Raw genomic sequence first — 114559 nt, 5'->3', positions numbered from 1 at the left:
GACGTCGATGACGGAGACGTCGTTCGACACACCGTTGGTGGTGAGCAAATATTTCTCGTCCGGCGTGAACGCCATGTGCCAGACCCGCTGCCCGACCAGGAGATATTTCGTCACCTTGCGCGAGGCGACGTCGACCACGGCGATGCGGTTGGCGGGGCCGAGCGCGACGAACGCGGTTTTGTCGTCCCTGGTCATGCCGATGCCGACCGGCTGGATCGCCTCCTTGCGCAAGCCCGGAATCTCGAACGTGACCTTGCCGATCACCTCGTGCTTTTTGGGGTCGATGATCGAGACGGTGCCGCCGATCTCCGAGGACACCCACACCTCGGAAGAATCATGCTTGTACTCGGCGTAGCGCGGCCGCGCGTCCACCAGCACGTTGGCGACGATCTGGCGCGAGGCGGTGTCGATGAAATGCGCCATGTTGGTGGTTTCCGAGGTGTTGATCAGCGTCTTGCCGTCCGGACTGATGGTCATGCCCTCGGGCTCGACACCGACCTGGATGTCGCCGAGCCGGGCGCGCTTCTCGAGGTCGATCACCGTCACCGTGTTGTCGTTCTCGTTGGCGACGTAGAGCATCTTGCCGGCGGCATCCTGCGCGAACAGCTCGGGGTCGGGTCCGGAGGGCAGGCTGTCCACCACGGTTTGGGTCTTGGCGTCGATCACCTGGATGGTGTCATCGTCGCCGACCGCGACCATCACGAACTTGCCGTCGCGGGTAAGGTCGATGCCGCGCGGACGCTGGCCGACCTTGATGGTCTTGGTCACGGTCCAGCTGTCGGTATCGATCACCGAGACCGTATTGCTCTTCTCGTTCGAGACATAGGCGATGAACGCATGCGCTGGGGCTGCCGCCAGCGCCAATGCGGAGAGAAGTCCAACACGCCACATCCGCGACATCTGCATCCTCATTTCAGCTTGCATTTGCTCTCCGGGCGATCGTAGCCGAGCGTGTCGAGCTCGGAGACCTGGTGCAGGAATCCTTCCTGCGGCGACACCGACACCACCATGCGGCCGTCGACCAGGAGGATCGGCTGGCGCAGCTGCAGGTTCCAGTCGCGCAAGGTCAGCCGCGTGCCCTTGAAGGCGGCGACCGAGAAATCCGGGCCCTTGATGAAATCGGTGACCTTCCTGACCTCGCCGGAATTGGTGCGCGAGGTGGCTTCGCCGATCATGCGCACCGCCGTCCAGGCCTGCATGTCGCGCGCGGTCATCCGGCGCAAATTCAGCTTGATGAAGCGGTTCTGCATCTGGATCGCGCCCCACTGATCCTGCGATGCGTCCCAGCTGCGCGGCACGAGGCCGGCCGAGCCGGCGACCGGGCGCGGATCCCAGGTGCGATAGGGCAGATAAGAGCCGAACACCTCGCTCTCGTCGGCGGCGACCAGCACGTCATAGGCCGGTGCCTGCTGCGTGAAGACGGGGATCTGACGCTGGATCTGCGCTACGCCGCTATCGGTGCGCCGCGCCCCGCCCTTGTCCTCGAAGGTTCGCTCCTGCACGATCTTGGCGCCGAACCGCGCCGCGGTGCGCCTGACAGCATCCGCGAACAGCTTGTCCTCGTCGTGCGAGCCGACCACCAGCAGCCAGCGCGACCACTTCTTCCACACCAGATATTGGCCGAGCGCGTCGGCGAGCATCGCACGCGTCGGCGCGGTGTGGATGACGTTGGCGCGGCAATCGGTCTCGCGCAGCCGCTCGTCGATCGCGCCGGCGTTGAACAGCAGCGTGCCGCGGTCGCGCAAGGCGTCCGCGACCTTCAACAGCGCATCGGCGGGCAGGTCGGCGATGATGAAGCCGTTCTTCTCGGCGAGCGCGGTCGCAGCCTGCGCCACGTCCTCGCCTTCCCTGATGCGGCGCTCCTCCAGCGTGAAGCGCTGGCCGGTGAATTTCCCGGTGGTGTTGTTGTCCTCGATGGCAAGGCGCGCGCCGGCGAGGCCGTCGTTCTCGGCAGGCTGCTCGGCCAGCGACAGCGGTGATCGGGTGCCGGCGATTGCGAGATAGCCGACGCCGATCGTGACGGGATCGGCCGCAAGCGCGCTCGTCGCGGCAAGACCAAAGCCGATCAGGCCGGCCAACCATCGGATCATGTTTCCTCCAGACGATCTCCCCGGCTTGACCGCCGGTGAAGAATTGTCTCTGCTTCAAGCATGACCAATTTGTCAGGCCGTGCAACCCCGCATTTCGTCCCCGCGCGCGCGAAGCCGGGCATCACGATCATGCGAGCATTGTTGGCAACCGCAGCATTGCTGTGGACGGGGGCGGGCGCGCTCGCCGATCCACCGAAGCTCGCGGTGTTCGATTTCGAGTTGGTCGACACCAGCCTGCCGGGCGAGTTCTACGGCTCCAAGCCGGAAGAGGCGCGGCTCATGCGCATCAGCGAGCAGCTGCGCAAGGAGCTGGCAGAGTCGGGCAAGTTCCAGGTGCTCGACATCGCGCCGGTACGGGAGGCCGCCCGTCGCGCGAACCTGCAGGCCTGCGGCGGCTGCGACCTCAAGCTCGCCGGGCAGCTCGGCGCCGATCTGGAGATCACCGGCCTCGTGCAAAAGGTCTCCAACCTGATCATCAATCTCAACATCTATCTGCGCGACGTGAAGACCGGCAACATGATCGCGGTCGCCAGCGCCGACATGCGCGGCAACACGGATGAATCCTGGTCGCGCACGATGAGCTATCTCATCCGCAACCGCCTGCTGGCGCCGAATTACGGGAAGCCGTGAAGAGGTTTTCCCTCTCCCCTTGTGGGAGAGGGTGGCTCGCCGCGTAGCGGCGAGACGGGTGAGGGGTTTCCATCCCCACGAATGGTCGTGCGAGCGGAGAGAACCCCTCATCCGGCGCTTCGCGCCACCTTCTCCCGCAAGGGGAGAAGGAGAAAGACATCACCCCTTCAGCCTCTCCGCATGCCAGTGCAGGTGATCGCTCATGAAGGTCGAGATGAAATAATAGCTGTGGTCGTAGCCCGCCTGGCGCCGCAGCGTCAGCGGGATGCCGGCCTTGGCGCAGGCGGCCTCGAGCAGCTCCGGCCTGAGCTGCTCCTTCAGGAAATTGTCGGCCTCGCCGACGTCGACCAGGAAGCCGGAGAACTTGGCACCGTCCTCGATCAGCGCCACCGTGTCGTGGTTGCGCCAAGACTCCTTGTTCGGTCCGAGATAGCCGGTCAGCGCCTTGATGCCCCAGGGCACGAGCGAGGGCGCCACGATCGGCGCGAACGCGCTGGCTGCGCGAAAGCGGTGCGGATTGCGCAGCGCCACCGTCAGCGCGCCGTGGCCGCCCATCGAGTGGCCCATCACCGATTGCCGCCTGGCATCGACCGGAAAGCTCTCCGCAACCAGCTTCGGCAGCTCGTCCGTGACGTAGCTCCACATGCGATAATTGCGCGCGAACGGCTCTTGCGTGGCGTCCACATAGAAGCCGGCCCCGAGGCCAAAATCATAGGCGTTGTTGGCATCGCCCGGCACATCGGGCCCGCGCGGTGAGGTGTCGGGCGCGACGAAGATCAGGCCGAGCTCGGCACAGGCCTTGCGGAATTCGCCCTTCTCGGTGACGTTGGCATGCGTGCAGGTGAGGCCGGAGAGATACCAAACCACGGGCAGCCTGGCCCCGTCCGCATGCGGCGGGACATAGACCGAAAACACCATGTCGGTTCCGGTCGCCTGGCTGGCATGGCGATAGACGCCCTGCACGCCGCCGTGGGATTTGTTGGTCGAGACAGTCTGAATCGTCATGCCCATTGACTCCGTGGCATCTCACCACACCAAGATTGCAACGCTTGTGTGACCGAATTCGTGGCGTGGTCAGGCGACGCCGCTGTCGATCGCCAGCCGCACCAGCTCCACCGAGGTCTTCACCCCGAGCTTCTGGCGCATGATGGACGAGGTATTGGCCACCGTCTTGTAGGACGATTGCACCAGCCATGCGATTTCGGACAGGCTCTTGCCGGCGCTGAGCAGCCGCAGAATCTCCATCTCGCGCGCGTTCAGCTTCGACAGCGGGTTTTGTGCCAGCGTCGGCCCGGCGAAGGCGATGCTGCGCGCGATCGCGGTCGGAAGATAGGTGCCGCCGCTTCCGACGGCGCGGATCGCCTCGACGAGGTCGTCGGGGTCGCCAGTCTTGGAGACGTAGCCCTTGGCGCCGCACTCGATCGCACGCGCGGCGAAGGCGGGGTCGTCATTCATGCTGAACATGATGATGCGCGCCTCGGGCGCGCGCTCTAGGATGCGGCGCGCGAGCTCGAAGCCGGAGACGGTTGGCAAATTTATGTCGATGATGCAGAGGTCGGGACGTTCGACGATGAAGACGCACTCGCCGTCCTCGGCGTCGGCGGCTTCCAAGATTTCGATCTCGCCTTCGTCGGCCAGCACGGCACGGCAGCCGGAGGCGACGATGGGATGATCGTCGACGATCAGAATGCGCATAGGCGTTCCCCGCGACAGCCCGTTCCCTTGGAGCTTGCCTGTTCTGCGCCGCATGAGACTGACCAGGCAAGACGCGCGTCTCGTGTCGGCTCATGCAACCCGGCTGGGATTGCTGTACGCTTCCGATTAGATATCGGGCGGTTCGCCTCTGTCAACGTCGTCGGACAGGCGCCAACCCTTCGCGAGGCACGAGCGAGACCAATGTGGCAGAATCTTTCCTTGCGCGGGCGCATCAATCTCTTGCTGGCGCTGCTGCTGGCGCTGGGGCTCGCGGTCAATATCGGCCGGCAGATCGCCGAGGCCGGCCCGCGCGTGCAGGCCGAGGACCAGAGCGTGATCCGCCTCGCGCGCGAATTCATCGAGATGATCGTTGCCGATCTCAACGAGGCACCCGATCCTGATGCCAGGCTGAACCAGATCGCGCGCGATCTCAGTCGCCTGCGCCATGTCAGCATCGCGCTGCACGATTCCGGTGGGAACCCGCTGACGCCCCGCCGGCTTGGCTCCGATGTCGACACGCGTGCCCCGCCGGCCTGGTTCGTCAGCCTGGTCCATCCGGAGCAGACCGCGGTCAGCGTGCCGGTCTCGATCCGCGGCAAGCCCGGCTCGCTCGTGATCACCTCGCATCCCGACGACGAGATCGCCGAGATCTGGGACGGCATCGTGACCCAGCTCGAGGTCGGCTCGGTGATCGCGCTTGCGCTGTTCTTCCTGATGATGAAGGTGGTCGGCCGTGCCCTGGCACCGTTGCAGTCGCTGGCGGACGCCATGGGGAAGCTCGAAAGCGGACATTACGAGGCCCGCGTCGCGCCGGGCGGCGCGCCGGAGCTCGCGGCGATCTGCACCAGGCTCAACCATCTTGCCGCGACGCTTGGTGAAGCGGTCGAGGACAAGCGGCGCCTCGCCGAGCGCGCGGTGTCGCTGCAGGACATCGAGCGCAAGGAGATCGCGCGCGAATTGCATGACGAGTTCGGGCCCTATCTGTTCTCGCTGCGCGCACATGCGAGCGCGTTGGCGAAGCAGGCGGACGGACGCGAGCCGAGTGCCGATGCCGTACGCAAACATGGCAGCGCCATGCTGGAGCAGATCAATGCACTCCAGCAGTTCAATCGCCGCGTGCTGGAGCGTCTTCGGCCCGTGGGCCTCGCCGAGCTCGGCCTGCGCCAGGCGCTCGAATCCCTGTCGCGGCTGTGGCGGGAGTCGCATCCCGACGTTGCGATCGAGACCTCGATCTCGCCGGCGCTGGGCCCCACCGGCGAGACCGCCGATCTCACCATCTACCGCATCGTGCAGGAGGCGCTCACCAATGTGTTCCGCCACGCCGGTGCGACCTCGGTCAGCGTCGTCATCGAGCCGGTCGAGCAGGCCGGCGGCCGCTTCTGCGCCCGGGTGCGGGTCAGCGACGACGGCCGCGGCATGGAGCCAGGCCAGAAGCTCGGCTTCGGCCTCGTCGGCATGCGCGAGCGGATCCTGGCGCTCGGCGGCACGCTCAATGTGGTCTCGGGTGAGGGCGGTGTCACCGTGGAAGCGCTGGTGCCGACAGCGGCAACCTGATCGCATCCAAAGCGATCGGGAAAAATTCCCGATTTGGTCGGGAAAATGGGTGTGGATAGGGTCCGACCTTTTGTGGCTGGCGTCCCCATTGCGGCCGAATAAACTCGTCCCGACCAATCGGCGGAACATCAAAACAGTCGGTGGTCACGGATGGGAAGGCGGGGATGGGCAAGGTTGTTTCGTTGAAGCGTGCTTTGTTGATGGCTTCGGTGTCGACCGGGCTGGTGGCGGGCTTGGTCTATGCGACCCCTGCCGGGGCCGCGCCGGACGAGGAGACCAATGTCCAGAACCTGCCGCCGGTCGAGGTCACCGCACCACCTTCGGCAGCGCGGCGCGCGGCGCCGTCGCGACCGGTTGCGCGGATAGGGGCGCCGGGATCCGCAGCTCCGAGGACACGCCTTTACGTCTATCCGACCTCGCCGGGCACCGGCCGGGGTCTCGATGTCGACAAGGTTCCGTCGGCGATCAATGCCGTCGATGCCAACCAGATCAGGCGCACCGGTTCGCTGAACGTCACGGACGCGCTGCGCGACAACATCGCCGGCGTCAACATCAGCGAAGTCACCGGCAATCCGTTCCAGCCGGATGTCGAATTCCGCGGCTTCGTCGCTTCGCCCGTGACGGGCACGCCGCAAGGCCTTGCGGTGTACCAGAACGGCGTCCGCATCAACGAGGCCTTCTCGGACGCCGTCAATTGGGACCTGATTCCGACGGCCGCGATCAGGTCGGTGACGCTGGTGACCAACAATCCGGCCTTTGGCCTCAATGCACTCGGCGGCGCGATCAACTTGCAAATGAAGGACGGCTTCACCTATCAGGGCGCCGAGCTCGACCTCATGGGCGGATCGTTCGGCCGCATCCAGGGCTCGGCGCAATGGGGCAAGCAGGTCGACCAGAACTTCGCCGTCTACGGTGCGCTCGAAGGACTGCGCGACAACGGCTTCCGCAATTTTTCCCAATCGACCGTGCGGCGCTTCTACGGCGATGTCGGCTACAGGGCCGGCGACAGCGAATTCCACGCCAATATGGGCGTGGCCAAGAACGATTTCGGCGCCAGCGCCACGGTCCCGGCCGAGCTGCTCGACAGATATTGGGGCGCGACCTACACCACGCCGCAGACCACCTCCAATCGCGTCGGCTATCTCAACCTGACCGGCAAGGTCGACGCGACGCCGACCTGGACGCTCGAAGGCACCGCGCGTGTGCGCAGGTACGAGCAAAAGGTGGTCGACGGCAACCCGACCGACGTGGAGGAGTGCGCTGCAGATCCGGCGCTGCTCTGCTTTGGCGACGACACCTCACCCGCCTACGGCGCGGGCGGCGTGCAGCTTGCCAACCCATTTGCGCCGGGCACGATCCTCGGCGCGATCGACCGCGGCTCGATCCGTTCGACCACGTTCGGCGTGTCGGGGCAGGCCACCAACACCGACCAGTTGTTCGGTCATGACAACCGCTTCGTGGTGGGCGCAACCTATGACGCCAGCGTCACGCGCTACAACGCCTCCTCCGAAATCGGCTCGATGGGAGAGAACTACGTCGTCAGCGGCAGCGGCGTTTTCCTGGGACCGACTCCTGTGGCGGACCCCGTCGCCGGCCCGGTCTCGCTGCGGACCGTCAATCAGTATAACGGCCTCTACGCGATGGATACGTTCAACGTCACGGATGCCTTCGCCATCACGGGGGGCGGCCGCTTCAATGCGGCGCGGATCACGTTGGAAGATCAGCTTGGGACTGCGCTCAACGGCGATCACACCTTCACGCGTTTCAATCCGATCATCGGCGGCACCTACAGGATCACGCCGGAATTGACCGCCTATGCCGGCTATTCCGAGGCCAACCGCGTGCCGACGCCGCTCGAGCTCGGCTGCTCCGATCCGGCCCGTCCCTGTCTGATCGCGGCGTTTCTGGTCTCCGATCCGCCGCTCAAGCAGGTCGTCTCCAAGACCGTGGAGGCCGGTTTCCGGGGCACCAAGGAGTTGAACATCGGCACCCTCGGATGGAAGATCGGCGGCTTTCGCGCCACCAACCACGACGACATCATGGCGGTGCCGGTCGTTGGCCGGACTGGTTTCGGCTATTTTTCGAACGTAGGCCGCACCCGGCGGCAGGGGCTCGAAGCCGAAGTCAACATCAAGTCTCCGACGCTGCAGTTCCAGGCGAGTTACGCGTTCGTCGATGCCCGCTTCCTTGATCCGCTCGAGCTCGGCTCGGAAAGCCCGTTTGCCGACGATACCTCCGAGACCATTCAGGTCAGGCCCGGAAACCAGATCCCGGCAGTCCCGCGCCACCGCGTCAAGGTCGGCGTCGACTATGCCGTGACCGACGTCTGGAAGGTCGGCGGCAACGCGCTGTTCGTCTCCAGCCAGTATCTGGTCGGCGACGAGTCCAACCAGTTCGCGAAGCTGCCGTCCTACACGGTGTTCAATCTCCACACCTCCTATCAGATCGCGAAGAACGTCCAGCTCTACGGCCGCGTCGACAACATCTTCGACAAGCGTTACGTGACCTACGGCCAGTTCTTCGACCGCGACGCCTTGCCCAACTTCACCAATGGCGGCGCGGATTTCACCGACCCGCGCTCGCTGAGCCCGGCAAGGCCGCGCGCGTTTTACGCGGGGTTGCGGGTGACGTTCTAGATTTTCACTCCACCTTCACGCGCTCGAGCGGAGCCGCAGCGACGCTCGCCTGCTCCCGGCCTTTGGCCGCACTCGCGCGGTGGCGTCGCTGCACCAGATATTGATCGCCGAGCACGCCGACCAGGATCACCGTTCCCATCACCGCGAAATTGAGCGAGCTCGGAATGCCCAGCAGGTTGACGAGATTCTGCAGCACCTGGAGCAGCACGGTGCCGAGCACGACGCCGATGATCGAGCCTTCGCCGCCGCGCAAGGAGCAGCCGCCGAGCACGGCGGCGGCGATGGCGTAGAGCTCGTAGAACGAGCCGTGCACCGCCGGCGAAATCGAACGGGTGTACATCGCGATCAGGATCGCCGAAAACGCAGTCAGCCCGCCACAGATGACGTAGGCCGAGATGATCACGCGGTTGGTGCGAATGCCGGAGTACCGTGCCGCTTCCTCGTTCTTGCCGACGGCAAGGAGATAGCGGCCGAACACCGAGCGGTGAAGCACCACCCAGGCGATCACGGCCACCACGGCGAGCGCCACCACGCTGTGCGGCAGCGGGAATCCGAGCACGTTGGTGCGGCCGGCGGCCAGCCATTCCAACATCGGAAAGCTCGCGCCGAAGCCGAAGCCCGCCGTCGCGTCCTCGGTGTAATAGCGCGCCGCGCCGCGGTAGATCAGGAGGCCGCACAGCGTGACCACGAAAGCCTGGATCCGCATCCTGGTCACCAGCGTGCCATGAACCAGGCCGATCACGAGCCCGGCCGCGACGATCATCGCGAGGGCTACGACCCAGTTGACGTCGTGATTGACGATCAGGTCGATGAACAGGACGCCCAGCAGTGCGATCACCGAACCCACCGACAGCTCGATCCCGCCGATGATGATGATGAAGGCTTCGGCGATGGAGAAGATGCCGAACAACCCGATCTGGTTGGCGGTGTTCGAGAGATTGCCGACGTACAGGAATCTCGGATTGATCAGGGCGACAACGGTCCCGACCACCAGAATCAGAACGAGAAGGCTCAGGTCTTTCTTGCTCAAGGTCCCTCCGCCGTGATTGTGTGGCCAACGGCAAGCTGCAGCACATTGTGCTCACTGAACTGGCTGCGATCAAGGAAGCCCGAGATCGCGCCTTCATGCATCACCGCGAGCCGGTCGCTGACCCCGATCACCTCCTCCATGTCGCTGGAGATCATCAGGATCGCCACCCCGGCATCGGTCAGGCGGCGCAGCATGCCGTAGATTTCCTGCTTGGCTCCGACGTCGACCCCACGCGTCGGCTCGTCGACGATCAGCACCTTCGGCCGCATCGACAGCCATTTGGCGAGCACGACCTTCTGCTGGTTGCCTCCCGACAGCGAGCCGACGGCGGTCTTGACGTCGGGCGCGCGGATTTTTAGGCGCTCCCGCTGACGCACCGCGTTCTCGTTCTCGCGATCCGTATCCACCAGCCAGAAGCGCATATAGGACGCCAGATCCGGCAGCGAGATGTTTTCGGCGATCGAGACGTCGAGCAGCAGGCCGGCGCCCTTGCGGTCCTCCGGAACGAGATAGATGCCTTGCTCGATGGCGGCCCGTGGGCTTGCGATACGGATCGGCTCGCCATCGAGTCGTATCGTGCCGCCACGCAACGGGTCGATGCCGAAGACGGCGCGGGCGAGCTCGGTGCGGCCGGACCCGACGAGACCGGCAAGCCCGAGGATCTCGCCGCGGCGGACCGACAGGCTCACGGCGCGGCCGGGATAGGTGTCGGTGACGGCATCGACGATCTCCAGCACGCTGTCGCCGGGCGGCGCGGCCGGCGGAACGTAGAGCGATTTCAGGTCGCGGCCGATCATCAAGCGGATCATCGCCGCCGGAGAGAGCTCCGCACGCGTCAGCGCGCCGACCACGCGACCGTCGCGCAGCACGACCGCACGGTCGGCGCACTGCATCACCTCGTTGAGCCGATGCGTGATGAAGATGATGCTGACGCCGTGGGCTTTCAGGCCGGCCACGGTGCGCATCAGGCGGTCCGTCTCGGCGAGCGTCAGGCTCGAGGTCGGCTCGTCCATGATGACGAGACGAGCGTCGAGCGAAAGCGCCTTCATGATCTCGACCAGCTGGCGCTGCGCCAGCGACAGGTCGGCGAGCGGCGCATCGGCCGCGAAATCGCAGCCCAGCCGCTCCAGCAGCGGCGCGACATCGGCATACATCCGTTTGCGGTCGATCAGCCGCAAGGGTCCGCCGTGCACCGGCTCGCGGCCGATGAAGACGTTGCCGGCGACATCGAGATTGTCGAACAGGTTCAGTTCCTGATGGACGAAGGCGATGCCCGCCTTGATCGCATCCGCCACGGTGAGCGAAGATCGCGCGGCGCCATCGACACGAATAAAGCCGCCGCTGGGCCCCACGACCCCGCCGAGCACGCGCATCAGCGTCGACTTGCCGGCGCCGTTCTCGCCGATCAGCGCAACGACCTCGCCGGGCGACACCTGCAGACCGACGTGGTCGAGGGCGACCACGCCTGGATAGCTCTTGCTGATGTCGACCAGTTCGAGAAACGGTTCTGGCATGGCAGGCTGCACGGCGGGCAGCGCGGATCTCTCCTATCTCTTCAGCATCTGCTTCATCGAGGCCATGAACTCGTCGACATTCGCCTTTTCGATGACCTTGCCGGGCACGATGATGATACCGTTAGCCGGAATGCCGGACTTGTTGCCGCCGATGTAGTTCGCCATCAGCTTCATGCCCTGATAGCCCCATTCGAACGGCTGCTGCACCACCGTGCCGACGATGCTGCCTTCCTTGACGCCGCCGAGCGTAATCGGATCCTCGTCGAAGCCGATGATCTTGATCTTGCCGAGCTTGCCGGCCTCCTTGAGCACCTCGTAGATCCGCGGCGTGTTGTAGGAGTAGAAGCCGACGAGGCAGCTCACATCGGGCATGGCGGCGAGGATGTCCTCGACGTTGCGCTTGGCGCGGGTCTGGTCGATCTCATCGCCGCGAACGTCGACGAGCTCGACCTTCGAGCCTTTGAGCGTCTCCTTCACGCCTTCGATGCGCTCGCGTGCGTTGTCGGCGCCGGGTAGGCCGACGAAGCCGACGCATTTGCCGCCGTTCGGCAGCGCCTTGACCATCAGCTTTCCTGCCTCCTTGCCGAGGTCGGTGTTGGAGGAGCCGATATAGGCCACGCGCTTGGATTTCGGCGCGTCGCTGTCGGTGGTGAACAGCACCGTCTGGGACGCAACCTTGTTGAGATGCTCGGTCTGGTTCTTCGGATCGACCGCGCTGACCATGATGCCGGCGGCACCGGCGGCGACGAGGTCGTCCATCACGCGCTGCTGCACGGCGGCTGCAGCCTGTTCCGGATATTTGAACTGGAGCTCGTAGTTGGGCAGCTCGCCCTGCGCCTTCTTCATCCCGGCCTCGGCGATCTTCCAGAAGTCGGACGCCCCGTTGACGACGAAGGCCAGAACCTTCTTGTCCGCCGCAGCCGTCGGGCCGACACCCGCTGCGATCGCGAAGGCAACAGACACACCTGCAACCAAGAGACGCTGCATATCATTCCTCCCCTAAGGCGGTCGGCCCTTTTTGATGGCCAACTCTGCTTGAGCCCAGATTGGGCGCATGCCTCACCCCCAGCGGCACGGCAATCAGCCGCTACCCGCATCGTTGCGGCAGAGGCGGGTCACCGACCCGGCCGGCGAGGTGAAATGAGGCACGTACCTCAAGCTAGCAGAAGCCCGCCGCGCACGCAATTGGAAGCAACGGTCTGGACGTCAACCGCTGCGCTCAGGCTGGTGTCGCCGGTCCCACGGCAGCCTTTTCGGGCAATCCGCAAGCCGGCCGCGCCTTTAACCGACTGGAAACCATCGCAAATGATCTGAAAATTGTAACGAAACTCTCCGCCCGTCTCCGCGTCGGTTCGCCGGAGGGCAAGTCTCATGACAGAGCGCCAGTTGAGAGAGCAGGAATTCCAGATTGCGCGGTACCGGGATCTGGAGCGCGAGGTGACCGATCCGCTTGCAGCGTGTCTGCTTCACAGCATCATCGAGGAGCTCGAGGCCGAGCTGCGCAAGCAAAGACCGGATTGGCACGGGCCCGGTCATTAACCGTTTATTGGCGCTAATGATGCCAATTGTTGGCGTGGGAATACCAGGGGAGGCTGCTCCCATGCTGAAGGACGGCACCTACGCGGCGTGGTACAAGACGCCGCTCGACCATGGTACCGGGATCGTCCATGTCGCAGACGGCCAGATCTGGGGCCGTGACAGCCTGATGACCTATCACGGCACCTGCCAGATCGATGGGGATCGCTTCACCGCAACCGTATTGACGAAGCGTCACACCGACGGACGCGCCACCGTGTTCGGCAACGATCAAGAGCTGACGTTGACGATCGAGGGAAGCTGCCCTGGCAAGATCGCGACCTACACCGCGACGGCACCTCAGGCGCCGGGCATGATCCTCCACGGAACGCTCATCCTCAGGGAACAACAGCCGCCGCCACCTGAACCACCAGGGCAGATGCCGGCATTCAATCCCGACAAGCTGCCGAAATTGCCGAAGCGCTCGCGCTGAACATCGCGACGAAATCGCACGTCGTCTCGACTGGCCGCCGGCCGGCTCCGAATCCAGCTCATCTGCAGCGCTTCGTCATTTTTCCTCCGGCCATCCCCGGGCGAGTATCGCCGCCTGTTGCAAGGTGATGCTTCGGACCAGCGGGTCCGCATGACGGTGCACGAGTTGCCAATCCGTGCCGTCCTTGCGGTAGACTTCGGTCACGCGCAGCGACCAGTCTTGAGCCGGCAACCCGCCCACCTCGGCGCGCTGGCGCTCGACCATGACGAGAGCGACGAGCGCGTCGGATGCATAGGTTTGCAAAACCTCAAGTTCGGTTTGGCCTTCCCTGAAGTATCGGGAGAGGGCAGCCAGACGCTGGGGACTAGCGTCGAATCCCCGACTCGTAGGCCCGCCGAAGGGCTGCATCAGCGTGAAATCGGGCGCGATGCGGACAAGCTGGGACCAGCGATCCACATCGCCACGCATGAAGGCGGCATTCTTCTCGCGGGCGCGTTCGACGAGGCCTGCTATCGCGTCGCTTCCAGCGGCCGCATCGGCCGAAAGCTGACCGGACAGGGGAATTGCTGCGGTAGCGGCCATCATCGAGCGCCGCGATATCTTTTCCTGCTCGCATGGCCGCCTGTTCAGCCCGGACGGTTTGTTGGTCATTTCTCAGCTCCTGATCGAACGACGAGGCCCATGCATGAAGCCTTGATCCCAATGAATCCAGCGATATGATTTCAGCAACATGCTGAACCAAATTGATTTATCCAGGATCGACCTCAATCTCCTCGTGCTCTTCCGCGTGGTCCTGGAAGAGCGCCATGTCGCGCGTGCAGCCGCTCGGCTGAGCCTGACGCCGTCGGCTGTCAGCCATGCGCTTGGCCGCCTCCGTCTTCTGCTGAACGATCCGCTGTTTCTGCGGACGCCGAAGGGCGTCGTTCCGACGGCGCGCGCCCTGGAGCTCGGCGAGCCGGTGGCCGAGATCATCGCGCGCGTCGAACAGCTGATCGGCTCGGCCACACCGTTCGACCCGGAGCAAAGTGGCCGTCGATTTACGATTGGCGCTCCCGATGCCGTACTGGTCTCAGCGATCGGTCCGCTGTTGCAATCGATCGCGACTGCGGCGCCCCACATTGATATCGGGCTGATCCACCTGATGCCTGCGCCGCGCGGTGGTGCAATCGGAGAACCTTGGCAGCAAAGCCTAGACATGCTCGAACGACGCGAGCTCGATATCGCAATGCTGCCGCTGCCGGCGGTATCACCGCGTTTCGAGGCGCGCAGGCTTTACGAGGAGGAGTTCGTGCTGGCCATGCGCAAGCGACATCCCTTCGCAAAAGCGACAACCCATGCTGCGTTCGCGCGATCACAGCACCTGCTGGTCTCTCTCAGTGGGGAACCGCGCGGTTTCGTTGATGAGATGTTGGCAAAGCGCGGCCTCGAACGCCGCATCGCTTTGACTGTTCCGAATTTCATGATGGCGCTTGCCCAGCTTTCCGGGTCTGATTTGATCGCCGCATTGCCGCGCCGACTGGTGGAGCAGCACGCCAGCCGTTTCGGCCTCGTGTTGGTCGAGCTGCCTTTCGCGCGCAAACCGGATACGATCCGGGCCATCGCGACCAAAGCGGCTATGAAAGACGCGGGCATCGCGTGGCTGATGCAGATTGTGGTCGGTTCAATCGGAGCAGGCCGAAGCTAGAATCCGGTTTGAACTCAATAGGCGTTCATCTCGGCAAGGGAACGGCATTGTGCTGCCGCGCCTGCGGTGGCGGATCTGGGACCTCCTGCACCCGCTTCTCAAATCGCCCGGAACTGTTCATTGTGCCGGCCCGAAACGAAAAGAAGTGGAGCAGCATCAATGACGGAGGGGGTCTCGCGCCGCCGGTTTGCCAAGCTGGCGGGATTGTCCGCAGCCGGGATTGCGAGTCCGCTTGTCGCCGAAGCCAAGCCGGCGCGGCCGCCGCGCAATGCAGCCGGTTTTCCGGCGGGCTTTCTCTGGGGCACGGCGACCTCGTCCTATCAGGTCGAGGGTGCGGTCGAGGAGGACGGGCGAGGGGCCTCGATCTGGGACAAGTTCGTCCGCATCCCCGGCAAGATCGAGGACGGCACCAACGGCGACCGCGCCAACGAGCACTATCACCGCTACAAGGAGGACATCGCCCTCATCAAGGAGCTCGGCTGCAAGGCCTATCGCTTCTCGGTGGCCTGGCCGCGGCTGTTCCCGGACGGCGACGGCAAGCCCAATCCAAAGGGGCTCGACTTCTACAACCGTCTCGTCGACGAGCTGCTGAAGAACGGCATCGAGCCGTGGCTGACCCTCTATCATTGGGACCTGCCCCAATCGCTCCAGGACCGGTTCGGCGGTTGGCGTTCGACCGAGACCTGCAAGATCTTCGGCGACTACGCGGCCTATATCGCCGCGCACCTCACCGACCGCGTCAGGAACGTGTTCACGTTGAACGAGAGCGGGCGCTTCGTCTATTTCGGTTACGGCGTCGGCATCGACGCGCCGGGCTTGAAGCTGCCGCAAGCCGATGTCAATCAGATCAGGCACAACAGTGCGCTGGCGCACGGGCTCGCGGTGCAGGCGGTGCGAGCCCATGGCCGCCGCGGCACCAGGGTGGGGCCGGCGGAGAACATCGATGCCTGCGCGCCTGCCTTCGACACGCCGGAAAACGTGCGGGCCGCGGAGACCGCGCTGCGCGAGATGAATGCCGGCTACCTCAACGTCATCATGACGGGCCGCTATACCGACGCCTTCCTGAAATACGCCGGGTCCAACGCGCCGAAATACACCGATGCGGAGCTCAAGATCATCTCTTCGCCGGTCGATTTTCTCGGTCTCAACATCTATGCGCCGCAGAACTACGTGGTGGCCTCCGACCAGGGCGCGGGCTTCAAGCCGCTGCCGATCCCGAAATCGTTCCCGCACATGAATTCGGACTGGCTGCGCGTCGGGCCCGAGACGATCTACTGGGTGCCGAAGCTGGCGGCGAAGATCTGGAAGACGGATGCGATCTATATCAGCGAGAACGGCACCTCCGGCGACGATGTGGTGTCGCCCGACGGCGAGATCTACGACACCGATCGCATCATGTATCTGCGCAACTATCTCGCCCAGCTCCAGCGCGCCACCGACGAAGGCGTGCCGGTGCGCGGCTATTTCCTCTGGAGCCTGATGGACAATTTCGAGTGGGTGTACGGCCTTAACAAGCGTTTCGGGCTGTACCACGTCAATTTCGACACCCAGGTCCGCACGGCAAAACTCAGCGCCAGCTTCTACCGCAACGTGATCGCGAAGAACGCGGCGGGGGCGTAGCTCTTCTCCCTCTCCCCGTTCTTACGGGGAGAGGGCAGGGGTGAGGGGCTCTCTCCGCGAGTCCATCTGTCACCCTGTCACCGTTCTTGCTGAGGCTCCCCCTCACCCGGATTTTCCGCTGCGCGTAAAATCCGGCCCCTCCCCGCACGCGGGGAGAGGCGAAGGGCGAGCGCCGCACATTGACTCTCTTCTCCCCCTTATTCAAAACCGTTCTCAACACCCATAAACAAGAGGACGACGCCAATGCCTGACGCGCTGATCATTGATGCCTGCCGCACGCCGCGGGGCATCGGCAAGGCCGGCAAGGGAGCCCTCTCGGGCATTCATCCGCAGCAGCTCGGGGCGACCGTGCTGCGCGCACTCGCCGACCGCACCGGCATCGATACCGCCGATGTCGACGACATCGTCTGGGGCTGCAGCGCGCAGGTGGCAACGCAAAGCGGCGATCTCGGCCGCATGTCGGCGCTCGATGCCGGCTACGACGTGCGCGCCAGCGCGGTGACGCTCGACCGCTTTTGCGGCAGCGGCATCACCAGCGTCAACATGGCGGCAAGCTCGATCATGGCGGGTGCGGAAGACCTCGTCATCGCCGGCGGCTGCGAGATGATGTCGATGGAGGGACGCCGCGGCGGCGGTCCGATGATGATGGACGGCGGCAATCTGCGTCTGCGGGCACGGCATCCGCAGTCGCATCAGGGCGTCTGCGCCGATGCGATCGCGACGCTGGAAGGCATCACCCGAAGCGACGTCGACGCGCTCGGGCTGGAGAGCCAGAAGCGCGCCGCGCATGCGATCGCGAACGGCCACTTCAAGAACAGCCTCGTGCCGGTCCACCGCGAGGACGGCAGTCTGGCGCTGGATCATGAAGAATACCCACGGCCGCAGACCACGATGGAAGGCCTCAGCAGCCTGAAGCCGGCATTCCCCGCCGTCGCGGACTACGCGCTCGACGACAAGGGCACGACCTATCGCGGCCTGATCCTGCAAAAGTACCCTGATCTCGAAATCGACTTCGTGCATCACGCCGGCAACTCCTCCGGCGTCGTCGACGGCGCTGCTGCGATCCTTTTGGCCTCGCCCGCTTATGCCAAGGCGCATGGCCTTAAAGCCCGGGCCCGCGTGGTCGCGATGGCCAACATGGGGGACTCGCCGACCCTCATGCTGAACGCACCGGTGCCGGCAACGCGCAAGGCGCTGGCCAAGGCGGGGCTCACCATCGACGATATCGACCTGTTCGAGATCAACGAGGCCTTCGCCGTGGTGGCGGAAAAATATATCCGCGACCTCAAGCTCGATCGGGCCAAGGTCAACGTCAACGGCGGCTCGATCGCGCTCGGCCACCCCATCGGCGCCACCGGCTCGATCTTGATCGGCACCGTGCTCGACGAGCTCGAACGGCGCGACCTCAAGCGCGGTCTTGTCACCATGTGCGCCGCCGGCGGCATGGCGCCGGCCATCATCATCGAGCGCGTCTAGCCAATCGCCCACTGACTTTCTCCCCATTTTTACGGGGAAGAAGACCGGCGACCAGCGATCCGACCCTTATTTTTCAGGGTGAAACACGACCGGCCTCTCATAAAGAGGCCGGTCGTCGCTTGTCGAAAGCGGCGAATCAGTTCTAGCAAGGTTGCGTGCGGGCCTTTGAAACAAGGCAAAAACCGCTGCCCGAGGCTTCCTCCGCTCTGGAAGTAGCTAAAAAGCAGGGTTTTTTGTCACAGCAGGCCAGAAAAGCCCGTAATTTCGCGACAAAACTGTGCAGAAGGCTATAGGCCTTCAACGGTTGGTCTAATATGCAACCGGCAACGAATCAGAGGAGACACGATGCCGACCCAGATGTCCAAATCGCAATTGATCGAAAAGATTGCGACCGCCACCGAGCTTTCCAAGCGTGACGTCAAGAACGTCATGGAGACGCTGACCGACGTCGGCCACAAGGAGCTCAAGAAGAACGGCCTGTTCCTGGTGCCGGGCTTCGCCAAGTTCGTGGTCATCAAGAAGCCCGCGACCAAGGCGCGCAAGGGCACCAACCCGTTCACGGGTGAAGAGATGATGTTCAAGGCCAAGCCGGCCCGGAAGATCGTCCGCGCCCGCCCGGTCAAGGCCGCCAAGGACGCCGTGGGCTAACAACGCAAAGGCCCCCTCGAACGAGGGGGCCTTTTGTCTGGGGCTGCCGCGAGGGTTCGAGACGGAGGGCTCAACCCTTGCGGCGCTTCACTCGGACCGTAGCAGGCTGAAGCCGCGGCTCGGGTCCTGCGAGCCCATCGCGAATCCGGTCGATCGCGCGATCGAGCAATTGGCGCAGCCGCTGCGTCTTCCGCGACCGCTTCGCTATTTCCAGCAGTTTCTTCATCGCCTTTACTCCGCCGCTTCCTTGGCTTCAGCCGGCTCGAGCGCCGCGGCGATGGCTTCGTCGACGCGCTCCAGCCAGATGAACTCGAGGGTGTCCCGCGCGCTCTTCGGGATGTCGTCATAGTCCCGCTTGTTGCGCGCCGGCAGCATCACCCGCTTCAGGCCGGCAGCAGCCGCAGCCACCACCTTCTCCTTGATGCCGCCGACCGGCAGCACCAGGCCGCGCAGCGAGATCTCGCCGGTCATCGCGGTGTCACTCCTCACCGTGCGGTTGGTGAGCAGGGAGGTCAGCGCCGTGAACATCGCAACGCCCGCGCTCGGCCCGTCCTTCGGGGTTGCGCCCGCGGGGACGTGAACGTGGATGTCGCTCTTCTCGAACGCTTGCGGATCGATGCCGAGCTGAGAGGCCCGGCTCTTCACCAGCGTCAGCGCAGCCTGCACGCTCTCGCGCATGACGTCGCCGAGCTGGCCGGTCAGGATCAGCCCGCCCTTGCCGGGCACGCGCGTGGCTTCGATGAACAGGATGTCACCGCCGACCGGCGTCCAGGCAAGGCCGGTGGCAACGCCCGGAACGCTGGTGCGCAGTGCGATCTCGCCCTCGAAGCGCGGCTGGCCGAGCACGGTGGCGATGTCCTTTGCCGTCACCGTGACCTTCGCGGCCGTGCCTTCGGCGACCTGCACCGCGGCATGCCGGAGCACCTTGCCGATCTCGCGCTCGAGGTTACGCACGCCAGCCTCGCGGGTGTAGCCCTTGACGATCAGCTTCAAGGCTTCCGGCTCGATCTCGGCCTGCTCGGCCGAGAGGCCGTTGGCCTCCAACTGCCGCCGCACCAAATAGCGCCGCGCGATCTCCAGCTTCTCGTCCTCGGTGTAGCCGGCGAGGCTGATCAGCTCCATGCGGTCCAGCAGCGGACCCGGGATCTGGTCGAGCATGTTGGCGGTCGCGATGAACACGACGCGCGACAGATCGAAGGGCACGCCGAGGTAATTGTCCCGGAACGTTCCGTTCTGCTCGGGGTCGAGCACCTCCAGCATCGCGGCGGAAGGATCGCCCTGCACGCCACGGCCCATCTTGTCGATCTCGTCCAGCATCATGACGCAGTTCCTCGCGCCCGCCTTCTTGATGCCCTGGATGATGTTGCCGGGCAACGCGCCGATATAGGTGCGGCGGTGACCGCGAATCTCGGCCTCGTCATGCACGCCGCCCAAGCTGACGCGCACGAAGGGGCGATCCATCGCGCGCGCGATGGATTGGCCGAGCGAGGTCTTGCCGACGCCGGGCGGGCCGACGAAGCACAGGATCGGCGCCTTGCCCTGCGGGGCGAGCTTGCGCACCGCCAGATATTCGATGATCCGGCTCTTGATCTTCTCCAGGCCGAAATGGTCGGCATCCAGGATGGCTCGCGCCTCCTTGATGTCGATCGGCTTCTCCGCGGGCAGCGCCCAGGGCAGCTCGATCAGCCAGTCCAGATAGGTGCGGACCATGCCGGCCTCGCCGGCGGCCTCCGGCATGCGCTCGTAGCGGCGCAGCTCCTTCTTGGCATGCGCTTCCGCCTCCGGCGGCATGTTGGCCTTGGCGATCGCAGCCGTCAGCTCGGCGACCTCGGCCTGCTTGCCGTCGCCTTCGCCCAGCTGGCGCTGGATCGTCGCCATCTGCTCGCGCAGGATCGCCTCGCGCTGCCGCTCGTCGAAGGAGGCCTTGGTCTGCTGGCCGATTTCGTTGCTGATGCGCAGCACCTCCAGCCGCTCGGCCAGGTGCTTCGACACCTTCTCCACGCGAAGAGCGAGGTCGATGGTCTCCAGCACCTCCTGCTTGTCCTGCGGCTTGATGTCCATGAACGAGGTTGCCAGATCCGCCAGCGCGCCGGGCGCGCTGGTGCCCTGGAACATCGCGGCGAGCTCGGGCGGCGCCTGCGGCAGCAGCTCGATCGCCTCGATGGCCTGGCGCTGCAGGTTCAGCGCGCGGGCCTCGATCTCGGGCGAGGTCGTGGTCGGCTCGGGGATCTGCTGGAAGCGCGCGGCCGGGAACGGCGTCCCCGGCAGGAAGTCGAGGATGCGCGCGCGCTGCACGCCCTGGCAGACGATGTGATGAGTGCCGTCGGGCGCGGTGATGTAGCGCACGATGTTGGCGATGGTTGCGACCCTGTAGAGGTCGTCCGGCCCGGGGTCATTGGTCTCGGGGCTGCGCTGCAGGACGATGCCAATCGGCCGCTGCTCGCGCAGCGCCTGCTGCGCGGCGGCAATGGACTTCGCCCGGCCGATCGTGATCGGCGCGATCGCGCCGGGAAACAGCACCATCTCGCGCACGGGGACGATGATCAGCGCGTCGTCGGGGATCTTCACGTCGTTATTGCTTTGTTCGTTGTTCATCTGTTCGGTGGCCATGATCGACCTCAGGATTTCGCGAGGCGCAGTGCGACGCAGCCGTCCATCACGAAGCGGCTGATGGCGTAACGGCCGAGGGGCAATGCAATGCGGCGCTCAAAACGCCCTTGCGGCAGCTCGAGCCGATGGATGCGGGCGTTGCGAAGCTCCGGCGGGAGGGTGCGCTGACCCGAGATGACGAGCACGCCGTCATGGATGACGGTCTCGACATTGTCCGGATTGACGCCGGGAAGCGCGACCAGGATCAGGAGCTCACGCTCGGTTTCGAGCACGTCGATCGGCGGCTCCCAGCAGGCTTCCTGGCGGCCGAACTGCTGGCGCAGCCGATCGGCGCGGGTCAGCGAGTCCAGGGCTTCGGACAGCATCCAGTCGAGGGGATTTTTGGGTTGCATGATGCGGGCTCTGGGGTGGGAAAGCCTGCATATGGGGCGAGTTCCAAGGAAATCCAGTACGGAAATCCAGTGCAGTGGCGCTGACGTGCCATGCGCCGCCGTGCGATCAAGGCAAGCGAACGCCGCGGCATGCGGCCGCGACGTTCCGTTCATCGGCAGGGCGCGGGGTCAGGCCGCCGCGCGGTACTCTTGTTCCGCTTCGAGGTTGATCACGGAGGTGGCGAGCTCGGTCAACGTCTGATCGGTCGCCTCTTCCTCGTCCAGCGTCTCCTGGAGCAGCCTTGCGGCGTCCTGCATGCCGAGCTCCTCGGCCCAGGTGCGCAGCGTGCCGTAGCGGGAGATCTCGTAGTGCTCGACCGCCTGTGCTGCCGCGACCAGTCCGGCATCGAGCGCCGGCGCGCCCTTGAACTCCTTCATGATCTCGGCGCCCTCGTCGGCAATGCCGTTGATGGCTTCGCAGGGCTTGCCGCGTGCCGGCTTGCCCAGCATCTTGAAGATCTGGTCGAGCCGTTTGACTTGGCCCTGGGTCTCACGCAAATGCTTGTTGAAGGCGGTCGCAAGCTCCTTGGAATTCGCGGCCTTGGCCATCTTGGGCAGGGTCTTGATGATCTTGTTCTCGGCGAAATAGATGTCCTTCAGCGTCTCCAGAAACAGGTCGCTGAGCATCTTCGGCGCCTGACGCGGCCGGCGCGCCGCGGTCTTCTTGGTCGTGCGTTTCTTCGCTCGTTTAGCCATACGTCCTCCTCATGAGGCGACACGGGAAGGCCTCGCCTTCCTCAATCCTCGGGCGATCAAAGCCGTCGGAGAACGAAAGTTCCAAACTGCAACCTTGCTCAGGTCGGGCGTTTGTAGGGGTCTTCCTGGCGCTGGCGCTCTTCCGTCGCGCGGTCGAGACGTGCGCGCTCGCTGCGGCGCAGATGGCCGGCCTTCATCACCCCGTAAACGAGGGCCGCGCCGAGCACGAACGCGCCGATGAACCAGAGCCAAAGCATCTGGGCCGAGGCGTGGCCCAAGAGCATGCTAATTCCGCTGTCGCTCATGATTGGTCTCCACCATTGTCCATTGCTGTCTAGCTAAGTCGGCGGCCGAAACCTCGTTCCATGCGGCTGCGGCGTCAGACCAGGTCGGTCAGCGGTTGCCGCACGGCGGGCGCCTTCGGCTCGCCGCCCCGGGCGGTGAAGTCTCCGGCTTCGCTGGAAGTGCGCAGCCATTTCGTCACGTCGCTGATTGCTTCCCGCGGCGAGTGGCCGAACTTGCGCAAGCCGCGAAAATATTCGAGCTGAAGGTGGGCCGATGTGCCGCGCTTGGGGATCGACTTCAGATGCTGGATGTCGTCTTCGATGCCGAGATGGTCGACGTGGGGTGCCACCATGGCGATCACCGAATCGAGCCAGCTTCTGAACGAGACCGGCTCGAACGAGACCAGGTCGATATAGGTGCCGTCGGTTCCGTAGCGCTGGGCGCGCCAGCGATTCTCCTCCACCAGCGCGCGGTGCACGGCCGAATAGGTGGCGTTCAGCTCGGGATGGTGGACGGCGTGGCGGACCAGCGCGCGGAACAGCGCCGCGATCGCCACCGAATCCGCGATCGCCGTGCAGCAATCGGTGATGCGCAGCTCGAGAGTCGGATGCTGCAGCGAGGGCCGCAACGCCCACCAGACATAGGTGGCGTTGGGGATGATGCCGGCATCGACCAAGGTCTTCACGTAGGTCTCGTATTCGGAAAGGTTCCGAAACATCTCGGGAAAGCCGGTCCGGGGCAGGGCATCGTTGGCGGCATTGCGGTAGCCCAGCAATCCCGTCGGGTAGCCGCACCAGAACGGCGAGGAGGTCGAGAGCGCCAGCAGCAGCGGCAGGAACGGCACCAGGCGGTGCATGATCTCGACGCGCAAATCGGGCTCGGGGACCTCGACATGGATGTGCAGTCCGCTGATCGGGTTGCCGAGGCCGACCATCCCGAGATCGCTGATGACCTTGCTGTAGCGGCGCTTGCGCGTCATGCGCTGCTGCTGCGGCTGCGCCAGCGGGTGTGTGCCGGCCGCGATGATGCCGACACCGTGGTCCTTGCCGACCTCGGTGAGCACCGACCGATAATGCGCGAGCTCGGCCAGCGCATCGGCCGAAGACGTCAGCGGCGGGGTCGCCACCTCGATCTGCGATTGCAGGATCTCGGTGGTCAACCGTTCGCCGAGCCGCTTCTGCGCCGCGGCCATGTAAGCCTTGGGCAGCTCGGATCGCGGCGCCGCAGACTGGCGGTTGACCAGAAAATATTCCTCCTCGATGCCGAAGCGGTAGCGGTGCATGGCCTAGGCCGCCCCTTGTGCCTTGGCGTGACGGCGAACCGCGTCCCCGAAGGCTGACAGAATGCGCGCCGAGGCGTGATCGGAGCTCGCCCAATAATCGGGATGGAAAAGGGTGCCGAGCGCAAAATCGCTGGCGCCCTCGACGCTGACAGCCTCGATCGAGCCGTCCTCGGCGACGGCTTCCGCGACGAGACCGGGTGCGAGATCGGCGATCAGGAAGCTGTGCAGCGAATTCACCATGATCGAATCCGCGCCGCAGATCTGTTGCAGGACGCCGCCCTTGCGCAAGCCCACCTTCTGCCGCAGCCGATAGCGGGCATCCTCGTTGTCCGCCTCGGGCGTGCCATGGCGTTGCTCCTCGGCCAAATCGTCGGGCTCTTTCGCCAGCGTGCCGCCGAAAGCGACGTTCAGCTCCTGGAAGCCGCGACAGATGAACAGAGCGGGGATGCCCCGCGCCAGCGCCCGCGGAATCAGGCGCAGCGCGACCTCGTCGCGGAATTCGTCGAACGGGCCGTCACGCTTCTCGTCGACCGTTTGTCCATAGCGGGACGGATGGACGTTGGTCTGTCCGCCGCCGACGAAGAGGCCGTCGAGCCCGTCCAGATAGGCGTCGATGTCAGCTTCGGGCGCCGCAGGCAGAATTCGCGGCACGGCGCCGGCGACAAGGCCGATCGCATTGACGCAGACCATCGAGACCGCGGCGAGCTGTTCGCCGCGCGCGACCATGGAATCGGAGAGAATGCCGATCTGCGGTGCGCCGCTGCGCCCCTGCCACTGCCCACGCGAGGCGCTACGCCGCCACTGCTGAAGGCCGTACGCCACGGCATCCGCTGCGCTGCCGAATTGATGAATCGCCGCCTTGAGCTCTTTGACGTTTGTCCCTAATCGAAGCGCCCAGTGGCTGCAGGCAACGGGATCGTGCGGATCAATTCTGGAACGGGGCTCGTGCAATTGCTTCGGCTGCTTCTGTTCGTGTGTCGATGCACAGTGAAACGGCAATCGTCGGGAATGGTTGCTTTGCGATTGCACCGTTCGATCTCATTGCCTCCGCAGCAGCCTTAACTTTTGTTATTGCTCTCGCGCGTCCTCGGCATGCTGCTCGCCGCCTATCCGTGCAGTTCGTCATCAACGGGTGCGCGGCGGTCCGGACCGGCCTGCCCCGGTAGCTGCGACAATCTGTTAACCTGTCGCTATCCCGTTCGGCCGGAGTGTCACGGGATCCGGGACGCTTTCGCTTGCACTGTCATGTTGCTTTGACGTAACTCGGTCCAATAAGCCCTCGACAGGAAATCGACATGTCGATGACAGCGGACGAGCTCGGCAAGAGACAGGCCATTATCGACGCCTGCCGGCGCATGAACGCGCTCGGCATCAACCAGGGCACATCGGGCAATATCAGCGTCCGGCATGTGGACGGCCTCCTGGTCACGCCGACCAGCGTGCCCTATGAGGCCATGCGTCCGGACCAGATCGTCTTCATGGCCATGGACGGCTCGCACGCGCCCGACCAGAAGCCGTCGAGCGAATGGCGCTTTCATCGCGACATCCTGAAGTCGCGGCCCGACGTCAACGCCGTCGTGCACGCCCATCCGACCTATTGCACCATCCTGGCGATCATGGGCATGGAGATCCCGCCCGTGCATTACATGATCGCGGCGGCGGGCGGCGACAGCATCCGCTGCGCGCCCTACGCGACGTTCGGAACGGCGGAGCTGTCCGAACATGCGGTGCGGGCACTGGAGGGCCGGCTCGCCTGCCTGCTCGATCACCACGGCATGATCGCGATCGGCAAGACGCTGGACAAGGCGATGTGGCTGGCGGTCGAGGTCGAGACGCTGGCGCGGCAATATCACGGCTGCCTCCAGATCGGACGACCGCCGCTGCTCCCGAGCGAGGAGATCGAGCGGGTCCGTCAGCGCATGGCGGGCTACGGCCTGTCGGAAGGGTAGGGCGGGCCAAAGGTGTTCGTGCGGCTCAGGCATCTCCTCGATCGCAAGAAGACGAACCGCACCATGGTTCGGTTGCGCGCCCTGTTGCGCAGCAACGAGTTCTACCTGATCCCGCTGGCGCTCGTGATCGGCACGCTCGCGGGAGCCGTCGTGACGCTGATGGCCCACATCGCCCAGATCGCGCATGTCGTGATCTACGGCATTCCCGTTGATGTCCACCTGTCGGCCCACGCACGTGTCAGTCCGTGGGCGGCACTGATCGCGCCTGCGCTCGGCGGGCTGGTGCTCGGAATCATGGAATGGTCGCGGCGGCGCATGAAGATATCGAACGCGGTCGATCCGATCGAGGCGAACGCGCTGCGGGGCGGCAATCTGTCGATGCGCGACAGCGGGGTGGTCGCAGGCCAGACCCTGATCTCGAACGGCTGCGGCGCCTCCGTCGGCCTCGAGGCGGGCTACACCCAGATCGGTTCGGGCATGGCCTCGCTGATCGGCAAGTTCTTCAATCTCCGCCGTAACGATCTGCGCCTGATGGTCGGCTGCGGCGCTGCTGCCGCGATCGCGGCCGCGTTCGGCGCGCCGATCACCGGCGCGTTCTACGCTTGCGAGCTGATCGTCGGCGTCTATGCCGTCGGCAGCGCCGCGCCGATCCTCGCCGCCTCGCTTGCGGGTGCCTTGACCGCGCAATGGCTGGGCGGCGCGCCGTACTCGCTGGAAATACCGAAGGTCAGCGCCGTCGGCGTCGAGCAATATCTGGCACTGATCGGGCTCGCCCTCATCACCAGCGGCGTCGGCATCGCCGTGATGCGCTCCTCGCCGATGTTCGAGCGGCTGTTCGCCTGGATGCCGGTCTGGCTGCGTCCTGTGATCGGCGGGCTCATCGTCGGCGGGTTCGCCATCATCACGCCGCAGGTTCTCGCGGCCGGCCATGGCGCCATGGTGCTCGATCTCTTCCACGACATGACGATCGGCCTGATCGCGCTGATCATCGCCTTGAAGTTGACGGCCTGCCTGATCTCGCTCGCCTCCGGCTTTCGCGGCGGCCTGTTCTTCGCCTCGCTGTTCGTCGGCAGCCTGATCGGAAAGTTCTTTGCCGCGGTGCTGCTGCTCATCAGCCCGAACTTCGCGATCGATCCGCTGGTGGCGATGTTGACCGGCATGGCGACGCTCGGCGTCGCTATCGTCGGCGGCCCGCTCACGATGTCGTTCCTCGTGCTCGAGATGACACGTAACGTCGACGTCACCGCCGTGGTGCTGGCCGGCTGCATCGTGACCTCGATCTGCGTGCGCTTCATGTTCGGCCATTCCTTCTCGACCTGGCGCCTGCATCTGCGCGGCGAGACCATCCGCAGCGCCAACGACGTCGGCTGGCTGCGCAATCTCACGGTCGAGCGCCTGATGCGCTCGGACGTCGGCAAGGTGCCCTCGACCACGACGATCGCCGCCGCGCGCCGCGAGTTCGCGCTCGGCTCGCGGCCGGGAATCGTCATCGTCAACAATGCTGACGAATATATCGGCCTCGTCCTGCTGCCCGATTTGTTCTCCAGCGACCTCGACACCATCGCCGACGACATCCAGGTGATCGAGCTCGCCCGCCTGATCGACATCGTGCTGATCCCGGAAATGAACGTGAAGTCGGCGATGGCGGTGTTCGACGAGGCCGAGGCGGAGATGCTGGCGGTGGTCGATTCCACCGACAGCCGCAAGGTGGTCGGCTTCCTCACCGAGAGCTTCGCCCGCCGCCGCTATGTCGAGGAAATCGACAAGGCGACGAGAGGCGTGCTGGGGGCGCTGTCGTAGGCGCGGTTACCGGCGGGGTGGCGCTGCGACGAGCCAGGCCACGATGCGGCGGACCAGCGGCAGCACCACGAGCAGGGTCGGGAAGGCGACGAGCCAGGACAGTCCCCAGGCGCCCGGCCAGGTCGCCAGGAACGCCGGCGTTGCCCCCAGGCTCCGCAGCGTCGAAATGACCGATACCACCGCCGTCATGAGGGTGGACAGCACGAATGGCGTCACGATCGGCGCATAGCGCGCCGGCAGTTTGCGAACCACGATCATCTGGTTTCTCTAGGAAAGGACGCGTCGATCTCTTGAACCTGGAAAATGGCATCGATCCCGACGGCGTCGGTTGATGCGTTGGTTCACGTAAACGCTTACGGCGGCCGAAAACGGCGCGGCTGTTCATTAACCGCTCAGGTTGGCTGGTTCAAGCTGGGTCTGATGGTTCGGGATTTACAATCGTTCAAAGCGTGGCAGATCGCCGCGATCATGAAACCATTTCAGTGGTTTGCGGATTATAGATCGTTTGCTTATGTTTCTTTGGGCGAGAACAGAGGAAATTCGAACATGAGTATTGGACCCGTGATTTCCGCAGCCGGCCGCAACACGATCGTGGGCGCGCTCGCTGGCCTCGCCCTGATTGCGGCTTCCGCATCCCCGTCCGCAGCGGCGTCGGCCGGGAGCCCGGAGGCCAAGTCGGCTGTCAAGGCGGTCGTTGCCGGCCAGGCTGCCTCCGACGTCACCGATTTCAGCTCGCACCGGCGGCGTTACTATCGACGCGGGCCGAATGCCGCGGGTCTCGCCTTCATGGGCATGGCCGCAGGTCTGATCGGAGGCGCGATCGCCGAGAGCCGCCGCCGCGAATACTATGAAAACCGCTATTATTATGGCTATGGCCCGCGTTACTACGGCGGCCCTGGTTACTACGGCGGTTCCGGCTACTACTACGATCCGGGCTATCGTTACGCACCGTACTGAGCGCTCCAGGTCTCGACGAGCTCAATCTCGTCTCTCGTAGCCCGGATGGAGCGCCAGCGTAATCCGGGGCTGCGCGCTCGGCATCTTGCGCTGTCCCGGATTACGCTGGCGCTCCATCCAGGCTACGGGACCGAGGTGTGTCGCGGCGCTGTCAACCCGCTCGCGCGAAAATATTCCGCTTTACCGAAATTCGGAAATATCGTATGTGTCGCCCATCCCGGCTCAATCTCGAGGGGCGATCATGAGGTCGTCATTGTCGCGAGCCGGGCTTGCGGTGGACGCGGCAGCGTCGTGTACGAGAGCTGAGGGCAGGGCGGATTGCTCTCCGTGAGCCCGAGGCTTCGTACGGACGAGCGGCGCTGTCAGGTTCGTCGCGCCGGCATTTCGATGGCAACGTGCACAACGCCGTCGAACCCTGCGGCGCCAACGAACCGCGCGTACGGCAAAACCGTGTGGTCCTGGCCGCAAGCGCTATTTGGTCATTCTCTGAAACTGCGGAAAAAGCATCAGTTTCAACGGCGTATGGGGCTTCCTAGCTGAGGGCGAGGCCTCTCGCCCAATTCACCGGGCCCCAATAGGCCCTAGTTTCACGCTTTGCAGAGCGGGGCGCTTTGTTGCGGCCGCGAACGCCTTGACGCTCGATGTCCGTTTAGCCGTTGAAAGCGGGAATCATTGGACGTAGGCCAAATGTCACCGAAGGGCCAAGTGCGGACATCACGCGGAATGTGCACGGCAGCAGCGGCCGACCACTTTCATCAGCGGCGTTGGCCGCTTGCGAACTGATATTGAACCTCGATTTCTACGGGCCCGCCTCTATCTCCGAGGCTGCGTTGCGTTTCCTGGCGAACAATATCGCGCACCGATTGAGGGAGTGTCAGATAGGCTTGTCCAGTCGGACCGTCGCCGCGTTCATACGGACCAAAGTAGGCGTCGAAAGATGGCATACTGAACCGGTGCGCCTGCCTCGTCAATTCGATGTTTTGGAATCCGGCCTTCTCGAACAACTGTCGCAGACGCGCCGGGTCACCCAATGAAAACATCCTCGCCGTTGCCTCGCGGATCGCTGGCGAGTGCTTGGCGATAGCTGTGTTGACGCTGCCGTTGTAGGTTCGTTCCGGCACGGTCGCAACGGAAACTGCTGCGCGTCCGCCCGGCCGAAGGACACGCAAGAACTCCGACAATCCGCGCGAGGGATGAGGGAAGAACATTAGCCCGAGACTGCAAATCAAAGCATCGAAGCTGCTATCGGCGAACGAGAGAGATTGGCCGTCCTCCACCGCGAAGGTGATATTTGCCGCCGCGCTCAGGCGCTGCCGCGCCTGTCCAACCATGGCTTCCGATACGTCGGCCGCAACGACGTGCCCTGTTGGTCCAACTACGAGCAAGGATTCTGCCGCTGCCAGTCCAGTGCCCGTTGCGATGTCGAGTACCTTCATGCCAGACGCAACACGTGCGGCACTCAGAAGGAACGGCAAAAAGTGGCGTGACACATGTGCAAACGCGCGATCATACCCAACCGCGGCCGCGTCGCCGTACGCGAACTCCTTTGCCATTGGCTCCCTCAAATTTACATTCAGTTTAGGTTCGGATCAGGGTTCACTTGATTGGCGGCAAGAATGAGCGGGCCTTCGTGACAATAACAGGGCAAGTCTGCCGCGTCGGCCTTGTGTCAAAATCGGTCCTGGCGGTCCCGCAGCGTCACTTCGGGTCCGCCCCGAACTGCTTGCCGCAAGATGCGCCTGCGCGCTCAACTGATGGCTTACATTTTCCTTACCGGCAGCTTATTCTTCGTGCTCAAGGGCTTCAGAGCCCCCCAGAAGGAATGGCAGCTTGCGTTATCTCTTTCAGGATTACGCACTGGACACCGACCGGCGCGAACTGCACCGCGCAACGAACACTGAGCGGCGCGAGCTGCGTCGAGGCGCCGACTTGATCCCCGTCTCGCCGCAGGTGTTCGACCTGCTCCATTACCTGATCCGCAACAGGGAACGCGTGGTCAGCAAGGACGAGATCATCAGCGCAATCTGGAACGGCCGCATTGTCTCGGATGCCGCGTTGACGACCCGCCTCAATGCCGCCCGGACCGCCATCGGCGACAGCGGGGAAAAGCAGCACTTGATCAAGACACTGCCGCGCAAGGGTTTTCGCTTCGTCGGCACGGTCCATGAAGATCAGTGGCGTGCGGTTGCCGCTACACATGGCAGTACCGACACGTCCCGCCTCGCCCCTGCACCTCGTCTTTCCATTGTGGTGCTGCCCTTCGCAAACATTGGGGGTGACAGCGAGCAGGACTATTTCGCCGACGGCGTGACGGAGAGCCTGAACACGGACCTGTCGCGCATCAGCGGTTCGTTCGTGATAGGCCGACACACCGCATTTGCCTACAAAGGCAAGCCGATCGATCTCAAACAGATCGGACGCGAATTGAACGTCCGCTATATCTTGCTGGGGTCGGTTCAGCGGGCCGGTCGCCGGCTTCGCGTCAACGTACAGCTGGTCAGCGCCGAAACGGGTAACCAACTTTGGGCAGAGCGGTTCGACAAGCTTTTCGTCGACCTTTTGGACCTGCAGGACGAAATCGTATCTCGGCTGGCCAACGCGCTGAATGCCGAACTGATTGCAGCCGAGGCGCGGCGAGCCGAGAGCACCGCAAACCCGGACGCGATAGATCTGTATTTCCGAGGCAGAGCCATCTTCAACCGGGGGCATACCCCTGAGCACCTCACGCAAGCACAGCGCTTCTTTGAACGTGCCCTGGCGCTCGATCCGGCCTGCTTGGAAGCCCTGGTCGGCAGAGCGGAGGTCGACGTGATTTTATCAGCGAATTTCATGACGGACGACGCGGCCCCTCGTCTCGCAGCGGCAGAAACGCTGTTGGGCAGGGCCTTGTCGTTGGCACCACAACACGCAATGGCGCACCTGCAGCTCGGTCTCGTTGAGATCAACACAAATCGAGCCTCGCATGGCATTGCTGCATGCGAGCGAGCGTTGGCACTGGACCGCAATCTGGCCGAGGCTCACGCGTGGATCGGTCTGGCGAAAATATACGTCGGCCGGGCGGAGGAAGCCGAGGCGCACATCCTTGAAGCGCTCCGGCTATCTCCTCGTGACATAAGAGCCTTCCGTTGGCTGATCGTCATTGGCGGAGCCAAATTGCACTTGGGTGCCGGCGAGGAAGCCGTGGTTTGGTTAAGGCGAAGCATCGAGGCCAATCGAAACAATCCGCTTTCGCACTTCTGGCTCGCCGACGCGTTGACGCGGATTGGCGAACTGGATGAAGCGAAGGCAACCGCGCAGGCAGCCCTAGCACTTGATCCGACCTTCACCATCCGCCGCTTGCGCGACACCGCGCCCAGTAACAATCCGACCTTCCTTGCCGGCCGCGAGCGATTTTACAGGGGTCTGCGCCTAGCCGGGGTGCCGGAAGGTTGATTGTCCGCTATGGGTCAAAGGCTGCCTTCGGCGTGACCACGATGGCTTTCCGCTCAGCGCTCGGAAGCAGACGCTGCGCGGCCGAGAGCGGTAGTCAACCACGGGCCAACAAATGACATGCGAAGGCCGCGCTAATCTAGCTTCGCAACGGCGTATAATCATACTTGCCGCGGCCGAACCGCGTCGTGAGCTAGCGGGCAAAAAGGATTGCCAGCACAAAGAGCATCCCTAGAAGTATAAGCCCAGCGGAGATGGCACCACTTTTGGGAGACGTTGAGGTTTGTGCAGCGCTCGGAGTGGACGTTTGGCTCGCAGGTTCGCGAGCATTCTCAAAATATTCTCGCTTGAGTTGCGTGAACTTTGGAGGATAACCCGTCCCACCGTGCGCAAAATAAGCTTCTTCAAAGTAGCGATCACAATGTTCCATGAGGCTACTCGTGTTGCCGCCGGCACTTACCCACGAGGATGCCCACGACATCATAATATGTGTGGGAATTAAGTGGTCCTGTGATTTTGTGATCAGGATGAGAACGGTATTCCAGTCGTTCTCAGTCTGCCAGAAGGCCTTCGCTATGGCGTCCCGATCGTCCATTTCCATCCCCCCGGCGGATAGTCAAATCTCTTACACGTCCGGCGAGAAATCAATCGCCGCCATCATCGCAGTTCGCGGCACTCAACCCGGTGCTCGCACAAGTAGCGGTTCTCTCTGAGCACCCGTTGATTTTTCCAAGGACATTGATCTGTCGCAACTAACTTTCGCGATCCCGATACAGCGTCCTGGCAGGAGGCAACGATGCAGCCTTGGATGTTGCATGTGCTGGCGTAGGCCATAGCGGCCTTGGGCTTGGCGGCCATCCTTTCCATGAGCTTCTAAGCTCGCCTCAGGTGTGGAGAGTGCGCCGCTGCCTCCATAATTCCGACCTACCCGCTGTCGACGAGCTTCTTGCTCTCGGCAATCGCGCGAGCCGCCTCGTTCGAGGAGGTCATCTTGCATCACGACACTGCCTCACGACTTCAGGATGACCTCGACCGAAGCGGATACCGTCAGAACCGCTGCGGCATGATTTCTCACCTCGACGAACATCTGGCCCATCTCTGCGCCAACATCGCTTTTAGCGCGGATGGCCTCGGCGAGTGCCCTTAGCGCCGCATCCCGTGCAGCATCAAGATCCGGCAATTCCTCACCAATATCGTCGAGGGTGAGTCCAGCGTCATCCCGAAAGTCGAAGTAATATCGAGGCATTTCCTCGGAACCCCGGAACTAGCGAAGCGTTCCTGGGCCTAATCGTCACCGCCCTGTCCACTCCCTTTGGGTTCGGCACCGATGTCCGCAGCGGGTCACAAGCACGCGACGCGCCATCTTCAGCGCGCTTCCGGTTTGCTCCCCACAGCCGAAGTCGCGCGCCGGCCCTTGCCCCGCGCGCGATGCGGATCGAATTCATCGACTGCGTTCTGCCAGGCGACAATCTGGTCCTCGTACCAGACTCGGCGGTTGGGGCTGATGTAAGTGGATTTCGGAAACCGGCCCGCCTTCTCCATGCGGTAAAGCGTGGTGCGGCTTACGGGGATGATCTCCAACACCTGCTGCTCGTTGAGCATGCGACGGGGGGCGCACTTCGAGGCCCCGGCAACGTTCATCTCGGTGGGCGCTGGCTTTGCTGCGGTCATTACGAACCTCCTCAAAGCCCGGTCCGCTACTCAGTCTTCGTTCTCTTCCTCGTTCCGCATCAATTGGCGAAAACGACTGATATCGAACTCGTCAGATCGCAAGCCGAGCGGTCTGACCCTCCGACGGTAGTTCCGGGCTATAGCGCGTCCGATCACCTCAGGAGGATCTTCGGGGCCGGCCTGCTGCTCTCGCGTACCCAAGCTGATCAATGGCTTCGCAGCGAGGTCGGACGGGCTGATGGGATAGCTCATCACCTGGTCGGCGATGGCCGCCATGAATGCAGACCGGGCACGCTCGTCGCCCCACCAAGTCGCGCCGAAATCGCGCATGGTCTCATGCGCCAAGAACAGGATCGCGTAGATCAAATCGAGCGTGTGGCCATCGCCCTGGATGTCGAATGACATCTCGAGGCGCTGTCGGATTTCCTCTGCGATCGACCGTTGGCTGAGAGCGCTGGAGCTATCGAGCTTTGCGCGGAGATCGTCACCGAGGGTGATTTTGAACTGCTGCTGCTTCAACGTGGTAGCCCTTGATATGATCAGATCTAGCCCTACAATAGTTGACACAAAGGGTCAACTCAACCAGACTGGATATGACGAATTCGGAAACCACGACGGCTTGGCGCGTCCTCGATCAGCGCTGGGACGGTCGCTCGACATTCACCGTCGAAGAGGCGGGATGCGAAATCCTGGGCCTGTCGAAGTGCAGTGCCTACGCCGCCGCGAACTCTGGCGAGTTGCCTGCCATCAGGGTGGGCCGCCGTTGGATCGTTCCGCGGCACGCCCTGGAACGAATGCTGAGCGGCTGACGAAGCGGGGGGTGAAAAGTGATCGGGCGCTAACGGGAGAGCGCATGTGAATTCTATTGAGCAGATCGCTTCAGCCTGCGGCGATGCCAAGCGGACGGCTCGCGGTTTCATGTGTCGCTGCCCTGCCCATGAGGAGAGGACTGGCAGTCTCTCGCTCGGATACGGCCGCGACGGGATCGTCCTGGTCCATTGCTTCGGCGGCTGCAGCCAGAAGTCAGTTATTGATGCGCTCAAGCGCCTCGGCGTGTGGCCGGGGCCGCACGTCGTCGCGCCCCGCAATGTGTCGAGAACGCCGGTGTCGAAAGATGCCAGCGTTTGCAGCTCTGCTTCGTGGGCAGCTGGGATTTGGAACGCCTCGACTTGCGCAAGGGGCTCGCTGGTTGAGACCTATCTGCGGCGGCGTGGGCTCACGGTGTCAATCCCCTCGGCCATTCGGTTTCACCCTGGTCTGCGGCACCCGGAAGGGTCGAGCTGGCCGGCGATGGTTGCTTTGGTGTCCAACGCACTCGGCGGGGCTCCGACTGCTATTCACCGCACGTTCCTCTCGCCCGATGGCACCTCCAAGGCTCCCCTCGAATCGACCAAGATGATGTTGGGCCCGTGCCGCGGCGGGGTTGTGCGCCTTGGTGGTTTGGGCAACGTCTTGTTGGTTGGCGAAGGGATTGAGACCTGCCTCTCAGCGCTGCAGGCGACGGGACACCGGACGTGGGCGGCGCTTTCGACCTCAGGCCTGCGCACGCTCGCTCTGCCTGCTGACGAGCGGGACATTGTTATTCTTGCAGACGCCGATCGGGCAGGAGAGGCGGCGGCAAACGACGCGGCGTACCGCTGGGTGCTCGAAGGGCGTCGCGTCCGGATTGCTAGGCCGCCGCCGGGGCTGGATTTTAACGACCTGCTCGCCGATCGTGCGCACAGTTTGATGGAGCTGGCGACGTGACTTCTGCAAGCGAAATCGCCACGCTGATCGGATCCGCCGAAGAGATCTGCATTGCCTCCGGGACCAAGGGTGCAAAGCCGCGCCTTTTGGTCGAGAACTGTAGCCCTGATCTGACCGTCACCGCAATTCGCGATGCGATCGCCGCTGCCGGCGGTCTGTTCGAACGTGGCGTTCCTGTTCGTCTCGCGTTCGACCAGGCTCAGCGCGGGGCGGTCGCCCAGGTCATGACGCCGGAGGCGTTGGTTCTGAAGGCGCACACGATTTCCCGGCCGTACATGAAAAAAGAACGGCGGGACGGCACGATTGTGGAAATTGATGCTCGTCTGCCGCGTTCTCTGGCCGTCATGTATCTCGATTGGCGGGGTGAATGGCGGCTGCCGCCCCTGAACGGGATTGCTTCGGCGCCGCTGTTGCGGGAGCACGGTGAGATCAACAGCACGGAGGGATATGACGCCACCACAGGCATGTGGTGCGAGAACGTGCCAAACATCCATCTCTCCGTCCCCCTGAAACCCAGTCGGGATGATGCAGCGGCTGCGTTGCAGTACGTCCGCGAGACGTTCAAGACGTTCTGCTTTGCCGATGCCGAAACAATCGAGACGGCGCCCGGTGGTGTCGTGACGGTCGACATCTCCAAGCCGCCGGGACGAGACGAATCTGCCTTCCTGGCAGCCTTGCTCACCGCAATCTGTCGTCCCAGCCTGCATCTCGCTCCCGGTGTGCTCTTCCGCGCGGCGCCCGTGTCGGGCGCGGGTGCCGGCAAGGGTCTGCTTGCCCGTTGCATCTGCCTCATTGCCTTTGGGCGGGAGCCGCATGCCGTCACGGCCGGAGCAAACGCAGAAGAGCTCGAGAAGCGGATCTCGGCGGAGCTGATGGAAGGCAGCCCGGCCTTGTTCCTCGACAACCTCAACAACATGGCCTTCAAATCCGATCTGCTTGCGAGCGTCATCACGGAGAGGCCGGCCCGCGTGCGACTGCTTGGTAAGTCGCAGATGGTGCCGCTGAACGCATCCGCATTCGTCATCCTGACCGGTAACGGGCTGACCGTTTCTGAGGATTTGGCTCGCCGGTTCGTGACGGTCGAGTTCGACGCGCGCACCGAGGATCCGGAGCTGCGGCCCTTCTCAACGGACATCCGGCTTGAGGTGACGCAGCGGCGCACGGAGCTGCTGGCAGCGGCGCTTACGATCTGGCGCTGGGGTCGGACGGCGGGCGGCATCGAGCCGGGCTTGCCGATTGGGAGTTTCGCACAATGGGGCCGGTGGGTGCGCGATCCGCTGCTCGCTTTGGGCTGCCAGGATCCCGTCACCCGGATTGGTGAAGCAAAGCAGCGGGACGGACGCCGTCAGGTCCTGGCGGATGTGTTCGCGATCTGGTGGGACAAGCATCAGCATCATCCCGTGACTGTCCGCCAGCTGCATGACGAGGTTCGCCAGGCTTTGGATCCGCAAGGGCGCGGCCGCCAGTACCTCGCATCACAAGTCGAGAAGTTGTCGGGCACGCGCATGGCCGGCTTTGTCCTTACCCGGCAGGCAGCCGTCGGCAAGTGGGGCTCGGCTACGTATGCGCTCACGAAAACGGACAGCGCGGAAAACCATAGGGACCATAGGGGGCATAGGGACGCCCAGCTGCCGCGTGAGTTCGAGGTGGGCGCCGATACCGCCTATGCCCCCTATGGTCCCTATGCTTCTGGCGCCAACGCGACTTTGTTGGATTGCAATGCCGAAGTCTCGGAGTGTGCGCCGAACTCGGATGCAGTCGCTGATCGCCAGTCTGAGCCGGCAAGCTCGCATGGGTGGAGTGCGCGGTTATGAGCGCGGCGGAAGCTCTCAAGGCGGCCGTTGCCGCAGGCATTCGCCTAGTCCTCGACGGGGAGGATCTCTTGCTGACCGCAGCCGAGGCACCTCCGGATGAGGTGCTCAGCGCGCTTTCCCGCCACAAGCCTGAGATCGTCACGCTGCTGCGGTCGACCGATGACCGTTGGTCGGAGGTGGATTGGCTGGCCTTCTTCGACGAGCGGGCGGGCATCGCCGAGTTTGATGGTGGAATGGAGCGTCAGGATGCTGAGGCGCGCGCTCTTGAATGTTGCGTCGTCGAATGGCTAAACTGCAATCCGGTCTGCTCTCCGCCCGGACGGTGTCTGCACTGCGGCGGCGGCGAAGCCGTACTTGATGAACTGGTGCCATTCGGTACGGAGCCGAGTGGTCACGTCTGGTTGCATTCAAGGTGCTGGGTAGCGTGGCATGGCAACCGGAAAGCTATGGCCGCCGCTGTTCTCTCGGCCATTCTGAGGGGCGGATGATGCGATAGCGGGAGCGACATCGATGCAAACAGGCATTATGAAGGACTCCGGGATTTGTTCGCGGGCTTCGTCGTGGCAATCAAGCTGGATCAGCTCCGCGTCGACGCCTTGGCCCTGGAGGCCTTTCCGGACGACTACTCGGACAGCACGTGGAGCAACTGGCGCCGCTGCCACCTCGATTGATTCAGCCTGCTGCTCTCGACCGTGCATCTGATCCGGCCCGCCACCTTGCAAAGGCTGACGTGGATCGCGATCAATTATGATCTCAAATTCGTGGGCGAGCGGCTGCTCGACGTACTCGGCGCGGCTTCGGCCCAGTCGGTTCCCCGGGAGACGTTGCCACCGCTGAACTCTTGCTCAAGATGTTGATCCAGGACGTTTCCGGCCGGTCCGAGGGTAGATCCATCGCATAGGACGATCGCACCCTGGTGAAGCGTTGGCTGCGCGAGACCGATCCGCTTCATAGCGCTCGAGATCAGGAATGCGGCTACGGGCCGTACCTGGGCGGGTACACCGCTTCGTAACTGCCTGGGAGATCGGCTTGAAGAGGGGCATTGCAGTAACCAGGACTGGGTGTCTCGCCGGTGAAGACGCAGCGTGCGCGCGCCACGGCGTGACCACGCTAACCACTGACAGGTGATGCATGCCGGAAGTTCAAGTGTCTGCTGGTAACCAGCATGTTCTGCTCCAAATGCCAGATGAGCCCGACTGCCACTTCGTTGCAGCGTGGCTGATAAAGGCAGCTGAGGCTCAGGCCTTCTGGTCTGAAATACTGGATAGACCGAACGGTGCCCATCGGCTGGGACTGCTTCATGCGGATGGCATTCCCAACCTCGCTGCCGCTGCCCTGGAACTCCTTGGCGAGCTTGAGCACCACCTTCACGTGGTTTCTCTCGATCTTTATCCTGACGAAAGCGGTATTTTTTACCGGGAGTTCGCGCTGCTCGTGCAGCTCGGCTTCTTCGCTCGCGAAGATCAAGGCTATCGGATTGCCTTGCCGGAACAGGTTGTCTTCGGGGCAGTTCTAACGGCTGCCCTGGAGGTAGCATCCGTCATGGGCGATATGGAAGAGGGCCTTGACCTGCTCCAGCCCGAGGTCGGGCTGACCACGCTATCCGGTGAGGAGGCCGAGACGTTGCGGGTCAGGCTTTTGGCGACGCGGCAGTTCAGCGCCGAAGGCCGGAGGTCGGGGCGCCTGCAGTGATTCAGCATTCCTGTAGTTTCAATGCAGATCTTGGCGTAAGATCAGCTGACTGTGAATTGCGATAGTGGCGGGATGCATGGGACGCCCAATCGGAAGTGTGAACAAGGAAAAGCCGTTCAACGACGCACTCCGGATTGCGTTGCGGAGTCGTCCCCTGGCGCTGCGCAGGGTGGCGGACCAGTTGCTGGACAAGGCGGAGCAGGGCAACCTCGCCTATATCCGGGAGCTCGTTGACAGGCTGGATGGCAAGGCTGTGCAGGTCGTCGATCGCCAGGACGTTCCCATTCATGAGCTCAGTGATGTCGAACTGTATCGCATCGCTGCCGGTGGCGGACTGAACCCGGACACGATGCTGCTGCTGCCGCCGGCAAAGGTTAGGCCGGACGATCCGAGCTGAGGCGGTTCTCGTCTGAGAAGTGCAGGCGACTGAGCAGCCTGATCACCTGAGTAGCCTGCCACTTGCCACCCTTCGGCGTCGTCACGCCTCGACCATTCAGGATTACTGAGATCCGCTTGGCGGGAAGATCCCGGAGCGGCTCAATAATTGACCGGAAATGCTCGGCATTCAGGTCTGCTTCCGCCTTGCGGGCTTGTCCGATTGAAGAATTGCCGAGCACCTGGCCGCGGGCCTTGGCGGCTGCCAGCGCCTCCCGAGTGCGCTGAGCGATCCTCTCGCGCTCTTTCTCGGCCACAGCAGCGTGGATGTGCAGCATGAACGGGTCCACGTCAGGCCCCAGTTCGGTGACGATGAAGGGGATACGCTGCACCATCAGGCCGCTGATGAAATGCACGTCGCGGCTCAACCGGTCCAGTTTTGCAATGACGATCGGGGCTGCACCTGACTTGCCACCGCGTCCAATCTTGCGAGCGTGCTTCATAGCTGCAGCGAGTTCGGGACGACGCTCCAACGCATCAGCGCCCTTGCCAGTCTCCACCTCGCGGTATTCAGCCTCGATGCTGTAGCCGTGCTGTCCGCAGAAGGATCGAATGGCGGATTGCTGTGCTTCGAGGCCCAAGCCACTACGACCTTGCTTCGGCTTCGACACACGAATGTAGGAAACGGCGGAGCGCATAGAATATTCATCCTCCCTGAATTTACAGACAGTCGAGCGTCTATCTGTAAACACAGAGAATCTAGCGAGCGATGTCGTATTCCGAATCCCCTACATTAGACTAATCGGAATTTTACGTGACGCTTAGTACGCGCACGAAAGCGCACGTTCATCATGCGTCGCCAAGTGATGAGACCGGGCTATATTTCCTGGCGGAGGGGGTGGGGAGGGAAAACTTGGTCTCCAAGCATGCTTACTTGGCTCGGTCCCATCGCCTCCACTTGCCGTAGCTTCATCGGGAGCCTCTCGCGAGATTATCGTTGTCCGAGCGTTCCACGTGAAATATCGCGCAACCGGTGCTTCCTCTGCGCCGTAGATACCGTTCGGCTCTCAATGCAATCGTTCTGGTCAGAGCGGCAGTCGTTCATTCTCAGGCAAGCGATGGTGTCGAAGAATATTCCTCGCTAAGCATCTCGGGTTTCGAGGTTGCCAAGTCCAGTCCGAGCGAACCAAGCCGGGGCGGGGCGGAATAACGCCCTTGGCCGTTGCTTCATCGAGCCCGGTTGCCTTAGCGTCTGCTATTGACGGCAGACCAGACACTCGGCTGATCCACGTCCACAGCCGTTGTGACCCTTAGCGGACATCTAGGCGACGACCGCGATCACCGCCAGAAGCTGTGCAGGGTCCTTGCTGTGCGGCCCGAGAGCCGAACTCCTTTTGATTGCAACTTTTTCCCTATTGCAATGTTGGTGAGCTTGAGATGCCGCGGCGGCTCGCGGCTCCCAGCCCATCATTCTCTGGAGGAGGCATTGACATGAAGTGGGTTTACATCGCCGGCTTTCTGGCAGGGGCCATCGCTTTGAGCCCTGCTTCGGCGATGCCCGTCGCTAAGCCGGACGCCCTGGGTGCGACCCAAACTGGCACTATCGAGATCAAGGGCGGTCACGGACGCGGCGGTGGCCACGGATGGGGTCATCGCGGAGGTCGTGGTCATCATTACGGCTGGGGTCGAGGCCGCGGCCATCACTATGGCTGGCTGCACCGTCACCGCTGGTAAGACGGAGGCTTATGGTTGCAAAACTATCATTTGTTAACCATGAGCATGAGCCGCCAAGTTGAGGCATGGACTCATCTCGCGATTCGAAGAAATCGAGACTATTGACCCTGCTCGCGAGAAAAAGGGCCACTGCAGCCCGGGTCGCAAAGGTACTGGGGCGACGAGTTGGGGCAGTGCGTAGGCAAGCTCGCGCTCAAGGCATCCTTATCTACAAAAGTTAGGTTGGGCTGACCGCCCAGCGCGCCCATGCCCGAAGGGGGCCCCACGTCGCTTCGAGGGCTTATCAAAATGGCGACCAATGAGGAAATGCTGACAATCAGCGCTCTGTGTGGCGAGCTAGCAAAGATATTTTCGGGAGAAATCAGTGCCCGGAATCTGCCGCTTCTAAAAACAGAGCTGCTTGTCCGGCTCCGCGATCTCGCCCGGTCCTGGCCCGAACGCGATTTGCGGAACCCGCGTACTTGACTGCGTATCGCGAGAGCCTTGAGACCCTCAAGCTGCAGAAGCCGGACACTTCCTGAGCCCTTTCCCATGCAGAGCGATATAAACTTACTGCCTTGGTATCTTTTGATACTTTGCACTCGGTAGAATATTGCTACTGTTTCCCGAACAGGGATGCAGGCAGTGGAACGGTTGAAGGATTCGCTGGGCCATCTAGAAGCCCCCATCTGCCCCAACTGCAACGTCGGCATGAGATGGTTTCGATCCGAACTGGTGCAAGATGATGCACAGTCGCTGATCGCTCACCTCTTCGTTTGCCCTAATTGCAAACGGGCTCAGCGGCAAGACACCATCGTTACGCCGGTTGGCGCCCCTCCCAAAAAGCTGTTGAGCCCGCGCTTACGGGTGGTTGGATGATTCAGCCACGGTGGTTTGCGCTGCTGGCCCGTAGTTGACCCGAACGGTGATGCTCGCTGAGGGCCGTTTCTGGACCCTGAGCGGACTTTGCCGCTTCATTCAAAACTGAGCGTTCGCCGACCTCAAACGTAGGCATATTTGGCCTACGCTCATGCGAATAGCAAGTCTTGGGCCGCGATTCATTCGCCGCTTGATCGTTCCTGCGGCTGCGTCTGAGCGTGCTCGTCCTCGACGGCGCGGAGCAGGGCGGCAAGGCTAGAATATTCCACGCCATCGCGGGTGTAGCGGTTGAGGCGCTCGACATAGCGGGCCGATCCGTCGGGCCTGCCGCGCCAGCTGAACAGCAGCACGGCGCTATTGTGTTGGCGCAGAACGTGGCCGGCGCCATTACCGAAATACTTGCACATGGCGTGGCGCTTCATGGCCGCGCCTCCAGCTTCGCCCAACGCGTCCATTCCCGGATGAGCGTCCGAGAGGGGAACGTTGCTATTGTAGGCGAAGAGAGATCCGGCCAAGGTGAACAGCTTCACACTTCACGGTTTTCTGACGCTATTCGCCTAGCGCATTTCGAGTTCGCTGATTGCCTGCGCTGTCTTTGATCCCGCTTTGAGCGATTTTAATGATTGTCTTCGCCACCAATTCCGTGAGCGGATCGTCACGATCCTTAACGCAGAGTGTGCGTAAGGTTTGCTCGTAAGCCTTTGTAATGCAGGCAATCTGCTTCGGTGCCAAATCGTCGGTTTGCAAATGCAGGTAGATGGCCATGTCTCGCCCTCCAGCACGCCTGAGGTCGCACGATATCATGGAACCGGCGCTTAGCGGGAGCTGGCCGTTATTCGTTCTATACGCAAAGTGGTATGCCCTACGAGAAGCCTAATCCACATTTTAGAAATCAGTGGGAGCTTCCATCATGCAGGATCGATCCCCCCAGCGCCGTCGCATTCTCAAGGCCGGGCAAACTGTGTTCGGCTCACCGGCCGTTGATTGCATCGTTCGCGATATCTCCGCGACGGGTGCCCGCATCCAAGCGCGGGGCCCGCTTTGGTTTCCTGACAGCTTCGTGCTCGCGATAACCTCGGATGGCACTTCGAGGCGTTGCCATATTGTTTGGCGAAAGGACGGCCAGATCGGCGTAGCTTTCGACGAGTAAGGCGCCCTTCTGCTAGAGGCCCCTTGCTTCCGAATGTGGCCGATTGGCCCATCGCCGCCGCATCACACAGCCGAGGATATGTCGGCTGTCAGGGGTAGACCGCACCTAACGTAAACCGGGCCAAAACGTCGCGACTGACCCGGAGCGGACATGGCGTGATGACCGACAGAATCGTCTCAGCGCCATGACCACATAAAAAAGACCGATAAGGTAGGAGAAATTCTGCGCATTCAACGCTTCGGGGTGCGCCCGCGAATATGGTCAAAGCCTTGCTTGATTCCGGCGAAGCGCGCTTCGACCATCGGCTCAAATTCGAGGTCGGTGAAGATATAGGGCCAGTCGTTTTCGATGCCTTCGCGGACGAGTTCGCCGACATAGAGGGGGTCGATACCTTGAGCGACGCGTTCCCGGATCTGGTCGATCCGTTCGGCAATCGGGCCCGAAGTTGGCGGGGCACGGACTGCCCCGACGAAGCGCTTGGGGAGGTTGCGGCCTGAGTTCATGATTTGAGTGCGGACGTACCCAGGACACAGCACCGATACGCCAATTCCGCGGGGCGCGAGCTCTTGCCGCAGCCCCTCGGACAGCGCGACAACGCCATACTTTGAAACGTTGTATGCAGTGCTCGCTCCTGAAATGAGGCCTGCGAGCGACGCTGTGGAGACGATATGTCCGCCCTCGCCATGCTGCTCGATCAACGGCCCGAAGATCTCGATCCCCCAAATGGTAGCCATCAAGTTGACGCCCAAGGTCCAATTCCACGACGCATCGGTCCAGGTGCCGTAGGGCCCACCGCCGGCGACGCCTGCGTTATTGACGAGAATATGGACCTTGCCGTAGCGGGCGGTCGTGGCTTCTGCCGCAGCCGCGAGTTCGGCTTTGAGTGAGACGTCTGCCTTCACGCCGTCGACATCGACGTTAGTGAGCCGCAGTTGCTCGAGCGCTGCGGACAGCGCCGCCTCTTCGATATCGCAAAGCATCACTTTCGCCCCAGCCTGGGCGAAAGCGGTCGCGATCCCCAATCCAATGCCCGACGCTGCACCGGTCACGAATGCTGTCTTTCCCGCCACTTCCTTCACGCGCATTCTCCTCCCGGCGAGCGGACACGCTCCCCTTACAACGCTAAGTTTTAGCTGAAGCTCACCGCACTTTCAACGAATCGGAAGCATGCGGGATGTTCGTTTTTGGAACGTGGCTGATCCCAGCCCAGACCGCAGCGACGTGCGCTCCCAAGAGACGAACCGACTAAGGGCGTGCGGGCTCCCCGAGGGCAGCCGTTGACCCATACCGGAAGTCGAGACCCGCTCGGATGTGTGAATCTGGTCGTCAACTCCGGCCAACCGGTCCACGCCGGATTAGGGGATCATCCCGCTCCCGATACCTCGCGGATCGATATCTCGGTTCGAAACAACGTGATCGATCTCGCCGCGCGTAGTGCCGATGTCTATCAACTCCCTATCACTTAGGCCGGACAAGGCGGAGCGCAATTTCAGACAATCGCGCCGCTCCTGAAAGGCATCCCGGTATTTCCGAATGAGACGAGAGGTGTAACGTGTCGATGCGGACGTCCTTTCCAGCCAGGTCGTGCTGTAGGTCGTGCTCATTGCGATGTCTCCCTCGGACGGTGTTTTCCACCCGCGCAGGGTGCCAGGAGATCGGCAGGCGTGCTTGACGCGCAGCTTACATTTTCCTCACCGGCAGCTTATTCTTGCCGTTTCCACCGTGGCTAAAGCGCTGACTTGTGACCGCGACCTCTGATCTAGGGAATTTTATAGCTTGCGTTATTTCTTCGAGGACTACGCATTGGATCCCGACCGTCGCGAGCTATCTCGCGGCGCCAATGTTGTCCCCGTGGCACCGCAGGTCTTTGACCTGCTAGAGTACCTTATCCGCAACCGGGAGCGCGTCGTCAGTAAAGACGACCTCATTAGTGCCATTTGGAATCGGCGCAGCGGGTCGGATGCAGCGTTGACGACCCGCCTCAATGTCGCCCGGAGCGCGGTTGGTGACACAGGGGAGGAACAGCGCCTCATCAAGACGTTGCCGCGGAAGGGCTTCCGTTTCATCGGGCCAGTGCGAGAAGAAGGGGGTGATAGCCGGGCAGTCACTGACAACAGGGTAAAACCAGAGAAACTTACACTCGCGCTCCCCGATAAACCCTCTATTGCCGTACTGCCGTTTGAGAACATGAGCGGCGATCCCGAGCAGGACTACTTTGCAGACGGAATGGTGGAAGAGATCACTACTGCTCTTTCGCGGTTCAAATGGTTGTTCGTGATCGCGCGCAATTCGAGCTTCACATTCAAAGGCAAAGCTGTAGACCTCAAGGAGGTCGGACGCAGGCTTGGCGTGCGCTATGTCCTTCAAGGATCTGTGCGCAAGGCGGCGGGGAAAGTTCGCATCGCAGGGCAGTTGATTGACGCGATTACAGCGGCGCACATCTGGGCGGACAGGTTCGAGCGCGACCTGACGGATGTTTTCGCTCTGCAGGACGAAGTCACGGTCGCGGTTATCTCAGCCATTCAGCCAAAGTTGCTTCAAACGGAAATAGGATTGGCGGTGCGGAGGCGACCGGAGAATCTCACCGCCTATGACTTCTATCTCCGTGCTATGCAGCAGTATTACCTGACAACCCGCGAAGGTTTGGCCGAGGCGATCAGGCTGGCGCATAGAGCTTTAAAGCTAGACCCTTGGTTCGGCTTTGTCGCGGCACTCGCAGCTACCTGTCACTTGCGAAACATCCTGTGGGGCTATGCAGTCGATCCTCAGTTCGACAGGAAGGAAGCAATTCGGCTTCTTCGTTGGGCTTTGAATATTGACGATGATGATCCAGATACGCTGGCGCTGGCTGCGGCGACATCAGCCTTCATGGTCGGCGACTGCGAAAGTGAGATTGAATTGGTTGACCGGGCGGTTGCGCTCAACCCAAATTCCTTTGTGGTATGGAGTTGCAGAGGCCAAGTCTACAGAATAGCAGGACTGTACGAGGAAGCGATCCGCAGCTTTGAACGGGCCATTCGCATGAGCCCGGTAGATCCGCGGCTACACCTGCTGTTTGCTGGGATGGGGAGTGCCCTTGTTGAGCTTCGTCGATTTGATGCGGCCATCGCCGCAGGGAAGAAGGCCCTTCGTCAGAACCCCTCCGATCTGGTGGCTTACCGCTATCTAGCATCCGCTTTTGCTCATCTCGGACGTGAGGCCGAGGCCCGTCAGGCGGCGGCGAATGTGCTTGCGGTTGATCCTGCCTTTACAATCTCAGCATTCATCGCGCGGGGCGGGCAGTCAAACGCGAAGCTGTTGGTCGAAGGACTTCGCAAGGCCGGGTTGCCAGAGTAAGCTCATGATCGCCTGTGCAGACGAGGTGATCGAGCGCGAGACGCAATGTGCAATTGGCCCGGGCGGACTGAGCGCCTTGAGCGCACGATGTCTGCTTCCCGAACAGCTCTAGCAAGCTGCCTAAGTCAGCCTATGACCTGAATGCGAAGTTCAGGCGGCGTCCTCAGTTGTCGGCTTATCGGGCTAGACCGAGCAACCGGCCGACCTTCCAAACGGAGCTCATGACCCAACTCAGACATCGGCTCGGTGCGGCGAAGCTGATGCTGGACTAAGGGGTCGGCTCCGACGTTTGCATACTCATTGCCACTTCGGAAGCTAGTTCGGCGATAAGCCGCGATAAGTTTGCTTCAGCTTTTGGACGAGCTTCGCGCAGCCGCTTGCGAATCCGGTCCGCATCTGGGTCATGCGCGGCTACATCTGCCTGTCCAACGCCCGCGCCCGTCAGCCGATGTTCCGCCACCCATCGTTGAAGAGCCTTGTCCGCCGACCATCGGCGCCCGGCTTGCAACTCCTCAAGTGCACGTCGAACTAAGTCTTCCGGTGCGTTCGGCGATTTCATCGGCTTGCAAAGTTCATTCTTTGTCGTCTCATCGTCGTAGGCGGCTTCAATATGAGCGATGACCGCTGCGCTCAAGCAGAAAGCGCCGGAGCGCAACATTTGAATCGTGATCCGGTCACCGTCGAACACACGTACAGAAGGTCGAGTATCAAATGCCCTTGCAGTGCAATCCACATAGAGGCTGCCTGAGCAGCCTTCGATCGTCCCATGTTCGAGGATTACTGTCTGATGTTCGATCCTCAGCACGCGCCCCTTGCGCACAACGTCTTTGATGGAGCGCAGGGCTTCTACCTCAAGGCCCGAGATAGTCGCACCACGATACATGGTCGGTGTCACCGTTGTATCGATGCGGAAGATCCCGCCGGTTCGTTCCAGCCGCTCAAAAAAATCGGCTATGCATGTCGCTTCTGCTGCCGCTTCAAGTTGATTTGCTTGGCCGCCTGCCGTCTGCTTAAAAAACGCTTCGCCCGGCTGAACCCTGTCTCGGTTAATGAGCCACGAATCACGTGGCACGATCCAACGTATGCTTTCCGGCGTCGCGCCCATCTGGAGCAACCATACACCGACATCCATTGCCGTCTTGCCGCCGCCCAGAATGACATAGCTTTTGAAGTCCGGCGCAAACTTCGGAAGCACATTCGGGGTAACGAGCCTTACGCCGTCACAAAGCTCGAAGGAGGGAACGTGGGTCGATGGGACCTGGGTGTTTAGGAAGGTAGCGTCAACGAGCTTTTTGCGAAGCGTTACCTGCTGAATATCGCCGGAGAGTCGGCAGACAAACCGGTTATCGCCTTGATATTCACACAACGGAAAATATTGAACGCGGCCCGAAGGCAGAAACCGTTCGTTCATTAGCCGGTCGTAATAACTGATGATCTGAGCGCCGGAGGCGAGTTCATAATAGCCCCTGTTTAAACCTGCAACATCTAGTCGACTGCTGCCGAGTGCACGGGAACCAACCCCGTAATAAGCTGACGGTTGATGAAGACGGACAAAAGGATACGCGTCGTTCCAGTGGCCCCCGGGCATGTGATGGCGGTCCACGATCACCATGTCCGCTTCAGTTTCGGTCAAAAGTTGGTCGGCGAAAGCCATGCCCAACGCGCCGCTGCCGATGATGAGGTAGTCGGTTGAAAGCATTTGTGCACCTGATGTTCGGCAGAGCCCGTTTTGGCCGCTAGTGCAGGATGTCCAATGCCCCACCACCTTGTCAGGTTCTGTTCCGAAACACCATACGTGAGTCCGCCTGTGGCCCGAATGCGAAGGGCCGACGCGGTCTGCCGATGTCCGCTCAGCGGAGTATACCAGACCAGGTTTGCTCAGTTCGAGATCTTCTCATTTTGACCCGAAGCCGACATCGGCCGGCCACTGGAACTCGCGGCCTCCCGTGTCTCAGGAATTCGCAGGCGGTCGTCGCGCCACGAGAACCGTGTTGACGCATTGAAGAACCGTTTCGTGCTTTTGGTTGCGGAGATGTAGCTGGTTACGGACAACGCCTCTGTCGAAATGGGATTTTGACTCACGCTTCTCCAAAATTGCCACTTCGAGATCGAGATCATCTCCCGGGCGCACCGGAGCGGGGAGCCTGAGTTCATCCCAGCCAAGCCCGGCAACAATCCGAAGCGAATACGGCTGTGTTCTGCTCAACAAGGAAATAAGTATCGCAAACGTGTGTGCACTCGAAGCGATCAGTCCGGAAAAGACGGAGCGTGCGGCGATCTCCTCGTTGATATGAATAGGCAGCGGATCGAATTTTCGGGCAAATTCGATAATCTCGTTCTTTGTGACGTGGTAAGGACCAGCCGTACGCAGTTTGCCAACCTCCGCCTCCTCGAAATACAACATGGCCATTTAGTGCCCCCTGAAGGACATCTCGCTGATTAGGTCATAGCCTAACCTCGCGGCGATCCAAAGTCATTGCATCTGCGTGTGGCGCGTGGCTGCCGCGGTCTGCTTCCGAGGGCTGACCGGAACGCCGTGGTGGCTGCCGAGGGCAGCCCCTGACCCGTAGCGGAAATTCACGACAATTCTCGCTGAAAGCCGCTTTCGATCCCAAGCCGCTTCTTCGCACCTTCCTTGCCTCGTCAGTGTCAGGTTCTGGCCCGAAGGAAGCCGGCGAAGGAATGCCGTGGGCCAGCTGAAGAGGTTAGACGAGACATGGCCGAGAGCCGGCCCGAGCGACGAGACTAACCCAGAGCAGAAGTCGGCCTCCACATAAGTCAATTATTGAACCAACACCTAATAGGCTCGCTTCCTACAATTAGCTCGGACAGAGCGGATGGAAAGGAGCGCTGAAATGCAAGGTCTCTTTGGCACTTTCCTTCAAGCAAATACGCGAAGGATATCGCCAACATGATCGATGCAAGGCCGGCAAAGTACGGCCACCGTTCGCCACTCATTGAGCACTCCGTAGCAGGAGGGTTGGCAATCATTCGCCCCGGTCTTGGTTCTAATAATATGCCGCTTTCATACTGCCGCCGGGCCACCTCGTCGGATGTGAATTGGTTCGCGTCCCCGGCAAATGTTTTTGCTCGCCTGTTCGCTCAACCTAAGCGGACCCTTCTACGAGGTCGCGAGTGGCCCGAATGCGAAGTGGTGGCACGGCCTGCTGGCGTCTGCTCAGCGGAGCATATCGGATCAGATTTGCACAGCCTGAGCTCTTCTCAGTCTGAGCCATATCGGAAGGCAGCATCTGCGCCATCACGGCTTCTGGTTGTGACTAGTTCGATCTTCCATCGATACCAGATATCGCATTCATTCACCGGATGCCTCGCGGATCGCAATCTCGCTGCGAGGCGACGTAGTCGATCTCGCCGCGCGTAATACCGATATCGATAAGCTCCCTGTCACTTAAATCGCACAAGTTGGCCAGTAATCTCCGGCGTCTGCGCCACTCCTGAAATGCATTCCAATATGCTTCGAGAGGACTGTAGACCTGCCGCCTTGCTGTTGCCGGTCCCAGCTCGGTGGTCCCGTGGATCGTGCTCATTGAGGGTGTCCTGTCTGGACTGCTCACTATGACGGAAGTTGCCGCAAGAGGTGTCGGCGCGCTTAACTGGCGGCTTACATTTCTCTTACCGGCGGCTTATTCTTCATGCGTTAATACAGAGGCGCCCTGAGAAGGAATGGCAGCTTGCGCTATCTTTTCGAGGAATACGCATTCGACACCGATCGGCGCGAGCTGCAGCGGGGCACTGATGCCGTGTCGATCACACCGCAGGTTTTTGACCTGCTCGATTACCTGATCCGCAACAGGGAGCGGGTTGTAAGCAAGGACGACCTCGTCAACGCCATTTGGAATTGTCGCAGCGTATCTGACGCGGCGTTGACGACCCGCCTGAATGCCGCGCGAAGCGCGATCGGCGATTCCGGTGCGGCACAGCGCCTGATCAAGACGTTACCGCGCAAGGGTTTTCGTTTCATCGGCACGGTCCGCGAGGTGAACCAGCGTTCCGGCGCGGCGGCGATCTTGAGCCGCGATATTGAATTCACGGAAGCCCCCCTTCCACTACCCGACAAGCCCTCGATTGCTGTGCTGCCGTTCGAGAACATGAGCGGTGATGCCGAGCAGGAGTATTTTGCCGACGGAATAGTGGAGGAGATCATCACGGCGCTTTCGCGGTTCAAGTCCCTGTTCGTTATCGCCCGAAATTCAAGTTTCATCTTCAAGGGCAGAGCTGTAGACATCAAAGAAGTCGGGCGCAGGCTCGGTGTGCGCTATGTGCTTGAAGGGTCTGTGCGCAAGGCCGCAGGAAAAGTTCGCATCGCAGGACAATTGATCGATGCAGCCACAGGGGCTCATATCTGGGCGGACAGATACGAACGTGACCTGACAGACATCTTCGTTCTCCAAGATGAAATCACGCTAGCGGTTGTCTCCGCCATTCAGCCGAAGCTGCTCCAAACGGAGATCGCAATGGCGACGCGGCGGCGACCGGAGAATCTCACCGCCTATGATCTTTACCTCCGGGCCGTGGGCGAGTTCCGTTCGATGACCCGCGAAAGCTTTGCCGAGGCGACAAGGCTGGCTCATCGCGCCTTGGAGCTCGACCCTCAGCTCGGTCTGGCTGCCGGCCTGGCGGGTAACTGTCACGCGCTCAATGTCGTCTTCGGCTTTGCTGTCGATCCTAAATTCGAGCGCCGAGAGGCACTTCGACTTGCTCGCCTCGCATTGAGCATCGACGACAGTGATGCAGACACGCTAGCATCCGCCAGCTTTATCTCGGCAATCATGATCGGCGCTGGGCAAACCGAGATCGAAATGGCGAACCGTGCGGTCGCTCTTAACCCGAATGCATTTCAAGCCTTGGTCTGCAGGGGTCACGTCTACAGAATTGCGGGGTTACCCGAGGAAGCGATACGCAGCTTTGAACATGCCGTCCGCATGAGCCCATTAGATCCGGTGCTGCACGCGGTGATGGCCGGGATAGGGATGGCCTTAATTGAGCTTGGTCGCTTTGAGGAGGCCGTCGAAGCAGGAAAGAAGGCCGAACGTCAGAACGCCTTCTATTCATCAACTTACCGCTGCCTCGCGTCCGCATACGCCCATCTCGGACGGGATGCGGAGTCACGCGAAGCGGCGGCACGTCTGCTTGAGCTCGACGCCGCCTTTAACATATCAGGGTGGATAGCCCGGGGCGGGCAATCGAACGCGAAGCTGCTGATCGACGGGCTCCGGAGAGCGGGGTTACCCGAATAGCAGTCCTATTTTGGCGAGATGATGCACTAGCGGCCCTGCAAGCGCCGCGCATGAGTCGAGTTTTGGCCCATTGCTGCCGTATCCCACGGCCGAGGATATGTCGGGTGCCACGGGAAGCCGGATCACACTTAAACCGGGCTAAAACGTCGCGATTGACTCTAAGCGGTCCTCGAATTCACTTGTGTTAGATGGTGCGCACCGCAATTTCTGAGATATCATCCGTTTGCGGGAAGTCTGGTACTCGATGCATCTTTACTGTGTGCGGAGCAGCAGGAGGTGACACCATGGCCGCCAATGCTTTCTCGGACCTTACGCGGCTGATTAACGGTTATCAGATTTCGCAGGCCATTCACGTGGCGGCCCGGCTTGGCATAGCCGACCACCTTAGTTGCGGGCCCCAAGGCAGCAACGAACTTGCTCAGCTCAGCGGATCGCATCCGAGGACACTCTATCGGCTCTTGCGGGCGCTGGCTTCAGTCGGTGTTTTCCATGAGGCCGAGAACAAAACGTTCTCGCTCACCCCGATGAGCGAGTGTCTTCGTTCCGACTCGCCGACTCCACTCGACGGCTGGGCCGCATATGTCGGCCGACCTTATGCTTGGCAGGCCTGGGGGCATCTTGAACACAAGCGTCCGCACCGGCGAGAGTGCCTTTCGGCATCTCAATGGTCAGAGCGTATGGGAGTATCGCAGCACCCGTCCGGATGAGAACGCGATCTTCAACCGAGCCATGACGGCCAATTCACGCGGCGCGATCGAAGCTGTTATCGCCGCCTACGATTTCAGCAGCTTTCGTCACGTCGCGGATATCGGGGGGTGGTGAAGGCCAACTGCTGGCGGGAATTCTCGGAGCAAATAAGGGCCTGCGCGGAACGCTGTTCGATCAGCCGCACGTTGTTGGCAAGGCAGCGGAAGTTCTGAACCAACATGGTGTCGCGGACAGATGCGAAATCGTCGGAGGCAGCTTCTTTGAATCCATCCCGGAGGGGGCTGAGGCCTATGTGATGCGGGCGATTATCCATGATTGGGACGATAAGGAAGCGATTTCTATCCTGAAGACCTGCCGCCGCGCTATGACCGCTGATGCCAGATTACTCCTCATTGACGTGTGGTGGACGCGCCGAACGAAGGGCCAATCTCGAAATTCAGCGACCTCAATATGCTCGTCATGCTCGGAGCGCTTGAACGGAGCTACGACGAGTATTCCGCGCTATGTCGAACGGCCGGATTTGAGATGCGCGGCACAGCCCGCGCAGGCCCGCACTTTCAGGTCATCGAGGCAATTCCAACTTAGACTGAGCCAGTGCGGGGCCTTTCTTCACGGCCGGAGGGTCTGCATCCGATACGCTTTCACAACCTGAGGTCTGGTTATGGCCCATCGCTGCGGCATCGCACGACCTAGGATATGTCGGCTGTCAGGGGTAGGCCGGGCCTAACTTAAACCAAGGCCATATCGTCGCGATTGACCGGACCGGACTTCATGCGCCGACGATTGTTGCGGCGACAAATCCAGAAAGGCGAATGAGTCAGGGGCCTTGACCAACCTTAAGTGCGCATCTCTGCTAGTATAGAGTTGGGGCTATGGGCACCTGCGGAGAGGCAACGGTGACAAACTCGGAAATCTCCAACGGCCTACCGGACAAACCGCCATCAGATAAAGAGCAACCGGCAAAGCTGCCATCCGATCGCAATTTGAAGATTCGCCTGCGCGCACGGTTGCAGTTGATCGGCGGCGCGTTGGCCTCGATTGCTGCCGTCGGTGCGGTCGCAGGCGGCCTCATCGGTTACTGGACTGTTTGGAAGACGCTCCGCACCGAAGTGTTTCCAGGGAGCCAAAAAACGCAGAAGGAGGCTACGGCCCGGCCCGACATTGCTCCCCGGTTGTCTCTCGTTGTCTTGCCATTCGCTAACCTCAACAATGATGCAGAGCAGGACTATTTCGCCGACGGCATCACGACCGATCTGACGACTGACCTCGCGCAATTGCCCGATACATTCGTCATCGGGCGCGGGACGGCTTTTTCATATAAGAACAAGCAGATTGATCTCAAGACACTCGGTAAGGATCTCAGCATCCGCTGGGCCGTGCAGGGCGCGGTGCAGCGGGCGGGAGCTCAGGTCCGAATGAATGTGTCGCTTGCAGACCTGTCAACTGGCCGCGACGTCTGGTCGGACCGCTTTGATGGAGATCGTGCGGATCTTGCGGCATTGCAGGAGGAAGTCACGGCACGGCTCGCCCGCTCTCTCAACGTCCAACTTGTCCAGGCTGAAAGCCGGCGTAGCCAAATGAACCAGTCGACGAATCCAGATGCTGCCGATCTCAGCATGCGCGGTTGGGCGAAGGTCTATGAGCCTGGGACCAAGGCAACGAACGCACAAGCAAAGGACTTCTTTAACAGCGCGCTGCGCCTTGATCCGGATAACACCGACGCACTGCTTGGGAAGGCGTGGTGCATAGCCACTGATCTAAATAACGAGTTGGTCAACGTCTGTGGTCGAGGACAAAAAGACGGCGACCAAACTAATTGATCAAGTTCTTGCAAAGCGCCCGGCGGCGGCGAACGCTCGTATAGCTATGGGAAGCATTTTGAATTACGGAAGTCCAGAACAAGCATTATCTGAGCTCGATGCCGCGTTGGCAATCGATCCTAATTCACCCATAGCATACGCCTCAAAAGGAATCTCGCTCATCACCGCGGGTCGCGCGCGCGAAGCGTTCTCTCCGATTCAGATCGCTCTACGCCTAAGCCCCAAGGATCCAGCCGCAGGTATTTGGCGTTTCTTCCTGTGTCACGCTCACTTACATGTCCGCCAGTATAACGAAGCCATCGAAGAGTGTAGGCGCTCGATCACTCTGAATAAATCAAACTGGTTGCCGTATGTGGACCTGATTTCAGCCTATGGAGCCACGGGCCAATTGGAAATGGCCCACCAAATGTTAGCCGAATTGAATACAGTCCGGCCGGAGTTTACCATCCGGTGGTTCCATCAAATCGGCTACGCACGATCGAGCAATCCGCAGTATCGGCTTGAGTACGACGACATCGTCGATGGGCTGAGGAAGGCAGGCGTTCCGGAGCAATGAGGCGACAAACAGATAGCTGGACCCCGCCCTTTGTAAAAAGAGACGACAAGGTCTCCTTTTGGCCCTTGGCGGTCAACTCCTACAAGACCTCTCATGTCCGGTTATGAGGTACAATCCGACATTGTGATCTTTGCCGCTGGGCCATTAACTCTTGTGAATCCCAAGCCGCTCAGTGACGACTATATTTCAGAACGGCGTGGGTATTTGAATTGGTTGGGGGAGTGCTGCTGACCCTCTATGGCGGGAAAGTGGTCGCCTCCGTGAACAGTTTTGTTCGTGGAGTCAGTCATGTTGCTTTCAGAACGATTCAGTGAACGAACCATTTCCAATATGGATGTCGCATTGGAGCGAGCGTGTAGATTGATGCCGCTGGCGTTCGAAGGTCATCCAGCCCGAAAGTTCGTGGCGGAAAAGATCGTCGAGTGCGCCAACAAGCACACGCAGACGCTCGGCGGTTTGACCGAGGCGGGCAGGCGGGCGGTCGCTGAACTCGCCGCCGAAATCGTCGAAACGAATTGAGCTACTGCAAGACCTTCGGCAGCACGAGCACAATCTCGATTTCCTGCTTGAGGACGCGGCTGGCTATGTCTGCGATGAGCAGAGAGAAATCGTCCTCTATCGTAGCGGCGGCAGGTTCGTCCTTGGCGTAGACGTACAGCAGAGGACCTTCAACCTCGGCAAAACAAACACCGGCAAAAACGCGGTCAAACTCGTTTGCTCCAAGGATCGCAGCTACGCGAGCCTGAATGGCGAAATCCTGAATGTCAGTTAAGTTCATGCGAGCCAGATAGATACTATCGGTCGGGAAACAAGAGCGCTTCCAGTCACTTGGCACGACCATCTGTCCAGATGGAAAGCTGGTTTGGACGTCTTGGCAGAGCCACACACCCCAGTGCACTTCAGGAGGAATGGACGGCCGGGCCGCGTCAGCCAACCAGAACTTCCGTTTTGGCGGAGAGGGTGTTCGCGGTAGGGAACGCTCCCGGCTTGGTGTTCCCGAGCCGTTCGGCGGGCGTTCTCGTTGACGTTGAAAATACAACCGGGAATCGAGATCTCGGTTGTATGTGAGAACACGGTCGGAACGCCGCCTCAGCCCCGCGGTTGGAAAGTCGTGAGTAAGGTAGGTAAACTGCCCGCCGTTGGCCCCAACTTAACGGCGGGCTTTTTGTGAGTTGCGTAAGTGGTGAAGCGTACCAGGACGGCACCGGCAAAAAGGCCGCGTGCCGCTATTCCGGGCTTTATTAGCCCCCAGCTTGCGACCCTGAAGATGAAAGCACCTTCGGGGGCTCAATGGATTCACGAAGTCAAATACGACGGTTACCGTATCCAGCTCCACATCGACGGAGATATCCGAAAGGTCTTCACCCGCAACGGTCTCGACTGGACACATAAGTTCTCCGTCATTGCCGGTGCCTTCGAGATCGAAGGGCAGGCCATCGTTGACGGTGAGGTGGTCGTCATCCACGAGGACCGCACCAACTTCTCCGAGCTACAGGCAGACCTCGCCAGAGGCGAACAGGACCGCTTGCTGTTCTTCGCGTTCGACCTCCTGTGGCTCGATGAACAGGACTTGCGGAAGCTTTCGCAGCTTGCCCGCAAGGAGCTGCTGAAGGATCTGATCGAAAGCAATCAGCTCGAGGAGCCCATCCTCTACAGCGAGCACCATGGGGGTGACGGGCAGGCACTGTTCGAAGCCGCAAGGAAACTTAATTACGAAGGTATCGTCTCCAAGCGAGTTGACGCCCCATATCGGTCGGAGCGTGTGGAAGCTTGGCAGAAGGTCAAAGTCGTTCAGAAGGGAAAATTCCCCGTCGTCGGGTTCATCAAGGATCCAACCGGCGTCGCCGCTCTCTATCTCGGTAAGAAGGAAGGCAAAGAGCTTGTCTATATGGGCAAGGTCGGCACGGGCTGGAGCCGGACGACATCGCGCAAGATCAGAGATGTCCTCGATACTGTGGTGAGCCCGAAGCAGAAGCTCACCAAGCACATCAAAAAGCCGAGAGCCACCTGGGTCGAGCCGAAGTTCTACGCGGACATCGAATACAGAGACATCACGTCGGAGGGATTGCTACGCGCGAGTTCCTTCAAGGGATTGTCTCGAAGATAACCTATGTTCCTGAGCCCTTCCGGTTGTGGACGTACAATCGTTCACGCAGCAGAAGGAAGGCCCGATGGGATTAAAGCACAGGCGATTTAAGCAGACGGATTCCTTGGAAAGCAGACTGGCACAGATTGCGGAGGATATGCGTGAACGAGCCGAGAAGGCACCCGGAGAGGAGCGGACTGACTTGCTCAAGCGCGCTTATAACGCAGATCAAGCAATTGAGCTGGAGCGGCGGCTTCGTGCGCATTTTAGGAACGCGGCCCAACGGGCAATGTTGGCCAAGTAGATCCTCCCTAACCTAAACTAGGCCTCCGCTGTCTCGGAGGCCTTTCCTTTGGGAGGACCTGGACAGAAAGTTCACTTTTGCACCAACCGAGCTCTTCAGGGAATTTGGCACAATCCCTCCTAGCGGTGCTGTTGTCGCGTCCGCTGGCCGGAACACACCGACGCCAAGATCGTTCTTCGCGTATGGCTACTTACGTCTTGGTTCTGATCGGAGCTTTTGCGATTGTGGCAGTAGCGAGCTATGCCGCGCTGAACTGGCCGACTTCTTGATTGCGGTGAACCCTCCGACCAGAGTGCATCTAAGCCGCTTCAGCCTCAAGCCTCTCCTGGCTACGCTTTTGATTGATCAGATTCAACAGATGCGCCGAGGCTCTGGCCTCGCAGAGGGCCCGATGATGATTCTCGAGCTCGATCCCATAAATCTCGCAGAGCTTGCCCAGTCCGTAGGACTTGTGTCCCGGATAGCGGCGCCTCATTCCCGCGCAGGTGCAGAGCTTCGGAAACCTGAAGCGTCGCCCGATCCGCTCGAATTCGTAGGAGATGAAACCGTAATCGAAGCTGACGTTGTGGGCGACGAAGATGCCGTCCCCCATGAACTCCATGAAGCGGTCCGCCACTTCAGCGAACAGAGGTGCGTCCCGAACCATTTCGTTCGTGATGCCCGTCAGTTGAACGATCTTCGCCGGAATGGAACGTTGCGGGTTTAGGAGAGAGTGCCACTCGTCCACGACACGGTGGTTGCGGACCTTCACAGCGCCGATCTCAGTGATGCGGTCGCCGTTCGACCATGAGCCGGTCGTCTCGATGTCGACCACCACGTAATCCTGCTCAGGGTCAAATCGATAATCGACCCGGCCAATCTCCGCCTCGATGCCGGCTGCGCCGAGCTGGCGGAGGCGGGTCAGTTGGTTGCGGCGGATCACATCGCCCTCTGCCTTGACCTCCATGAAGGATGCCTTGCCGTCGCGCACAAGCATCAGGTCCGGGAAGCCGTCTCGCATCCCGCGGAAATCGTCGCACATGTTGCCCACGATGCTGGCGAGGCCGGCAGGATCGGATCCTTCGAGCAGCGCGCGCAGCGCCTCCACTTGCACGTGATCCCAGCTGAAGATCCCGTTGGGGCGGCCCCATCTCGCTGCCACGGTGCGGAGGATCAGCGGAAGGCCGGACCCGCACGCGATAGCTGCTAGTTTCTCGTCGATTATCGCCGCGAAAAGCCGACTGAAGCTGCGGTCCTTCAGGCAGTGCGGTAGCCAATCAAACCCGCTGGGCATGCGGGTGCTCTCGAACAGCTCGTCCCAGAAGAGCAGGCCGAACAGGGTGTGCCACAGCACGTTCTCGGTGAAGAAAACCTCGGTGCCGTCGCGCCGCAGCACGCCCGCGACGCCTGCTTCGGGATTGCCGCGATAGGTGTCGTCCACGGTGATCGTGCGGCCGGACCGCAAAAGTGCGGTGTAAAGGCCCGTACGCCTGCCGCCGAACTTACGGGCGTAGAAGTCGGTGGCGAAGAGATGTTCGCCATCGCTGGCGGGATCATCGATCATCCGCTGCAGCAGCGCTTCAGCCCCCGCCTTGTCGCCCGTGTTGTAGAGCAGGCGAACCAAGCGCTCGTTGCAGTCCGGCGACGGACCGGCACGGTAGAGCTGCCGGGCGAGATCGTTCTCGCCCGCCTTCTCGAAGAAAAGCCCGGTCTGATGCGCGGCTCGACAGCGGAGATCGGCGGCGAACTGGGTCGGGCAGGGGGGACCGGCGAGCACGTCGATGGCGGCCCCTCTGTGGGCAGCCTCCGATCCATCCTCCAAGTTGGCCAGAACCTGGCTGTAATGGAACGAGGCCAGCGCCTCCTCGGCATCGGTGAAGCGCGCGCTGAACGAGGTCTCGCGGTTGGTGCGGAGGATTCCCAGGTCTCGCAGCGCGAAGTTCTTCAGATCGACCTCGGTCTTACCGAAGTAAAGGTAAAGGAGGAACTCGATCGGCCGCGTCCCGTCGAGCGCGATGAAGTTGCGGGCGCCGCAGTGCTGCGCGGCGACGGAAAAGGGTATGCGCTCCAGATAGTAGTCGATGAACTTCGGCTTCGACCAAGATTTCCGGACATCTCCTCGCCCGGCCGCCTGCGCGCCAGTAACGCGGATGTCCTTTGGCAGGCATGAGACGAAGGCCGCATAGTCGGCCTCGCCGAGCTCGCGAGCGTGACCGGCCGCAGTCAGGTCGGATGCCGCCCGCTCGACGTCATCGATCTCGGAATAGTTGAACAGCGAGCGATTGAATATGGCACCGCGCCTGTTAATCATGCGGACCAGCAGACATTGTGCATCTCTCGATAGGCCTTCGAACCGCGCTATGAAGGCGTGATGCTCCGGACCAAGCACGGGGGCGTACGTCCGCTGCACGAACCCCAGCATTTCGGCGAAGTGGTCGAGGTAATAGTAGACGGGCAGTTGGGGCAGTTTGGCCAAGCGGACCTTCGCGGCAGAATCGTTTGTTCTATTTCTGTTCTGACGCCGCCCTCAGAGTCAAGCGTCTCGACCGGCTAAGGATGACCAGAGCCGCCGACATCTGCCGTCGCCGGCCCCGCGTCTTCCTTCACGCCGCGCGCGACGATCTGCAGCGCGCCGTCTGGAAGCGGCCGTTGCAGTTCCAAGGCTTCATCCGCCGGAGCCGTCATCCAGATCTCGACCTCTTCGGGCGTCGTCAGGATCACTGGCATGGCCTTTGGGTGGACGGCGAAGACTTCGGCATTCGCCTCCGTTGTGAGGAACGCATAGAGGTCGTTGGTGGTCTCGCCTTCCTTGACCTTTCTGACCGAGGTCCAGTTTGTCCAGATGCCTGCGAAGCAGGCGAGGGGACGGCTCTCGTCGAGCGCAAACCAGATGTCGCCGCCCTCGGCCTTGTTGAACTCGCTGAATGAGTTGAAGGGCACCACGCAGCGGTTCTCCACGCCCAGCCAACGCGTCCAGTGCTTGCTCTTCACGTTGCGGATGTTCGTCGTGCCGCTGTCGGGCTCCATTCGGAGCAATTCCTTGAAATTGACGGTCTTGCGTTTGGCTTGCAGCTTCTCGGCACGCTTCTTGGTTGCGTCCATCAATGCTTTCGAAGATGACGGCATACCCCAGCGCGCGGTCGCGAGTTCGCGTCCGCTGGCGCCGGTGCGGATGATCGGCGCGTTGTAGTCAGGAAACACGCCCGGCATCGGCGCGAGGTTGCCGACGTACTGGTTGACCACGCGGAACAGCGCGCTGATGGCGGCCTGGTTCGTGGTGATCGAGTAGAGGTTGCACATCGTCAGGAAGCCTTTTTTCGTTCGCCGTGAGGGTGCTGCAGGTTGCGGATCGCCGGCCGGGCGCAGGCCCACCAAGTCGGGCCGTCGCTTCTTGCCGAGAGTGCGCTGGCAGGGGCTGCAGTAGAGGTAGCTGCGCATCAGTGCGACCTGCCGATCGCGCGGCTGCACTACTAATGCGAGGTCGATCATCTCGGTGTGCTTGCAGTATTCGCAGCGTACCTCGAGCAACGGGAACCCGCCGGCGAGCGCCGCAGCAATCGTGGGGGAGGCGTGGTCGAGCTCACCAATGAAGAGGGCCGTGTTCCAGGCGGCGCAGTCGAGCGCGTAAGCTTTGGCACGGGCAGCATCGGCGGCCGCGTGGGCGGTCGCCGATTGCTCGAGCAGATGCGCGAAAGTGACCTCCGCCTGGTGAATCTCGCGGGCGTAGTGTTTGCGATCGCCTCCCGACATCGGCGGCGGCTTAATTATGCGGGCGGCAGACATGAGAAACACCATACGGTCGAGTCGATTGGACGGCCAGCCGCTGCAGCTTGGGGGGCCTATCACCGGAAACGCAACGGATAGGTCAATCTCGACATAAGATATTTTGATTTACCGAAATTGTCTTGTGGCGTCGGGCAAAACAGTGGTTCATAGAGTGCTGGTTCAATGCGGAAGCCAGCCCATGTCGAATGATCTTGATACGTCTGAGCTATCGAAGATTGCCAAGCTGAATGGCGATTTTCGAAGGAATTACGGCACACTGCTCGGAGCTTATTTATACCTGCGATCAATCAGCGCCGCCCGCGGCCGTTCCTGGCTTTGGGGTGGCCTTTTTTCGCTGGCGTGTTCTGCCGCGCTGACATGGCTGGCACGTCATGGTTGGCCGTCAATGTGGCCATGATCGCTTTGATCAAATCGCTCATACCCGCGCAGTAGACCCCGCGATGCCGAGCGAGGGCACCGGTTGAAAGCCAGACGTATCGGCCTGCCCGCAATTTGGGGGGCAACAAGACGTAATCTTCGATGGTCTTGTTGGTTACGTCTAGCCTCATCACTGCAAGCAGGCCCGAGGAGATGTGCCTGCGGTAGGCTTTCCACTGCGGTGCGTGATCTTGTCCTCGCGTGCGGAGCTGTCTTGCAACGAGAAATGAAACCAGGCGAGCGCCGTTGACATCGAGGGCTATGCCGTCCTGAGCAAGCTCGGGCTGAAGACCGGCATCGGCTCTGAGGACTTCGGCAAGTTCGTTCGCGTGCCTTGCTTGCTCGCTGGCCCAGTACTTCCGGGTATCCAGCCAGTCGCAATCTCGTGGTGAGACGTAGCCGATCTGCGAATAAGCGTTGCGTAGCGATCCAAAGTGCTTGACGTAAGACGAAACATGGTTGAGCCCGAGCGTCGTGTTGATGATGCGGGAGTTGAGTTTCCCTCGTCGGCGAAGCACGACGCGGAGGCGCATCAGCATTTCGTCTTCCGGAATCTCGACGCGTCGCTCAGCGAGCAGTTTCTGAGCACGTGTGAAAATGTCTGGATCGATGATGGGCTCAATCGCAGCGGCCCCGCGGACCCAGGCATGAGAAGGGTTTTTGACGAGCTTTTGCCCTAGGCGGCGCGAGGTTCGATTATAGATGGTATTTCCGATGTAGTTTTCATTGCTGAGAATTGTCGGGATCATCCGATCGGTCCAAGGTCGATCATTATGGCTGCCGATGTTCGCGTCGTTGAGATCGCGCCGTATCTCGCTGTACGATCTCCTAGCATGGACGAATTGATCGAAGATGCACCGGATGACGGCGGCCTCCTCGGCCGAGCCTCGTCGCAGCCGAACACGATCTGATTGCAAAGCCTTATACTGGCCCTTGTTGAGCTCTGCCTTTGGGTGTTCGTTTTCGTCAACCATTATTCGGCGTAGGCCGTAGCCGACGGGAGCGCCGACGCGGTAGCCGAGGCCTGCGACCCGGCAAAGTCCGGTGTGCACCTTGACCCCGAGTTCTCGGCTCCATTCAGCGGCCATACCTCGCTTCATGTACTTGGCCATACCTGAAAGGAAGCTGCCGTCATTCTTGAAGATCTCCGCACAGTACTCGACGCGGACACCGTTCATCTTGCACAGGAACTCGTAATAGGCACTTTCGTCGGTGTCCTGGAAGCGTCCCCACCGGCTGACGTCATAGACGAGGATCTGATCGAAGTCGGCCTGACCTGATTCGACATCTTCGATGAGTTCGATGAGACCAGGCCGCCCTTTGATGCGCAGGCCGCTCCGCCCTTCATCGACATAGGTCCTTACAATTGTGAGGCCGTTAGCTTGTGCATAAGCGGCTATCGCGGCGAGCTGGTTCTTGATGGAATAACGTTGGAGGTCTCTCGACATCCGAACATATTGCGCGGCGCGCTTCGCCCGCACGCGCCGTGCCAGGTCGGTTCCTTTGCGCAGGACCAGCGAGTTGGCCATGGGTTCTCCCGAGTTAGGGAGTGCCGCGTCAAATAAACTACACTACTCGGCATGAAGGATTTCAAGACGAATTTGCCCGACGTTAGTCGGCGAAGATGCTATCGAGCAGGGCTGCCAGCCGGACTCCCGCCTTCTGAAGCTGTTCTTTCACGATGGGTTCGTTCGCAGAGAGGTATTCGGTGCTGATGGTCACGCTGCCCTCGGGCTGATCGCAGGAGGAGCCATGCATCACGCAATAGCCCGTCTTCGCGGCTTTCGAGATTGCAAACGACTCGTTGGCCCAATCACTGGGATCTGACGAAATCCACCTGGTTTTCATCGCAGGAGTAATGGCATCAATCAGGTCAGAAGCCGCGTCATCGACATCGGGCCCGACCGCGTGTGTCACAAGACAACTATCCCAGGTGCCGTGCAGATTGCCCGAGCACTCGCCGTTCACCCTTATATCGTTTCCTCCGCGGTCGTCCTCAAACGACACGTGGAGAGGCTGATGGATGTCGCCGACCCAGTGTCCAAGCGACTTTAGCGCAATAAGCCTGTCGGCCCGCTTGGCGTGCTTCGAGTTCACAACCTTGGAGTCGTTGAGGATGGCCGTGAGCACACATTCTGGAGCGTTCGGGCAGTTGTCTCCTGTGACCCCGTGCGCGTCGCGGGGCAGATTGATAAAGTGCTCTGTTCGGCGAATGCGCGGATGGTCGGGGAATACGCAGGAGGCGGAAAAGGTGTCGAACACCTTGTCCGCCTGGATCAGTTTCCGTATCGCTGCGCGCGTATCGGGCTGGGCGAGCCGGTAGGCAATCTCGCAAACGATCTTGTGGGCTTCGTCACCCCATGCCGAGGCGTGGGTGCAAAACGCGAGAAGGAAAACAGCAGCTAATGAAAATCGGCGCATGCCGATACCTCATGCCTGAGACAATATGGTCGGAGGTTATCACTTGAGGTTGTCGAGGAGAAGCGCGTCGCCCGGACAAAACCAGATGCCTCCGCGCCAACGTAAATTGAACGCCAGTTCAATTTAGTACTTCGCCAAATTCCTGAGGCTATAGGAGTTTGACGGTCACCTTCGCTTTACCTCCGTTGTTCGGGTAAAACGTGTCGCTGAGCCATGGCAGGCCGATCACTGCGTCGTTGACGTAGAGAAAAAGCTCACCGCTGCGTGCAGCCTTGAACGTTGCCTTGTACGTCTGCGGTGTGGTGTTCGGAAGCGGGAGGGGATCAAGGAAATACTCGTCCACGCCGGTCTCGCCCACCCGCGCGATGATGCGGTACCAGGGCCTGAACAGGATCCGGCGAAGGAAAATGGCGCTGCGAAACTTCCACCGGTTGGCAAGCTCGACCGTGGAGGTCCGAAAGCCAGCGGGTGTGGTCGGCCGCTCCGCATCGTTCCAAGGCTCGGTGACCGCGATCCTGATCTCATACGAGCGACCGGAAAAGACCTTCAGGCCTGTTGGCGCACAAATCGCAGATGTTGCGAAGTCCGCGCCGTCCTGGTCGATGCCCTTGTTGACCGGGATAAGCGTAGCCTCCGCCGTGCCCTTGCAGAATGCTCCCATCGAATCCGCGACGTTGAACAGGAAATGGCTCGCGACAGTCGCACCGAGCCAGACCATCACCACGACCAAAAATAGCGGCAGGATGTGCCGCTTCCCGACACGGAGAATAAACTGATAGAGCGGGTGGGTCCTGAACGCGTAAATGGCGTCGTGCATCAGGCCAGAGAGCGGCACCGGCGCCGCCCGATCCCGCCAGAGCAGGCGCATCCGGTCCTTGATTTTGGCGCTAAGGCTGCTGCCAAGAACCATAAGCAGGATCACGGCGGCGATGCCGCCGGCGAACCATTCAGGGTTCGCGGCGTACCAGTCCGTCCACCAATGGAGTGATTTCGGCAGGAAGGATTCGATGAACCGCACCAATTCGGAGACCATCCGGATCGGCGACTCGAACTCATGCTCCTTGATGCGGTCGTGGAACAGCCAGAACGCCGCAAGATGCAGCGTGGCGGCCAGGGTCGCGAAATACGCCAGCCGACGCATCCAGACGAAATTCCAGAGCTTTTCCTGAGCCACAAAGCGCGCGGTCGCGCCCGCTGGCGTCTCGAATGTCATCGGCCCGAGCGGCGTGAGCTTGCCATTGCGGGAAACCACGAGGTACTCCGGCGGCAAGCCGATCGGAGCATAGGCATTGCAACCGCTGTCGATGCGGTCGAACACACTTTCGTGGATCTTCGGCAACTTGACGCTGACGCCTACATCCGGGTCATTGCAGAGATCAGAGACTTTCCGTGGGCCATAGCGATAGTAGGAGCCGAGGCCGGACCGCGAGTCATAAAGGCGGCCATCCTTGTCTTGCGCTGAATTGATCAGCTTGATGGAGTCGGGGTCTGCGAAGGGAGCCTCCTTGAACACGAGACCACGCTTGATGGACTCGTCGACAAGCCAGGACAGCGGCACGAACGATACGGCATCGTCGGGATAACCTCCGCCCACGTTGGCGTGCATACCGACGAACCAGACCTGGACCAGGCGCTCGTCGTCAATGGTGATGGGGACCGCGGGCTTGGATTCGCCTTCCTCGGTCCAGAGCACGGGGTGGAAGGTCGTCCGCTCATCGTCGAGTGCAAGTGCGTGCCTTGCGCATTTGACGCGTGGGTTCAAGATCCGATTCGGAAGTTCAAGGGGCCAGATCCAGTTGCTGACGCCACGCGTCATCTCATCCATAGGCAGGCCGTAGGCAGCGACCGTGTCCCACACGCCGATGAATTCTATGGAAGGGACGTCCTTGCGGTCGATTTCGGCGTAGGGTTTGTTGCCTCGCACAAGGTCGAGCACCGGCACCAGGACGTAGTCGCGCAAGGCGCGGAAGACCACCTCGATCTGCAAGATCGAATGGTAGCCCTTGGCCCGGTACGCCCTGTAAGCCTTGACTGCGCCGTTGTGCAGCTCCGCTTCGGTATCCGCCACAACCAGGCCCTGCTGAAGAATGAGCGCGCCGAGGACGCGTACGGTGAACGCGCCACGGCTGAAGCCGAAGAGATAGATCTTCGAGTGGTTCTGGTGATCGTAGTTGCGGCAGATGAACTTGTAGGCCTCGAGGATGTTGCGCTTGAGGCCATATCCGAATGCGCCGCCCAGCACCGCGAGCGGTACGAAGGACGAGGTACCTACGCCGTCGTCGTATTTCGCGGCCTGGCTGTTGCCTTGCAGGTCAAGCGCCTGAAACATCCGCCAGACGTTCGTGCGCCAAACGCTTGAGGCGGCGTTACCGGTGCCGTCAGACAGGATAATAACCTTGGGGCTGGCCATGCGAGCGCCCTCCCTGAAAAGATATAGTGAATACAGTAAGAGTAACAGGTGCCGGGAAGATTTCAACCTTGGATAGCGATCGGCGGCGAGCCGACACGGGAGCCGTTCGGCCGAGTCACGGGCTGCATGATCCGCGCGCGCGATACTTCAAATACGACACCTGCGGCTTCAACGGTTGCGAGTGGCGCGCCGTGCGCGATGATCCCGGACCGCTGCCTGGTGAAGGCTGGGTGTTGAGCGCGAAGGGCATGCACGGCAAGCCTGGTGAACCTGGCCGCGATGGCGTGCACGTTCGTTCGCTTGATGTCGTCGGCTATGAGCTCGTGGCGAGGCTGTCTGATGGCACTACCCTGCGGGCGAACCTCTTGCCAGTGATGGAGCGGTTCGAAAGGGAACGGAAGTAAAACGTGGAGATGACAGTGGGTCGGCTCCCTGTTTCAGAGCAAAAGACGGTCGCGTTGTCAGGGTGCTGGAGGCAAGCGGGGTATCATCAGCGGGCGCTCCATGTGGCCGGTGCGCTGCGCTCAAAAGATGTTTATTTCGTAAGCTTGCCAACGGGTGGCGTAAGCGTCGTCGTCTTTATCGCGGTAGGTAGTGAGCTTGCTCCTCCGTCACCTGCGCTAATCGACCTCGGCTTGCGCCAGATGCTCTTGTACTCAGGTGTTAAGGTGGACTCGAAACGCCGAACCTCGGCATCAATGCTGTCTTTAATCTCTTTCCAATGCGTTTGATCGAGCTGCCCCTCGCCGATAATTCGCTTGGCGGTCAGGTGCGCCATCTGCTGATTGATCTTTTTGACCAATTCATCATTCATGAAGCCTTTGTTGACTTCGAACCCTGTCGCAAACCAGCGGGGGTCAATTTTGCAGTTGCTATTGAGTGTGAAGAACTCGTGCACGTTGCGAGCATGAAGGTGGAACGACTCAACGTGGGCATTGTGAAGATGTTGAGGGTATTTGCCCGAATTCAGTTCTCCGTAAAGAGCGTCGAGCATCCAAAGCTCGTAACCAAGATGATGCGAGAATAGTTCGTCTACGATTGCCCTCTCCGGGCGCTTTTTGCCTTTTGCCATGTTTACTCCCATGGATTCGAGCCTGTTGAAGGCGGCAGTTGAACCGTCGATGGGACGGCTTTGCTAACCGCAATCACATCTCCCAGTATTTTTTGAGGGCGGCAGTAAAGGTCTGGAAATTGGCGGACGGCCAACAAACATTCTCATTATCTCTGACCAGCCAGTGCATACCGCTCCCGGTCGTCAGGTTGGATGGGTCGTTGCTGTTAACCCAATTAAAGCACGCAGCCCACATTTCACGATAATTGCCGAAGAACCTATCGTTCGGCACGTTCCAAAGCATACCTTCAATGAAATAGGATGGAGCGATTCCCTCAGCGAGCAGCTTCTTTTCTATCATCGAATTTCGCATGTTCTTGAATACCCGAACCATACGTTTGAAGTTGTTGTTAGTTGCCTGATGCTTGGCAGTAAGATTGTCCGAGTGCTGTTTCGGAAAATTTTCGATGCGCTTGCCGCCGCTGAAGAAGGCAACGCCGTTGTGATACGAGTCGTAAGTCGAATTGTACCGACGAAAACTTTCGCAGACGAGGATATCTGCATTTCGTCGACCGTTATTACCCGGCACAAATACAGCTTTCTGTCCCAATCGGGTGTCGTTGTATAGTCGCGTTATCCATGCTTCAGCATGCTGCTTGAATTGGGGATAACCATAGTCGGCATCCTTCGGATATATCGTCTTGAAGGCCTCCAGGTCCTTCGGGGTCAACCGTGAGCTGTCATAATAGAATGCGCCCGTGTGCTGCAATACGATGTCAACATCACTATCGCCGTACACGTTCGTGTCGTTACCGTAGGAGCCTTGAAGGAACACTTGTACGTTTTTAACAGGGTACGGTGCTGCGGGGTCCAATAGGTTGGCCCGGATGGATTGATATGTATCAGTGAACTGCTTGGATGATGGGTGGTTGGCCCAAGTCTCGAGCTGTCGTTCTTCGATCGCCACCTGAAACCCCTAAAGTAGTAATTGTCTAAGATCTGCTTCAGCGTCCCGCGCCGAATCTCTCCCGCGCTGCCAAAGTAAATTGAGCTTCTGCAAATCCACTTCCAGCATGTCAGTAGCCAGGTCTGGCTGCGTGTATCGTTCGTGAATCCGCACCGTTTCGACGTCACGGAAAAGCACTTTTCGGAATTGATCCATTGATTGAGTGCTGATCTCCATTGTTTTCTGAAGGAAAATCATTGGAGGTAATTTGCTTACCCACTTGCGTAGGCTCCATGCAGGAAGCTTGGGCGGCGGATATTCTCCCACTCCGATGCTGACTACACGCACGTTTTGTCTGGAATGACCAAGGGACTCCGTCGCATCCACAATCGCGTATAGTGTCGGATTGTTTGCAACAAACCCCCCGTCGCGAACCTCGATCCGCTCGCCGCGACCGGTTACGACCATCTTCTTCCTGAAAAAAGGATACGCGGAGCAGGACCCGACGACCGCCTCACCTATGGTGCAGCCGAAGCCCGGCTCAAACGTGGCTTTTCCTAAGAACGCTTGTTTCCCACCGGTTTTGAAGATGATTGGCCGTTCTTCGACCCACCTCGTTCCAACAATGCCCATCTCTGTTTTGAACGCATCGAACTTCAACTCGCCAAAAACGTCTGTCGCAAGTGCTTCCAAGGCCGCTGTTTTTTTGCTTGGTAGCCAGCGAGCCATGATGGACACGACGTGTTTACGGTAGAGTGCTTCCACTTCATCGACTGATCGACCAAGCCCAAGCAAGGCTGCAATGATGGCCCCGGTGGATGTCCCATAGATCAGGTCAAACCTTTCGTAAATCCGACATCCAAGCATGCCCTCGATTTCTTTGAGAGCGCCAAGTGTATAGAATCCTTTGGCCCCTCCGCCATCAAGGCAGAGCACTCGGAATAGCGACGCGGGCTCGGCAAGAACGTCGTTCAAGATTGGCTGCCAAAATCAAATAGCCCAAAATACTGCCTCGACCTCCGGTTACGCAAGTGGAGTAGCTCGCCATTTAGTCGTAGAGTGCCGGCTTGCTCCGGATAGAGGCTATATAGGTATGATACTGAAAACGTACGAACTCATTGCCGAAGGTTCAAACCGAGTTGCTGTCGCCGTGGCCGAGAGCCGGGACGATGTAGAAAGGTTGGCGCAACGCTGGTCTCCAAACCGAAAATGGACTTCCATTGAGGAGGTCCGTTGGCGAGCAGAATACCATTCCCAATTTTTCGGAGGTCGAAGGCCCACGGAAGAAGCCTATTGCGAGATGAACCATCCAGGTTGATTCGAAACCAACCCTGATTGAACGTCGACCAGCCGCCCGCATAGGGGTGGCGAGAGGGCCGCCGGACGCGCAGCGATCCCATCCAACTAAGTTTCAGCCAGTTGAATGGGCTCACTGATTAATGTCAGCCCTTGTAGATCACACCAATGTCGAGCCACTTCCAACATTTGATCACAATTGCGAAAAGGCGCGGGGTTCGAGGGCGTTCTCGCGGGTGATCGGGGTTTTCCGGAGTTGACGGTTTGGGCGCAGGGGTGCAGGGTCTCATGGCGATAGTTTCTCCATCATCTGTGCAAGGGTGATTGACACTGTCGTAGTCGGAGGCCCTCCCGGTTCAAACGGGAGGGTTTTTCCGTTTCGGGCTCACGTCCGAAGCGACATCACCTTATCGACTTCGGGATATGTACGGCATCACGAAGTGGCGACCTCAAACACCGGTCGATTACGGGGTGATAGTTTGCAGCGCGAGAGCACGACGAACATTGACCCGTAGACCGTGGCCACGCAACGAGCAACGTAGGCGCTCGTTCAGTTACGAACAGCCACAGCCTCGTTTCTGTGCGTTTGCGCGAATAAACCCGTGGCTCTCTCTGCGCTCGAGTGTTGCGCCAGCGCAGAGACCGACAAGCTGGATGAGCGGAGCCCAAATGCCTCGTGACGCGAGCGCGGCAAGTCGCCTGTTGAGTTCGCGGCAGTCCTCACGGCGCGACCGTCAGGCGCGCCATGGTTTGCGTCGACGGCCCGTGCGTGCCGGCGCCCATCCGGCGATAGTCGCGGTTTTCGAACGGCGGCGGCGCGTGGAGGTACTTTTCCGGGTGCTCGGCGATCAGCTGCTCGACGCGCGGCAAGGTCACGTAGACCGGCCGGACCCCGCCATAAGTGGTGGCCTGGATGGTGCGGATGACCATGTTTGCCTGCTGCATGGCTAGGGACGGTGGTCTTGATGGGGCTCAATCGCAAGGGGCTTGGACCAACCCGACATGCAATGAAAACCCTGTAGCACCAGCACCGTCAGCACTTTTCGACACCGGCTGTACACCGCCGCGCTTACGCATTGATATAGGCGCGCCGACGATCCGCCGCAACTCGGCTGCCACGCCATCCAACACCGCGCGTTTTTCCTTCATCCGCTTGGAGTGATTGTAGACCTTGCCCGTGACGGTCGGCACGACGACGTCAGCCTTCTTGTTGGCGGCATGGTCGAGGCACTTAGCAATCCACGCGTCGTCAAAGCCGAGATCGCCAGCCAGGGTCGCTGCCGTCCGGCGGAGGTCGTGTGGTGTGAACGGCTTGAGGCCGAGCAGCTCGCACAGGCCGGCGGTCTTGGTCTTGTCCTTGTTCGTCTCGTGCTTGGTGCCGCGCAGGGCGTCGGCCATTGCCTTGCGGTGGATCGGCTGGCCCTTGTAGATCGGGCTCTCGAACACGAACTGCTGATCATCTGAGGTCAGCGCTTCCTTGATGATCTCGACTGCCAGATCAGACAACGGCTGCTGAATTACCCGCCGCTTCTTGACCCGCTTGAGGGGGACGTCCATGCGCGGATTATCGCCGTCGAGGTCAAACAGCTCATCCCGCCGCGCGCCGAGCAGCTCACGCGACCGCAGCATGGTGACGAGCTCGAACTTGAGAGCTAAGCGCGTCCGGCGGTCATAGGGCAGGTCGTTGCGGTCCAGCCCATGCCAGAAAATCCTGATCTCGTCCTCCGAGAGGACGCGGGTGCGGGGATGCTCGGGGTCGAGTTTGGGCAGGTTGACGCATGGGCTGGCCGTCACGTAGTCGCGGCCCGCTTCGGCTGCCCAGTTGAAAAGGCCAGAGGCTGCCTTGCGCATATGGCGCGCATTGCTGACCGATGGCTTGCCGAACTTGCCGGCGACAATGTCGTTCGAGAGCGTGGCGATGTCGTGCTTGGTGACCTCCATGGCCAACTTCTTGCCAAGCCGGGGTCGGACGAAGCGGTCGAGGTGACTTGCCGTGTTCTCCCAGCTTTCCAACCGGGGCCGCATCTCGGCGTCCGGCTTTTTGACCGGCGTCTTCATCCACTTGATGCGCTCGTCGATGATCTCGGCGACGGTCTTGCCGCGCTTGGCCTTCGCGGTCTTCTGGTCGCGGAAGGTCTTGGTCAGTGCCTCGCCGCCCATACCCTTGAGCCCGTAGACCTTGCTGCGGGCGTCCTCGACCGTGAAGGTCTCGGGATTATATACGCCCAGCCAGCCCGTGCGCTGCTTGCCGGTCTGCCGATCCGTGAACTTGAAGGAGAAGGTCGCAACCCCAGCGGTGGTGATGCTGACGTATAGGCCGGGGCACTTGCGGTCGTAGAACTTGGTGCGCTTGGCGACGCGCTTCTCGCACAGGCGATCGGTCAGAATGACGCTGCTATTGCGGCCGCGCTTGCCGGCGGGGGAGGGGATAGTGCTAGTATCCATATGGTTTCGGCTCCTGAGGCTTGGGACCAAAGTGCTCGGCTTCGGGGCTTTCAGTTTGTCGTGCGGTCGCTGAAAGCCTTTAGGGCCGGGCCCTTATTTTGGTGAAGCCCGCTGAAACAGCCCGGATCAGGGTAACCGAAAGCGGCTTATTTTAAAGGGTTTTCGTAGTTTCGGCGTGTTTCACCGAGTGCCAAAATATAGACGTGTGGTCCTGGCCGTCGTTGCTACGGTCAAGCTCTGGCGAATGCGGCATTGGCGTCAACCGGCGCGGTGCCGGCGACTTTCGCGGGAGCGAGGGAGGCCAGAGGGAACTCGGCTCCCGGGAGAGCGCGGCATAAGCCGTCCGACCATCGCGCAGGGAAGGCCGTGTGTTGGGCTTCACCTGTATGCTGCTGTGCGGTTCTTCCTGCGTGTGCTTTTCGCGCAGCGGACCGCGGGTGCCGCCGGCACCCGGCCTTCCCTGCGCCCTCTTGGCTATGAGGGCGGCGAGACGAAGCAAAGCTCGGGCGAAGCAGCCGCGAGGCCGAGTACGCACGTCTGCGTCCACACATTCGGTGTCATCGCCCGGCTTGACCGGGCGATCCAGTACTCCGAGACGCCAGTGATTGAATCGAGAGGCCGCGGCGTACTGGATTCCCCGCTCCAGTGCGCGATTGCGTACAAGGCGGGGAATGACAGTGTTACTCGGAGAACCCACCATCGCCTCATCTTCGTCGTTCCGAACGCAGCACCACGCTCAGCTCTCGTGCCCCGGACGCAGCGCATCCGCGCCGGCGCCCCTTTGCCCGGCAATTCTGCCGGTGGACTCACCTCCTGCAATCCGGTTCAATGGCAACGAGCTTTCAGGCGATCGGCCAGGCCGGGTGGCGTGCCCCAACTTATACGAGAGCCTCCCGCGCCACTTGCGCGAAACGGTCGGGAGTGCTTTTTGCTGAAAGTTCCCCGGGGGGCGCATCGCCCCCGATCCAGAGAGATGAGATGAGCAAACTCGTTATCCGCGCCGGCGATTTCACCTTCGATGCCCGTTTCGAGGAGCAGGCGGCGCCCAAGACTGTCGCCGCCTTCCGCAAGGCGCTGCCGTTCGAAAGCCACATCATCCATGTGCGCTGGAGCGGCGAGGGCGTGTGGATGCCGCTCGGCGACCTCGACTTCGGCGTCGGCTACGAGAACCACACCAGCTATCCCGCCCCCGGCCAGATCATCCTCTATCCCGGCGGCATCAGCGAAACCGAGATCCTGCTGGCCTATGGCGGCGTGCACTTCGCGAGCAAGATGGGCCAGCTCGCCGGCAACCATTTCATCACGCTGACCTCGGGCCTGGAGAACCTCGCAACGCTGGGCAAGAGCGTGCTGTGGAAGGGCGCGCTGCCGATCCGCTTCGAGGAAGTCTGAGTGACCGAGCCCCGCTACCCGCGCGATCTCCGCGGCTACGGCCGCAACCCGCCGCATCCGCAATGGCCTGGTGACGCGCGGGTCGCGGTGCAGTTCGTCGTCAATTTCGAGGAGGGTGGCGAGAACAACATCCTGCACGGCGACCGCGCCTCGGAAGCCTTCCTGTCCGACGTGCTCGGCGCGCAGCCCTGGCCCGGCCAGCGCCACGCCAACATCGAATCCATGTTCGAATATGGCTCGCGCGCCGGCTTCTGGCGGCTGTGGCGGATGTTCAACGAGCGGAGCTGGCCGACCACGGTGTTCGGCGTCGCCACCGCGCTCAAGCGCAATCCCGAGATTGTCGCTGCGATGAAGGAGGCGGGCTGGGATATCGCCAGCCACAGCCTGAAATGGATCGAGCACAAGGACATGACCGAGGCGCAGGAGCGCGCCGAGATCGCCGAGGCCATCCGCGTGCATACCGAGGCGACCGGCGCACGTCCGCTCGGCTGGTACACCGGGCGCTCCTCGATCAACACCAACCGTCTCTTGATGGAGGAGGGCGGCTTCCTCTATCTCTGCGACTCCTATGCCGACGATCTGCCCTATTGGGTCAAAGGCGCCAGCGGCAAGCAGCTCATCATTCCCTATACGCTCGATGCCAACGACATGCGGTTCATCAACCCGCAAGGGTTTGCCGAGGGCGAGCAGTTCTACACCTATCTGAAGGACGCCTTCGACGTGCTCTATGCGGAAGGCGAAACCGCGCCAAAAATGATGTCGGTCGGTCTGCATTGCCGCCTCGCGGGCAGGCCCGGCCGCGCAGCGGGCTTGATCCGCTTCCTCGACTATATCGGCAAGCACGAGCGCGTCTGGGTGCCGACGCGGCTTCAGATCGCGCAGCACTGGCACGAGAAGCACGCCCATCTTGCCGCCGACGCATTCGAGATCCGGTGAGATGATGTCGCAGATTTCACTCGCCGATCTCAACGCTGCAAGCACGGCCGACTTCGTCGCGGCGCTCGCCAACGTCGTCGAATATTCGCCGTGGATCGCCGAGCAGCTCGCGGCAAAGCGGCCGTTCGCCGGCATCAACGAGCTGCACGCCGCGCTGATGGCCGCGATCCAGAGTGCCGAGCCTGACGTGCAGCTGGCGCTGATCCGGGCGCATCCCGATCTCGCCAACAAGACGCAGCGCGCCGCGGGCCTCACCGCGGAATCGACCGACGAGCAGAACAGCGCCGGGCTCGACCGGCTGTCGGATGCCGAATATTCCGCGTTCGAGCGGGCCAACAACGCCTACCGCGACAAGTTCGGCTTCCCCTACATCGTCTGTGTGCGCCGTCACACCAAGGATTCCGTGCTGCGCGACTTCGAGGCGCGGCTGCTCAACATCGCCAAGACCGAGATAAGGCGTGCGATCGAGGAGATCGGCCGCATCTCGGCGCTGCGGCTCGACCAGCTGGTCGCCGCCGACGACAGGCTGAAGGTGCACGGCCGGCTCTCGACCCATGTGCTGGACAACCAGATCGGCAAGCCCGCACCTAGCATTCCGATCGAGCTCGTGGAGCTCGCGAGCCTTGGCGAGAACCGCGTCATCGCGCGCACGGTGACCAATGCCGACGGCCGCACCGACCAGCCGCTGATCGGCGGCCGTCCGCTGCCGATCGGCCGCTACGAGCTGCGCTTCAGCGTCGCCAAATATTACGCCGCGCGCAACGTGCCGCTGTCCGACCCGCCGTTCCTCGACGAGATCCCGCTGCGCTTTGCGATCAGCGAGCCGGAAAGCCATTACCACGTGCCGCTGCTGGTCACGCCCTGGAGCTACTCGACCTATCGCGGCAGCTAAACATGTTGCGCCGATGCGGCGGCTGATGCGGCGTCAGCTTCCGCGCGAGCGCCGCCGCTCAGGCCGTTGAAGAAGGCATTGAGCAGCACCGACACGACCGCGCAGAGCAGAATGCCGGACTCCAGCAGCGGGTGCAGATTGTGCGGCAGATTGCGGAAAAAACCCGGAGCAACGAGCGGGATCAATCCAAAGCCGATCGAGATCGCGACAATGAAGAGATTGTAGCGGTTATTGCGGAAATCGACCGAGGCCAGGATGCGTGCGCCGGTGGCCGCCACCATGCCGAACATCACGAGGCCGGCGCCGCCGAGCACGACCAGCGGCACCGCTTCCACCAGCGCGGCGAGCTTCGGCAACAGCCCGAGCACGAGCAGGATGCAGCCGGCCGTCACCGTCACCCAGCGCGAGCGCACGGCCGTGACCGAGACGAGGCCGACGTTCTGCGAAAACGAGGTATAGGGAAACGTGTTGAAGATGCCGCCGAGCAGCGTGCCGAGCCCGTCGGCGCGTAAGCCGCGGCTCAGGGCTTCGCGGTCGACGGCCTTGCCGGTGATCTCGCCGAGCGCCAGGAACATACCGAGCGATTCGATCATCACCACGATCATGACGATGCACATGGTGATGACAGGCACCAGGTGGAATTGCGGCATGCCGAAGCGGAAGGGAATCACGAGTGCGCCCCAGGAGGCGGCGGCGACCTTGTCGAAATGCATCACGCCCAGAATGCTCGCGAGCACCGCGCCGGCGATGATGCCGAGCAGCACGGCGACGTTGGCGAGAAACCCGCTGCCCCATTTGATCAGGCCGAGGATGAAGAGCAGCACGAACAGCGAGATGCCGAGCCCCTGCAATTGCCCATAGGCTGGATTGGGAAAGCTGCCGGAAACGCCGTCGACCACCTTCGTCAGCGTCGGCAGGCCGCCGCCGGCCCAGTTGATACCGACGCGCATCAGGGAGATGCCGATGATGAGAATGATGGTGCCGGTGACGACGGGAGGAAACAGCGGCAGCAGCCGGCTGACGAACGGCGCAACGACGATGCCGAACAGGCCGGCGGCGATCACGGAGCCGTAGATGCCGAGCAGGCCGATTTCCGGTGAAGCCGCCATCGACAGCATCGGGCCGACCGAAGCAAAGGTCACGCCCATCATCACGGGCAGGCGGATGCCGACGCCGGGGAAGCCGAGGCACTGGACCAGCGTCACGAGTCCGCAGGCGAACAGGTCGGCGCTGATCAGGAAGGCGACGTCTTCCGGCGGCAGCTTCAGCGCGCGGCCGATGATGAGGGGGACCGCGACCGCGCCGGCATACATCACCAGCACGTGCTGGAGCCCGAGCGCGAGCAGGCGCGGGACCGGCAGGACCTCGTCGACGGGATGGACGTCGTTGCTCATGGATGTATCCCCCGAAACATCTATCTAGCCAAATTTGTCATGGAGCGCCGGAAACAGCCGGTCCGGCTTGAAGGGCGGCGCAGTAAAGCGAATGCCGGTGGCGTCCGCGATCGCGTTGCCGAGCGCGGCGGCGACCGGATTGTAGGGACTCTCGCTCATCGACTTCGCGCCGAGCGGGCCGATCGTGTCGGACGTCCCGGCGAAGAACACTTCCGTGCGCGGCACGTCGGCGAAAGAGGGCAGGTGGTAGTCGCGGAATTTCGCATTGGTGACGCGGCCGCTCGCGTCGATCACCATCTCCTCGTAGAGCGCAGCGCCGAGCGCCTGCGCCACGCCGCCTTCGACCTGACCGCGGCACTGCATGGGATTGGCGACGACGCCCGCGTCCGCGGCGTGCACGCTCCTGAGAATCCGGAGCTCGCCGGTCGCCTTGTTCACCGCGACGCGAAAGCCCTGCACGTTGAAGCCGACCGATCGCGGCGTGCCGCCGGACGTGCCGCTGCCTGCGAACGGCCGGCCGCGCTCGCGGGCGAGCTTCGCCAGCTCCCTAAAAGGCATGCGGCGGACGCCGCTGACGACGGAGTCCGCATCGAGCGCGCAAGTCTCCACATCGCACAGCCAGGCGCCGGCGGCTGCCGCCTTCAGCTCGCTCGCAAGCTGCACGGCTGCCGCATGCGTCGCCTTGCCGGCAACGAAGGTGCCGGCGCTGCCATACGCGCCGGTGTCGTGGCCGCCATGGGCGGTGTCGGACTGGCGCAGACGAATCCTGTCGACGGTGGTCGCCAGCGTGGTCGCAGCGATCTGGCGATGCACGGTGCTGGTGCCGTTGCCGAACTCGGCGGTGCCGACGGTGAGGTCGAAGCCGCCGTCGTCGTTGAGCGCGATCGTTGCATCGGCGAAGTGGCCAGCCGGCGGCACGGTGTCGATCATGGTCAGCGCGATGCCGTCGCCGATCAGCCAATCCGGCGACAGCTCCGGCTGCGGGGTATCGGCCTGCATCGCGCGCTCGACGAGATCGAGGCACTGGTCGAGCCCGTAGGAGCCGTAGAGCACGTCGTGATATTCGGAGGGCGGCGGCGACAGCATGGGATCGCCGGGCCTCACGATATTGCGCCGGCGCATCTCATAGGGACTGATGCCGAGCTGCCTTGCCAGTTCGTCGATCGCCGCTTCCACCGCGATCAGCGCCTGCGGCAGGCCATAGCCGCGAAACGCGCCCGCCGGCACCGTGTTGGTGTAGACGGCGACGCCGTCGACCCGCTTGTTCGGACAATTGTAGACGGCGATGGACTCCGCCAGCGCGTGGAACATCACGGGGCCGGCGTGATTGCCGTAGGCGCCGGTGTTGGAGAGCACGTCGAGCTGGAGCGCGGTGAGCTTACCGCCCGCATCTGCCCCGGCTTTGACGTGGATCCGCATCGGGTGCCGGGTCGAGGTCGCGATGAACTGCTCCTCGCGTGTCAGCTCCAGCCTGACCGGCCGCCCGGTCTTGAGCGCGGCAAGCGCCAGGACGTCCTCGACGAACATCTCCTGCTTGCCGCCGAAGCCGCCGCCGACGCGTTCGCAGAACACGCGGACCTTGTCCATGGGAAGCTGGAAGATGTCCGACAGCGCACGCCGGGTCAGGAAGGGCACCTGGGTCGAGGTGCGGACATTGAGCACGCCGGAATCATCGAGCCAGGCAAGGCCACCATGGGTCTCGAGCGCAGCGTGCTGCACGCGGTGACTGTGAAAGGTGGCTTCATAGGTGGCGGCAGATGTTGCAAGCGCCGATGCGACATCGCCGAACTCGCCATGCGTCTCCGCGACCAGGTTGCGCTGGGCATCGGCAACGCGGTTCGCGCTGGTGCGGTCGGGATGAATGACCGGCGCACCCGGGGCCATCGCCAGCTCTGGATCGATCAGCGCCGGCAGGACCTCGTAACTGACTTTCAGCTTGCGGCACGCCGCCTCGGCGGCGGCTTCGGTCTCGGCGACGACGACGGCAACCTTCTGGCCGACGAACCGGACGACGTCATCGAGGACGCGGGTATCCTCCGGGTCCATCCAGTCTTTCTCGTGCCGCGCCGTCGAGATCAGGACGGACGGCGCATCCTCGTGCGTCAGCACGGCGTGCACTCCGGGAATGCTCAGTGCGTCCGACTTGTCGATCGCGACGATCCTGGCGTGGGCGTGCGGCGAACGCAGCAGCTTGATGTGCAGCAGGCCATCGATTGCGGTGTCGAAGGTGTAGCGTGCCGTGCCGCGGACCACGTCGGGGCCTGCGAGGGCCGGCAGGCTGCGGCCGAAGGCGGCGCCGGCCTCGACGCTCGTCTCGACATTGGTCTTGCCGAGGATCGCGTCCTCGATCGACCGATAGCCGGTGCAGCGGCAGATATTGCCTTTCAGCGCCGTGCCGAGATCGGTGCGCTGCGCCTGGTTCAGCGAGGCGCAGGTCAGGATCATGCCGGCGGTGCAGAATCCGCATTGAAAGCCCTGCGCATCGAGGAAGGCCTGCTGCATCGGATGCGTGCCGTGATCGCCGCCAAGGCCTTCGATAGTGGTCACGCTGCGCCCTTCGGCCCGGAACGCCGGGATCAGGCAGCTGTGCACCGCCTCGCCGTCCAGCAGCACGGTGCAGGCGCCGCAGTCGCCGGCATCACAGCCTTTCTTCACGCCGAAATGGCCAAGCTCGCGCAGGAACGTGCGCAGGCACTGGCCGGCGCGCGGCTCCTGGGAGAACGCCTTGCCATTGACCTCCAGGCTCATGCGGGTATCGCTCCCAGCAGCTCGCCGCGAATGTCTTCGGCCAGGCGCAGCGTCATGTGTTTGCGCCAGAGCGGCGCGCCATGGATGTCGGTGTGGTACAGATCATCGGTAATCTCCTGCATGAGCGCGGCGCGCAACGCGCTTGCGTCCGGGGATTTGCGGAAGCGCAGCAGGATCGGCCGCACCGTCGACGCGGTGACTGTGAGTGTCAGCGTATCGTCGGCTTCGAGACTGCCGATCAGCAGCGCCGCCGAGCGGCCGACCGGCGCCAGCGAGATCTGGCGGAAGGCTGTGCGGCGCTTCAGCGCGGGAAGCGGGATGTCGATCTGCCGGAGCAGGTCGCCTGGCGTCAGGCGATTGCGCTGGTTGCCGGTGACGAATTCGGTGACCGGAAGCCTCTGTTCACCGCCGCCGGCCTTCCAGATGGTGCAGACGCCGTCGAGTGCCGACGTCAGCGAGATCATCGGTCCCGCCGGCAGCGACATGCAGAGATTGCCGCCGACGGTCGCGGTCTTCCAGATCTTGAACGAGGCAAGGAAGGCCCGGCAGCACTGGTTGATCAGCGGCGCTGCGAGCCAATCGGACGGGCAGGCGAGTCCATCGAGCTCTGCGATGGTGCAGGTGGCGCCGATCGAGAGGTGGCTCTGGGTGATCGTCAGCGCCGGCCATTTCAGATCGGTGAGATCGATCAGTCGCGTCAGATGCGTTTGCGGCTCCGAGAACAGCCAGGTGCCGCCCGCGAGCCAAGCATCACCTGCCGTCCAAACGGGCAGCTGCGCGCGCGTTTGCGGATGGGCGACGGCTGTGATGGTATTCAAGTCCATGGCTGCGCCAACGCTTCCGACGGTTGAATCGTCCGAGCGAAGTGTTGCAAGACGGGAGCCAAGTGGCAACAACAAGTCGAAGCAAGGGCGCAGTCGTCCTCGGCCTTGCAGGCCCGCAGTCAGCGTGGGTGAGGAGAAGCAGGATCATGACTGAGGCAAGTTCGACCTGGATCAGGGATCCCTTGGCCATCCTCGCCGACGGGGCCGAGCGCGGCATTGTCGTGAAGGGCGGCCGGATCGTCGAGCTCGTGCCGGCGGGCGGTGTGCCTGCAACCGCCGATGTCGCAGTGTTCGATGCGGGCGAGCACGTCGTGCTGCCGGGCCTGATCAACACCCATCATCACTTCTACCAGACGCTGACGCGGGCGCTGCCGGCGGCGATGGACCGCGAACTGTTCCCCTGGCTCCAGGCGCTCTATCCGGTGTGGGCGAAGCTGACGCCGGAAGCGCTCGAGCTCGGCGTCACCGTGGCGATGTCCGAGCTGTTGCTCTCCGGCTGCACCACCACGACGGATCACCACTACGTCTTCCCGCCCGGACTCGAAGACGCCGTCGATATCGAGGTGGCGGTGGCGAAGCGCCTCGGCGTGCGCGTGCTGCTCACGCGCGGCTCGATGAACCTGTCACAGCGCGACGGCGGCTTGCCGCCCGACAGTGTCGTGCAGGACGAGGACACCATTCTCGCCGATAGCGCCCGCGTGGTCGCCAAGCATCACCAGCGCGGCGCAGATGCGATGGTGCAGATTGCGCTCGCGCCATGCTCGCCGTTCTCGGTGACGACGTCGCTGATGCGCGCCACGGCCGATCTCGCCGACAAGCTCGACGTGCGCCTGCACACCCATCTCGCCGAAACCGAGGACGAGAACAGCTTCTGCCAGCAGATGTATGGCTGCCGTCCGCTCGACTATCTCGAGCAATGCGGTTGGCTCAATGCGCGCACCTGGCTCGCCCATGGAATCTTCTTCAATCCGGACGAGATGAGACGGCTCGGCAAGGCCGGCACGACCGTCAGCCATTGTGCGTGCAGCAACCAGCTGCTCGCGTCGGGCTGTTGCCCGGTGTGCGACATGGAAGAGGCCGGCGTCGGGATCGGCATTGGTGTCGACGGCTCGGCCTCCAACGACGGATCCAACCTCATGCAGGAGGTGCGGGCCGCGTTCCTGCTGCAACGCGCGCGTTATGGCGTCATGAAGGTCAGCCACAAGGATGCGCTGCGCTGGGCCACCAAGGGCTCGGCGGCATGTGTGGGCCGGCCGGAACTCGGCGACATCGCCGTCGGCAAGGCCGCCGATCTTGCGCTGTTCCGGCTCGACGAGCTGCGCTTCTCGGGCCACGGCGATCCGCTCGCCGCGCTCGTGCTGTGCGGGGCGCATCGCGCCGACCGGGTGATGGTGGCTGGAAAATGGGCGGTGATCGACGGTGCGATCCCGGGTCTCGATGTGGCAGACCTCATCCGCCGCCACAGTTCCGCGGCGCGGGCCATCCAGGCTGGATAGCCGGGCGAAATAGAGAAAGAGGGGGCAGCCACAAGTGCCGGGTGCTTCTGGCCACCCCCTCCGAACCTCCTCCGGGAGGAGCAGGTGATTTAGTCAATGCAAGAAGCGTGCTACTTGCCTGGCAGCTTGTCGTCGATGCCTTTCACGTAGAAATTCATGCCGAGGATCTGGCCGTCATCCAGGTGACCGCCGCCCTTGCATTCGACCGGCTTGCCGTCCTGCCCAACGATCGGGCATTTGAACGGATGCAGCTTGCCCGCGGTGATCGCGGCCTGGGCATCCTCAGCCATTTTTTTCACATCGTCAGGCATGTTGGTGTAGGGCGCCATGGTGAACATTTGGCTGTCGAGGCCACCCCAGGTGTCCTCGGACTTCCAGGTGCCGGCGAGCTCGGCCTTGACGCGCTGAATGTAGTAGGGGCCCCAGTTGTTGATGATCGAGGTCAGCTGGGCCTTTGTCCCGAACTGGATCATTTCGGAATCCTGGCCGAAGGCCAGCTTGCCGCGTTCGCTGGCGATCTGCATCGCGGCCGGCGAATCCGTGTGCTGCATGATGACGTCGGCACCCTGGTCGATCAGCGCCTTGGCGGCGTCGGCCTCCTTGCCTGGGTCGAACCAGGTGTTGGCCCAGATGATCTTGACCTTGATGTTCGGATTGATGGTCTGCGCCGCCAGTATCGTCGCGTTGATGCCGGAGACGACCTCCGGAATCGGGAACGAGCCGATATAGCCGAGCACGCCCGACTTCGACATCTTCGCCGCAATCAGGCCTTGAATGTAGCGGCCCTGATACCATTTCGCCGAGTAGGTCGACATGTTCGGGTTGCGCTTGTAGCCGGTGGCGTGCTCGAAATGCACGTTCGGATATTTCTTGGCGACCTTCAGCGTCGGATCCATGTAGCCGAACGATGTGGTGAAGATCAGTTTGTTGCCGGCGCGGACGAGCTGCTCGATCGCGCGCTCGGAGTCCGGGCCTTCGGGCACGTTCTCGAGATAAGTGGTCTCGATCTTGTCGCCCAATTCTTTCACCAGCGCCTGGCGACCGAGGTCGTGCTGATAGGTCCAGCCGAGGTCTCCGATCGGACCGAGATAAACGAAGCCGACTTTCAGCTTGTCGGCGGCGGAGGCCGCACTGACGCTCCCAGCGAGCAAGAGCCCGGCAGCCAGTGCAAGAAGTGATTTCCTCATCATCGATCTCCAAACTTCGGGGGAAGCCACGATCCGCAGCATGCGCGCCCCATCGTGCACACTGCGGAAACGAAATCTAGCGGTCGGGCACGAACACCGTGCCGAGCGCGGCCGGTGCGGTCGAGCCGCCCGTGCGCGCGCGGGAGAGCAGGACCAGCACGATGACGGTCGCGAGATAAGGCAGCGCCGACATGAATTGCGAGGGAATGCCGACGCCCCATCCTTGCGCATGCAGTTGCAGGATCGTCACCGCGCCGAACAGATAGGCGCCGACGACGAGCCGGCCCGGCCGCCAGGACGAGAACACCACCAGCGCCAGCGCGATCCAGCCGCGTCCGGCGGTCATGCCCGGAATGAAGAACGGCGTATAGGCGAGCGGCAGATAGGCCCCCGCAAGACCCGCGCAGGCGCCGCCGAACATCACGGCCAAGGTGCGGATGCGCAGGACGGGATAGCCGAGCGCATGCGCGGAAGCGTGATTGTCGCCGCAGGCTCGCAGGATCAATCCCGCCCGTGTGCGGTACAGGAACCACCACACAGCGACGATCAGCGCGATCGAGAAATAGACGAAGCCATTCTCGCCGAACAGCACGCGGCCGATCAGCGGGATATCCGTCAGGACGGGAATAGAGAGGTGCACGGCCGGCGTGATGCGCTCGCCGACGAAGCCGGCGCCGATCAGGCCCGAGAGCCCGACTCCGAGGATGGTCAGCGCGAGGCCGGTGGCGACCTGGTTGACGGCGAGCCCGAGCGCCATCAGCGCGAAGACGAGCGACATCAGCGTGCCGGCGGCGATCCCGAACAGCGCGCCGATCAAGATCGATCCGGTCAGCCAAGCGCCGGCAAAGCCACAGGCCGCGCCGACGATCATCATGCCCTCGACGCCGAGATTGAGCACGCCGGAACGCTCGGCCACGAGTTCGCCTGTCGCGGCCAGCAACAGCGGCGTCGACGCGGCGAGTACCGCCAGGATGATGGCCTCAACCAGCTCCACGGGCCACCACCTTTCGGTTCGGGAACACCAGCTTGAAGCGGTAGAGAATGAGGGAGTCGCAGGCGAGCACGTAAAACAGCAGAATGCCCTGAAAGACCTTGGTGACGTCCAGCGGAATCTTCATCGCGATCTGCGCCTGCTCGCCGCCGATAAAGGTCAACGCGAGGAAGAGGCCTGCAACTAATATTCCAAGCGGGTTCAGTCGGCCGAGGAAAGCGACGATGATCGCGGTAAAGCCGTAGCCTGGCGAGATGCCGGGCTGGAGATGTCCGACTGGACCCGCCACCTCGATGATGCCGGCAAGCCCGGCCAGCGCCCCGGAGACGGCGAAGGTCAGGATGATGAGCTGGTTGGCGTTGAAGCCGCCGAACCGCGCGGCGCGCGGCGCAGCGCCGACCACGCGGATCTCGAAACCCTTGATGGTGCGCCCGAGCAGGATCGCGGCTGCCGCGACGACGAGCAGGGCGATGATGGAGCCGAGATGCAGCCGGCCGCCTTCGATCAGCAACGGCACGGTCGCTACCGGATCGAACTCGGCCGTGGTCGGGAAATTGAAGCCGTGCGGATCGCGCCAGGGGCCGCGCACGAGATAGTCGAGGAAGAGGTCGGCGACATAGACCAGCATCAGGCTGGTCAGGATCTCGCTGGCGCCGAATTTCACCTTGCAGATCGCCGGGATCAGCGCATAGAGCGCGCCCGCAGCGGCGGCGAGGACGAGCATAGCCGGCAGCACCCAGGCGCCGGCATCAGTACCTTGCGTCTTCACCGCGATCCAGCTTCCCGCGACTGCGCCGATCAGGAATTGCCCTTCGGCGCCGATGTTCCAGGCGTTGGCGAGATAGCACAGCGACAGGCCGATCGCGATCATCACCAGCGGCGTCGCCTTCACCGCGATCTCCTGGAGCGAATAGCCATCGGTGAGGGGCGCAATGAAATAGGCGTGCAGGGCAAGCAGTGGATTCTTGCCAAGGATCGCGAACAGGATGACCATGGTCACGATCGTGAGGCCAATCGCGATCAGGGGGGACACCAGCGCGATCGTGCCAGAGCGCTCGGCACGCTTCTCAAGCACCAGCTGCATGCGCGATCTCCTTTGGCTGCAGGCTGCTGCCGCCCATCAGAAGGCCCAGCTTCTCGCGGCTTGCTTCGCGTGCCGAGAGCGGAGCCGACAGCTTGCCGTGGAACATCACGGCGATGCGGTCGGCAATCTCGGCGAGCTCGTCGAGATCCTGGCTGGTCACGAGTACCGCGGCGCCTGCGGTGGCGAGATCAAGCAGCGCCTGACGGATGACGGCGGCGGCGCCGGCATCGACGCCCCAGGTCGGCTGGCTCACCACCAGTACCGCGGGATTGCGCAGGATCTCGCGTCCCACGATGAACTTCTGCAGATTGCCGCCGGACAGGCTGGCGGCCTCGGGATCGCGCTTGGCCTTGCGGACGTCGAAGGTTTCGGTGGCGCGGTCGACCGTTCTCAGCGTAGCCGCCGTATCGATGAATCCGCGACGGACCATGCCGCTGGCGGCATGGCCGGTGAGCAGCGCGTTCTCCGACAGTCTCATCCGCGGCGCGGTGCCGTGGCCGAGTCGCTCCTCGGGAACGAAGGCCGCCCCCAGCTTGCGCCGCTGGGTGATCGAAAGGTGACCGGCGGCGATGCCCTCGATCACCACCGTTCCGGGATTCTTCGCGAGACGCTCGCCGGAGAGCGCTGCGAACAATTCGTCCTGGCCGTTACCGGCGACGCCGGCGATGCCGAGAATCTCGCCGCCCTTCAGCTCGAATGAGATGTGCTCGAGCCGCACGCCGTGCGCTTCGACGGGAGCCAGCGAGAGATCGTTGACTACGAGCCGCGGCACGGTGGTCCTGCGGCCGGATGCGCCCTTCACCTCCTTGACCTCGCCGCCGACCATCATCCGCGCAAGTGAGGCGGCGGTTTCGAGCCGAGGGTTGCAGGTCTCGACCTTCCGGCCGCCACGCAGGATCGTCGCGGTGTCGCAGAGCCGCTTCACCTCCTCCAGCTTGTGGCTGATATAGAGGATGGCGCGGCCCTCGGCCTTGAGGCGATCCAGCACGATGAAGAGCTGGTCAGCCTCCTGCGGCGTCAGCACCGCGGTGGGCTCGTCCAGGATCAGGAATTTCGGATCCTGCATCAGGGCGCGGACGATCTCGATGCGCTGACGCTCGCCGACGGAGAGTTGCCACACCTCACGCCTGGGATCGAGCGGCAGACCGTAAGTCTTCGACACCTGTTCCAGCCGGGCCGACATGTCCTTGAAGGATTCCTTGCCGTCGAGGCCGAGCGCGACGTTCTCGGCAACCGTGAGATTGTCGAACAGCGAGAAGTGCTGGAACACCATGCCGATGCCGCGGATGCGCGCTTCGGACGGACCGGACAGCACGATCCGCTCGCCCTGCCAGTGAATCTCGCCGGCGCTGGGCTGGATCAGTCCGTAGATCGCCTTGACCAGCGTCGACTTCCCGGCGCCGTTCTCGCCCAGCAGGGCATGGATTTCCCTCGGCCGGATCTCGATATCGATGCAATCGTTGGCGAGGAAATCGCCATAGCGTTTGGTGAGGCCGATGGTCCTCAGGAGCGGGGACTCGCCGGAATGCTGGCCGTTGGACGTCGGATCTAACATTCGTTGATGCGCTTGCATGGGTTAACTGCCTCGATATTGGGCCAGTTTGAACCCGCGCGTAAGATGCGAAAAGCCGCATTCCCTGCTTAATCCATCGGCAGCGGACACCGATCAGCCTCTGCTATTTGATCCACACACCTTCATGCAGCGCTTCGGCTTCGTCTTCGAGCAGTGGGCCGACGACCTCCGTCGGCCGCTGGCCGCTGGCAAAGACCTCGCGGCATGGCAGGTTGAGCGTCGGATTTTCCGGATGGTTGCCGGTGATGCCGCGCAGGCGATGCTCGCTGAGGCCATAGACGACACGGCCAATACCGGCCCAGTAGATCGCGCCGGCACACATCGCGCAGGGTTCGGCTGAGGAATAGAGCGTGGCCTTCGCCAGCACCTCGCGATCGAGCGTACGGCAGGCCTGGGTGGCTGCGAGACGCTCGGCATGCGCGGTGCCGTCGCGATCCGGCATGTAGCCGTTCTCAGTCTCGATCAGCACCTTGCCGTCGGCATCGACGACGATACAGCCGAAGGGATGGTTGCCATGGGTGAGGGAACGGCCGGCGACCGCGAAAGACAGGCGCAGAAAGTGCTCGTCCCGCCCGGATGCGTCGCCCATCGATCCTCCGTTCAGTGCCCTGCCATGTGGCGGCCGACCACCGTGAGATCGGCTTCGCTGGTCCGCGCTTCATACACGAATTCGCCGTGGAACATCACCACCAGCCGATCTGACAGTTCGAGCAGTTCGTCGAGGTCCTCGCTGACGAGCAGGACGGCGGCGCCGCGGTTGCGTGCGGCCATGATCTCGGCATGGATCTGCGCCACCGCCGCGAAATCGAGGCCGAAGCAGGGATTGGCGGCGATCAGCACCTCGACGTCGCCGCCGAGCTCGCGGGCCAGCACAGCCCGCTGCACATTGCCGCCCGACAGCGCCGAGATCGGCGTATCGGGCGTGCGGGTCTTGATCTTGTACCGGGCAATCTTCGTCCTCGCGTCGTCGCGAAAGGCGCTGGGATTGAGCCACCAGCCGCCACTTGCAAAGGGTGCGCGGTCGAATTCTCGGAAGGCGATGTTGTCGGCGACGCTCATGCCGCCGACGCAGGCATTCTTCAGCGGCTCCTCGGGCAGCAGCGACATCCTGTGCCGCCGCATCTCCTCGCGGCTTGCGTGATAGGGATCGCCGGCGACGCGCACCTCCCCGCTTTCGGCCTCGCGCTGGCCGGCCAGCACCTCGACGAGCTGGCGCTGGCCATTCCCGGAAACGCCGGCGATGCCGACGATCTCGCCGGCGCGGACGGTGAGCGAGACATCGTGCACGGCAACGGCGCCGGCATCGTCCAGCGCGCGGAGCTTTTGCAGCTCCAGCCTGGCCTGACCGGCTTCGCCGGTGCGCGGCGGCTGCACCGTCAACTCCTCGGCACCGATCATGGTGCGGGCCATCGCGTCCGGCGTCAGCTCGGAAACCTTGCCGGCTCCAGCGAGCTTGCCGCGGCGCAGGATGGTGACGTCATCGGCAAACGCCATGACCTCGCGGAACTTGTGCGTGATCATCAGAATGGTCAGCTCGCCCTCCACAACCATGTCGCGGAGCATGCCGAGCACCTCGTCGGCTTCCGCCGGAGTCAGCACCGAGGTCGGCTCGTCCAGGATCAGGAAGCGCCGCTTCAGATAGAGCTGCTTGAGGATCTCGCACTTCTGCCGTTCGCCGGCAGAGATGTCGGAGACCTTTGCGGAGAGCGGTACCTTGAAAGGCATGCGGCCCAAGAACGCCTCCAGCTCCTTCATCTCCTTCGGCCAGTTCACCACGGCTGGCACGTCGTCGCGCGCCAGCACGAGATTTTCGGCAACGGTCATCGCCGGCACCAGCGTAAAATGCTGATAGACCATGCCGAGGCCGAGCGCGTGGGCATCCTTCGGGTTGGCGATCGCCTGCTCGCGGCCGCCGACGAGAATGTCGCCTTCGGTCGCGTGGTAATAGCCCATGATGCATTTGACGAGGGTGGATTTGCCGGCGCCATTCTCGCCGAGCAGCGCATGGAACGAGCCCGGCCGCACCTTCAGCTCGACATTGTCCAGCGCCAGGAAGTCGCCGAAGCGCATGGTCATGGCGATGGCATCGACGCCGAAGGCGCCCGATGGCGGCGGCGTTTCGCCGATGATCACGAAATTGCTCCGATGAAGGCATCAGAGGTCGAGACTGCGCCGAACACGCCGCCCTGCATCTTGATCATCTTCAGCGCGTGGTCGTGGTTGCTCTTGTCGGTCGCGCCGCAGCAATCGTGCAGCAGGACGCATTCGAAGCCGCGGTCGTTGGCCTCGCGCATCGTGGTGTGGACGCAGACGTCGGTCGTGATCCCGGTCAACACGATGTTCTCGATGCCGCGCACGCGCAGGATCAGCTCCAGATCGGTGGCGCAGAACGAGCCCTTGCCGGGCTTGTCGATGATCGGCTCGCCCGGTAGCGGCGCGAGTTCTTCGATGATGTCCCAGCCGGGCTCGCCGCGCACCAGGATGCGTCCGCACGGGCCGGGATCGCCGATGCCGGCGCCGATCTGGCGCGAGCGCCAGCGCTTGTTGGCGGGCAGGTCGGAGAGATCGGGGCGGTGGCCCTCGCGGGTATGGATGATATGGAAGCCTTGCTTGCGCATCACTGCGAGCAGCCGCTTGATCGGCTCGATAGGTGCCCGTGTCAGCAAGAGGTCGTAGCCCATCTTGTCGACATAGCCGCCGACGCCGCAGAAATCGGTCTGCATGTCGATGATGATCAGCGCCGTGTTCTCGGGGCGGAGATCACCATTGTAGGGCCAGGCATAGGGCTCGGACTTGATGTAGCGCTCGGGCATGGACGACCTCGTGCGTGTTACCGTGTGATCGAGAGTTCGGCGGGCGCGCCGGTCAGCGTCCGCTTCGGCGAGCAGGTGATGATCATGATCGCCAGCGTCAGGATGTAGGGCGCGGCGTTGAATAGGTGATAGCCAGAGGTGACGCCGACCGATTGCAGCGCCGGACCCAGCGCCGCCGCGCCGCCGAAGGCGAGCGAGGCCCACAGGCAGAGCAGGGGATCCCAGCGCGCGAAGATCACGAGCGCCACGGCGGTGATGCCCTGGCCCGAGGAAAGGCCCTCGTTCCAGCTTCCGGGGTAGAACAGGGACAGAAACGAGCCGCCGATGCCCGCGAGGAAACCGCCGGCCATGGTGGCGCGCAGGCGGATCAGCAGCACGGAATGGCCCATCGCGCGTGCGGCATCCGCGCTCTCCCCGGCGGTGCGGATGAGCAAGCCCCAGCGGGTGGTGCGGAAGGCCCAATAGAGGATTGGCGCCAGCACCACGCCGATCAGGAACAACACGTTGATGCGCAGCGCTGCCTGGACTTGCGGGATGTCGCTCCACCAGCCGAAGTCGATGGCGGGCAGCCGCGGCGCTGTCGGCTCGATCAGCGGCTTGCCAAGATAGAACGCAAGGCCAGTGCCGAACAGCATCAAGGCAATGCCCACGGCAACGTCGTTGACGCGCGGCAGCGAGCAGATGCCGGCATGCAGCGCACCCAGCAGCGCGCCGGTGATGCCGGCGGCAAGCACGCCGAGCCACGGGGAGCCGGTGAGATAGGAGATGCCATAGGCGCTCATCGCGCCCATCACCAGCGTGCCTTCGAGGCCCAGATTGATGCGGCCCGCGCGCTCGGTGATGCATTCGCCCAGGCTCACGAACAGGAAGGGGGTGGAGACGCGAATGGCGCCGCCGAGGACGGCGAGCGGGACGGTCCAGAGGCCGATCGATCCGTCTGCCATCTCAGGATTTTCCCTTCAGGAATCCGATGCGGCCGTAGAGCGCATCGCTGGCGAGCACGAAGACGAAGATGATGCCCTGCAGCACCAGCACGGACGCATCGGGCAGCCCCAAGCGGCGTTGCAGCAGGCCGCCGCTGGCGCTGATGCCGCCGAGCAGGATCGCGACGGGGATGATGGCGAGCGGATTTTGTCGCGCCAGAAAGGCGACGAGAATGCCGGTGAAGCCGTAGCCGGCGGCGAGGTTGGCGTTGGTGCGTCCCTGCACAGCGGCGACCTCGACCATGCCGGCGAGGCCAGCCGCGCCCCCCGCAAGGAAGCAGACGGTCAGGATCAGCTTGTCGACGCCGAGGCCGACGATCTTCGCAGCACGGATGTTGCCGCCGGCCACGCGTGCGGCGAAGCCGAACACAGTCTGATAGATCAGGATGTAAGAGGCGATCGCCGCGATCAGGCCGAACACGAGGCCCCAATGCACGTCGGTGCCGGGAATGGAGCCGATCATGTTGGCGGCGCCGATCTCGCGGGTGGACGGCTTGTTGAGGCTGGCGGGATCGCGCATCAGCCCCTCGACGAGATGATTGAGGATCGCGAGCGCGATGTAGACGAGCAGCAGGCTCGAGATGGTCTCGTTGACGCCGCGATACTGCCGCAAGCCGCCTGAGAGCATGATCCACAGTCCGCCGCCGATCACGCCGGCGCAGACCATGGCGATCTGGACGACGAGCGGCGGCAGGCCCTGCAGCGCGAGTGCGGCGCTGGTTGCCGACAATGCGCCGATCAGCAGCGCGCCTTCGCCACCGATGATGACCATGCCGAGCTGTGCCGGCAGCGCGGTACAGAGTGCGGTGAGGATCAGGGGCGCTGCGCGCGTCAGCGTGTTCTGCCAGGAGAACCAGGTGCCGAACGCGCCGTAATACATGTAGAAATAGAGATCGAGCGGATTCTTGCCGAACATCGCGACGAAGATGCCGAACACCGCGAGCGCGCCGACCAGCGCCGCGCCCGGGATCAGGACATATTCGATCGTGCCGCCGTGACGCTGGAGGAAACCGGGATCGGCGGCCGGGGCGACTGTCCCGACCGCGTCCGTGGAATCCGCCGCTTCCGTCGTCACGAAGTGGCTCCGAGCACGCCCTCGACGAGGTAGTCCATCTTCTCCAGTTCAGGATCCTTCTGGCCGCGATTGGTACCGGCGGGGATCACCGTCTTGCCCTTGTTGTCGACCAGCCCACCCTTGAAGATGGCGTAGCCTTCTGCCGACAGGAATTTTGCCTTGGCCTCGTCGGCCGCTTTGCGCGCTTCAGCCGAGACCGCTTCGCCATAGGGCGAGGTCTTGACGATCTCTTCCTTCAGGCCGCCGCGGTAGAAATTCGGGATGCCTTCGCCGGAGGCGATCATCTTGACGAACTTCGGATAGAGGGCTTCCCAGTTCCACTCCGCGCCGGTGAGATAGGCCTTGGGTGCCAACGCCGATTGGTTGGTGTGATAGCCGCAGACGAAGGCGCCGCGCCGCGCCGCGTTCTCGACCATGGTCTTGGGCCCATCGACGTGGCAGGTGAGCACGTCCACGCCCTGATCGATCAGGCTGTTGGTGGCTTCGGCCTCCTTGACCGGCATCGACCAGTCGCCGGTGAAGATCACCTGCGTGGTGGCCTTTGGATTGACGGACTTGGCGCCAAGCGTGAAGGCGTTGATGTTGCGCAGCACTTGAGGGATCGGCTTGGCCGCGACAAAGCCGAGCTTGCTGCTCTTCGACGTCAGGCCGGCGACGATGCCGGAGATGTATTGAGCTTCGTCGATATAGCCGAAATAGCTGCCGGCGTTCTTCGGGTCCTTCTCGCTCCAGAGGCCGCCGCAATGCTCGAAGCGGAGCTTCGGGTACTTGTTGGCCATCTTGATCATGTGCGGATTGTAGTACCCGAACGAGGTCGGGAAGAGCAGGGTGGCGCCGTCGAGATTGATCATGGACTCGATCGTCTTCTCGACCGCGTCGGTTTCCGGCACCTTCTCCTCCTCGACCACCTTGAGGCCGGGAATCTTCTTCAGCGCCGCCGCGCCCTGCGCGTGCGCCTGGTTGTAGCCGTAGTCGTCGCGCGAGCCGACATAGATGAAGCCGATGGTGGTTTCGGCCGCGAAGGCCGGGCGGAGGCCCGCTGCCGCGCCGAGGGTGAGGGCCGCGCCGCCCTGCAACACATGACGTCGTGAAATCCTGCCAGAATCCATTGCTCGCTCCCCTTGGCGGATGTCCCGCCTTGATCTCACGGCTGCGCCGGCTTGGCGGAGCCGGGATCAGATGTCGCAAGCTTCGTGCCAGAGACTATGAAGAGAGCAGTTCGTTGTAAGTACTTGAAATAAAGATGGAATAATGTGTGTTCTGAACCTGGCGAGGAAAGTGGCAGGCTAATTTATGGGCAAGATATAAGTATTGTATGCAGAGGAGTTGAGCAGCCAGAACGTGCTCGCGCATGTGCATGAGCCGCGTCGGACGGTCGGCCGGCAAGGCGCATTCATGCTAACCACGCGCTGACTGGGACGGCGCCGGAGGATGTTCGCTGGCACCGAACTTGTATCGATTGTCGTCAGGACCGCCGTGTCCTCAGAAGATGGAAAGCTCGCCGAGATGGGCGCTGGTACCGTTCACGATGCATCGCTCGGCAATGAGATCGTTCGCCGGATCAACGAGCTCGGCGCGATCTCGGAAGACCCCGAGAAGCTCACCCGCATCTTCCTCAGCAAGGAGCTGCGCAAGGCCGCGGACCTCATCATGGGGTGGATGCGCGAGGCCGGCATGAGTGCGAATCTGGACGGGATCGGCAATGTCTGCGGACGGTACGAAGGCGACCGGCCGGGCATGCCCTGCCTGATGCTCGGCTCGCATTACGACACCGTGCGCGATGCCGGCAAATGGGATGGACCGCTGGGTGTGATCACGGCGATCTCTTGCGTCGCCGATCTCAACCGACGCGGCAAGCGACTGCCGTTTGCGATCGAGGTGATCGGCTTTGCCGACGAGGAGGGAGTGCGGTTCGCTTCGACCTTGCTCGGCAGCCGTGCGGTGGCCGGCACCTTCGATGAGAGCGTGCTGAATACGCGCGACCGCGACGGCGTGTCGATGCGCGAGGCGCTCGTGCAGTTTGGCCTCGATCCCGACCACATCGGTGCGGCCGCGCGCGCGCGGCGCGAGCTGCTTGCCTATCTCGAATTGCACATCGAGCAGGGGCCGGTGCTGGAAGCGCAGAACCTGCCCGTGGGCGTCGTCACCGCGATTGCCGGGGCCACGCGGCTTGCGGCGCGGCTGACCGGCATGGCCGGTCACGCCGGCACTGTGCCGATGGCGCTGCGCCGTGACGCGCTCGCCGGCGCGGCCGAATGCATCAATGCGATCGAGCAATTTTGCCGCACCGACGAGGGCGGCCTCGTCGGCACCGTGGGCTACATCCAGGCGAGGCCCGGCGCGACCAACGTCATTCCGGGCGAAGTATCCTTCACCATCGACATGCGCGCGCCGACCGACATGCATCGCAAGCGCGCGGTGGCCGATGTCGTCCGCCAGATCGAGGCGATCGCCAAGCGGAGGCAATTGGCACTCCAGCTCGACGTTACCCACGAGAACCGCACCGCGCCCTGCGCGCCCTGGCTCAAGCAGCAGATCGCGCAAGCGATCGAAGCCGAAGGCTTCTCCGTGTTCGAGCTGCCGAGCGGGGCAGGGCACGACGGCATGGCGATGATCGACATTGCCGATGTCGGCATGATCTTCGTCCGCTGCCGCGGCGGCATCAGCCATCACCCGGACGAGCATGTCGCGCTCGCCGATGCCGACGCCGGCGCGCGTGTGCTGCTGCGGGTGATCGAGAATTTCGGGCCGCGCAAGGCCTAGGCGAGCGTCACGAACCCGCAAGTCACCGGGTAGAGATACGAATCAGTCATGTTTAAGATGGTGGCCATCATCACGAGGGTCACGAGACAATCAGCCGATTGACGGACATGAACAGCGACATCTCTTTTCCATCACATCGTGAAAACCGGTTCTATCAGGGGATGGCTGCGACCTTCGTCGCCAACGCCCTTCAGGCGGTCAATTTCCTCGGTGATCGATTCCTGAGACAATCGCATCATCCGTTGTCGGCGATCGAGGACCTCTATCGGCACTCCATGGACAGCGCCTTTTCGGTGACCGAGGCCTTCCTCGTCACCGGCGCACCGCACGCCTCCGCCTATTACCCCCGCGACTTCGCCTGGTTCTATCCCGACGTTCTCGATCCTGAAACCATCATGGATGCGCGGGACGCGGTGCGACGGGTCCGTCTGCTCGAGAAGAGCGTGCGCCTGCTGCTGGAGGCCGTTCGCGCCGACGTGGTCACCACGACCATCGTACCGGCCGGGCGCGGCCGGTATCTCGGCGTGAACTATTTTTCGCGACCCTCGGATACGCTCCTCGGCATTCTCGCCGGTCTGCAGCAGATGATCTCTGCCGAGGAGAGGGCGTCGTCCTACCTTGCGATGTCGCAATGCGCGCATGCCGGCCGCTTGTTGTTGGCCGAATATGGCGGAGACCTGAAGCGCGCGATCCTGAAGCTTGCGAGCGAGCTGGAGTCCTTCGACGCTGACGGCACCAGATATTTGCTGTGCGACGCCAGCGGCCCGCGCTCCGCGGCGACGGATACCCGCGCCGAGCGCCGGCGTTTCGTCACCAATGCCTGCGTCTACACGACCTTCGTGTGGGGCGTGCAGCTCGGGATCGTCGGCGAGAATGAGCTGAAGCGGCTGCTCGGGCGCGACCTTGCGCAGTACAAGAGGGATCTGCTCCGCCTCTTCGGCAAGAACGGCTACATCAGGCATTCCCTGGACGGCCCGGCGAGCTCACCGGCATCGTCGGTCGCATTGGATTTCGTCAGCGTGCATCGCGGCTTCTGGGATATGAGCGAGGCGAGCGAGCGCGCGCTGTTCGCGGCCACGACGGATCTGATCATCGCCGAGCCACGGTTTCGCATTCCGAGCACGTTCCACTTCCTGGTTTCGGCGGACAACCCGCGGACCAAGATGATCCACAAGATTGCAGCTCCCGCATATCAGGGGCGTTCCTCCTGGCCGACGTTCAACGTCGAATTTGCCGACCGCATGCTGGATTACGATGAGTTCTCGGGTGGCGATACCTATCGGGCCTGCGCGCAAGGAATCCTGAAGGACATTCGCGCCGCGACCGAACTCCACGGCGGCTATCAGGAGCTGATTTCGGAGCAGGGTCTGAAGTATCGCACCTGGGCCTATAAGGGTGCCGTGGCCCACTCGTGGTTTCCGCGCTTTCTGTCGGTCTGGAGGAGGGCCTACGGCACGCCACTCCTCCAGTGGAACGATTGATCGCCGAACCTCTATCCCGCCGTCACGTCGACCACCTCGCCGCCCTCCAGCACCTTGGCCGCCTTGGCCGGTCGAGATCGCCTTCCCAGGCCGCGACCGCGACGGTTGCGACGCAATTGCCGACGGGGTTGCCGAGCGCGCAGGCCACGGTGCCAGATTGTCGCGGTTTCACCCGAGAAACCGGGTTATTCCGCCGCCTTCGCCGTCTTGCCGAACATCCGTGTCGGGGCCGGGAAGCCGCACGAGGTGCCGTCGGTGACCTTGACCTGATTTTCCCACGGCAATCGGAAGGTGCCGGCGACCATGTCCTGCATGAAGGTGTAGGGGCAGTCCATCGCGCCGCCCTTCACCGCGACATAGCCGCGGTGCCAGAGCTGGTAGAGGTTGTTTTCGACGCCCCAGTTGATGCGGGCTTCGCGCACGAGATCCGGCCGGACCTCTGCGGTGATGATCTCGTCGGCACGGCCGGTCGGACCATGCGCCAGCACGGTGCCGTCGAAATTGACGATCATGCCTTCGCCCATGGAATCGAACGAGCCGTCCGAGCCGCACATGCAGACATTTGCGGTGATCATCAGATTCTGAAACGAATTGGCCTGGTTGGTGAAGCGCCAGGCTTCGCGGATCGGCGCGGTGTAGCCGGCGGTGCGGATCATGATCTCCGCGCCTTTGTAGGCGCATTCCCGTGCCATCTCCGGGAACATGCCGTCATGGCAGATGATCAGCGCGATCTTCGCGCCCTTCGGTCCCTCGATCACGGGAATGCCGATGTCGCCGGGCTCCCACGGCTCGACCGGAATCCAGGGATGAAGTTTGCGATAGTAGAGCTTGATCTCGCCGTGATCGTCGATGATCAGGCCCGAGTTGTAGGGATTGCCATGCGGGTTGAACTCCATGATGGAGAAGCAGCCCCAGATCTTGTTGTCGACACAGGCCTGCTTGAAGGCCGCAACCTCCGGTCCGTCAAGCCGACACATGATCTCCGGATTGGTGTCCATCGACAGGCCGTGCAGCGAGTATTCGGGGAAGACCACCAGATCCATGGTGGAGAGATTGCGGCGGGCCTTGCCGACCATCCAGACGATGCGCTCGGTCTGCCTGGCGAGATCGGCCGCGCTCACCACGCCAGGCAGCTGCAGCTGCACAAGTCCGATAACCACACCGTTGGGGGATTTGTTCAGCCCGCCAAGCCCGTTCATGATCAGCTCCCTTGCCTGTCTGGCGCAGCGTCGTCGCGCGCCAGATCTTGTCGCAAGAAGCAAATCCGATTTCGATGAAGAGCTAAAGGTTATTTTTCAGGCGATGGCGCAGTTACGCGGCAGCAGGCGATCTCGTCACGCCACGAGATCGAGCAGCCGGCATGAGCCGCGCACCAGCACCTTGCGTCCTGTGGATGTTATCGCAGGCACGCCGTCATTCATGACAACGAGGCCGAGCTTGGCGAGGCTTTCGACGAGATAGGCCTTCGCGAGGCGACCGTTCGACACCGGGGTGCGAAGCGCCTTTAGCGCTTCCCACTGGTCGGTCGATAGATCAAAGTCGAAATCGTTGCTCATGGTGCCTCAGCCGATCGTCCGGTTCGCGCGCTCCTGTTAGCGGCGCTGCATGAAGACCATGCGACGACAATGAGTCGGGAATTCGGTGCGCTGTTTAGAACGTCTCTTCACAAATTGCCGCACTTCGTTACGCCTTAAAGGTAAAGATCGTTCGCGCACAATCCTCCTGATCTCCGATCACTAATTGATGATCCGTGTTTGATGGTGCGGTGCGAGCTGCTGCGGTGCACGGCAAGCATCGCTGTCCTATTCTGCGTCGCGATATGCACAGAAATGATGAGGCGGGAGATTGAGGACTCTGTTACCTTGGCCTGCGGGGAATGGCTTCACACGGCAGGAGTGGAGTGCATGAACAGGCTGGTGGAAATTCGCAGTCAGGAATTCCTTTGCCGAGAGCGCGCGGCGCTCGATTCGAAGCGCCGGCCGTTCTGGCTGGCGCAGGCAGAAGAATGGGAGCAGCGCGCGCTCGACGAAATCGCGCGTCACTTTCGGGAATGCAATCAGGCCGAGCTGAACGCCGCCTGACGGAGGCGGCTGTTATTACTTATTGATAAGTCGCCACAATATCGGAAACAGCGCGTTCGAGCTGTTGCGCGGTGGCGCATTGGCGCACGACGCTGCAAAAGGTTGCGTAGCGCGGCATCTCGGAATCGCCAAAGCCCCAGGCGAGCCGCCCCTCGGGATTGAGCCAGACCAACCGCTTCGAACGCTCGGAGATCCGGCGCAAAATGTCGGCGCGTGGGTCGAGATTGTTGCTGCGGGCATCGCCGAGCACGATCACCGTGGTCTGCGGCGTCAGCGCGCTCATGAACTCCTTCTCGAAATCGACCAACGAGGCGCCGTAATCCGACGAGCCGAAACCGACCTTGGACATGATCTCGGACATCGCCTCCTCCGGCGACTTCGTCTCCAGGATCTCGCTGACCTCGATCAGGTGCGAAGAGAAGGCGAAGGAGCGGACGTCGTCGACCACCTCGTGCAGCGAGTGAATCAGCAGCAGGAAGAAGTCGGAGACTTGCGCAACGGAGCCCGAGACGTCGCACAGCGCGACGATCTTCGGCCGGTCGCGATGCTTGCGCTTCCATGCCGTGAGGAAGGGCACGCCGCCCCAGGCCGCGTTGCGGCGGAGCGTTCGGCGAACGTCGAGATGGCCGCGGCGCTGGCGCTTGCGCGGCTTGGAATAGCGCTCGCGCAGCCGGCGTGCGATCTGGCGGATGAGGGCACGCATCTCGGCGACCTGGCGCCGCTCGATGCGGGCAAGCGGCGCGTTGCGCAGGATCTCGTTGCGGAGGTTTTCGGCCTCCTCGCGGGCATAGAGTGCGAGCCCTTGCGAGACCGTATCGCGCACGGCTTCGCGCAAGGCATCGAGCGCGGCGCGCAGGCGCTCGGCCTGCGACGGGTTGGTCGCGGTCAGTTGGTCGAGATCGTCGCGCAGGCGCTGGAGGCCCATGGCGTCGAGGATGCGGCTGGAGAATATGCCGCGCTGGGTGGAGTAGCGGATGTCGGACAGGGAGGCCGCGCCGGAGGCGCTGGCAATCGCGGCAGCGATCGCGTTGCGATCCTGCGACAATAGCATCTGCGCCAAGGGACCCAGGCCCTGGGAAGGCTGACCTTCGCCCGCCTCGCTCGCCGAGCCGGCGGAGGGCGGCTGATCCTCGCCTTGCGCAGCATCGTCTTCGCCGGCAGCCTCAGGCTGCTCCTGTCGCGGCTCCGGCTGGCTGAAGAACAGATCAAAGCAGTCGCCGAGCGCGAGCTTCTCGTCCTGCGACTTGGCGAGCGTCAGCAGCAGCGCATCGCGTAGCACGGCGCGGTCGGAGATGCCGACCTGCGCGACGGCGCGCATCGCATCGATGCTTTCGGCCGGCGAGACGTGAACGCCAGCCCCGCGTGCCGCCCGAAAGAAGCGATGGAGATTTTCGCGCATCGGCGTCAACCGAAGACGTTGGACCGGGCCGCCTTGGCAATGAAGGTCGTCACCTGCGGCGTCGCGGCTTCGATGTCGGCTTCGTATTTCAGGAGCACGTTGAGCGTGTCCTTGACGATCTCAGTATCGAGTTCGGAAGCCTGGAGCAGTACCAGCACACGCGCCCAGTCGATGGTCTCGCTGACCGAGGGCAGCTTCTTCAGATCCAGCGAGCGGATCTCGTGGATGAAGCCGACCATCTGCCGGCGCAGCGTCTGCGAGATGCCGGGCACACGGCTTTCGACGATGCGCTCCTCGAGCCGCTGCTCGGGAAAGCTGATATGCAGATGCAGGCAGCGTCGCTTCAGGGCATCGCCGAGGTCGCGCTCGCTGTTGGAGGTGAGGATCACCGTCGGCGGCGTGATCGCCGAAACGGTTCCGAGCTCGGGGATCGTGACCTGGAAGTCGGACAGGATTTCCAGCAGCAGCGATTCGAATTCGGCGTCCGACTTGTCGATCTCGTCGATCAGGAGCACGCAGCCGCCCGGCTGCTCAAGCGCCTGGAGCAGCGGCCGCGGCTCGACGAATTCCTTGGAGAAGAACACGTCGCCGAAATCGTGGAGCTGGTCGAGCGCGGCATGCAGCGTCTGCGCGCCGCCGAGAACCTCGCCGAGCTTGTCCTTGAGGATCTGCGTGTAGAGAAGCTGCTTGGCGTATTTCCACTCGTAGAGCGCCTTGGCCTCGTCGAGGCCCTCATAGCATTGCAGGCGGATCATCTTCATGCCGCGCCAAGCCGCGATCGCCTTGGCGAGCTCGGTCTTGCCGACGCCCGCGGGGCCCTCGACCAGGATCGGCTTCTCGATCTGCTGCGACAAATAGACGGCAGTCGCGATCTGCCGGCTCGCGATGTAGCCCTGCGCGGCGAGGCCGCTCTCCACTGCCTCGATCGAGGTCGAGGCCTTCTGATCAGCCACGAAAGGGCGCTCCCAAAGGTCTTGCGTGAGGCTTGTTCTGCCTGCGTTCCAGGCAAAGGACAAGCCACGTTTGGGAGACATCTGACCCGCGTGAACGGCGTTTTTTCCGCTAAGCGCAAATAGTTAAGCGCTTCGCTGTTGGCGCGATCAGTGCCGCAGCAGCTCCGGCTTGCGGATCGTCTGCCTCAGCTCGGCGCCGCAATCGGCGCATTCATAGACGAAGTCGATCTTGGCTAGGCTCCAATGCGGCTCGACCTCGCGCACATACATCGGCAGGAACCCCATACAGGTAGGGCAATTCACTGGCGCGATTTCGACGTCCTGATGATGCTGAACGTAAGCTGGCATCTCGGCTCTCCTTCGCAGGCGACCATCAAACCCCGCGCAAGGCTACTGCGGGTCGCCGCGGGGCCCTCATCAACTCTTTCGAACGGAGGCGGAACGGCGGCTGTTTGTGGTTCGCTGTGACATTCTTGTTACGGCTTCTATACTGTAACGGGCGGACCAAATGCCTATTTCACAGGCCGATCCGGTGTTCGAACTTTCATTTCAACGATAAAGGAGCACGCCCATGACGCATGCCATTCGCTTTCACAAAACCGGCGGTCCGGAAGTCCTGGTCTGGGAGGAGGTCAGCGTCGGCAAACCTGGGCCCGGCGAGGCGCGCATCCGCCACACCGCGGTCGGCCTCAATTTCGTCGACATCTATAACCGTTCCGGCCTCTATCCGGCGCAACTGCCGAGCGGGCTCGGCAGCGAGGCGGCTGGCGTCGTTGAAGAGGTCGGGCCTGGCGTCAGCGATCTGAAGCCGGGCGATCGCGTCGCTTATGGCGCCTCGCCGCTCGGGGCGTATGCGGAGGCGCGGCTGATCCCCGCCGACCGGCTGTTGAAATTGCCCGACGGCGTCGACGACAAGACGGCGGCGGCGATGATGCTCAAGGGGCTCACCACGCAATATCTGATCCGCCAGACCTATCGGGTGAAAGCCGGCGATACCATCCTGCTGCATGCGGCCGCCGGCGGTGTCGGCCTGATCTTGAGCCAGTGGGCCAAGCATCTCGGCGCGACCGTGATCGGCACCGTCAGCAACGACGAGAAGGCGAAGCTCGCCAAGGCGCATGGCTGCGACCATGTCATCATCTATACAAGGGAAGATTTCGTGAAGCGGGTCGACGAGATCACCGGCGGCAAGAAAGTGCCAGTGGTTTACGACTCCGTCGGCAAGGACACGTTCCTGAAATCGCTGGATTGCCTCGCCCCGCTCGGCGTCGCCGCGCTGTTCGGCCAGTCCTCCGGCGCGGTGGAGCCGCTTAATCTTGGCCTGCTCGCCCAGAAGGGCTCGCTCTACGTCACGCGTCCGACGCTGTTTACCTACGCCGCCAAGCGCGAAAATCTGGTGGCGATGGCGAATGAGCTGTTCGACGTCGTCAAGTCCGGCGCGGTCAAGATCGAGGTGCACCAGACCTACCCGCTGAAGGACGCCGCCAAGGCGCATGCCGATCTTGCGGCACGCAAGACCACGGGATCGACCGTTCTCCTGGTGTAATGCCCAACGGGACGGTGGCGCGAGCTCTAAAGCGCGATGCGATTAGGATGAATCGTCACGTCATCGCGCTTTAGGCTGTTGATTGATCATGATCGTTTCGGAAAACCGCTGCACACTTTGCGCTAACGCGGCCCTTCAGGTCCGGATCATGCTCTAGGCCTGCGTCACGTCCTCTCGTGCTTGCGCAGATCGCGGACGTGATCGAGGCGGATTGCCTGGAGATCGACGTCCTCGGGCTCGATCCGTGGGAGGGCCGCCTCGGCCAGGATGGTCGCGGTGACATCTTCGACCGAGTTCTCCACGATCTCGTGGATGAACGAGACGTTCCGATACTCACCCGAGGCGAGGCGGGAAATGACCTCGCGCCGGGTGATTTCGGGATCGACGACCGCCTCGCGGCCCCGCCGTCCGTAATCGATCATCACGACGAAGTATTGCATGAAACGACCCTGCCGCGCCCCATGGTCGGGGACGCGGCAGATTATTTCCGAAAATCGGAACTATGTCAAGTGTGATTTCTATTAATCAAAAGCGGCGGCTCTCATTTGCCCTTCTTGCGCGGCCGCGCCGACTTCGCACGCAGCCGCTCAAGCTGTCCCTTGGGCATGGACAGGCAGATCTCCCCGACCCAGTCAAGCTTGACGCCGACGATCGGCTTGGCATTGAAGCTCGTGAGGTTGACCACTGAGGGAGATTTGCCCCGCTCGATGGTCTTCAGATAGCGCTCGCCGGTCTTGAGGCGGACCACTGCCTCTTCGCCGTAGAAGCTCGACAGCGGGTGGCGCTGGTCCTTGTAGACGACGATCACGTCGCCGCTTTCGTATTTGGGCAGCATCGAATCGCCCACGATCTCGAATGCGATCGTCTCTTCCATGATCGGGAAGGGCAACGCGACGTCGCCGAGACCTTCCGGCGGAACCTGTTCGTAGTCCGGCTCGATCACGGCGCCGGCTCCGACGCGCCCCATGATCGGCGCGAGATTGAGCTCGAGATATTCCATGATCGGAATGATCTCCGAGGCCTTCACCAGGCGCTCGCCGCCGAGAATCTCCGAGACCGCGCCGGGCCGCACGCCCATGGCCGCAGCCAGGCCGCCCTTGCTCTTGCCCGTCTTCTCCAGGCCCCGCTCGATCATTGCTACGTCCAACATGGTGATTCCCTCGATTGCGCACCGTCTCGCCTCTTGTAATCCGAAATTCGGAATTGATGCAATTATGAATATCAGAAATACGGCTTGACTCTATATTCGGAATAACGGAATGTGCGTCTCGCCTCCCGGGTGGAGGCGCATCACAGGACAGCAGCATGGAACCGGGCCATTGGCCGTCGGAGCACTCCGACGCGCTTCGCGACTATTTTCACAAAGGCATGTCTTATGCGGAGATCGGAAGACAGATAAACGCAAGGTTTGGAACGGCTTATACGCGCAGCGCGGTGGTCGGCCGCGCCAAGCGGCTCCGGCTCATCGTGCCGCAATGGATGACGAGCCCGGCGCTCGCGCCGCCCTTGCCGGGTGAACCCAGCCTGCTTTCGCCGCGCCGGGTGGCGTGGCCGAGCCTCAATCTGCCGCCGAAGTCCGCCATGAAGCCTGCGGCGCGGGTGAAGTTGCGCTGTGTCGGCATCCAGCCGCGCCTGATCCAATTGGTCGAGCTCGAGCCGGCCGACTGCCGCTATCCCTATGGCGGCGACAAGGACGGTGAGGAGATCACCTTCTGCGGCCACCCGCGCCAGCCGGGCTCGAGCTATTGCGCGCCGCATGGCCGTCTGACGCGCCGTTCCGAGGCTGCGTCGGCGGCCCGTGCCGCAGGCCCGGTCGTGCTGAAGCTGGTCTCGGCGCTCTGACGGTGCCGCCCTCCGTTCAACTCTCAGTCTTGCAAGGAGATCCGAGTGGCTCATGCCCGACGCAACAAGTCCTACAAATTGGCGCAGATCTACGACCGGCGGTCGCGGGAGGTGCCGTTCAACGCCGAGATCGCGGAGGTGGAGGTCGACAATCCGCTCGCGCTCGATTCCGGCGAGAAGATCCTGGCGATCCGGTCGGTCCGCGGCGATCCGCTTGGCCGGCTGCACGCGCACCATCAGATCGACGAGGCGCAGTACCGCGGCGGCCGCGCCTTCCAGAACGATTGGGAGCGGGCGGAGCGCGGCCCGCAGGCGGTGGATACGACGCGCGAATATGTCGATGGGACGGGGACGCGTGAGCCCGTCACCGAAAGCCAGCGCCAGGCGGTGCTGCGGCTCAACAGGATCGAACGAGAGCTCGGCACCGACGGCGCCGCGCTGGTGCACGACGTGCTGGTGCTGGGTCTGACCATGGATCAGGTTGGGCAGCGTCGTGCCGTCCGCACGCAACGCTGGAACGATTACTTCGCGCGGCGTTTTCGCGAATGCCTGGACCGGCTGGCGCTGATCTACGGTTTCGCGACGGAGACGGGAACGGCGCGCGGGGGCCGACGTGGATGATTGCGGAGCGTCGGCGGTCTCGGCCGCCGGCGCTCCGCCCATTGCTTACGGGTGAGGGACGATCTGGTAAGGCGTGGTGTAGGGCTCGACGCGCAGCGAGGCATGGGCCAGCAGCCCGATCTTGGCTGTCGGTGCCTGCTGTAATTCGCCGTTGGGGCCACGATGCACGTTGTATTGCCAGACGGTGAGATCGCCCTTCTGTGCCAGCGCGTGTGCAACGGCGCTCGCATCATTGCCGCCGAGCGCCTGAAGCTCCTGCGCCGACAGTCCGACGACGATTTCGTCCTTGACGGTGACGATCTTGAACAGGTTCATCTTGGTCTCCTGCGCCCATGCGCCTTGTGTCGAGAGGGTGAGAAGCGCGATTGCGGCGCCCTTGATGAGATCGCAGCGAGAAAGCATGCCGTCGTCCTTTGGTGCTGAGGCGCGCCCAAATCGAAGAGTTTTCAGCCATGGCGCCCGTGTCTGCGTGGCCGTGCCGCAACGGCTTGGTCGCTCGCGCGTGGACGGCGGTTCACGGTGGACCGGCCGCGAGATCGACTTTCACCCGCTTAATGCAACCGCCGGGACGGATTCAACAAATGCGTGTATCTTGCTGAAGAATCGCCAATTCGTGCGCGCTAACGTGCATTTAACATCGGAAACACGACGAAACCCCGTGTTGATTGACAGCAAGAGGGGCTGTGCGCGTGATTGATGACGCTTCTTGACGCAGGTGGGTGACGGCGATCGATATTCCTGTTATCCGGAAAACGCTGTGGCGCGATGCAGACCAAGCATCGCTATACCCACGGTTGGGCTTGCCGGATGGGTTGTTGCTTGGCATAGTTGCAACCAGATGGAGGCCGTCGTTTGGACGCGGTTCAGCCTGCAACCCGGCGGGTCCCTTCGGCCGAACGTTCGTCGCCATAGTTCTGTTGCGGCGTTCGGTTCTCGAGCGGATCACGACCGATGCTTGTCATAGGTGCGAGATGAAAAACCTCAATTTCGCGGCTGAGCTGCATCTCAAGCTCGGTGTGCCTGCAGGCAGCACCGTGGAAAGTCTGCGCCTGCTCCGGGCCTTCCTGAAGCTCGCGCCGCGACAGCGCTTCGAGGTGATCAAGCTGGTCGAAGATCTCGCCACCGACGAAGCTCTTCCCGAGCACCCCCTATCCTAGAGCCCGGCCGCGCGCCCATCCTGCCCATTTTCCTGCCAGAGCAGGCTCCCCGGCATCGTTCGCCGGAGCGCTGGCGGCTGGATGGCGGTCAGGCAAATGTGGTATTCAGACGGAAAAAGGGAGGAGTGAGACCATGATCGAACCGAAAATCGAAGTTCCGGCCGAACTGCGTGATTTGGCCGAGAAGACCATCGACCAGGCCGAAAAGGCCTTCGGCATGTTCTTTGAAGCGGCGACCAAATCGATGTCGTCCGTTCCGGGGGCGGGGACAGAGGTGTCGAAGCAGGCGTTGGCTTTCACGGAGCAGAACATGAAGTCGGCCTTCGAGCATGCGCGCAAGCTGGTGCATGCCACCGACCTCCAGGAGGCGATGCGAATCCAATCCGATTTCCTCCGCAGTCAGTTCACCAGCGCCGGAGATCACATGCGTCAGATGACCGGCAGTCTCATGCAACCCGGCAAGGGCAAGTCCTGATTTTCGGTCTGTGTACAGCGTGCCCACAAATTGATCTTGTATGACGTGAAGATCCGCGCTTCGATACCGGTGCAGGTCCATGATGGGCCACCGAATGATCTCATTCGCCGTCTGTCATCCTTTCTGCTGATCCCTGCCGGTCCACCGGCAGGGATTTGCATTTGCAGCCTTCGTGCAGCCCGGCGTGACCATCCGGGATGAAGCTCAGACTATTGCTGAAGTATGACCTTCGGAAAAGCGCGCCGCTCGGTTTGCGCGAGCGCGGCCTTCGGCCGCCGATCAGGCATCTAACGCAGCGATGCGATGTAGGCCGCGATATCGCCGGCTTCGGTTCGGCTCAGTGGAAAATTCGGCATCTTCGGGTGCGGATCGAGCAGGAAGAATGCGAGCCTTTCCGCACTGAAATCCGGCCTACGCGCGACGGACGCAAAGGAAGGGACGTCGGCGCTCGCCTGAGCCTGTCCGTTCGCCACGACATGGCAGCTCGCGCACCAGCGCCTGGCGAGTTCGGCGCCGTGACCGGCATCAGCACCGAGAGCGGACGACGAGCCGAAGCCAGAGACGAGGCCAAGCAGCAGGAAAATCCGTCTCACATGTCGGAGCATAGGGCAATCTTTCTGCATTCGCTTGCGGCTGCCGCGCTCATCCGCAGCAGGATCCTGGAAATTGCGAGAGATCGATGCGAGCGACGATCGAGCGCAGCAGCCTGCGGGTCGAACGATAGAGATGCCGCATGAATGCGGGCACTCTCGCCGCGGGCAGGCCCTTCGGAACAAGGCTTTTCGTACCAAGACTTCCGGTATAGTGCGACACGTGTCTCTCCGACAGCATGTGGTTTCTTAGCGTGCCGTGTCGGAGCCGCCTTGATCTGCCGCAAAGCGTCCCGGCCAATAGTCGCCCGGGTTCATGATCATTGGGCTCTTCGTATCCGCAGGCGTGAGCGCGCTGCTGGCGCTGTCACGCAGGAAGCGGTCGAGCGTCTCCTCACGATGAGGCTCATCAGCGTCTGTGCCCGTGGAAACTCCGGCCGCGCACTCCGGCCTCATTCTGAGGAGCCCGCCTCAAGCGGGAGTCTCGAAGGATGGCCGCGGGGAAAAGCTGTCAGGATGCGACATCCCTGCCCGAAGGACCGGGCGGCTAGAGACAGCTCGCCCGGCCGCGTTCGGGGCAGAGCCGGAACGCACTCGACAGCGTGAAAAGAAAGCGTGGGCTGCGACGCTCGTTGTCCGGCGCCCGGTAGCTTAAGGGGACGGCGACGCCGAAATCGGCCTGGAGGTCGTCCGGCAGGAAGAAGCGCACACCGGCTCCGGCCGATGTCAGCGACAGCCCGTCGCTCAGGCGATAACCGTGGTTCCAGACTGCACCAGCGTCGCCAAAGGCATAGAGCTGGTAGCCGGTCCAGTAGCGGAAATTGAGCTTCTGGTCGAAGCGCAGCTCGAGCGAGCCGGCAAGGCCGTTGTCGCCGCTGATCTCGGCTGCGCCATAGCCACGGCCGAAGGCCGCGCCGCCGAGATAGAATTGTTGCGAAGTGAACAGCGGGCGCGACGCCGTCTGGCTCGCGGCAGCGAGCTTGAGCGACCAGACATCGTTGAGTGTCTGGTAGCGCGTGAACCAGAGGTTCAGGACCGAGAAGTTCGAGGAGGCTCCGTCGCGTGACAACAGATCGTCCTCGAAATGTGAGGCGCCAAAAACGTCGAGCCCCTGACGGTAGGTCAGAGTCGCAAAATTGGTGCCGCCAAAAGGATCCAACAGCCGGTAGTCGGCGGTCAGGCTCGCCGTCCTGATGTGGTCGTTGTACCAGGGCCCGTAAAGGTCATGCTCGGACACATTGCTGAAGGTCGTGGCGGCGGTCAGCGTGAGCGTGGAGGATTGCGACTGCAACGGGACCATGCTGGCACGCAGCTCGAGCGCCTGGGTCGTGGTGATGTCGCTATCGAGCCGGCGCATATCGCCCGGCCTTACCGCGCTGTACAGCACGGAAGCACCCAGGCGGACACCGTCGACGCCGACGGGCGCATCGTACGACAGCCGTGCGAAGCCGAGTTGGCGGGGGTCGTTGGCAATGGTCGACAGGTTGACCGCCAATGCATCGCCGGGCGTGAGGTAAGAGTTGAACGCGCCGGTGGCGTAGGTTTGCCAGGGACCGACCGACGAGGATCCGAGATTGTCGAGGCCGAACGAGGAGAAGACGTGCCAGGTTTTCAAGTAGATGGTCAGGCGGAAGCGGCCCGTCGTACCGCCGATCTCCTCCAGCGCAGTGTCGGTGATCCGGACGCCCGGCCTGCCATTGATCAGGAAGAGCTGGCGTTCGAGCGTTGCCAGTCGCGAAGGATGTTCGGTCAGAACCGGCGCCAGCATCGGCCTTATGCCGAACCGCTCTGCACCGTCGTCCTTCAACTCGGCCTGCACGATCGCACCTTCCAGGACCTGAATCCGGACACGGCCGTCGGCGATGTCTTGTGGTGGCACGATGGCGCGGCTCAGATGAAAGCCGGCTTCGCGGTAGAGGTCGCTGATGGCGCCTGCGATCGCGGCCAGATCCGCCTGCGAGACCTTCCGGCCGAGATAAGGCTGGTAGACAGCGGCGATGCGATCAGGGGAAACCGCATGGGCGCCGCTGACGCTGACGCCGCGCAGCACGAATTGCGGCTTGGTATCGCCGCCCGTTGTGGGCTGTCCGACGCTCGGCAACCGAACCGGCGGCCGACCGAGCGATTCCTGCTCGGTCTGGTTATCAAAATATTTCTCGGGCTGGCGCGGGTCGAAACCCGGCTGGTTCGCCTGTTGAGCGAGTGCCGCTGGAGTCGCCGCCAAAATTACTGCCGCCGATACCAATGCGGTAAGGAGATGCCGCGTCTCACCGCGCGCGGCGACTTTGTCTCCGTAGTTCAACGGAGGATCTGCCACGGGGCGGTAAGGGTTCGTTAGCCGCATGATTTTTCATAGGTTTTTATGGTCAACGATTGGTTAATCCGGCCGCTCCGCTGGCCGCTTTCCGATAATCCTATCTTGAGTGATTTCGGATACCCCTCAGGCTTGGCTGTAAACGCGGGCTGAGGATCATCATGTTCGGCAGAGTTGGAATGCGGCGCGCCCTGGCGGCGGCGCTGATCCTGGGATCGGCCTCCAGCGCATTCGCGGCGGACGACGGTGTGTGGTCCGTCAGCAAATCCTCGGGCGAGGTCTGGCTTGCGACGAGCGGCGCCCAGCAGGTGTCGTTGACGTCAGAAGGAACGCTGAAACCTGGCGATACCATTCGCACCGGTCGCAACGGGCGCGTCCTCCTCGTCCGCGGCGAGGAAACGATCCTGATCTCCCCCAATTCGGTGGTGGGCCTGCCGGCCGAGAAGAAGGACGGCCTGTCGACCACCATCATCCAGCAGGCGGGTTCGATCCTGCTCGAGGTCGAGAAGCGCAACGTCAAGCATTTCGAGGTCGAGACGCCCTATCTCGCCGCCGTGGTCAAGGGAACGCAGTTCAGCGTCACGGTCGGTGCCGGTAGCACCAAGGTCGGCGTGCTCCGCGGCCAGGTCGAAGTCTCCGATTTCAAGACGGGACAGATTGCGCAAGTGATGCCCGGACAAGCGGCCACCGTGTTCGAACACGGCAAGCCCGGTCTCAGCCTCAGCGGTGCGGGGACGCTCAATCCGATCGAGCAGGGCAAGCCCCGCGCACCCACGATCGAGCGTGTCCCAGTGCCGAAGTCGGGCCTGTCGGCGCCGCGCCATGCGGCCAATGGCCATGCCATCCATGCGCTCGGCCCCATCGACAAGGGAAGCAAGGCGGCCGGCGCACCCAAGGCCTCGGGGCAGGCGGCCGGGGGGCATGCCCCCAAGGCAGGAGCCGTGCGCATTTCGGCCGCGCTGGGAGAGGTCAAGCTGAACGTCCACAAGGCGACGCGCGGCCTTGCGCACGGCGGCGTTCCGCCGGGGCAGGCACGTAACGCGAATGCCAGGGGCGACAGTCAGACGATCTGGAACGATGGCAAGACGAGCCCGGCTGCATCCAACGGCGCGGCAAGCAGCGGTGCCGCCAGCGCGAACGCCACGATCGCCGCAACGACGGCCGGCGCATCCAGCGATGCCCCGCGAGCAAACAACGGAAAGGACGGTGGCAACGGTAATTCGGGTAACAACAACGGCAACGGCGGCAACAGCGGCAACGGCGGCAATCCAAACAATAGCGGTAACGGCGGCAGCAACGGTCACGGTAACAGCAGCCATGCCGACAACGGCGCCACCGGCAATGGCAGAGGCAACAACGGCCACGGCCATGGAAATGGCAGCAATGGGCACGGCAGACGCTGAACTCTAGGTGGACGCGTCCGTCGGGGCGGGTGTGGGGGGAGGCTCGGGTGAAACGCTATCGGCCGCATATTCTTGTCGTGATCGCGCTCGCGGTGGTGTTGTCCACGGGCTGGCACGCTGCGCTTCGCAATGCGCTCACCGATCTTCGATTCAAGTGGCAAACGCGTGCGGCCACCGGCGACATCGTCGTGGTTGGTATCGATGCGCCGTCGATCGACCAGATCGGGGTGTGGCCCTGGCCGCGGCGTCTCCATGCCGAAATGCTGCAAAGGCTGGAAGCGGCAGGCGCGCAGGAGGTTGCCTTCGATGTCGATTTCAGCACGCCGTCGGATCCCGCCTCCGACGCGGCCTTCGCCAAGGCATTGCGAGACGCCGGCGGTTCGACGATCCTGCCATCCTTCAAGCAGCCGACACCGAGGGGCGGCCCGGCCCATGTCAACCGGCCGCTGAAGTCGTTCAGCAACCAGTCGTGGCCGGCTCTCGTCAATGTCGCAATCGAATCCGACGGGCTGGTTCGCCGCTATCCGTTCGGCGAGAAGCTCGGCGATGCTTTCATGCCTTCGATGGCCGTCGTGCTGGCGGGACAGGACGCCAATCGGCGACCGCCCTTTCTGATCGATTTCAGCATTCGCGCACCCTCCATTCCCGCCTTCTCCTATGTCGACGTGCTGCGCGGCGATAGCGCCACGCTCGACAAGCTGAAAGGCAAGAAGGTCATCATTGGCGCCACGGCGCTCGAGCTCGGCGACCGTTTCAGCGTTCCGAACGGCAGGATCATCTCGGGGCCAGTCCTCCAGGCGCTCGCCGCTGAATCGATCCTTCAGAACCGGACCCTGCGCTGGACATCCGATGTCGGCATGGTGGTCGGACTGGGCGCGATCTGCCTGCTGATGCTGTATTCGTGGCGCCGTATCGCGCCAGGACTTCGCGTCGCAATCCTCCTCGCAACCGGGGCGGTGGTCGAGCTGGCCGCAATCCTTGTGCAGGCAAGATGGCCCCTGGTCATCGATACGTCGCTGTTCCACATCGCCATCGTCGCTTACCTGACCGCGATTGCGCTCGACGAAATCGACTTCCGCAGCCTGCTCGGACGCATCGCCGAGAGCCGCTTTCATCGCATCGCGATGTCGCTCGGCGACGGGCTGGTCTGCACCGACGAGGATCACCGCATCACGGTCTGGAATCCCGGCGCCAGCGCGATTTTCGGCTACATGCCGGCCGAGATCATCGGCCGCCCGTTCGAAACGCTGTGCGCTTTGCCGGCACACGCCGGCGCAAGGCCGTCCATGCACGACGCCGCGCGCCAGGCGCTTCTGGTTCCGGGCGGCGCCGTCGTCGTCGAGTTCGAAGGCCGGCGCAAGAGCGGGGAAACCTTCCCGGTCGAGGCGAGCTTTTCGGGCTGGCAGGGAACGGACGGCTTTCAATATGGTGCCATCCTGCGCGATATCTCCGTGCGCAAACGTGAAGCCGAACGCATTCGATATCTCGCCGAACATGACGCGCTGACGGGGCTGGCCAACCGGAACATGCTGCATGTGGGCCTGACCGATCTGATCGCCGCGGCGGAGCGACGGTCTTCGAGCGTCGCGTTGCTCGTGCTCGGGCTCGACGGCTTCCAAGAGATCAATAACATGCTAGGGCACTCCGCCGGCGATCTGGTGCTGCGCGCGGTCGCCGAGCGGCTGCGGAGCGAAGTCGGTGGGAAGGCGATCGTCGCCCGGCTCAGCGGGGACGAATTTGCCATCGCGATCGATTGCGCAGAGATCACCGAGCCGGTCGCGGCGGTGACCGAGCGAATCGCGCGCGCGTTCGAAGCCCCTCTCGCAACCGGCACGCGCCAGCACCGGGTCAAGATCAGCGTTGGCGTCGCCGTCTATCCTGAAGGCGGGAGCAACGCCGATGACCTCCTGAGCAACGGCCATCTCGCGCTGACGAAAGCCAAGGCGACCAGGCGCGGCGGCCACGTCGTATTCGAAGCCGCGATCCGGCAGGAGCTCGAGAACCGCTTGAGGCTGGAGGGCGAGCTGGCGCTTGCCGCCGACCGCAGCGAATTCGAGCTGTTCTACCAGCCGCAAGTTCGTCTGATCGACGGCAGCCTGGTCGGGGCCGAGGCGCTGATCCGCTGGCGGCATCCGGTGCGCGGCAACGTCTCGCCGGCCGAATTCATGCCTGTTGTCAACACCTCTGCGCTGTCGGAGCGGATCGCGAACTGGGTGATGGAGACCGCCTGCCGCCAGGCGCGAGCTTGGGAATTGTCCGGCAACGACGTGCGCGTGGCGATCAACCTCTCACCCTCGCAGCTTCAGTCCGGCGACCTCGCGCATTCCGTTGCAGCGCTGCTCGAAGAGACCGGGCTGACGCCGTCGCTGCTCGAGATCGAAGTCACCGAAGACATCCTGCTGCATGACGAGCGCCGCGTGCTTGAAATGTTCAAGCGAATTCAGGAGCTCGGCGTCCGGATCCTGTTCGATGATTTCGGCACCGGTTATGCGAGCCTGAGCTATCTCAAGAAATTTCCGCTCGACGGTCTCAAGATCGACCGGTCGTTCGTCTTCGGTCTTCTCTCGAACTCCGACGACGCTGCCATTGTCGGTTCGACCATCGGCCTCAGCAAGCAGCTCGGTCTCACCGTCGTGGCCGAAGGCATCGAGAACCGCGCAACGGCCGACTTCCTGGTCGGCATGGGATGCGAGGAAGGGCAGGGCTATTTCTTCGGCCGTCCGATGCCCGCCGAGGCGTTTGAGAGACAGTTCCTGGCGGCTGAGCTCGAGACTGTCAGCGCCGCCTGAGCGAGCGGCTTTGGCCTGCGCGTTGACACCAGCACTCCGAATGGAGGCTGGTTGTCTTGGCGAGCACCGTCGCGCGGGTCAACATCCGGTATTCAGCGTCCAGTGACGGTGCCCACATTCCTTGCTTCCCGCGAGTTCGCATCGCGATCTGAGCGCGGAAATGCGCCACGGGGATTGGCCTCGCATGGTCTGCTTTCGAAAGCTGAGCGGAGAGGCCTCTTGAAGTGCGCAGGGCAGCTTTTGACCCAACTCGGACATCGGACCGCGGCGAAGCCGGTTTCATCCCTACCAAAACGCTGGCCTCAGTCATATGATGCCGTCGTCTGCGGTTGAGGTAGGTATGAGGCGCCGGGATTTGCTTGGTGCTCTTGCTGGTCTGGTGGTCGTGCGGCCGGTAACGGGCCGCGCGCAGCAATCCCCTCGATTGCCAGCCATCGGGTTCTTGGGTCAGAGCACCCCTTCGGTCGAGCGCCAACGGCTTGCTGCATTCTTGAAGCGACTGAGTGAACTCGGATGGATCGAGGGGCGAACAGTCGCGATTGAATATGCGTGGGGCGAAGGAAACAGTGAACGCTTCGCTAAATTTGCGACGGATTTCGTTCGGCTTAGAGTCGATGTCATTGTAACCTCGGGGACCGCAAACGTTATCGCGGCGATGCAGGCAACATCGGTTATTCCGATCGTGTTCGCGGTGGCGGGAGACCCAGTTGCAAACAAACTGGTTGCGAGTTTGGCGAAACCTGGCGGCAACGACACGGGCCTCTCGACGGTAGCAACCGATCTTGCCGGCAAGCGCCTAGAACTTTTGCGCGAGGCCATTCCAAGTCTTCGGCGTTTGGCAGCTATTGGGAACATTGGCAATTCCTTGTCCGCACTGGAGCTTAGTGAAGTGCAAGCGGCGGCGGCGAGGCTTGGTCTTGAGACCGACATCCTCACAATTCGTCAAGCAGAGGACATCCCGTCTGCCTTCGAGGCGCTAAAAGGTGGTGCAGGGGCATTGTATATAGTTGCCGATCCGCTTGTGAATACCCACCGCGATCGGATCCAGACTTTAGCAATGGGAGCGCGACTGCCAACAATCTACAACGCCAGAGAGCACGTCGAAGCGGGTGGCCTCATGTCTTATGGGCCGAATTTTACGGATTTGTATCGCCGCGCTGCCGAATACGTCGACAGGATTTTGCGTGGAGCAAAACCCGCTAATCTTCCGGTGGAGCAGCCGGCCAAGTTCGACTTCGTCGTAAACTTGAGGACCGCCAAGGCCCTCGGCCTAGCTTTGCTGCCGTCGATGCTTGCCCGCGCAGATGAAGTGATCGAATAGAGCTGTTGTTTGCTGCGGCGCATGAGTCCGTTCATGGCCCTTCTGCGAAGTTGCGCCTTGGCGGTCGGAAGTCCGCTCGTTGAGCCAGAGCGGACCAGAGTTGCTCAACCTGAGTTCTTCGCATTGTGACCCTAAGCGGAAGTCGTCCAAAGATTCAGGCGTCTTTTCCGGACGCACGAGATCGTGTACTCTTTAAATAGCTGTCGTCGCAGGCGGGAATGCCGAATTCCTCGCGGGACTGAACGGACAGCAGTCGTGCCATCGGCAGCATTGCACTCGAAAAACCGACTTCCTTTTTCGCCGGTCCTTCAGCATTCGCATTCCAACGCGGGTGCGCACAAGGCGCGCCCGGATGCTTTGAATCTGAAACGCGGGCCCCAGAGCGTGCCTGCGAGGGAGGAGATCTCCATGGCTGACCACCCCACTATTTCGACTGAATATGACCTGGCATCGCCGACCCTGCCGACCACGGCGGTCACTCGCCGCTCGCTCCTCGGCGGGGCCGGCATCGCAGTTGGCGCCGCCGTGCTTGCGTCTCCGCCGGGTATGTCCG

General features: G+C 62.3%; 112 protein-coding genes and 2 pseudogenes (1 of these 114 cut by a window edge). 49 read left to right on the top strand and 65 right to left on the bottom strand.

What is annotated here, in order from left to right:
* Together I6F36_RS23705 and I6F36_RS23700 are read right to left on the bottom strand one after the other, a co-directional pair.
* Window positions 1–900 carry the 5' portion of a YVTN family beta-propeller repeat protein gene (locus I6F36_RS23705; RefSeq protein ID WP_057026749.1) on the bottom strand. 69 nt of this gene lie to the left of the window's left edge, so only the first 900 of its 969 coding nucleotides appear in the window; its start codon is at window positions 898–900; the stop codon falls past the left edge of the window.
* Between the two features lie 8 nt (window positions 901–908).
* Window positions 909–2090, bottom strand: a complete 1182-nt coding sequence (locus I6F36_RS23700) for an ABC transporter substrate-binding protein (RefSeq protein WP_225172289.1) — start codon at window positions 2088–2090, stop codon at window positions 909–911.
* Between the two features lie 60 nt (window positions 2091–2150).
* Here I6F36_RS23700 and I6F36_RS23695 point away from each other — a divergent pair, with 60 nt between their 5' ends.
* Entirely contained in the window at window positions 2151–2720 is a 570-nt protein-coding gene (locus I6F36_RS23695) for a DUF3280 domain-containing protein (protein WP_225127651.1), read from the top strand.
* Between the two features lie 159 nt (window positions 2721–2879).
* Here I6F36_RS23695 and fghA read toward each other — a convergent pair whose 3' ends face one another.
* Entirely contained in the window at window positions 2880–3725 is an 846-nt protein-coding gene (gene fghA, locus I6F36_RS23690; protein ID WP_225172288.1) for an S-formylglutathione hydrolase, read from the bottom strand.
* Window positions 3726–3794: 69 nt separating this feature from the next.
* Complete coding sequence (locus I6F36_RS23685) at window positions 3795–4415, bottom strand: response regulator transcription factor (RefSeq protein WP_036007891.1); 621 nt, start codon at window positions 4413–4415, stop codon at window positions 3795–3797.
* A gap of 201 nt (window positions 4416–4616) precedes the next feature.
* On the opposite strand from I6F36_RS23685, the gene I6F36_RS23680 reads away from it, so the two are divergent.
* Window positions 4617–5969, top strand: coding sequence for a histidine kinase (locus I6F36_RS23680; protein WP_192893121.1), 1353 nt, complete (start codon window positions 4617–4619; stop codon window positions 5967–5969).
* A gap of 164 nt (window positions 5970–6133) precedes the next feature.
* Complete coding sequence (locus I6F36_RS23675; RefSeq protein ID WP_225172287.1) at window positions 6134–8605, top strand: TonB-dependent receptor; 2472 nt, start codon at window positions 6134–6136, stop codon at window positions 8603–8605.
* Window positions 8606–8609: 4 nt separating this feature from the next.
* Here I6F36_RS23675 and I6F36_RS23670 read toward each other — a convergent pair whose 3' ends face one another.
* Genes I6F36_RS23670 through I6F36_RS23660 form a run of 3 tightly spaced genes read right to left on the bottom strand, consistent with a single transcriptional unit; the run spans window position 8610 to window position 12136 of the window.
* The gene (locus tag I6F36_RS23670) at window positions 8610–9635 is read right to left on the bottom strand and encodes an ABC transporter permease (RefSeq protein WP_036007882.1); all 1026 of its coding nucleotides are present in this window, start codon (window positions 9633–9635) and stop codon (window positions 8610–8612) included.
* A complete protein-coding gene (locus tag I6F36_RS23665; protein WP_225172286.1) occupies window positions 9632–11149 on the bottom strand; it encodes a sugar ABC transporter ATP-binding protein in 1518 nt (505 codons plus the stop codon). Before I6F36_RS23665 ends, I6F36_RS23670 begins: the two co-directional genes overlap by 4 nt.
* Window positions 11150–11182: 33 nt before the next feature.
* Complete coding sequence (locus I6F36_RS23660) at window positions 11183–12136, bottom strand: sugar-binding protein (RefSeq protein WP_225172285.1); 954 nt, start codon at window positions 12134–12136, stop codon at window positions 11183–11185.
* 384 nt (window positions 12137–12520) lie between these two features.
* On the opposite strand from I6F36_RS23660, the gene I6F36_RS23655 reads away from it, so the two are divergent.
* Complete coding sequence (locus tag I6F36_RS23655; protein ID WP_197424369.1) at window positions 12521–12688, top strand: hypothetical protein; 168 nt, start codon at window positions 12521–12523, stop codon at window positions 12686–12688.
* Between the two features lie 61 nt (window positions 12689–12749).
* On the top strand, window positions 12750–13157 hold the full coding sequence (locus I6F36_RS23650) for a hypothetical protein (RefSeq protein ID WP_057026612.1): 408 nt from the start codon (window positions 12750–12752) through the stop codon (window positions 13155–13157).
* 75 nt (window positions 13158–13232) lie between these two features.
* Here I6F36_RS23650 and I6F36_RS23645 read toward each other — a convergent pair whose 3' ends face one another.
* Window positions 13233–13808: a nuclear transport factor 2 family protein gene (locus tag I6F36_RS23645; protein WP_225156490.1), complete on the bottom strand. Its 576-nt coding sequence runs from the start codon at window positions 13806–13808 to the stop codon at window positions 13233–13235.
* A gap of 79 nt (window positions 13809–13887) precedes the next feature.
* On the opposite strand from I6F36_RS23645, the gene I6F36_RS23640 reads away from it, so the two are divergent.
* From I6F36_RS23640 to I6F36_RS23625, 4 genes are all read left to right on the top strand, one after another.
* Window positions 13888–14841 (top strand): LysR family transcriptional regulator, encoded by a 954-nt coding sequence (locus I6F36_RS23640; protein WP_225172284.1) that lies wholly within the window; start codon window positions 13888–13890, stop codon window positions 14839–14841.
* Between the two features lie 159 nt (window positions 14842–15000).
* Window positions 15001–16461: a GH1 family beta-glucosidase gene (locus tag I6F36_RS23635; protein WP_225172283.1), complete on the top strand. Its 1461-nt coding sequence runs from the start codon at window positions 15001–15003 to the stop codon at window positions 16459–16461.
* A 243-nt stretch (window positions 16462–16704) separates the two neighbouring features.
* On the top strand, window positions 16705–17937 hold the full coding sequence (locus tag I6F36_RS23630; RefSeq protein WP_225172282.1) for an acetyl-CoA C-acetyltransferase: 1233 nt from the start codon (window positions 16705–16707) through the stop codon (window positions 17935–17937).
* 345 nt (window positions 17938–18282) lie between these two features.
* Window positions 18283–18585, top strand: a complete 303-nt coding sequence (locus tag I6F36_RS23625) for an HU family DNA-binding protein (RefSeq protein WP_018320691.1) — start codon at window positions 18283–18285, stop codon at window positions 18583–18585.
* Between the two features lie 70 nt (window positions 18586–18655).
* On the opposite strand, the gene I6F36_RS23620 is transcribed toward I6F36_RS23625, so the two are convergent.
* From I6F36_RS23620 to I6F36_RS40015, 8 genes and pseudogenes are all read right to left on the bottom strand, one after another.
* Entirely contained in the window at window positions 18656–18811 is a 156-nt protein-coding gene (locus I6F36_RS23620) for a hypothetical protein (RefSeq protein ID WP_225127644.1), read from the bottom strand.
* Window positions 18812–18816: 5 nt separating this feature from the next.
* Window positions 18817–21195 carry an endopeptidase La gene (gene lon, locus I6F36_RS23615; RefSeq protein WP_225172281.1) on the bottom strand — a complete coding sequence of 793 codons (2379 nt, stop codon included), beginning with the start codon at window positions 21193–21195 and terminating at the stop codon, window positions 18817–18819.
* 8 nt (window positions 21196–21203) lie between these two features.
* On the bottom strand, window positions 21204–21587 hold the full coding sequence (locus I6F36_RS23610; RefSeq protein ID WP_024342525.1) for an Hsp20/alpha crystallin family protein: 384 nt from the start codon (window positions 21585–21587) through the stop codon (window positions 21204–21206).
* A gap of 168 nt (window positions 21588–21755) precedes the next feature.
* Window positions 21756–22322: a ferritin-like domain-containing protein gene (locus tag I6F36_RS23605; protein ID WP_225172280.1), complete on the bottom strand. Its 567-nt coding sequence runs from the start codon at window positions 22320–22322 to the stop codon at window positions 21756–21758.
* Between the two features lie 98 nt (window positions 22323–22420).
* Entirely contained in the window at window positions 22421–22627 is a 207-nt protein-coding gene (locus I6F36_RS23600) for a hypothetical protein (protein WP_225172279.1), read from the bottom strand.
* Window positions 22628–22701: 74 nt separating this feature from the next.
* Window positions 22702–23889 carry a carboxylate-amine ligase gene (locus I6F36_RS23595; protein WP_225172278.1) on the bottom strand — a complete coding sequence of 396 codons (1188 nt, stop codon included), beginning with the start codon at window positions 23887–23889 and terminating at the stop codon, window positions 22702–22704.
* A gap of 3 nt (window positions 23890–23892) precedes the next feature.
* Window positions 23893–24711, bottom strand: coding sequence for a gamma-glutamyl-gamma-aminobutyrate hydrolase family protein (locus I6F36_RS23590; RefSeq protein WP_346656671.1), 819 nt, complete (start codon window positions 24709–24711; stop codon window positions 23893–23895).
* 6 nt (window positions 24712–24717) lie between these two features.
* Window positions 24718–24918, bottom strand: a pseudogene (locus tag I6F36_RS40015) (DUF3606 domain-containing protein); the annotation flags it as partial.
* Between the two features lie 266 nt (window positions 24919–25184).
* On the opposite strand from I6F36_RS40015, the gene I6F36_RS23585 reads away from it, so the two are divergent.
* Window positions 25185–25838 carry an L-fuculose-phosphate aldolase gene (locus tag I6F36_RS23585; RefSeq protein ID WP_225172276.1) on the top strand — a complete coding sequence of 218 codons (654 nt, stop codon included), beginning with the start codon at window positions 25185–25187 and terminating at the stop codon, window positions 25836–25838.
* Between the two features lie 12 nt (window positions 25839–25850).
* Entirely contained in the window at window positions 25851–27638 is a 1788-nt protein-coding gene (locus I6F36_RS23580) for a chloride channel protein (RefSeq protein ID WP_225172275.1), read from the top strand.
* 6 nt (window positions 27639–27644) lie between these two features.
* Here I6F36_RS23580 and I6F36_RS23575 read toward each other — a convergent pair whose 3' ends face one another.
* Window positions 27645–27896 carry a DUF2798 domain-containing protein gene (locus I6F36_RS23575; RefSeq protein WP_225172274.1) on the bottom strand — a complete coding sequence of 84 codons (252 nt, stop codon included), beginning with the start codon at window positions 27894–27896 and terminating at the stop codon, window positions 27645–27647.
* A 288-nt stretch (window positions 27897–28184) separates the two neighbouring features.
* Here I6F36_RS23575 and I6F36_RS23570 point away from each other — a divergent pair, with 288 nt between their 5' ends.
* The gene (locus I6F36_RS23570) at window positions 28185–28595 is read left to right on the top strand and encodes a hypothetical protein (RefSeq protein ID WP_225172383.1); all 411 of its coding nucleotides are present in this window, start codon (window positions 28185–28187) and stop codon (window positions 28593–28595) included.
* A gap of 755 nt (window positions 28596–29350) precedes the next feature.
* Here I6F36_RS23570 and I6F36_RS23565 read toward each other — a convergent pair.
* Window positions 29351–30148, bottom strand: a complete 798-nt coding sequence (locus I6F36_RS23565; protein WP_225143438.1) for a class I SAM-dependent methyltransferase — start codon at window positions 30146–30148, stop codon at window positions 29351–29353.
* 277 nt (window positions 30149–30425) lie between these two features.
* On the opposite strand from I6F36_RS23565, the gene I6F36_RS23560 reads away from it, so the two are divergent.
* Window positions 30426–32027: a winged helix-turn-helix domain-containing tetratricopeptide repeat protein gene (locus I6F36_RS23560; RefSeq protein WP_225143437.1), complete on the top strand. Its 1602-nt coding sequence runs from the start codon at window positions 30426–30428 to the stop codon at window positions 32025–32027.
* 190 nt (window positions 32028–32217) lie between these two features.
* Here I6F36_RS23560 and I6F36_RS23555 read toward each other — a convergent pair whose 3' ends face one another.
* The 4 genes from I6F36_RS23555 to I6F36_RS23540 all read right to left on the bottom strand — a co-directional run bounded on the left by I6F36_RS23555 (window position 32218) and on the right by I6F36_RS23540 (window position 34214).
* Entirely contained in the window at window positions 32218–32619 is a 402-nt protein-coding gene (locus I6F36_RS23555) for a hypothetical protein (RefSeq protein ID WP_225172273.1), read from the bottom strand.
* 414 nt (window positions 32620–33033) lie between these two features.
* A complete protein-coding gene (locus I6F36_RS23550; RefSeq protein WP_225172272.1) occupies window positions 33034–33270 on the bottom strand; it encodes a hypothetical protein in 237 nt (78 codons plus the stop codon).
* Window positions 33271–33389: 119 nt separating this feature from the next.
* Window positions 33390–33695 (bottom strand): AlpA family transcriptional regulator, encoded by a 306-nt coding sequence (locus I6F36_RS23545; protein WP_225143414.1) that lies wholly within the window; start codon window positions 33693–33695, stop codon window positions 33390–33392.
* A 30-nt stretch (window positions 33696–33725) separates the two neighbouring features.
* Window positions 33726–34214 (bottom strand): hypothetical protein, encoded by a 489-nt coding sequence (locus tag I6F36_RS23540; RefSeq protein ID WP_225143416.1) that lies wholly within the window; start codon window positions 34212–34214, stop codon window positions 33726–33728.
* A 74-nt stretch (window positions 34215–34288) separates the two neighbouring features.
* On the opposite strand from I6F36_RS23540, the gene I6F36_RS23535 reads away from it, so the two are divergent.
* The 7 genes from I6F36_RS23535 to I6F36_RS23510 all read left to right on the top strand — a co-directional run bounded on the left by I6F36_RS23535 (window position 34289) and on the right by I6F36_RS23510 (window position 39344).
* On the top strand, window positions 34289–34504 hold the full coding sequence (locus I6F36_RS23535; RefSeq protein ID WP_225143417.1) for a helix-turn-helix domain-containing protein: 216 nt from the start codon (window positions 34289–34291) through the stop codon (window positions 34502–34504).
* Between the two features lie 46 nt (window positions 34505–34550).
* A complete protein-coding gene (locus I6F36_RS23530) occupies window positions 34551–35441 on the top strand; it encodes a toprim domain-containing protein (RefSeq protein ID WP_225143418.1) in 891 nt (296 codons plus the stop codon).
* The gene (locus I6F36_RS23525) at window positions 35438–37255 is read left to right on the top strand and encodes a hypothetical protein (RefSeq protein ID WP_225150428.1); all 1818 of its coding nucleotides are present in this window, start codon (window positions 35438–35440) and stop codon (window positions 37253–37255) included. Before I6F36_RS23530 ends, I6F36_RS23525 begins: the two co-directional genes overlap by 4 nt.
* A complete protein-coding gene (locus I6F36_RS23520; protein ID WP_225143420.1) occupies window positions 37252–37743 on the top strand; it encodes a hypothetical protein in 492 nt (163 codons plus the stop codon). The genes I6F36_RS23525 and I6F36_RS23520 overlap by 4 nt, the downstream gene beginning before the upstream one ends.
* A 54-nt stretch (window positions 37744–37797) precedes the next feature.
* The gene (locus tag I6F36_RS39710; protein WP_276573677.1) at window positions 37798–37926 is read left to right on the top strand and encodes a hypothetical protein; all 129 of its coding nucleotides are present in this window, start codon (window positions 37798–37800) and stop codon (window positions 37924–37926) included.
* A 460-nt stretch (window positions 37927–38386) separates the two neighbouring features.
* On the top strand, window positions 38387–38947 hold the full coding sequence (locus tag I6F36_RS23515; protein ID WP_225143421.1) for a hypothetical protein: 561 nt from the start codon (window positions 38387–38389) through the stop codon (window positions 38945–38947).
* Window positions 38948–39044: 97 nt separating this feature from the next.
* Window positions 39045–39344: a hypothetical protein gene (locus I6F36_RS23510; RefSeq protein ID WP_225150430.1), complete on the top strand. Its 300-nt coding sequence runs from the start codon at window positions 39045–39047 to the stop codon at window positions 39342–39344.
* On the opposite strand, the gene I6F36_RS23505 is transcribed toward I6F36_RS23510, so the two are convergent.
* The gene (locus I6F36_RS23505; RefSeq protein WP_225172271.1) at window positions 39322–40020 is read right to left on the bottom strand and encodes a recombinase family protein; all 699 of its coding nucleotides are present in this window, start codon (window positions 40018–40020) and stop codon (window positions 39322–39324) included. The two genes, I6F36_RS23510 and I6F36_RS23505, sit on opposite strands and share 23 nt — an antisense overlap.
* A 793-nt stretch (window positions 40021–40813) precedes the next feature.
* Here I6F36_RS23505 and I6F36_RS23500 point away from each other — a divergent pair.
* A complete protein-coding gene (locus I6F36_RS23500) occupies window positions 40814–41056 on the top strand; it encodes a hypothetical protein (protein WP_225143424.1) in 243 nt (80 codons plus the stop codon).
* Window positions 41057–42093: 1037 nt separating this feature from the next.
* Here I6F36_RS23500 and I6F36_RS23495 read toward each other — a convergent pair.
* Both I6F36_RS23495 and I6F36_RS23490 read right to left on the bottom strand, forming a co-directional pair.
* Window positions 42094–42444, bottom strand: a complete 351-nt coding sequence (locus I6F36_RS23495) for a hypothetical protein (protein WP_225156502.1) — start codon at window positions 42442–42444, stop codon at window positions 42094–42096.
* A gap of 19 nt (window positions 42445–42463) precedes the next feature.
* Window positions 42464–42679 carry a hypothetical protein gene (locus tag I6F36_RS23490; protein WP_225143426.1) on the bottom strand — a complete coding sequence of 72 codons (216 nt, stop codon included), beginning with the start codon at window positions 42677–42679 and terminating at the stop codon, window positions 42464–42466.
* A 145-nt stretch (window positions 42680–42824) separates the two neighbouring features.
* Between I6F36_RS23490 and I6F36_RS23485 the strand changes: the two genes are divergently transcribed.
* The gene (locus I6F36_RS23485; protein WP_225172270.1) at window positions 42825–43064 is read left to right on the top strand and encodes a PilZ domain-containing protein; all 240 of its coding nucleotides are present in this window, start codon (window positions 42825–42827) and stop codon (window positions 43062–43064) included.
* Window positions 43065–43294: 230 nt separating this feature from the next.
* Here the strand turns inward: I6F36_RS23485 and I6F36_RS23480 are convergent, their stop codons facing one another.
* Together I6F36_RS23480 and I6F36_RS23475 are read right to left on the bottom strand one after the other, a co-directional pair.
* Window positions 43295–44149 (bottom strand): SDR family NAD(P)-dependent oxidoreductase, encoded by an 855-nt coding sequence (locus I6F36_RS23480; protein WP_225172269.1) that lies wholly within the window; start codon window positions 44147–44149, stop codon window positions 43295–43297.
* Between the two features lie 270 nt (window positions 44150–44419).
* Window positions 44420–44668, bottom strand: coding sequence for a DUF1127 domain-containing protein (locus I6F36_RS23475; protein ID WP_225143432.1), 249 nt, complete (start codon window positions 44666–44668; stop codon window positions 44420–44422).
* Between the two features lie 172 nt (window positions 44669–44840).
* On the opposite strand from I6F36_RS23475, the gene I6F36_RS23470 reads away from it, so the two are divergent.
* A complete protein-coding gene (locus I6F36_RS23470) occupies window positions 44841–46400 on the top strand; it encodes a winged helix-turn-helix domain-containing tetratricopeptide repeat protein (RefSeq protein WP_225172268.1) in 1560 nt (519 codons plus the stop codon).
* A gap of 268 nt (window positions 46401–46668) precedes the next feature.
* Here the strand turns inward: I6F36_RS23470 and I6F36_RS23465 are convergent, their stop codons facing one another.
* From I6F36_RS23465 to I6F36_RS23455, 3 genes are all read right to left on the bottom strand, one after another.
* A complete protein-coding gene (locus tag I6F36_RS23465; protein WP_225143435.1) occupies window positions 46669–48099 on the bottom strand; it encodes a hypothetical protein in 1431 nt (476 codons plus the stop codon).
* Window positions 48100–48351: 252 nt separating this feature from the next.
* Window positions 48352–48810: a MaoC/PaaZ C-terminal domain-containing protein gene (locus I6F36_RS23460; protein ID WP_225143409.1), complete on the bottom strand. Its 459-nt coding sequence runs from the start codon at window positions 48808–48810 to the stop codon at window positions 48352–48354.
* Window positions 48811–49717: 907 nt separating this feature from the next.
* The gene (locus I6F36_RS23455) at window positions 49718–49948 is read right to left on the bottom strand and encodes a DUF1127 domain-containing protein (protein WP_225143407.1); all 231 of its coding nucleotides are present in this window, start codon (window positions 49946–49948) and stop codon (window positions 49718–49720) included.
* A 144-nt stretch (window positions 49949–50092) separates the two neighbouring features.
* Between I6F36_RS23455 and I6F36_RS23450 the strand changes: the two genes are divergently transcribed.
* The 7 genes from I6F36_RS23450 to I6F36_RS23425 all read left to right on the top strand — a co-directional run bounded on the left by I6F36_RS23450 (window position 50093) and on the right by I6F36_RS23425 (window position 55261).
* A complete protein-coding gene (locus I6F36_RS23450) occupies window positions 50093–51658 on the top strand; it encodes a winged helix-turn-helix domain-containing tetratricopeptide repeat protein (protein ID WP_225172267.1) in 1566 nt (521 codons plus the stop codon).
* Window positions 51659–51846: 188 nt separating this feature from the next.
* Window positions 51847–52365 (top strand): methyltransferase dimerization domain-containing protein, encoded by a 519-nt coding sequence (locus I6F36_RS23445; RefSeq protein ID WP_346656670.1) that lies wholly within the window; start codon window positions 51847–51849, stop codon window positions 52363–52365.
* Entirely contained in the window at window positions 52277–52480 is a 204-nt protein-coding gene (locus I6F36_RS39550) for a methyltransferase (protein ID WP_249789039.1), read from the top strand. Before I6F36_RS23445 ends, I6F36_RS39550 begins: the two co-directional genes overlap by 89 nt.
* Window positions 52398–53018 carry a methyltransferase gene (locus I6F36_RS23440; RefSeq protein WP_346656672.1) on the top strand — a complete coding sequence of 207 codons (621 nt, stop codon included), beginning with the start codon at window positions 52398–52400 and terminating at the stop codon, window positions 53016–53018. Before I6F36_RS39550 ends, I6F36_RS23440 begins: the two co-directional genes overlap by 83 nt.
* Window positions 53019–53262: 244 nt before the next feature.
* Window positions 53263–54186, top strand: a complete 924-nt coding sequence (locus I6F36_RS23435; RefSeq protein WP_225172266.1) for a hypothetical protein — start codon at window positions 53263–53265, stop codon at window positions 54184–54186.
* Entirely contained in the window at window positions 54149–54742 is a 594-nt protein-coding gene (locus I6F36_RS23430; RefSeq protein ID WP_225172265.1) for a M48 family metallopeptidase, read from the top strand. The genes I6F36_RS23435 and I6F36_RS23430 overlap by 38 nt, the downstream gene beginning before the upstream one ends.
* A 288-nt stretch (window positions 54743–55030) precedes the next feature.
* Window positions 55031–55261: a hypothetical protein gene (locus I6F36_RS23425; RefSeq protein ID WP_225143439.1), complete on the top strand. Its 231-nt coding sequence runs from the start codon at window positions 55031–55033 to the stop codon at window positions 55259–55261.
* 1 nt (window position 55262) lies between these two features.
* Here I6F36_RS23425 and I6F36_RS23420 read toward each other — a convergent pair whose 3' ends face one another.
* The gene (locus I6F36_RS23420; RefSeq protein ID WP_225172264.1) at window positions 55263–55676 is read right to left on the bottom strand and encodes a hypothetical protein; all 414 of its coding nucleotides are present in this window, start codon (window positions 55674–55676) and stop codon (window positions 55263–55265) included.
* 246 nt (window positions 55677–55922) lie between these two features.
* Between I6F36_RS23420 and ligD the strand changes: the two genes are divergently transcribed.
* Window positions 55923–56849 (top strand): non-homologous end-joining DNA ligase, encoded by a 927-nt coding sequence (ligD, locus tag I6F36_RS23415; protein WP_225172263.1) that lies wholly within the window; start codon window positions 55923–55925, stop codon window positions 56847–56849.
* Between the two features lie 581 nt (window positions 56850–57430).
* On the opposite strand, the gene I6F36_RS23410 is transcribed toward ligD, so the two are convergent.
* The 5 genes from I6F36_RS23410 to I6F36_RS23390 form a co-directional block, all read right to left on the bottom strand.
* Window positions 57431–59587 (bottom strand): 3'-5' exonuclease, encoded by a 2157-nt coding sequence (locus I6F36_RS23410; protein ID WP_225172262.1) that lies wholly within the window; start codon window positions 59585–59587, stop codon window positions 57431–57433.
* A gap of 74 nt (window positions 59588–59661) precedes the next feature.
* On the bottom strand, window positions 59662–60411 hold the full coding sequence (locus tag I6F36_RS23405) for an SOS response-associated peptidase (RefSeq protein ID WP_225143521.1): 750 nt from the start codon (window positions 60409–60411) through the stop codon (window positions 59662–59664).
* 773 nt (window positions 60412–61184) lie between these two features.
* A complete protein-coding gene (locus I6F36_RS23400; RefSeq protein ID WP_225143443.1) occupies window positions 61185–62843 on the bottom strand; it encodes a recombinase family protein in 1659 nt (552 codons plus the stop codon).
* Window positions 62844–62925: 82 nt separating this feature from the next.
* Window positions 62926–63735, bottom strand: coding sequence for a S1/P1 nuclease (locus I6F36_RS23395; RefSeq protein ID WP_225143444.1), 810 nt, complete (start codon window positions 63733–63735; stop codon window positions 62926–62928).
* A gap of 148 nt (window positions 63736–63883) precedes the next feature.
* The gene (locus I6F36_RS23390; RefSeq protein ID WP_225143446.1) at window positions 63884–66145 is read right to left on the bottom strand and encodes a DUF2235 domain-containing protein; all 2262 of its coding nucleotides are present in this window, start codon (window positions 66143–66145) and stop codon (window positions 63884–63886) included.
* A gap of 68 nt (window positions 66146–66213) precedes the next feature.
* On the opposite strand from I6F36_RS23390, the gene I6F36_RS23385 reads away from it, so the two are divergent.
* On the top strand, window positions 66214–66549 hold the full coding sequence (locus I6F36_RS23385; protein WP_225172261.1) for a hypothetical protein: 336 nt from the start codon (window positions 66214–66216) through the stop codon (window positions 66547–66549).
* A gap of 131 nt (window positions 66550–66680) precedes the next feature.
* Here the strand turns inward: I6F36_RS23385 and I6F36_RS23380 are convergent, their stop codons facing one another.
* The 5 genes from I6F36_RS23380 to I6F36_RS23360 form a co-directional block, all read right to left on the bottom strand.
* A complete protein-coding gene (locus I6F36_RS23380) occupies window positions 66681–67217 on the bottom strand; it encodes a hypothetical protein (protein ID WP_225143448.1) in 537 nt (178 codons plus the stop codon).
* A gap of 73 nt (window positions 67218–67290) precedes the next feature.
* Window positions 67291–68163 carry a nucleotidyltransferase gene (locus tag I6F36_RS23375; RefSeq protein WP_225143449.1) on the bottom strand — a complete coding sequence of 291 codons (873 nt, stop codon included), beginning with the start codon at window positions 68161–68163 and terminating at the stop codon, window positions 67291–67293.
* Between the two features lie 9 nt (window positions 68164–68172).
* On the bottom strand, window positions 68173–69117 hold the full coding sequence (locus tag I6F36_RS23370) for a patatin-like phospholipase family protein (protein WP_225143450.1): 945 nt from the start codon (window positions 69115–69117) through the stop codon (window positions 68173–68175).
* A gap of 1041 nt (window positions 69118–70158) precedes the next feature.
* Window positions 70159–70368 (bottom strand): hypothetical protein, encoded by a 210-nt coding sequence (locus tag I6F36_RS23365; RefSeq protein WP_225143451.1) that lies wholly within the window; start codon window positions 70366–70368, stop codon window positions 70159–70161.
* 42 nt (window positions 70369–70410) lie between these two features.
* Window positions 70411–71883: a site-specific integrase gene (locus tag I6F36_RS23360; protein ID WP_225143452.1), complete on the bottom strand. Its 1473-nt coding sequence runs from the start codon at window positions 71881–71883 to the stop codon at window positions 70411–70413.
* A 978-nt stretch (window positions 71884–72861) separates the two neighbouring features.
* On the opposite strand from I6F36_RS23360, the gene I6F36_RS23355 reads away from it, so the two are divergent.
* The 3 genes from I6F36_RS23355 to uraD are packed head-to-tail and all read left to right on the top strand — an operon-like array spanning window position 72862 to window position 75103.
* Window positions 72862–73275 carry a DUF3830 family protein gene (locus I6F36_RS23355; protein ID WP_036045261.1) on the top strand — a complete coding sequence of 138 codons (414 nt, stop codon included), beginning with the start codon at window positions 72862–72864 and terminating at the stop codon, window positions 73273–73275.
* Entirely contained in the window at window positions 73276–74211 is a 936-nt protein-coding gene (puuE, locus tag I6F36_RS23350) for an allantoinase PuuE (RefSeq protein WP_225172260.1), read from the top strand. It begins immediately after the preceding gene.
* Between the two features lie 4 nt (window positions 74212–74215).
* The gene (uraD, locus tag I6F36_RS23345; RefSeq protein WP_057028791.1) at window positions 74216–75103 is read left to right on the top strand and encodes a 2-oxo-4-hydroxy-4-carboxy-5-ureidoimidazoline decarboxylase; all 888 of its coding nucleotides are present in this window, start codon (window positions 74216–74218) and stop codon (window positions 75101–75103) included.
* On the opposite strand, the gene I6F36_RS23340 is transcribed toward uraD, so the two are convergent.
* The 3 genes from I6F36_RS23340 to I6F36_RS23330 are packed head-to-tail and all read right to left on the bottom strand — an operon-like array spanning window position 75100 to window position 80069.
* On the bottom strand, window positions 75100–76497 hold the full coding sequence (locus I6F36_RS23340) for a nucleobase:cation symporter-2 family protein (RefSeq protein WP_225172259.1): 1398 nt from the start codon (window positions 76495–76497) through the stop codon (window positions 75100–75102). The genes uraD and I6F36_RS23340 overlap by 4 nt on opposite strands.
* A 24-nt stretch (window positions 76498–76521) precedes the next feature.
* Window positions 76522–79245: a molybdopterin cofactor-binding domain-containing protein gene (locus I6F36_RS23335; RefSeq protein ID WP_225172258.1), complete on the bottom strand. Its 2724-nt coding sequence runs from the start codon at window positions 79243–79245 to the stop codon at window positions 76522–76524.
* On the bottom strand, window positions 79242–80069 hold the full coding sequence (locus I6F36_RS23330) for an FAD binding domain-containing protein (RefSeq protein WP_225172257.1): 828 nt from the start codon (window positions 80067–80069) through the stop codon (window positions 79242–79244). The genes I6F36_RS23335 and I6F36_RS23330 overlap by 4 nt, the downstream gene beginning before the upstream one ends.
* A 146-nt stretch (window positions 80070–80215) precedes the next feature.
* On the opposite strand from I6F36_RS23330, the gene I6F36_RS23325 reads away from it, so the two are divergent.
* Entirely contained in the window at window positions 80216–81565 is a 1350-nt protein-coding gene (locus tag I6F36_RS23325; protein ID WP_225172256.1) for an 8-oxoguanine deaminase, read from the top strand.
* 110 nt (window positions 81566–81675) lie between these two features.
* On the opposite strand, the gene I6F36_RS23320 is transcribed toward I6F36_RS23325, so the two are convergent.
* The 10 genes from I6F36_RS23320 to I6F36_RS23275 form a co-directional block, all read right to left on the bottom strand.
* Complete coding sequence (locus tag I6F36_RS23320) at window positions 81676–82752, bottom strand: BMP family ABC transporter substrate-binding protein (RefSeq protein WP_225172255.1); 1077 nt, start codon at window positions 82750–82752, stop codon at window positions 81676–81678.
* A 76-nt stretch (window positions 82753–82828) separates the two neighbouring features.
* Complete coding sequence (locus tag I6F36_RS23315) at window positions 82829–83746, bottom strand: ABC transporter permease (protein ID WP_225142677.1); 918 nt, start codon at window positions 83744–83746, stop codon at window positions 82829–82831.
* Window positions 83733–84827, bottom strand: coding sequence for an ABC transporter permease (locus I6F36_RS23310; protein ID WP_036045285.1), 1095 nt, complete (start codon window positions 84825–84827; stop codon window positions 83733–83735). The genes I6F36_RS23315 and I6F36_RS23310 overlap by 14 nt, the downstream gene beginning before the upstream one ends.
* Window positions 84811–86382 carry an ABC transporter ATP-binding protein gene (locus I6F36_RS23305; protein WP_036007730.1) on the bottom strand — a complete coding sequence of 524 codons (1572 nt, stop codon included), beginning with the start codon at window positions 86380–86382 and terminating at the stop codon, window positions 84811–84813. The genes I6F36_RS23310 and I6F36_RS23305 overlap by 17 nt, the downstream gene beginning before the upstream one ends.
* A 121-nt stretch (window positions 86383–86503) precedes the next feature.
* On the bottom strand, window positions 86504–86989 hold the full coding sequence (locus tag I6F36_RS23300; protein WP_225172254.1) for a nucleoside deaminase: 486 nt from the start codon (window positions 86987–86989) through the stop codon (window positions 86504–86506).
* An 11-nt stretch (window positions 86990–87000) separates the two neighbouring features.
* A complete protein-coding gene (locus I6F36_RS23295) occupies window positions 87001–88533 on the bottom strand; it encodes an ABC transporter ATP-binding protein (RefSeq protein ID WP_225172253.1) in 1533 nt (510 codons plus the stop codon).
* Entirely contained in the window at window positions 88530–89213 is a 684-nt protein-coding gene (locus tag I6F36_RS23290; protein WP_225172252.1) for a cysteine hydrolase family protein, read from the bottom strand. The genes I6F36_RS23295 and I6F36_RS23290 overlap by 4 nt, the downstream gene beginning before the upstream one ends.
* Window positions 89214–89230: 17 nt before the next feature.
* Window positions 89231–90157: an ABC transporter permease gene (locus I6F36_RS23285; RefSeq protein ID WP_225172251.1), complete on the bottom strand. Its 927-nt coding sequence runs from the start codon at window positions 90155–90157 to the stop codon at window positions 89231–89233.
* 1 nt (window position 90158) lies between these two features.
* Window positions 90159–91271 carry an ABC transporter permease gene (locus I6F36_RS23280; RefSeq protein ID WP_225172250.1) on the bottom strand — a complete coding sequence of 371 codons (1113 nt, stop codon included), beginning with the start codon at window positions 91269–91271 and terminating at the stop codon, window positions 90159–90161.
* On the bottom strand, window positions 91268–92380 hold the full coding sequence (locus I6F36_RS23275; protein ID WP_036007715.1) for a BMP family ABC transporter substrate-binding protein: 1113 nt from the start codon (window positions 92378–92380) through the stop codon (window positions 91268–91270). Before I6F36_RS23275 ends, I6F36_RS23280 begins: the two co-directional genes overlap by 4 nt.
* A 397-nt stretch (window positions 92381–92777) precedes the next feature.
* On the opposite strand from I6F36_RS23275, the gene I6F36_RS23270 reads away from it, so the two are divergent.
* The gene (locus I6F36_RS23270) at window positions 92778–94034 is read left to right on the top strand and encodes an allantoate amidohydrolase (RefSeq protein ID WP_225172382.1); all 1257 of its coding nucleotides are present in this window, start codon (window positions 92778–92780) and stop codon (window positions 94032–94034) included.
* Window positions 94035–94141: 107 nt separating this feature from the next.
* Window positions 94142–95515: a hypothetical protein gene (locus I6F36_RS23265; RefSeq protein WP_225172249.1), complete on the top strand. Its 1374-nt coding sequence runs from the start codon at window positions 94142–94144 to the stop codon at window positions 95513–95515.
* Between the two features lie 11 nt (window positions 95516–95526).
* On the opposite strand, the pseudogene I6F36_RS39880 reads toward I6F36_RS23265, so the two are convergent.
* From I6F36_RS39880 to I6F36_RS23255, 3 genes and pseudogenes are all read right to left on the bottom strand, one after another.
* Window positions 95527–95663: pseudogene (locus I6F36_RS39880) on the bottom strand (C4-dicarboxylate transporter DctA); the annotation flags it as partial.
* 37 nt (window positions 95664–95700) lie between these two features.
* Entirely contained in the window at window positions 95701–96714 is a 1014-nt protein-coding gene (locus I6F36_RS23260) for a formamidase (protein ID WP_225172248.1), read from the bottom strand.
* A gap of 135 nt (window positions 96715–96849) precedes the next feature.
* Window positions 96850–97071 (bottom strand): hypothetical protein, encoded by a 222-nt coding sequence (locus tag I6F36_RS23255; protein WP_225172247.1) that lies wholly within the window; start codon window positions 97069–97071, stop codon window positions 96850–96852.
* A gap of 348 nt (window positions 97072–97419) precedes the next feature.
* On the opposite strand from I6F36_RS23255, the gene I6F36_RS23250 reads away from it, so the two are divergent.
* On the top strand, window positions 97420–97596 hold the full coding sequence (locus tag I6F36_RS23250; RefSeq protein WP_192893126.1) for a hypothetical protein: 177 nt from the start codon (window positions 97420–97422) through the stop codon (window positions 97594–97596).
* Between the two features lie 19 nt (window positions 97597–97615).
* Here I6F36_RS23250 and I6F36_RS23245 read toward each other — a convergent pair whose 3' ends face one another.
* The 3 genes from I6F36_RS23245 to I6F36_RS23235 form a co-directional block, all read right to left on the bottom strand.
* The gene (locus tag I6F36_RS23245; RefSeq protein WP_225172246.1) at window positions 97616–98995 is read right to left on the bottom strand and encodes a VWA domain-containing protein; all 1380 of its coding nucleotides are present in this window, start codon (window positions 98993–98995) and stop codon (window positions 97616–97618) included.
* A gap of 5 nt (window positions 98996–99000) precedes the next feature.
* On the bottom strand, window positions 99001–99948 hold the full coding sequence (locus I6F36_RS23240; RefSeq protein WP_225172245.1) for a MoxR family ATPase: 948 nt from the start codon (window positions 99946–99948) through the stop codon (window positions 99001–99003).
* Between the two features lie 147 nt (window positions 99949–100095).
* A complete protein-coding gene (locus tag I6F36_RS23235; RefSeq protein ID WP_036007702.1) occupies window positions 100096–100296 on the bottom strand; it encodes a hypothetical protein in 201 nt (66 codons plus the stop codon).
* Between the two features lie 223 nt (window positions 100297–100519).
* Between I6F36_RS23235 and I6F36_RS23230 the strand changes: the two genes are divergently transcribed.
* On the top strand, window positions 100520–101494 hold the full coding sequence (locus I6F36_RS23230; protein WP_036007700.1) for a quinone oxidoreductase: 975 nt from the start codon (window positions 100520–100522) through the stop codon (window positions 101492–101494).
* Window positions 101495–101658: 164 nt separating this feature from the next.
* On the opposite strand, the gene I6F36_RS23225 is transcribed toward I6F36_RS23230, so the two are convergent.
* Window positions 101659–101934, bottom strand: coding sequence for a hypothetical protein (locus tag I6F36_RS23225; RefSeq protein ID WP_225172244.1), 276 nt, complete (start codon window positions 101932–101934; stop codon window positions 101659–101661).
* Window positions 101935–102035: 101 nt separating this feature from the next.
* Window positions 102036–102644 carry a S24 family peptidase gene (locus tag I6F36_RS23220; RefSeq protein ID WP_036045323.1) on the bottom strand — a complete coding sequence of 203 codons (609 nt, stop codon included), beginning with the start codon at window positions 102642–102644 and terminating at the stop codon, window positions 102036–102038.
* A gap of 155 nt (window positions 102645–102799) precedes the next feature.
* Between I6F36_RS23220 and I6F36_RS23215 the strand changes: the two genes are divergently transcribed.
* Together I6F36_RS23215 and I6F36_RS23210 are read left to right on the top strand one after the other, a co-directional pair.
* Window positions 102800–103336, top strand: coding sequence for a GcrA family cell cycle regulator (locus I6F36_RS23215; protein ID WP_036007691.1), 537 nt, complete (start codon window positions 102800–102802; stop codon window positions 103334–103336).
* A 45-nt stretch (window positions 103337–103381) separates the two neighbouring features.
* A complete protein-coding gene (locus I6F36_RS23210) occupies window positions 103382–103957 on the top strand; it encodes a hypothetical protein (RefSeq protein WP_225172243.1) in 576 nt (191 codons plus the stop codon).
* Window positions 103958–104002: 45 nt separating this feature from the next.
* On the opposite strand, the gene I6F36_RS23205 is transcribed toward I6F36_RS23210, so the two are convergent.
* Entirely contained in the window at window positions 104003–104359 is a 357-nt protein-coding gene (locus I6F36_RS23205) for a hypothetical protein (RefSeq protein WP_036007687.1), read from the bottom strand.
* A 569-nt stretch (window positions 104360–104928) separates the two neighbouring features.
* On the opposite strand from I6F36_RS23205, the gene I6F36_RS23200 reads away from it, so the two are divergent.
* Both I6F36_RS23200 and I6F36_RS23195 read left to right on the top strand, forming a co-directional pair.
* Window positions 104929–105114 (top strand): hypothetical protein, encoded by a 186-nt coding sequence (locus I6F36_RS23200; RefSeq protein WP_036007684.1) that lies wholly within the window; start codon window positions 104929–104931, stop codon window positions 105112–105114.
* 133 nt (window positions 105115–105247) lie between these two features.
* Window positions 105248–105589 carry a phasin gene (locus I6F36_RS23195; RefSeq protein WP_036007681.1) on the top strand — a complete coding sequence of 114 codons (342 nt, stop codon included), beginning with the start codon at window positions 105248–105250 and terminating at the stop codon, window positions 105587–105589.
* Window positions 105590–105876: 287 nt separating this feature from the next.
* Here the strand turns inward: I6F36_RS23195 and I6F36_RS23190 are convergent, their stop codons facing one another.
* Complete coding sequence (locus tag I6F36_RS23190) at window positions 105877–106194, bottom strand: cytochrome c (protein WP_036007678.1); 318 nt, start codon at window positions 106192–106194, stop codon at window positions 105877–105879.
* Window positions 106195–106495: 301 nt separating this feature from the next.
* Here I6F36_RS23190 and I6F36_RS40010 point away from each other — a divergent pair, with 301 nt between their 5' ends.
* The gene (locus tag I6F36_RS40010; protein WP_368736791.1) at window positions 106496–106582 is read left to right on the top strand and encodes a hypothetical protein; all 87 of its coding nucleotides are present in this window, start codon (window positions 106496–106498) and stop codon (window positions 106580–106582) included.
* Window positions 106583–106726: 144 nt separating this feature from the next.
* On the opposite strand, the gene I6F36_RS23185 is transcribed toward I6F36_RS40010, so the two are convergent.
* Entirely contained in the window at window positions 106727–108523 is a 1797-nt protein-coding gene (locus tag I6F36_RS23185; RefSeq protein ID WP_225172242.1) for a ShlB/FhaC/HecB family hemolysin secretion/activation protein, read from the bottom strand.
* A gap of 131 nt (window positions 108524–108654) precedes the next feature.
* Here I6F36_RS23185 and I6F36_RS23180 point away from each other — a divergent pair, with 131 nt between their 5' ends.
* The 4 genes from I6F36_RS23180 to I6F36_RS40005 form a co-directional block, all read left to right on the top strand.
* Entirely contained in the window at window positions 108655–109896 is a 1242-nt protein-coding gene (locus I6F36_RS23180) for a FecR domain-containing protein (RefSeq protein ID WP_225142906.1), read from the top strand.
* A 47-nt stretch (window positions 109897–109943) separates the two neighbouring features.
* On the top strand, window positions 109944–112685 hold the full coding sequence (locus tag I6F36_RS23175) for an EAL domain-containing protein (protein ID WP_225172241.1): 2742 nt from the start codon (window positions 109944–109946) through the stop codon (window positions 112683–112685).
* Between the two features lie 340 nt (window positions 112686–113025).
* Entirely contained in the window at window positions 113026–114006 is a 981-nt protein-coding gene (locus I6F36_RS23170; protein WP_225172240.1) for an ABC transporter substrate-binding protein, read from the top strand.
* A gap of 408 nt (window positions 114007–114414) precedes the next feature.
* A partial coding sequence (locus I6F36_RS40005; protein ID WP_225172381.1) for a twin-arginine translocation signal domain-containing protein occupies window positions 114415–114559 on the top strand: 145 nt, incomplete at its 3' end.

This window comes from Bradyrhizobium sp. BRP19 (genome assembly GCF_020194195.1).
Lineage (GTDB): Bacteria > Pseudomonadota > Alphaproteobacteria > Rhizobiales > Xanthobacteraceae > Bradyrhizobium > Bradyrhizobium yuanmingense.
This window is presented reverse-complemented; position numbering and strand designations above follow the sequence as displayed.

Coding starts and splice junctions, on each gene's coding strand:
- I6F36_RS23520 (WP_225143420.1), top strand. CDS start 37,252: ATGAGCGCGGCGGAAGCTCTCAAGGCGGCCGTTGCCGCAGGCATTCGC.
- I6F36_RS23305 (WP_036007730.1), bottom strand. CDS start 86,382: ATGTTAGATCCGACGTCCAACGGCCAGCATTCCGGCGAGTCCCCGCTC.
- I6F36_RS23675 (WP_225172287.1), top strand. CDS start 6,134: ATGGGCAAGGTTGTTTCGTTGAAGCGTGCTTTGTTGATGGCTTCGGTG.
- I6F36_RS23630 (WP_225172282.1), top strand. CDS start 16,705: ATGCCTGACGCGCTGATCATTGATGCCTGCCGCACGCCGCGGGGCATC.
- I6F36_RS23275 (WP_036007715.1), bottom strand. CDS start 92,380: ATGGATTCTGGCAGGATTTCACGACGTCATGTGTTGCAGGGCGGCGCG.
- I6F36_RS23400 (WP_225143443.1), bottom strand. CDS start 62,843: ATGGCCAACTCGCTGGTCCTGCGCAAAGGAACCGACCTGGCACGGCGC.
- I6F36_RS23605 (WP_225172280.1), bottom strand. CDS start 22,322: ATGGCTAAACGAGCGAAGAAACGCACGACCAAGAAGACCGCGGCGCGC.
- I6F36_RS23575 (WP_225172274.1), bottom strand. CDS start 27,896: ATGATCGTGGTTCGCAAACTGCCGGCGCGCTATGCGCCGATCGTGACG.
- I6F36_RS23585 (WP_225172276.1), top strand. CDS start 25,185: ATGTCGATGACAGCGGACGAGCTCGGCAAGAGACAGGCCATTATCGAC.
- I6F36_RS23680 (WP_192893121.1), top strand. CDS start 4,617: ATGTGGCAGAATCTTTCCTTGCGCGGGCGCATCAATCTCTTGCTGGCG.
- I6F36_RS23650 (WP_057026612.1), top strand. CDS start 12,750: ATGCTGAAGGACGGCACCTACGCGGCGTGGTACAAGACGCCGCTCGAC.
- I6F36_RS23550 (WP_225172272.1), bottom strand. CDS start 33,270: ATGCCTCGATATTACTTCGACTTTCGGGATGACGCTGGACTCACCCTC.
- I6F36_RS23620 (WP_225127644.1), bottom strand. CDS start 18,811: ATGAAGAAACTGCTGGAAATAGCGAAGCGGTCGCGGAAGACGCAGCGG.
- I6F36_RS23635 (WP_225172283.1), top strand. CDS start 15,001: ATGACGGAGGGGGTCTCGCGCCGCCGGTTTGCCAAGCTGGCGGGATTG.
- I6F36_RS23610 (WP_024342525.1), bottom strand. CDS start 21,587: ATGCAACCCAAAAATCCCCTCGACTGGATGCTGTCCGAAGCCCTGGAC.
- I6F36_RS23555 (WP_225172273.1), bottom strand. CDS start 32,619: ATGGACGATCGGGACGCCATAGCGAAGGCCTTCTGGCAGACTGAGAAC.
- I6F36_RS23600 (WP_225172279.1), bottom strand. CDS start 22,627: ATGAGCGACAGCGGAATTAGCATGCTCTTGGGCCACGCCTCGGCCCAG.
- I6F36_RS23310 (WP_036045285.1), bottom strand. CDS start 84,827: ATGCAGCTGGTGCTTGAGAAGCGTGCCGAGCGCTCTGGCACGATCGCG.
- I6F36_RS23300 (WP_225172254.1), bottom strand. CDS start 86,989: ATGGGCGACGCATCCGGGCGGGACGAGCACTTTCTGCGCCTGTCTTTC.
- I6F36_RS23330 (WP_225172257.1), bottom strand. CDS start 80,069: ATGGACTTGAATACCATCACAGCCGTCGCCCATCCGCAAACGCGCGCG.
- I6F36_RS23245 (WP_225172246.1), bottom strand. CDS start 98,995: ATGCGCGAAAATCTCCATCGCTTCTTTCGGGCGGCACGCGGGGCTGGC.
- I6F36_RS23200 (WP_036007684.1), top strand. CDS start 104,929: ATGAAAAACCTCAATTTCGCGGCTGAGCTGCATCTCAAGCTCGGTGTG.
- I6F36_RS23465 (WP_225143435.1), bottom strand. CDS start 48,099: ATGCTTTCAACCGACTACCTCATCATCGGCAGCGGCGCGTTGGGCATG.
- I6F36_RS23255 (WP_225172247.1), bottom strand. CDS start 97,071: ATGAGCAACGATTTCGACTTTGATCTATCGACCGACCAGTGGGAAGCG.
- I6F36_RS23205 (WP_036007687.1), bottom strand. CDS start 104,359: ATGCTTTCTCGCTGCGATCTCATCAAGGGCGCCGCAATCGCGCTTCTC.
- I6F36_RS23250 (WP_192893126.1), top strand. CDS start 97,420: ATGAACAGGCTGGTGGAAATTCGCAGTCAGGAATTCCTTTGCCGAGAG.
- I6F36_RS23545 (WP_225143414.1), bottom strand. CDS start 33,695: ATGACCGCAGCAAAGCCAGCGCCCACCGAGATGAACGTTGCCGGGGCC.
- I6F36_RS23285 (WP_225172251.1), bottom strand. CDS start 90,157: ATGGCAGACGGATCGATCGGCCTCTGGACCGTCCCGCTCGCCGTCCTC.
- uraD (WP_057028791.1), top strand. CDS start 74,216: ATGTCGCAGATTTCACTCGCCGATCTCAACGCTGCAAGCACGGCCGAC.
- I6F36_RS23655 (WP_197424369.1), top strand. CDS start 12,521: ATGACAGAGCGCCAGTTGAGAGAGCAGGAATTCCAGATTGCGCGGTAC.
- I6F36_RS23180 (WP_225142906.1), top strand. CDS start 108,655: ATGTTCGGCAGAGTTGGAATGCGGCGCGCCCTGGCGGCGGCGCTGATC.
- I6F36_RS23320 (WP_225172255.1), bottom strand. CDS start 82,752: ATGAGGAAATCACTTCTTGCACTGGCTGCCGGGCTCTTGCTCGCTGGG.
- I6F36_RS23325 (WP_225172256.1), top strand. CDS start 80,216: ATGACTGAGGCAAGTTCGACCTGGATCAGGGATCCCTTGGCCATCCTC.
- I6F36_RS23475 (WP_225143432.1), bottom strand. CDS start 44,668: ATGAGCACGACCTACAGCACGACCTGGCTGGAAAGGACGTCCGCATCG.
- I6F36_RS23170 (WP_225172240.1), top strand. CDS start 113,026: ATGAGGCGCCGGGATTTGCTTGGTGCTCTTGCTGGTCTGGTGGTCGTG.
- I6F36_RS23570 (WP_225172383.1), top strand. CDS start 28,185: ATGAGTATTGGACCCGTGATTTCCGCAGCCGGCCGCAACACGATCGTG.
- I6F36_RS23185 (WP_225172242.1), bottom strand. CDS start 108,523: ATGCGGCTAACGAACCCTTACCGCCCCGTGGCAGATCCTCCGTTGAAC.
- lon (WP_225172281.1), bottom strand. CDS start 21,195: ATGGCCACCGAACAGATGAACAACGAACAAAGCAATAACGACGTGAAG.
- I6F36_RS23645 (WP_225156490.1), bottom strand. CDS start 13,808: ATGACCAACAAACCGTCCGGGCTGAACAGGCGGCCATGCGAGCAGGAA.
- I6F36_RS23455 (WP_225143407.1), bottom strand. CDS start 49,948: ATGAGCACGATCCACGGGACCACCGAGCTGGGACCGGCAACAGCAAGG.
- I6F36_RS23190 (WP_036007678.1), bottom strand. CDS start 106,194: ATGCTCCGACATGTGAGACGGATTTTCCTGCTGCTTGGCCTCGTCTCT.
- I6F36_RS23485 (WP_225172270.1), top strand. CDS start 42,825: ATGCAGGATCGATCCCCCCAGCGCCGTCGCATTCTCAAGGCCGGGCAA.
- I6F36_RS23365 (WP_225143451.1), bottom strand. CDS start 70,368: ATGGTCATCCGCACCATCCAGGCCACCACTTATGGCGGGGTCCGGCCG.
- I6F36_RS23625 (WP_018320691.1), top strand. CDS start 18,283: ATGCCGACCCAGATGTCCAAATCGCAATTGATCGAAAAGATTGCGACC.
- I6F36_RS23595 (WP_225172278.1), bottom strand. CDS start 23,889: ATGCACCGCTACCGCTTCGGCATCGAGGAGGAATATTTTCTGGTCAAC.
- I6F36_RS23445 (WP_346656670.1), top strand. CDS start 51,847: ATGGTGCGCACCGCAATTTCTGAGATATCATCCGTTTGCGGGAAGTCT.
- I6F36_RS23660 (WP_225172285.1), bottom strand. CDS start 12,136: ATGCAGCGTCTCTTGGTTGCAGGTGTGTCTGTTGCCTTCGCGATCGCA.
- I6F36_RS23695 (WP_225127651.1), top strand. CDS start 2,151: ATGACCAATTTGTCAGGCCGTGCAACCCCGCATTTCGTCCCCGCGCGC.
- I6F36_RS23355 (WP_036045261.1), top strand. CDS start 72,862: ATGAGCAAACTCGTTATCCGCGCCGGCGATTTCACCTTCGATGCCCGT.
- I6F36_RS23225 (WP_225172244.1), bottom strand. CDS start 101,934: ATGCAATACTTCGTCGTGATGATCGATTACGGACGGCGGGGCCGCGAG.
- I6F36_RS23480 (WP_225172269.1), bottom strand. CDS start 44,149: ATGCGCGTGAAGGAAGTGGCGGGAAAGACAGCATTCGTGACCGGTGCA.
- I6F36_RS23235 (WP_036007702.1), bottom strand. CDS start 100,296: ATGCCAGCTTACGTTCAGCATCATCAGGACGTCGAAATCGCGCCAGTG.
- I6F36_RS23260 (WP_225172248.1), bottom strand. CDS start 96,714: ATGAACGGGCTTGGCGGGCTGAACAAATCCCCCAACGGTGTGGTTATC.
- I6F36_RS23290 (WP_225172252.1), bottom strand. CDS start 89,213: ATGCCCGAGCGCTACATCAAGTCCGAGCCCTATGCCTGGCCCTACAAT.
- I6F36_RS23395 (WP_225143444.1), bottom strand. CDS start 63,735: ATGCGCCGATTTTCATTAGCTGCTGTTTTCCTTCTCGCGTTTTGCACC.
- fghA (WP_225172288.1), bottom strand. CDS start 3,725: ATGACGATTCAGACTGTCTCGACCAACAAATCCCACGGCGGCGTGCAG.
- I6F36_RS23390 (WP_225143446.1), bottom strand. CDS start 66,145: ATGGCCAGCCCCAAGGTTATTATCCTGTCTGACGGCACCGGTAACGCC.
- I6F36_RS23535 (WP_225143417.1), top strand. CDS start 34,289: ATGACGAATTCGGAAACCACGACGGCTTGGCGCGTCCTCGATCAGCGC.
- I6F36_RS23500 (WP_225143424.1), top strand. CDS start 40,814: ATGAAGTGGGTTTACATCGCCGGCTTTCTGGCAGGGGCCATCGCTTTG.
- I6F36_RS40010 (WP_368736791.1), top strand. CDS start 106,496: ATGATCATTGGGCTCTTCGTATCCGCAGGCGTGAGCGCGCTGCTGGCG.
- I6F36_RS23505 (WP_225172271.1), bottom strand. CDS start 40,020: ATGCGCTCCGCCGTTTCCTACATTCGTGTGTCGAAGCCGAAGCAAGGT.
- I6F36_RS23380 (WP_225143448.1), bottom strand. CDS start 67,217: ATGGCAAAAGGCAAAAAGCGCCCGGAGAGGGCAATCGTAGACGAACTA.
- I6F36_RS23700 (WP_225172289.1), bottom strand. CDS start 2,090: ATGATCCGATGGTTGGCCGGCCTGATCGGCTTTGGTCTTGCCGCGACG.
- I6F36_RS23565 (WP_225143438.1), bottom strand. CDS start 30,148: ATGGCAAAGGAGTTCGCGTACGGCGACGCGGCCGCGGTTGGGTATGAT.
- I6F36_RS23335 (WP_225172258.1), bottom strand. CDS start 79,245: ATGAGCCTGGAGGTCAATGGCAAGGCGTTCTCCCAGGAGCCGCGCGCC.
- I6F36_RS23460 (WP_225143409.1), bottom strand. CDS start 48,810: ATGGCCATGTTGTATTTCGAGGAGGCGGAGGTTGGCAAACTGCGTACG.
- I6F36_RS23640 (WP_225172284.1), top strand. CDS start 13,888: ATGCTGAACCAAATTGATTTATCCAGGATCGACCTCAATCTCCTCGTG.
- I6F36_RS23515 (WP_225143421.1), top strand. CDS start 38,387: ATGCCGGAAGTTCAAGTGTCTGCTGGTAACCAGCATGTTCTGCTCCAA.
- I6F36_RS23220 (WP_036045323.1), bottom strand. CDS start 102,644: ATGTTGGACGTAGCAATGATCGAGCGGGGCCTGGAGAAGACGGGCAAG.
- I6F36_RS23265 (WP_225172249.1), top strand. CDS start 94,142: ATGAACAGCGACATCTCTTTTCCATCACATCGTGAAAACCGGTTCTAT.
- I6F36_RS23270 (WP_225172382.1), top strand. CDS start 92,778: ATGGGCGCTGGTACCGTTCACGATGCATCGCTCGGCAATGAGATCGTT.
- I6F36_RS23360 (WP_225143452.1), bottom strand. CDS start 71,883: ATGGATACTAGCACTATCCCCTCCCCCGCCGGCAAGCGCGGCCGCAAT.
- I6F36_RS23405 (WP_225143521.1), bottom strand. CDS start 60,411: ATGTGCAACCTCTACTCGATCACCACGAACCAGGCCGCCATCAGCGCG.
- I6F36_RS23230 (WP_036007700.1), top strand. CDS start 100,520: ATGACGCATGCCATTCGCTTTCACAAAACCGGCGGTCCGGAAGTCCTG.
- I6F36_RS23195 (WP_036007681.1), top strand. CDS start 105,248: ATGATCGAACCGAAAATCGAAGTTCCGGCCGAACTGCGTGATTTGGCC.
- I6F36_RS23665 (WP_225172286.1), bottom strand. CDS start 11,149: ATGCCAGAACCGTTTCTCGAACTGGTCGACATCAGCAAGAGCTATCCA.
- I6F36_RS23340 (WP_225172259.1), bottom strand. CDS start 76,497: ATGAGCAACGACGTCCATCCCGTCGACGAGGTCCTGCCGGTCCCGCGC.
- I6F36_RS23425 (WP_225143439.1), top strand. CDS start 55,031: ATGTTGCTTTCAGAACGATTCAGTGAACGAACCATTTCCAATATGGAT.
- I6F36_RS23215 (WP_036007691.1), top strand. CDS start 102,800: ATGGAACCGGGCCATTGGCCGTCGGAGCACTCCGACGCGCTTCGCGAC.
- I6F36_RS23685 (WP_036007891.1), bottom strand. CDS start 4,415: ATGCGCATTCTGATCGTCGACGATCATCCCATCGTCGCCTCCGGCTGC.
- I6F36_RS23490 (WP_225143426.1), bottom strand. CDS start 42,679: ATGGCCATCTACCTGCATTTGCAAACCGACGATTTGGCACCGAAGCAG.